The organism is Caballeronia sp. dw_19 (genome assembly GCF_018449515.1).
Lineage (GTDB): Bacteria > Pseudomonadota > Gammaproteobacteria > Burkholderiales > Burkholderiaceae > Caballeronia.
In genome coordinates this window covers 57,672-173,014 of the sequence record NZ_JAAVUQ010000010.1, presented here as the reverse complement: position 1 = coordinate 173,014, position 115,343 = coordinate 57,672, and the positions used below count along the sequence as shown (strand labels likewise).

The following is a 115,343-nucleotide window of genomic DNA, read 5'->3' as shown; positions in this document are numbered from 1 at the left end:
GTTGATTCCCTTGATTATTTAATGTGCCACCCGCGGCTTTTCCGGTTTTTTCCGGCTGAAAACCGCAGGCGGCGTAATTGCGCAGCGAATACATTCAGGCCGACGCGCCCGGCCTGATGATCCGCTGCTTGTTCAGGCGGCCTCGAGCAGCGGCACCAGGCCGCCTTTGCGATCGAGCGCGGACAGATCGTCGTAACCGCCAACATGCGTCTCACCGATAAATACCTGTGGCACCGTACGGCGCCCCGTACGCGTCATCATTTCTTCACGCCGCGCCGGATCACGGTCGATCAGCACCTTCTCGACGTTTTCCACGCCGCGCGACTTTAGTAGACGTTCGGCCATCTGGCAATACGGGCACACCTGCGTGCTGTACATGATCACTTTATTCACTTTACCGCTCCTTGTTTCACGACCGGCATGCCGGCTTTTTGCCAGGCATCCAGCCCGCCCTGCAATACGTGGACTTCGGCGTAACCGGCATCGCTCACGATCTGGCTCGCCTTCTGCGACTGTTGGCCGGTCTGACACACGAGCAAGACCGGATTGCTCTTATTCTTCGCGATCTGGCCAATTTTTGCTTGAAGCTCCGAAATCTCGAAGTTTCGCGCCGCCGGCAGATGCCCCTTCGAATACTCGGTGGCCGGCCGCACGTCGATCACGGAGGCGTTACGCCGGTTGATCAGTTGAACGGCCTCGGGAGCGGAAACACTTCCGCGGCCGCGCCGGACAATCGTCGGCCAAAGCAGCAACCCACCAGAAATGAGGGCGACGGCGATAAGAACAAGGTTGGTGTAATCGGTGAAAAACTTCACGTCGGGACCGCCGGATTGGGAGTGTGGAAAAATGAAAGGTCGAAAAAAATCGGGACAATCCACCCATTATAAAATAACCGTCCTCCGCGATGGCCTCGGCCAATCGGCTGAGTTGCGCCAGAACGCGTTGCCGCACAGAATCGATGCCAGTTTCCAGCTTTTTTGCCGCTTCCTAACTAACCGACCTCTCAACGGACATCATGTACAAGCTAGTGCTCATCCGCCACGGCGAATCCACGTGGAACAAGGAAAACCGATTCACAGGCTGGGTCGACGTCGACCTGACAGAACAAGGCATTCGTGAGGCCCAGCAGGCCGGCGTGCTGCTGAAGGAAGCCGGCTTCAGCTTTGACCTGGCTTACACTTCGGTGCTCAAGCGCGCGATCCGCACGCTCTGGCACGTGCAGGACCAGATGGACGAAATGTACTTGCCAGTCGTCCATTCGTGGCGGTTGAACGAGCGGCATTATGGTGCGCTCGCCGGTCTGAACAAGGCCGAGACCGCGAAGAAATACGGTGACGAGCAAGTGCTGATCTGGCGCAGAAGCTACGACACGCCGCCGCCTGCACTCGATCCGTCCGACGAACGCACGTCGTTCAACGACCCTCGCTATGCAAGAGTGCCGCGCGAGCAGTTGCCGTTGACCGAGTGCCTGAAGGACACGGTCGCCCGCGTCATGCCCATCTGGAACGAATCCATTGCGCCGGCCGTCAAGTCGGGCAAGCGTGTGCTGATTGCCGCCCACGGCAACTCCATGCGCGCACTGATCAAGTATCTGGACGATATTTCCGACAACGACATCGTCGGCCTGAACGTCCCGAACGGCGTGCCGCTCGTGTATGAACTCGACGAAAACCTGAAGCCGATCAAGCACTATTATCTCGGCGACCCGGAAGCAATCGCCAAGGCGCAGGCGGCGGTCGCGAAACAAGGGAAGGCGGGTTAAGGGTTTTTGTTTCGAGAATGGCTGACGGTTGCGGGTGCTCTAATCCGGCATTCGTGACCGTTGGCTTGAGCATGGCCGGGGGGTTTCTCGTGTGCACGTCGCTCGTGGTGCTCACCGGATGTATCGTTCAGAGGGAGCAGCCGTGCGAGTTCGCTTCCCGCTTGCGTACGGTACCCGTGATTTATGCGCCTTTCGGAGCGGCTTTAAGGCAACGGCAACTCTCGTGCTCGCGTTTGCGGCCGGCACAGGCCGGTTTTTGCCAGCATCCGCGCAAGCGCGCCGACTCCCCGTTCCTCCGCCTCAGCGCTTATCGCCCGAACGCGCGAAAATAAGCCGTCCGATCTCGCGCGTTGCGAATCCCCTTAATCCGGGCCCGACATTTGCGGACGGACACTGGTTTTGAAACCATCACGCATAAAAAGAACCCGCCCATTCATTTCCCGGCGAAACCCTTTAAGCTGCGTTTAAGTTGTGGTCCGGGGCTTGCAGTTATACTGCCCAGTCAACCACGACGCAGCCTAATCCGCTTTCGACCGCAACAGACTCTATGCGAAAGAACCTGAAAAACATCGGCCTGATCGCCGCGGGCCTTGCTACCGGCGTATTTGCAACGCTGCAACTCTCCGCATCCGCCCAGCAAGCCGCCACCGCGCCTCTCCCGCTCGATCAATTGCGGTTGTTTGCCGAAGTATTCGGGCAAATCAAGCATGAATACGTCGAGCCGGTCGACGATAAAAAGCTTCTCACCGCGGCTATCAAGGGCATGGTATCGAGCCTCGATCCGCATTCGTCATATCTAGACAAAACCGATTACGAAGAGCTTCAGGAGCAGACCAAGGGTCGCTTCGCGGGTCTCGGTATCGAGATTTCGGCGGAAGATGGCTTGATCAAGGTGATCTCGCCTATTGAAGATACGCCGGCGTTCCACGCCGGCATTCGTCCGGGCGACCTGATCACGCGCATCAACGACAAGCCGGTACGCGGCATGACGCTGGATAACGCCGTCAAGCAAATGCGCGGCGATCCGGGCACCAAGGTCACGCTGACCATCTTCCGCAAGACCGACGACCGGACCTTCCCGGTCACGGTGACGCGCGCGATCATCCAGGTGCAGAGCGTGAAGATGAAGATTCCGGCGCCGGGTTACGGCTACATCCGGATCACGAGCTTCCAGGAACGCACCGTGCCGGATCTCGCCGCAAAGCTGCAAGATCTCGCGCGCCAGCAGCCGGACCTGAAGGGCCTCGTGCTTGACCTGCGTAACAACGGCGGCGGTTTGCTGCAGAGCGCGGTCGGCGTGGCCGGTGCGTTCCTGCCGGATAACGCCGTGGTGGTGTCGACGAATGGGCAAATCGCGGACGCGAAGCAAACCTTCCGCGATACGTACGACAACTATCGCCTGCCGTCCTTCGACTCCGATCCGCTGAAGAACCTGCCGGAAATCTTCAAGAAAGTACCCATGGTCGTGTTGACCAATGCGTACTCGGCGTCGGCTTCCGAGATTGTCGCGGGTGCGCTGCAGGATCATCATCGCGCGTTGATTGTTGGCAAGACCACGTTCGGCAAGGGCTCGGTACAGACCGTCCGGCCAATGACCGCCGACACCGCGCTGCGTCTGACCACCGCGTATTACTACACGCCGAGCGGCAGGTCGATCCAGAACAAGGGTATCCGCCCGGACGTTCCGGTCGACCAATACGCTGAGGGTGATCCGGACGACGCGCTCGTCACGCGTGAAGTGGATTATTCGAACCACCTGGCCAATACGCAGGATCCGAACGAGAAGAAGGAACAGGACGCGCGCGAAGCGGACCGGCTCGAGCAACTGCGGATTCTTGAAGAGCAGAACGACAAGAAGACGCCGGAGCAACGCCGTAAGGATCGGGAGCGCAAGCCTGTCGATTTCGGCACCGCCGATGACTTCATGCTCGCGCAAGCGCTGAACAAGCTGGAAGGCAAACCGGTGCAGGAATCGAAGTCTTATTCCGAAAGGAAACTGGCGCAGGATAAGCCGGCTCCCTCGGCTTCGGCTCCTATTGCTGTCAAACCCGCGTTGCCGGTTACGCCAGGGGCGAATGCAACTCCGGCCTCCGATGTGCCGGGTGCCGATGCCACGCCGGCGCCCGCGTCTGCACCGGTGCCCGCTTCGGCTACACAGTAAGTTTGGTCCCGGAATCAGTGGGCGCAGGCTCGATAGCCTCGCCCACTGATTCAGCAGTAACCAGCAACGAATTCACGTTACCGTCCTCCGGCACACCATAGGTGCCGCGCCAGTCTTATTCCCCCGTTGCGCTCCCGGTTCCACCTCAGCATCCTGTGATTGTCTGGGACCGGAGTAAGTGCTCTGCCCCAACGCCCCTCGACACGCGATTAAAATAGCGCTTTCGCGACCGCGCGCCTGTTTCGTGCTCTCAGGTATTTCGGTCGTAGCCTACTTGAGCGCTCGATGAACGACGATCAGCTTCTCCGCTATTCCCGCCACATCCTCGTCGATGAAATCGGCATTGAAGCGCAGCAGCGCTTTCTCGATGCGCACGCCATCATCATTGGTGCGGGTGGGCTCGGGTCTCCGGCAGCGATGTATCTGGCGGCGGCGGGTGTCGGCGAGATCACGCTGGTCGACGCCGATTCCGTCGATCTCACCAATCTCCAGCGCCAGATCCTGCACGTGAGCGCATCGGTCGGTGAATCGAAGGTGGATTCGGCCCGTCATACACTCGCCGCCCTCAATCCCGGCGTGAAGGTCAATACCGTCGCCATCCGCGCCGACAAGGACTGGCTCAACACGCACGTCCCGCGCGCCTCCGTCGTCCTCGATTGCACCGATAACTTCGCCACGCGCCACGCGATCAACGCCGCCTGTTTCGCCCACGGCATCCCGCTTGTCTCCGGTGCCGCGCTGCGCTTCGACGGCCAGATCAGTACCTTCGACTTCCGCTCCTCCGAATCACCCTGCTACGCATGCGTGTTCCCGCCGGACGAAGCGTTCGAGGAAGTCGCGTGCTCGACCATGGGCGTCTTCTCGCCGACGGTCGGCATTATCGGGACGATGCAAGCAGCAGAGGCGTTACGCGTGATCGGTGGGTTCGGTACGACGCTGCAAGGCCGCCTGATGATGCTCGATTCGCTGCGCATGGAGTGGAACACGATGCGGATCGCGCGGCAGGCGGATTGCGTGGTGTGCGCCGGACGAACGACCCTTTTCGCGAAAAGTAATCCTGTTATTTAAGAATTATCGGGTTCAGTAGGACGTGCAACAGGTCTACTCTGAGCGCCCGTTTTCAACGATAACAACAAATGATCGAGAATGCGACGGCCCGTAATCGCGGCGGACCCCAAATGGAAGGCGGCCCTGCGCTTCCTGTGCTTGAGGGCCCCGAAGGCATTTTTTTCGATTTTAATTACGGTTGCCGCGTGCAGGTTCCTGTCAGCGGCTGGCGGGTTCGGATGAGCGACCTCGACACGTTCAACGTGTTGATGGATGAAACGGTCGAAGCCCACTCCGTGGTTGCGAGCGTTCGCAAATACTTCGTGCGGTTTCTCCTGGAAGTGTTCGACGGTGACAGGCTCGTTTTTACCCACGCCTTCAATGCCCAAGGGAAAAACGTGCGGCTCTGTATGGATCCCTGGGCGCTAGGCGACTCAATCGCATGGATTCCGGTCATTGATGCGTTTCGTGAACAGCATTCCTGCGAGCTCTATGCGCCGATGGGCGAGCATTTGCAGCCACTGTTCCGGGCCGGCTATCCGCATCTTCATCTGGCGACCGAGGAGCAACTTGCGCAGCGGACCGAACCGGATTACGCCAGCTATTATTTCGGGCTCATGTTTCCCCTCTCTGAGCGCGACCATCAACCAACCGACCCGCGTATCAGCTGCATGCAGGATACCGTCTCGTATTTGCTCGGCGTCCCTTGTCGGGAACGCAAGCCGAATCTGATCATTGCCGACACGGCGCGCGTCATTCCCGGGAAGTACGTGTGCATCGGAACGCAATCGACGGCGCAACACAAGTATTGGAATAATCCGGCCGGCTGGCCCACGTTGATCAATTACTTGAAATCGCTAGGTTACCGGGTAATGTGCATAGACCGCTATTGGCAGTTCGGCAACGATGTCAACATCAATACCATGCCGGCTGAGGCAGAGGATTGCACCGGCAACTACACGTTGCAAGCACGTGCGAGCCAGTTACTGCACGCCGATTTTTTTATCGGACTAGGGAGCGGATTATCGTGGCTCGCATGGGCTGTTGGCATTCCAGTCGTCATGATCAGCGGTTTCTCCCATCCTTCCACAGAGTTTCGGACCCCGTATCGGGTGATCAACTTTCACGTGTGCAACAGCTGTTTCAACGACACCGCCATAGAGCTCCATCCCGAAGTTTTCGCACAATGCCCGCGCTGGCGAGACGATCCACGACCGTTTCAGTGCACGACATCAATCACGCCACAATCTGTCATGCGGATTGTTGACAGGCTGATTCGCGATCAGCACGCCGCGCTCGCGGCGTCAATGTCCGTCGACGAATAAACGCCCCGTCTCAAATTTAAGAGTTCTCCAATTTTCCTAAGCGCCGGGCCAGCTTATCTTGGCCACTACGCTTTTGACGCAATTGGAGAGACACATGAACGAGACCGAAACCCAGCACACTCAACGCGGCAGGACCGAAACCGAATTCGCTCAGCCCGGCATCCCGGTGATGACCGGACCCGAAGGCATCCTCTACGATTTTAATTACGGCTGCCGCGTGCAAGTGCCTGTAGATGGCTGGCACGTCAGGATGACCGACCTGGACACGTTCAATGTCCTGCTGGACGAAGCTGTCGAAGCCAACGCGGTGATCACTAGCAGACGCAAATATTTCGTGCGTTTCCTGCTGGAAGTACTCGATGGCCAGCGGCTCGTGTTCTCTCACGCATTCGATGCAACGAACCAGAAAGTTCGACTACGCATGAAACCACTCGCGCTGGGCGATTCGCTCGCATGGCTGCCGGTTATTGATGCATTCCGCGAACAACACCAATGCGAGCTATATATGCCGCTGCCCGAGCATTTGCAGCCGCTTTTTCGAGACGGTTATCCGCATTTGCACATCGCAACAGACGCCGGACTCGATAGCCGGGACGACACGTACTACGCTACATATTACCTCGGCCTGCTAAAGCCATTCTCTGAACGCGACCATCAGCCCACCGATCCGCGCGTGAGCAACATGCAGGACATGATGGCGTATCTGCTGGGCGTGCCGTGTCAGGAACGCAAGCCGAATGTGGTTATCGCGGACAAGACGCGCACGATTGCCGAACGTTACGTATGCATAGCAACGCAATCAACGGCGCAATGCAAGTACTGGAACAACCCGCGCGGCTGGTCGACACTGATCAAGCATCTGAAGACACTCGGTTACAGAGTGCTATGCATTGACCGCGACAAACAGTACGGTAACGCGAAGCACATGAACGTAATGCCAGAAGGCGCCGAGGATTTCACCGGCAATCGGCCGTTGCAGGAACGCATGAGCCTGTTGCATCACGCGGATTTTTTTATCGGATTGGGAAGCGGACTGTCGTGGCTCGCATGGGCCGCAGGCACGCCTGTGGTCATGATCAGCGGCTTCTCGCATCCGTCGACCGAGTTCCGCACGCCGTATCGCGTGATCAACTTTCACGCCTGCAATAGCTGCTTCAACGACATGACCGCCGAGTTCGATGCCCACGATTTCGCCTGGTGCCCCCGCCGCTTCGACAAACCGCAGCCGTTTCAATGCACCGCTGTCATCACGCCTGAGTTCGTGATGCGCGTGGTCGATAAACTCATCGCCGAACGCGGCCTCGCTCAGACCTTCTGAAGCACCGCCAGCGCGGCGAGCAACTCTGCGGGTTCGTACGCGGCAAGCACGTCCGCGACCGGCTTTTGCAACGCCTTCAAGTCCGCCCGCAGGATCTCCTGCTTGACCACGAGCAACTGGCTTGGGTGCATCGAAAACTCGGTGAGGCCCATGCCGAGCAGCAGGCGTGTCACGGTCGGGTCGCCGGCCATTTCACCGCACACCGAAACCGGGACGCCCGCAGCTTTCGCTTCGCGCAGCGTGAACGCGATCAAGTGCAAAACCGCGGGATGCAACGGGTCATACAGATGCGCGACGGCGTTATCCGCGCGATCGATTGCAAGCGTGTACTGGATCAGGTCGTTGGTCCCGATCGACAGGAAATCCAGCCGCTTCAGGAACAGCCGCACGGCAATCGCGGCCGCCGGAATCTCGATCATCGCGCCGACCTGAATGTTGCGATCATAGTCGATACCCGCATCGTCAAGCTGGCGCTTCGCCTCGTGAATCAGGTCGAGCGTCTGGTCGATTTCCTGCGCATGCGCGAGCATCGGGATCAGGATCTTCGCGTGGCCAAACGCCGATGCCCGCAAGATAGCCCGCAATTGCGTCATGAACATCTGCGGCTCGGACAAGCTCCAGCGGATTGCCCGCAGACCCAGCGCCGGGTTCTGCGCGGTCTCGTAACCGTCGCCACCGCCCATGGATTCAAGCGGCTTGTCCGCACCCACGTCGATCGTGCGAATGGTCACCGGCCGGCCCTTCATCAATTCGATCGCGCGCCGGTAGGCCGCAAATTGCTCTTCTTCTTCCGGCAACTCGTCCTTGTAATTCATGAACAGGAACTCGCTGCGGAACAGGCCCACGCCCATCGCGCCTGCATCGAGCGCGGTCTTGGCGTCGTCGGGTAATTCGATGTTCGCGCACAAGTCGATCTTGGTGCCGTCCAACGTTTGCGTCGGCGAGAACTTGAGGCGTTGCAACTTGCGCTGCTCAAGCACCTTTTCGCTCTGCCGGTACGAATACTCTTCCAGCACGATCGGCGCGGGATCGACGATCACAATGCCGTGATCCCCATCCACAATGATCAAGTCGTTCTGCCGGATCAAGGCACTCGCCTGCTGCACGCCGACCGACGCCGGAATACCCAGGCTACGCGCCACGATAGCCGTATGCGACGTGCGGCCGCCGAGATCCGTCACGAAACCCTTGAATGCCTGGGTCTTGAACTGCAGCATGTCGGCGGGCGCGATGTCGTGGGCGACCACGATCATGTCGTTGTGCCCATTGGTCGCCGCGCCATCCACGACGAGCGTAGCGGTGGACGGTGCGCCGGCCAGCGCCTTCAGCACGCGCTCCACGACTTGCTGGATATCGGCCTTGCGTTCGCGTAAGTATTCGTCTTCGATATCGTCGAAATGGCGGCTCAGGATTTCAAGCTGCTCGGTCAGCGCCCACTCCACGTTGTAGCGGCGCGTACGGACGAGATCGATGGTTTCGTGAACGAGCATGGCGTCGTTCAGGATCATGGAATGGACGTTGATAAACGCGCCCATTTCGCTGGGGGCATCCGCAGCCAGATCGTCGCGCAAGGCGTCCAGCTCCGCGTGCACCTGCGCTTGCGCCGTATGAAAGCGTTCAATTTCACTGTCGATGCGATCCGGTTCGACCAGATAGTGATCGACATCGAGTGCAGCCGCCGCGATCAGATACGCGCGGCCGATGGCGATACCGCGCGAAACGGGAATTCCATGCAGCGTGAACGACACGCGCACCTCTCTCTAGTTATGGGTGTGGCTCGCGGTTTTGTCGACCACCGGCTGGCGATGCGATCCGCGCACCATTATAAATTCGAACGCGATTTGGCACGCTTTGCGCTGCAGCAAGTTTCTGTCACAAAATGACGCAGTTTGTTGCGCCGCGTGTCAGCGCCATGTCCACGGGCACAAAAAAAGCCGCGTCAATGCGCGGCTTTTTCTCAGTGCTGCAGGCAGGACAACGTCATTGTCCTTCGCCAAATTTATCTGCGATGAGCGCAAGGATGCCCTTCATGGCTTCTGCTTCGTCGGAGCCTTCGGTTTCGATTGTTACCGTACTGCCGATTCCCGCCGCGAGCATCATCACGCCCATGATGCTTTTCGCGTTGATCCGGCGGCCGTTGCGGCTCATCCAGATCTCGCATTGAAAGTTTCCCGCCAGTTGTGTGAGCTTGGCTGAAGCACGCGCGTGCAGCCCCAGCTTGTTCACGATAGTTGTTTCCTGTTGCAGCATGATGCTCCGGGCGCTAGGTGAGAGGGCTGACGCGATGCAGCTGGGTCAATGCTTTTTAACGATCTTCTTAACGTGCGGCCAATGTGCCGTCAGCGGAGCAACTTAACGCGCTCAAGCGCGGCTCAGTGACTTGCCACCTTGGCGGGCATGCAACTGGTCGCGGCGGCGCCCACCGCGCAATTGGCAACGGCCGCAGCTGCGGCGCTGGCCATTGCGCAGGGATTGGCGGGCGTCGAGGCATCCAGCTCCTGAATGCCCTTCGATCCGCCTTGCAGCGACTTTTCAGCCAATGTGTCGAGCGGCGTGGTCCTGTAACAGACGGCGCGCACGAGCATGGGCAGATTGACGCCGGCGAGCACGCGGACGCTGTTGCTTGCCAAACTTTGCGCGATATTCGCAGGCGTCGCGCCGAACACGTCCGTGAGGACGATCGCACCGTTTTCTTCCTTCAGACGGTCGATTTCGGAACGCGCAAACGCTCGGACTTCAACGGGGTCGCAATCCGGCTTCACATCGATCACACCAATGCGTGCGGGCAAACCGCCATAAATGTGGGTAATGCACTCACGTAACGCCGAAGCGAACGGAGCGTGCGCAATAATTAGAATGCCAGCCATGTCAGAGTGTGCTGCCCCAAAACGACGAGATGCGTCGGAAATTGTGGGAACTTGCTGTTATATATGCCAATTGCGTGCTGAAAAATTGCGAAACATTGCAAAACGCGACTGCAACATCGATCCGGGTACAGAAACGTCAACAAGCGCCAATACCTAAGCTTAGTCGGATTTCGCACGCTATGCGCAGCGTTATGCGCTGCAGCAAGTTTCCACTTTCAATTTCGGGGCCGGATCGCGCCACGAAACGAATCTCATGAGCGGGAGATTGTAACAGTCTGGGAGAAATCAACGGTTGGGCGGCCTTCTTCGATAGCCACCTCTAATTTCTCGCTGCGCGCTCGTCACTAAACTTATCGTCAAGCTTCTTGCTAAGCTGCGGCCGCGCGTTCCAGTGCATCGATAAACATGCCGGCTACATCGAAACCTGTCTGGTCCATGATTTCACGGAAGCACGTCGGACTGGTCACGTTCACTTCGGTCAGGTAGTCACCAATGGCATCGAGTCCGACCAGCAGCAAGCCCCGTGCGAACAGCGTCTGTCCGAGCGTTTCCGCAATCTTGCGATCGTTTTCCGTGAGCGGTTGTGCGCGACCCAATCCGCCCGCGGCCAAGTTGCCGCGGACTTCGTTGCCCTGTGGAATCCGGGCAAGTGAATACGGCACGGGTTGCCCACCGATCAGCAGGATGCGTTTGTCGCCATCGACAATTTGCGGGATGAACTTTTGGGCCATGACGCTACGCGCGCCGTTGTCGCTGAGCATTTCCACGATCGTGCCGAGGTTCATTCCGTCAGCCTTCACGCGAAACACGCCCATGCCCCCCATGCCGTCGAGCGGCTTGAGGATCACGTCACCGTGCTCGGCGTGGAAGGCGCGCAGACGCGCGGCATCGCGGGTAACCAGCGTCGGTACGACAAATTGCGGCCATTCGCCGATCGCCAGCTTTTCCGAGTGATCGCGGATCGCGCTCGGCTTGTTGAAGATGCGTGCGCCGGTGCGCTCGGCCAACTCCAAAAGCCACGTTGACGTTACATATTCCATGTCGAATGGCGGGTCTTTGCGCATCAGGACAGCGCCGAAATGCTTGAGGTCGAGCACTTCCGGCGTGGCGGCCTCGTACCATTGCGAGCGCGCGGAATCCGCTTCGTCGCCGACGATTGTCACGCGCTCCACCGTCCCTTCTACCCTGCCGCCGACCCAGGCCAGATGCTGCGGCTCGCATGCGTAGATCGTGTGTCCACGACGCGCGGCTTCGGCCATCATCGCGTAGGTCGTGTCTTTGTAGATCTTGAAGTGATCGAGCGGATCGGCGATAAAAAGGATGTCCATAAGCGTCCAGAGCGGCCGTTCGGCCTTGGTTTATTCAATAGGTTCAATAGGCGGCGGCAAACAGCGCCCTGCAATACGCGATTTTTAACACGTCGCGCGGGTTCGCGCCTGAAGTGCAAAACGGCCGCAACTTCGTGCGGCCGTCGTGATGGGGTGAAGCTTAGACCTGAATGGCTTCCGGATCGGTTTTTTCCAGTTCCACCGATGCCGCGAGCAACCCCAGCCGCGCCACCACGCCATACATATAAAAGCGGTTCGGCGGCGCGGCGCCGGGCTTCGCATGGGCGTCGGGCAAGGCCGTATGCTCGAAGCCGAGCGGCACGAAATGCATGCCCGGTGCGTTGAGGTTCTGGTCGCGGTCACGAGAATCGTGCACACGATAAAACCCGCCCACCACATACCGGTCGATCATATAGACCACCGGCTCGGCGACTGCATTTTCCACGCGCTCGAACGTGTGCACGCCCTCCTGCACGATCACGTCGTGGACTTCGAGGCCCTCCTTCGCGTCGTTCATCTTCACGCGTTCGCGTTTCGTCAGCGCGGCGACTTCCGACGCGTCGTGCACCGTCATGACGCCTTTGCCGTAGGTGCCGGCATCGGCTTTGATCACGACATACGGCTTCTCGCTGATTCCATACTCCCGATACTTCTTCGCAATCTTCTTCAACACGCCATCGATTGCATCCGCCAGCGCTTCCTCGCCGGTACGCGCCTCGTAATCCACGCCTTCCACGTGCGCGAAATACGGGTTGATCATCCACGGATCGATCTCGACGAGCTTCGAAAACTTCTTCGCGACGTCGTCATAACAGGCGAAGTGATTCGACTTGCGGCGCACGGCCCAGCCCGCATGCAACGGCGGCAGCAGATATTGCTCGTGCAGGTTTTCCAGCACGGGCGGAATGCCACCGGACAGGTCATTGTTCAGCAGGATCGAGCAGGGATCGAAGTTTTTCAGGCCCAGCCGGCGCGGCGTGCGTTCGAGCGGTTCGAGGACAATCTTCTGTCCGTCGGCGAGCGCGATGGTGACCGGTCCATGAATATTCTCGTCGAGCGTGCCGAAGCGAATGTTCAGCCCGGCCTGACGCATGATGGTCGCGAGCCGCGCAACGTTCTCGAGATAAAACGCGTTACGCGTATGGCGCTCGGGGATCACGAGCAGGTTCTTCGCGTCGGGGCAGATCTTTTCGATCGACGCCATCGCGGCCTGCACGGCGAGCGGCAACACTTCCACCGGCAGGTTGTTGAAGCCGCCGGGGAACAGGTTGGTATCGACGGGAGCGAGCTTGAAACCGGCGTTGCGCAGGTCGACCGAACAATAGAACGGTGGGGTGTGTTCTTGCCACTCCAGCCGAAACCAGCGTTCGATGGACGGCGTCGCGTCGAGTATCTTCCGCTCGAGATCGAGCAAAGGGCCGTTTAAAGCCGTAACGAGGTGCGGAACCATTGATGACTCGCGGACTTAAGAGGAAAGATTGTAGAACAAACGCCTCACGTATTTGGGTATGAACTGCCTTTTCCCAAGCCTATTCGCACGGTTCGTGCCGGTGTTTGCATCAATCCCGCCAGCCAGAAACCATTACCTCGCACAAAAGCGGGACAAAAACCGGGACAAAAACGAAGGCAAAAAAATGCCCGCCACTAAGTGGGCGGGCAAAATCGCTGCGCTTGTCTCGGAGCCTTACTGCTATTGCTTGCGCTCGATCAGGGGATGACGCCGCAGCCTCTCGCGCCGGGCATCACCTCCATCGAAAAAACTTCTTATTCGACGTGTTCGCCATGCAGCGAGACGTCGAGGCCTTCACGTTCCTCTTCTTCTGTGACACGCAGACCCATGACCATGTCGATAACCTTCAACAGGATGTAGCTGACCACGCCGCTGTAGACCAGCGTGGTGAGTACGCCCTTGGCTTGCAGCAGGATGCTGCCGTCCGCGCCGCCAATGTCCTTGACCGCGAAGATGCCGGTCAGGAGCGCGCCGAGAATACCGCCTACGCCGTGGACGCCGAACGCGTCGAGCGAATCGTCGTAGCCGAGCTTCGTCTTGAGCCACGTTGCCGACCAGAAGCAGACCACGCCAGCCGCAATACCGATCACGATTGCGCCAGTCACGCCGACAAAACCCGAAGCCGGCGTAATCGCCACGAGACCTGCCACCGCGCCCGAGATAATGCCGAGCACCGAAGGCTTACCCTTGGCCAGCCATTCGGCGAACATCCAGCCGAACGCGGCAAATGCGGTAGCGATTTGCGTGGTGAGCATTGCGAAACCGGCACGGCCGTCAGCCGCCACTGCCGAACCCGCGTTGAAGCCGAACCAGCCGACCCACAACATGGAAGCACCGATCAGCGAAAGCACGAGGTTGTGCGGCGCCATGACTTCGCGGCCGTAACCGACCCGCTTGCCGAGCACCAGACAGCACACCAGACCTGCGATACCGGCGTTGATGTGAACCACCGTGCCGCCTGCGAAGTCGAGGATGCCAGCCGCCGACAGCCAGCCCGTCGGTTCCCAGACCATGTGCGCGATCGGCGAGTAGACGATGATCGTCCACAGCCCCATGAATACCAGCATGGCGGAGAACTTCATCCGGTCAGCGAACGCGCCGGCGATCAGCGCCGGCGTGATGATCGCGAACGTCATCTGGTAGACGAAGTAGACCGATTCCGGAATCGTCGGAGCCAGATGGCTGACGGTCAGGGTGGTCGCCTTGTCGCCGTGGATGTAGTTCATGCCGTGCAGGAACACCCGCGAGAAACCGCCGATGAACGCGTTACCCGGTGTGAACGCAAGGCTGTAGCCGACCACGGTCCAGAGGATCGTGACCAGGCAGCAGATCGCGAAGCTCTGCATCACGGTCGCGAGCACGTTCTTCTTGCGGACCATGCCCGCATAGAACAGCGCCAGGCCCGGGATCGTCATGAACAGCACGAGGGCGGTGGAGGTCAGCATCCAGGCGGTATCGCCGGAATTGATCTTCGATGAATCAACAGAGAACGGTGCCGTCGGCGCAGCCGGTGCGGCGTCGGATGCGCCGGAAGCCGGAGCGGCCGCCGATGCTGCGTCAGCGCCCGAAGCCGGGGCCGTATCGGCGCTGACTGGGGAGGCTGTATCCGGTGCGCTTGCGGGTGCCGCTGCGGTCGTGTCTGAAGCCGCGGCGGATGCAGCCGCTGGCGCGGATGCATCCTGCGCCATCACGGTGCCGACGCTCACTCCCAAGAGCGACCCCGCCATCAACAAGGACATCAATAATTTACGCATTCTTCTGTTTCCTCTTATCGCCGTGTCTTTTTTTAGAGAGCGTCCGCGCCGGTTTCACCGGTGCGAATGCGAATGACTTGTTCAATCGGGGTGACGAAGATCTTGCCGTCGCCGATCTTGCCCGTGCGAGCCGCGCGCTCGACCGCCTCGATCGCCTGGTCGACGATGTCGTCGGAAACCGCCGCTTCGATCTTCACTTTCGGCAGGAAATCGACCACGTATTCGGCGCCGCGATACAGCTCCGTGTGGCCCTTCTGGCGGCCGAAGCCTTTTACCTCGGTCACGGTGATGCCCGAGACGCCAATAGCCGATAGCGCTTCGCGTGCTTCGTCGAGCTTGAACGGCTTGATGATTGCGGTAATAAGCTTCATGTATCCCTCGCTGTGTGTCGAACAGAGTTGGCGCGTGAGCGCTTTAATCTGGTCCGATGCCTGATCCCCGTTGCCTCATGTCCGTCGCGAGTGGTGTCTGATGCGCCACGCCGCATTGCCGACCGCCCGGAAAAGCGCGCACGGACAAGGCCCGGGCCACATATGCAACTCGTATGCCATGCGCGTGTCCTTGCCCTGTCAAACCGGCTCGAAGGGCATGCAATGCGCGGGCGTAGACCGGATGGCCAGCAACGCTTGCGTTCGCTGGCGCGCACCGTGGATCGTTGCTAGAGTGCTCGCAAGGTCCAGCAAGCAGGTGTGTTCCAAAGCGCGGCATCGTGTTGCGCGGAGGGGTCGGGGTTCTTCTGGTGCGCCAGAGTACGCACCAAATTGGATCATCCGGTTTGCCGGAGCACTGAGCTAACAATGAATGCACTTATATGGTGCGCAAGAGGAAAACCGCATGAAACAACCGAATGACATGTTCAATGACTTCCAGGCCAAGATGAGCGAGCTGCTCAAGAATTCGCCGGCAAAGGACATTGAAAAGAATATGAAAGCCATGCTGTCCCAGGGTTTTTCGAAGCTGGACCTGGTGACGCGTGAAGAATTCGATACCCAAACGCAAGTGCTCGTGCGTACGCGCGCCCGGCTCGAGGAACTGGAACAACGCGTCGCGCAGCTGGAAGCGAAGCTGGGCGGCGGACCGTCGTCCAGTTCGTCCAGTGTCCAGGACTGAAGTCCAGATGTTCTAAAGCGTGTCATCGGCTAAGCGAGCCGTGATGTTGGATCATTAAGCCGGCGCCTTGAATTAGCGAGGCAACGGCAGCGGGGAAAAAATCATGTCGCTTGCCGTGGTGCGCAGCCGCGCGCCCGCCCCTGGGCGTGCGCCCGAGGTGACCGTCGAGGTTCATCTCGCCAATGGATTACCTTCGTTTTCAATCGTCGGCTTGCCCGATCTCGAAGTTCGTGAAAGCCGCGAGCGGGTGCGCGCAGCACTCCAGAATTGCGGTTTCGATTTCCCCGTCCGCCGCATCACCGTCAATCTCGCTCCCGCCGACCTGCCAAAGGAATCCGGCCGCTTCGACCTGCCGATTGCTTTGGGCATTCTTGCGGCGAGTGGCCAGATTCCGGCCGATGCGCTGCTGCATCGCGAGTTCGCCGGGGAATTGTCGTTGACCGGTGCACTGCGCCCGATGCGCGGCGCGTTCGCCATGGCCTGTGGCGCTGCGCGTCAATATGCGCGCGCCGGGTCGGCGCTCGAAGGCGCGTCCATCCGCGAGTCCGATTCCCGCATGCCCGAAATCTATCTGCCCCTGGGGAGTGCGGCCGAAGCGGCGCTGGTACCGGGTATCGATGTATTCGGGGCCGCCGATCTGCCCGCTTTGTGTGCACACCTGAGTGGTTCCGTCGATGGCCGTCTTACACCTATCCGCGGTGCGGCGCCAGATTCCCCGCTGCGCAGGCGCGCGCCGTTGCCCGATCTCGTCGATGTGATCGGCCATCCCGGCGCACGCCGCGCGCTCGAGGTTGCGGCTGCGGGTGGACATCATCTGCTGATGGTCGGACCGCCCGGCGCCGGCAAGTCAATGCTCGCCGCCCGGCTACCCAGCCTTCTTCCGCCCATGACCGACGACGAAGCGTTGTCCTCGGCGGCCATTCTGTCCGCCAGCATGCTCGGATTTTCGCCCTCGCAATGGCGCCAGCGACCGTTTCGTGCGCCGCATCATTCGTCGAGTTCGGTTGCGCTGGTAGGTGGGCGCAATCCGCCGCAACCCGGCGAGATCACGCTGGCGCATCTCGGCGTGCTGTTCCTCGACGAACTGCCCGAATTCGACCGGAAGGTGCTCGAGACGCTACGCGAACCGCTGGAGGCTGGCCGCATCACTATTTCACGCGCCGCGCATCAGGCCGATTTTCCGGCGGCATGTCAATTGGTCGCAGCCATGAATCCCTGCCCGTGCGGCTGGCGCGGCGATCCGAACGGCCGCTGCCGATGCACGCCCGACGTCGCTACGCGGTATCTGCGCAAGTTGTCGGGGCCGCTGCTCGATCGCATCGATATCCAGATCGAATTGCCCGCGTTGTCGCCGGCGGAATTGTCGGGGAGGAGTGCATCCGTTGGCGAGACCAGCGCGGTCGTTGCACGGCGTGTCGCCGACGCGCGCGACCGGCAACTCGAACGGCAAGGAAAGACGAATCGCGAGCTGGACGGACGCGAAGTGGACGCTGTCTGCCCGCTCGATGCCACCGGCGAAGCCTTGCTTCGCGAGGCCGGCGAACGTTTCGGCTGGTCGGCACGGGCGTATTACCGCGTTCTGAAAGTGGCGCGCACGATCGCCGATCTCGCGGCGGCCGATTCACCGACCGCGACTCACCTCGCCGAAGCAATTCAGTATCGACGGGCATTTGCGACCGCATAAACCACCACGTCGGAACTGCCGCCCGCAAAAAAGAAAAATCGGCTGTCAAGACTTGACTTATGCACATTGCATCGTTCTTTGTTTCTCTAACATCTGATCAAACACCTATTTTGTCAATGATCGTCAGGCCTTTGATTTTATTAACTATTTTTGACTGCACTGAATCAAGGCAAAGTAAGGAAAGCCGCGTCGGACGGGCACTTGGCGAGGGCGCGGCGATGTTTTCCACAAAGTTATCCACAGCCTCTGTGGATAGTTGAAAAAACTGAGATAAATCCTAGTTTTAGCTGTAAATGCTTGTGCGACTTCTCAGATACGAAACGTTTGCTGCGCGTCGTTCAATTTGAGAAATATTGACGAACGAATGGACGCGATTCGGGGCAAATACTTAAAAAAGTTTGAACGAGGAAAAAAATTGATCGATTTGATCGGCCGGCGGCGCCTTGGTTGAGACGATTGCGATTTGGTAAGCGTGCGTCCCTTTGGCGATGAAACGGGCCCGGATCTGACGCGTTTCGCTCTTCTGGCCGTTGGCGCTCGCCTCGCTCGCGTAACTCGTCCCGCTGACGGTGATTTCCGCCCCGGGCAAACGTCCGCCTGCCGCCACTTCGATATCCACAGGATGCGCAGCGGGCGCGGTATTGAGGTTGCGCGCCAATCCTTGCTGAAGAAAATCGAGCGCAGCGCGCTGGGTCGCGGGGTCGGCGTTGGGCAAATCAACCGTACCGACGGCGAATACCGCGTCGCCCGCCTCGGCCATCTGCATCTTCATGTGCATCGGCTTGCCGGCGACGTCGATATCACGGGCGTCGGAACGCGGCTTGGCTGGAAAGGTAACTTCGTACGCGTCGTCGTTGTTCTGGATCGTGCGCCAGTCATAGGCCGGCGTGCAGGCCAGCAGCGCGGCGGCGGTGACCAGGAGCGTGGTGGTCGAAGCGGCCGACTTGAACAGCGTGCGCGGGGAAGACACTACGGCATGAAACACAGCGCGTTTCAAGGCGCGGGAGAAAGATCGGATCATGAGAAAAGCTGGGGGAAAAGCATGATTATCCGCTGCCGGTGCTGAAACCGTTGACGGTGACCAAGACGGCGGCAGTCACACTGGGCAGTGCCCTGCCTTGCAAAAGGCTCACAGCAAGCCGCACGCAGAACGCTTTTTCAAGATTGGGGCTAAAATGCCCTGCATCCAGGCAAGCTGGCATTGCTGCGCGTTGTTGCAAATCAGTCGAGTACGAACCAGATACGAACCGAGCACGCTCGAGGTTTCCATGTCAGAAAATTCACAGGTTTCACCCGGGCGCAGCAAGAGCCCGCTGCGCTATATCTTGATGGCAGTTGTCGCCGGCGTGATTGCGTGCACCGGCTACTTTGCGTTCGGCGGCCAGCAACGCGTTCCGGACGCCACGTTCACGCTGTTGTCGGGTCAGAAGATTTCGACATCGACGGATCTGAAGGGCAAGGTCTACCTGATCAACTTCTGGGCGACCGACTGCGAAACCTGCATGAAAGAGATGCCGGCGATGGTCGACACATACAACCGCTTCAAGGGCCGCGGCCTGGAATTCGTCGCGGTGGCGATGAAATACGACGCGCCAATGTACGTGACCAACTACGCGCAGACGCGCAACCTGCCGTTCAAGGTTGCAATGGACGACGGCAGCGCGGCGAAGCAGTTCGGCAACGTGCAATTGACGCCGACTACGTTTGTCGTGGATAAGGACGGCAAGATCTTGAAGCGTTACGTGGGTGAGCCGACGTTCGCGGAACTCGATGCGCTTCTCGACAAAGCGCTGAACGCAGCCTGAAACCGGTTCGGCTTGACGCATTACCCCAGGCACAAGCAAAACGCCCGCCGATTCATCGGCGGGCGTTTTGCTTTTTAAGGCGTGGAAAATACGCAGAAGATCACATGCGGCCTACCGATCGACTTCGCCCTTCGCCGCCAGCCCATAGCGCTTGATCTTCTCGTAGAGCGTGGCCTTGCCCAGTTGCAGCCGATCGGCCGCCGCGGCCACCACACCGCCGCACTGCTCCAGCGCCTCCCCGATCACCGCGCGTTCGAACTGCTCCGTACGCTCCTTGAGCGATTGCGTGGCGGCATCGAGCGGGACGCCGGTTTCATCGATGATACCCAGCACCATTCGGTCCGCCGCGTTGCGCAGTTCGCGCACATTGCCCGGCCAGTCGCGCTGCATCAGCTCGGCTCGCTGGCGATCGTTGAGCAAAGGCGCGGGACGCTCGTATCGCACGGCGGCATCGAGCAAAAAGTGTTCGAACAACGGCACTACGTCTTCACGGCGTTCGGCGAGCGGTGGCAGCGTGATCGTCACCACGTTTAGCCGGTACATCAGGTCGCGCCGGAACGTACCTGCCGCGACGTGCTCCGCCATATCGCCCTTCACGGCCGCGATCACGCGGCAATTCGCACGAATCGGCTGATTCGAGCCCAGCCGCTCCAGCACGCCGTCCTGCAGCACGCGAAGCAATTTGACCTGCAACGCGAGCGGCATGCTTTCGATTTCATCGAGGAACAGCGTGCCGCCCGACGCATGTTCAAGCTTGCCGATACGGCGTTTCTGCGCGCCGGTAAACGCGCCGGCTTCGTAGCCGAACATCTCCGACTCGAACATCTGCTCGGGCAATGCGCCGCAATTCACCGCGATAAACGGTTTGTCCCGGCGCGGCGACAAGTCGTGCAGGCTACGCGCAATCAGTTCCTTGCCGGCGCCGGTGTCGCCGTTGATCAGAACGGAGGCGTCAGTGGGCGCAACGTTGGCAATCAGTTTGCGCACCTGTTCAATAGCGGGGCTGCGTCCGATGATCCTTGGCGCTACGCTGCTCTGCCCGGCAAGTTCACGCCGCAGCGCGCGATTCTCCAGCACGAGTGTGCGGCGTTCCAGCGCGCGGCGAACCGCCTCAATCAAACGCTCCGACGCGAAGGGTTTTTCGATGAAATCGTAGGCGCCGTCGCGCATGGCCTGGACGGCCATCGAGATATCGCCGTGGCCTGTCACGAGGATCACCGGCACTTCGGGCGCCCGCTCGTGGCATTGAGCCAGAAGGTCGAGACCGCTCGCACCCGGCAGACGGATGTCGCTCACGATCACGCCCGGGAAACTGGCATCGATCAGGCGCGATGCGCCCTCCACACTGCCGAATGCGGTTACCTCGAAGCCCGCGAGCTGGAGGCTTTGCACGCTTGCACGGCGCACCAGTTCATCGTCTTCGATGAAAATCACCTGAACGCCTGTGGTCATGGGTTTCTACTCCTACGGGGTATTGCTTTGTGTTGCCGCTTTCAGCGCGAGCGACGGCGTGTCATCGCATTTTCTCAGCATGTGGCGCGTGCTACTACAGCCTGCTTTTCACGCCCGATGCAGCGTAATCACGAATTCTGCCCCGTGCGAGCGATCCGCGTCGGCCTGCGTGCCGCCCTCGGGCCCATCCACTTCCATCTGCGGGACGAGGTTGCGTGCGACCAATGTGCCGCCGTAATCCCGCGCTATAGCCGATGAAATCGCCAACCCCAGGCCCAATCCGTGACCCATTTCCTTCGTCGTGAAAAACGGCTCGAAAAGACGCGGCAGGACATCCGCTGGAATGCCCGGCCCGTTGTCGCGCACCAGAATGTCGACCGTTGTTTCGTACCTCACCAACTCGATCTCGATACGAGGAACATCGCACGCGGCCACCGCGTCCAGCGCGTTGCCAATCAGGTTGATCAGGATTTGCTCAAGCCGCAAATCCTCGCAGCGCACATAGAGCGGCGGGCTGGAATCGGCGCGTTCGTTGGCATCGAAGGCGAGCACCACGTTCTTCATGCGCGGCTGCAACATGGCGAGCACGTTGCGCAATGCGCGGCCAACATCGGTACGCGCGTTTTTCGGACGGGCCTTCGCCACGAACAACTTCAACTGATTCGTGATCTTTCCCATGCGCTCGGTCAGCGCGGCAATCGCCTCGAGATTCTCATGGGCCGCCACGTGATCGCCGCGCTCGATGAGCACGCGGGTGTTGTCGGAGAAACTGCGCAACGCGGCAAGCGGCTGGTTCAGTTCATGCGTGATGCCCGCCGCCATCTGACCGAGCGCGGCCAGTTTGCTCGCCTGGATCAGCTCGTCGTGCGCGGCGCGCAAGTCCTGTTCGGCCCGCGTGCGCTCGCCGACCTCCTTGGTCAACAACGCGTTCGCCTCCGATAAATCCACCGTTCGCTCCGCGACGCGTTCGTTCAGCTCGGCATAAGCCGTCTGCAGCAGCGCGCGGCTGCGGATCATTTCCCGCACGCGCACACGCCGCATGCGCCAGTAGAACGCGAGCAAACATAGCGATACGAACACGAGCGCCGTCACAATCGTCGCGCTCCACGCGGCATCGACCGCCGGATCGAGAGACACCATCGTGATCAAGTGCCAGTCGGGCTCGCCCAATGCGCGCTGCGTGGCGAGAAAACTCGGCGCGTCGCGCCCGCCTCCCACGCGCACGATTTGCGCGCCGCCTTCGAGCGTGCGCACGACGGTCATCGGCAGCGCGGTGATCGGATGCTGCGCGTACTGCCGTGCCGAATACACCGACGCTTCAATGTCCTTCGGCAACGGCCGCAGCGTGTGATATTTCCATGCCGGCACGGAAGACAGGAAGATCACGCCGTGATCGTCGGTAACGAGCAGCGGCTCGGAGGCATCGGCGCCTTGCAGCCATTCCAGGTTCAGCTTGACCACCGCCACGCCGATAATGTCCCGCGTGCCCTCTTTGAATACCGGCTGCGAGATGAAATAACCGGGCTCGCGCGAGATCGTGCCGAGTCCGAAAAAGCGGCCGGTGCCGCCTTTGACTGCATCGACGAAATACGGCCGGAACAGGTATTCCGCGCCCACGAAACTATCCGGTCCATTCCAGTTGCTCGCCGCCACGCAGCGCCCGTTCGACTGGATGATGTAGGTCGCCGTGGCGCGCGCGTGCGTGTTCAGGTCGGCGAGATAACGGTCCGCGCGTGCGGCGAAGCTTGGGTTCGGATCGGCGAGAACCTCCTGCACGAACGGGTGGCGCGAAAGCAGATAAGGCAGATATTCGTAACGGTCGAGCGTGCTTTTCAGCTCGGCCGTCGTACGGTCTACACGCGCCGCCGCGTTTTGACGCAACGTGTCGAGCCCGCGTTGCCACGCGATGCTCCACGTGAGCGCGCACACGCCGGCCAGCGCCGCGAGGAGAAGCAGGAAAACGACCAAACGCCGGGTCACGTGAACGGGCTCCAGACGATGGGGAACCCCGATTGTGGCACGCGCCGCTTCGAACGCGGTTTCCGCCGATGCCTTCGTGCCCTGCTCCGTGCCCTGCTCCGTAAACGCATGCGGCGAAGCATCCGCCGCCGAATGCTTCGCCGCTTTCATTGCTGTTGATTCCCTTTCGCGTGGATGTCGACTAAGCAGCGAACTCGGATGAGCCGCCGCTTCGCCTGATCAGGACACGGTTTCGGCTTCGGTATCCACCGCGCCGTGCTTGAGCTGATCGCGCAGCTTGTTGCGGTCCAGTTCCTTTTCCCACGCCGACACAACCACCGTCGCCACGCCGTTACCCACGATGTTCGTCAACGCGCGGCACTCGCTCATGAAGCGGTCGATGCCAAGAATCAGCACCATGCCCGACAGCGGAATGGTCGGCACGACAGCGAGCGTTGCAGCCAGCGTGATGAACCCTGCGCCGGTCACGCCGCTTGCGCCCTTCGAGGTCAGCATGGTCACCGCGAGCAGCGTCAGTTGCTGCGTCCACGTCAGGTCCGTGTTCGTGGCCTGGGCGATGAACAGGACGGCCATCGTCATGTAGATGTTGGTGCCATCGAGGTTGAACGAATAACCGGTCGGCACGACAAGGCCCACCACCGAGCGCGAGCAGCCGAGCTTTTCGAGCTTGAGCATCAATTGCGGCAACGCGGCTTCCGATGAACTCGTGCCCAGCACGATCAGCATTTCTTCCTTGATGTACGCGACGAACCGGAAGATGTTGAAGCCCACCAGCCGCGCAATCGCGCCGAGTACGACGACCACGAAGACGATCGACGTCAGATAGAACGTGCCGATCAGCTTGAGCATGGGGATCAGCGAGCCGATGCCGTACTTGCCGATGGTGAACGCCATTGCGCCGAACGCGCCGATCGGGGCCAGCTTCGTGATGATGCGCACGATGCCGAACAGGATGTGCGACAAGCCTTCGATAAAGCTCGTCACCACGCGGCCTTTCTCACCTGCAGTAGCCAGCACGGCACCGAACAACAGCGCGACCAGCAGGATCTGCAGGATTTCGCCTTGCGCGAATGCGGACGAGATCGTGTCCGGAATGATGTGCATCAGGAAATCGGTGGTCGTCTGGCCGTGCGCCTTCGCGGCGTACGAAGCGACCGCCTTGGCGTCCAGCGTAGCCGGATCGATATTGAAGCCAACACCGGGTTTCAGCAGGTGCGTCGCGGCCAGGCCGAGCACAAGTGCGAACGTCGAGACGATTTCGAAGTAGAGCAACGCCTTGCCGCCTACGCGCCCGACCTTCTTCATGTCTTCCATGCCGGCGATACCGGTCACGACCGTACAGAAGATGATTGGGCCGATCACCATCTTGATGAGCTTGATGAACCCATCGCCGAGCGGTTTCATCTCGGTGGCGAGCGCAGGATAAAAATGCCCGAGCGCAATGCCGATGGCAATAGCCAGCAGCACCTGCACATACAGGACTTTATAAAAAGGTTTCTTCACGGTTGTCACAATTGTTCCGGGCATGGTCGGCGAAAAAGCAAAGGGGTGAGACAAAAACGCGCCGGCGCTAGGCTGCGGCGATGCGCGTCTGGCGTCGGCAAAATCAGGTAAAGCTGAATGGGATGGGTTGCATCGAATCGTCTCCCTGTCTTTTTTATGGCCTGTCTGGCCACCCTTCATATTGCAAGGTCGATGCCAGTTTTTGACCCGCGTTCAGCGTTGATTTTTAAGGATTTTTTGTTGACGCGAAGCAGTGAAAATCTGCGTTTCCGGAATTCGGGAATTAGACCGTCCGACCATCCGGACGGCATTCGGGTTATCCCTGAGACGCTTTATCTACGGGCTTTCCCGAGGTTTTGGGGGCTTTGGAAGAGGGTTCGGCGAGGTCACGCGTTCCGGGCAATTGGAGCGGTGTCAAAACGAAAAAAACCCACGTTTCCGTGGGTTTTTTTCGTACTGGTCAAGCCAGAGGAAAACTTACATCGCGCCGACCAGACCCGCGTCGTGAGCCTGCTGATCCGCGTGGTAGCTCGAACGGACCATCGCGCCGACGGCCGCGTGCGTGAAGCCCATCTTGTACGCTTCTTCCTCGTACATCTTGAACGTATCCGGATGAACGTACGAACGCACCGGAAGATGATGTTCGGAAGGCTGCAAATACTGGCCGATAGTCAGCATATCGACGTTGTGCTCACGCAGGTCGCGCATGACTTGAAGAATTTCTTCTTCCGTTTCGCCCAGGCCGACCATCAGGCCGGATTTGGTCGCCACTTCCGGATGCAGCGCCTTGAAGTCCTTCAACAGTTTCAACGAGTGCGCGTAATCCGAACCCGGACGCGCTTCCTTGTACAGACGCGGCACCGTTTCAAGATTGTGGTTCATCACGTCGGGCGGCGCGGCGGTCAGAATGCCGATTGCGCGGTCCAGTCGGCCACGAAAATCCGGCGTCAAAATTTCGATGCGCGTCATCGGCGAATGCTCGCGCACCTGCCGGATACATTCCACGAAGTGCGCTGCGCCGCCGTCGCGCAGGTCATCGCGATCAACGCTCGTGATCACGACATACTTCAACTTCAACGCGCCGATAGTGCGTGCGAGGTTCAGCGGTTCGTCGGCATCGAGGGGATCGGGGCGGCCGTGGCCCACGTCGCAGAACGGGCAACGACGCGTGCATTTATCGCCCATGATCATGAAGGTCGCCGTGCCCTTGCCAAAACATTCGCCAATGTTCGGGCAGCTCGCTTCTTCGCAGACCGTATGGAGATTGTGTTCGCGCAGGATCTGCTTGATTTCGGTGAATCGTGAATTGCCCGTCGCGGCCTTCACGCGAATCCATTCCGGCTTTTTCAGCCTTTCGATCGGGATGATCTTGATCGGGATGCGCGCCGTTTTCGCCTGCGCTTTTTGTTTGGCGGTGGCGTCGTAGGGCGCCGCAGCGGGGGTCGAAGTAGCGGTGCTGCCAGCCAGATTTCCGGTTACGTCAGTCATTCGGTCGGTCCATTCAGACGGCCACGCCGTTCTGCGGTTGGGCGGCGGTCGCGCTGTGGCCGCCAATATGGTGAGTGAGGTTTTCTGCCAGCGTTTGAGCCACGTCGTTCCATTCTGCCTCCACGCCGAGTGTTGCCATGTCGACGGTTTCGAGGCCGGCGTAGCCACACGGGTTGATCGCGAGGAACGGTTGCAAGTCCATTTTCACGTTGAGGCTCACACCGTGATAACTGCAGCCGTTGCGAATTTTCAGCCCCAGCGCTGCGATCTTTGCGCCTGCATGGGCGAGCTGCGACGGCGTTGGCGCGACGTAAATGCCCGGCGCGCGTTCCTTGCGTTCCGTTGCGAGATTATACGATGCAAGCGTTTCGATCACGCCCGCCTCGATTCGTTGTACAAGTTCGCGGACCATGAGTTTGCGGCGGCGCAGATCGAGCAGCAGGTACGCGACGACTTGTCCGGGCCCGTGATAGGTGATCTGGCCGCCACGATCGACTTTGACGAGCGGAATGTCACTGTCGGGGTTGAGCAGATGCGCGGGATCGCCGGCCAGTCCCAGCGTGAAAACGGGTGGATGTTCGACGAGCCAGATTTCATCGGCGGTCTCGGGCGTGCGCGTATCCGTGAAGGCGCGCATGGCGTCGAAGCTTTGTGTGTAGGACTCAAGGCCACGCCAGCGGAAAATGACCGACGGGGTCAAGGCGCTATGGACGGAGTGGTCTATTGACGCTGAGTGGGGAGTTATTACCGGCTGGGCGGACATAGTCCCGTTAGTTTACCGAAGTTCGGTTGCTCGCGTCGGCGGACGGTTTTTGAGGTGCCTTTTGACGTGTCTTTTGCAGCAGTCCCGAATTGCCGGCGGTGCCCGATTGTTGGTTTCAGGCTTAGCGGTCTAGATGTGAACCAACGCCGACCGCCAACCACGTACTGTATCGCCCACTCGCGCCGGCAAACCCCTCAGGTCCACCGACGCGAGCACAACCAACCAAACCGCAGCGACCCGAGTGCGAACGAAAAACCCTCTTAAACCGTCCTCCATCCCGACCGGAACCGCCCGGCAAGCTTCTCAAAACCGCGTGCCAGCCATCCAATCGCCCGCTGATCTGGCCGCGGCGCCAACGTGAACACCACCTGCGCCGTACGCCCTTTTTCTGTACTCAGCCACAACCGTTCACGCTCACGCAGCTTCAGGCAATCGCCTGGTACAAGCCAGTAATCTTCCGTATCGTTACTGCGCGTAGCCCACACTGGCGCACCCTGAACGACCAACCGAACGCTGCGGCCGATCTTCATCGGAACGGTTTCACCATCGCCTATCTCAAACGTGATGCTTGTGGATATTTCTCGCATGACAGCCTCCGCCAAAAATCGTGTTCATGGCTATAAGATAGGCTCAGCATACGTTTCAGCAAAACGAGCAATTTTCTTCGGTTTGTGAGATAAATTCACATATGCAACTCGAGTGAACGCCCGTGGACCTCCGACAACTCCCCGCCCTAAACGCGTTGCGCGCCTTCGAAGCCGCCGCGCGTCACGAAAGCTTTTCACGCGCCGCCGACGAACTGTTCGTCACCCACGGCGCCGTCAGCCACCAGATTCGCGCGCTCGAAGCCGATCTAGGCGTCACGCTATTCGCTCGCGACGGCAAACGCGTACGCCTCTCCGACATTGGCCGCCAATACGCCACCGAGGTCCGTGCCACGCTCTCCGCCCTCGCCGAAGCCACGCGCCGCCTGCGATCAGGAGAACGGGACCGGCGGCTGGTGGTATCTATGTTGTCGTCGTTTTCAGCGCGCTGGGTGACGCCGCGGATCGGCGGGTTTATCGAGGAACATCCGGAAATCAACCTGGAACTGCTCTCGACCAACACGCTGACCGATTTCACTCGCGACGACGTGGACGTCGCCATCCGTTTCAGCAGCTTGGGCAAATATGCCGGATTGCACGCGGAAGAATTGCTCGATGAAGTGTTTTTCCCGGCGTGTTCGCCGAACTTTAACGGCGGCAAGCTGCCGCGCACACCCGCCGACATGGCCGACGTGCCGCTGCTGCGCTCGCACGACGAGCTCTGGAAGCCGTGGTTCGATGCAGCCGGGCTCGTGGACTTTCCTGAGCCAAAGCGCGGGGTTTTATACGAGGATTCGTCGAATTTGCTGCAGGCGGCCATTCAAGGCCAGGGAATTGCGCTCGTGCGCCGGTCGCTTGCCATGCATGAAATCGTGGCGGGCCGGCTCGTGCGGTTGTTCAATGTAGACGGGCCGAGCCCGTGGAATTACTACTTCGTGTGCCCGCCCGCGTTGCTGGGAACGCAACGCGTGCAGGTTTTTCGCACTTGGCTCTTCGATGAAATCGCACGCTTCAAGCAGCTCTACGAGTGCACGCCGGCCGCCTGCGATGCACCCATGCCGCCGTCACTGCCGGCCGCGCCCGAACTCAGGCTCAAAGTACCACTTTGACCATCGGGTGACCGGTCAGCGCACGATAGATATCGTCGAGATGCGCGCGGCTTTGCGCCCGCACGGTAATAGTCAGACCGGTGTATTTACCGCCCGAGGACGGACGCACTTCAATACGCTCGATGTCAAACTGGTCGTCAAATTCGCGGATTACAGTCACGACGGCATCGCGGAATTCCGGATGCGTCGCGCCCATCACCTTGATCGGAAAATCGCAGGGGAAATCGAACAGGGCGTCGATATCGGGTGAGCTCATGGTGTTCTCCATCACAGGACGCCCGGTCCACCCGGGCGTCGTACAGCAGGCATAGATGGAGCCGGATCACGTAAATCCAACCGCCGCCGTGCCTTGCCGCTTACTTCTTCCGCTTACTTCTTCTTTTGCCACATCATCAGCAGCGAGTCCCACGTCCGGCCGACAAAACCGGCTTGCGGCACATCCTGCAACGCGACTAGCGGAAACTGCGCAACTTCCTTGCCGTCCGCCATCATTTTCACGGTCCCAACCTGCTGGCCCTTCTTGATCGGCGCAATGATGGTGTCGTTATGCGTGACCGTCGGCTTGACCTTGTCGCCCATGCCCTTCGGCACCGTGATGTACTGATCCGTCTCCACGCCTGCCTTCACCAGGTTGTCCGTACCCTTGTAAACACGCGGCGACTCGATCACCTGACCCGCCTTGTAAAGACGCAGCGCGTCATAGGCCGTATAGCCGTAGTTCAGCATTTTCAGGCTGTCCTGCACCCGGTTGTGCTCTTTCGGCTCGCCCATCATCACGGCGACCAGACGGCGGCTGGCGTCGGGCACGCCGTCCAGCGGACGTTTCGCCGAAGCAATCAGGCAATATCCGGCGGCCTGGGTATGGCCGGTCTTGAGGCCGTCGACGGTCGAATCAATCCACAGCAAGCGATTGCGGTTCGGCTGCTTGATCTTGTTATAGGTGAAATCCTTCACCGAGAAGATGCTGTAGTACTCGGGAAAATCGCGAATCAGGCGCGTGGACAACACGGCCAGATCGCCTGCCGTGGTGTAGTGCTGCGGGTCGGGCATGCCGTTCACATCGGCGAAATGGGTATTCTTCATACCGATCTGTTTCGCCGCCGCGTTCATCAGCGCGACGAAGTTCGACTCGCTGCCGCCCACCAGTTCAGCCAGCGCGATAGCCGCGTCATTACCCGACTGGATGATCATGCCGTACACGAGATCGTGCACGGTCACCGGCTTGTTCGCCTCGATGAACATGCGCGACTCGTCCGTGCCCACGCGGCGCACGGCCTCGCTTGGCATGACCGTCTGGTCCATGTTGATCTTCTTCGACTTCAGCGCGTCGAAGACAAGATAAGCGGTCATGAGCTTGGTCAGCGACGCCGGCTCCGAGCGCTCGTCCGGGTTGCCGGAAGCAAGGACCTGATTGCTGGTTGCATCGACGAGAACCCAGGAACGCGCCGTGACATCGGGCGGCGGCACTTGCGCAAAAGCGGTTGCCGCGACAAGTGTCGCGGGCAAGACGATAGCGGCAGTGACAGCGCGATGAATGGAGGAAGGAGCGACGAAGGACAAGCTTGAAGGGGAAAAGCGCATAGGTTCGGATCGGCAGAAAAAACATCGGCGAGTCAGGCATTCCCTTCAAGGAAACACGCAACGCGCGGGTTGTACAGGCGGAAGGGCAGTCCGGTAGAGCGCTTGGGCGATGACATTTTTCGATGTCGCGCGACAAAGCGGATTCATTGGACCCGTCAGGACCGCTCGGGTTGCATCGGTTTTCTTTTGACGGCTTTTAAATCGGGTTCGAACTGCCGCTGAATGGCGGAGAGTTTAAAACACGGCATAAAGCACGCAAACTTAAAACCCAAGGCAAACCCGGCGAGAGCCCGGTTGAATCCTTAATCCGCCGGCGCGGCATAAAACGCTCGCTGGACTGACCTCCGCGCGCTTCGATACTCGAGCGGCACATGGGCAAAACGCACCCGGTTATGCAGACGCCGGACACGTGCCGCATGCGCTGCGGCGAGCGCTGAACCGACAAGCGGCCGCGCAAAAGTCTGCGCCATTATACCCGTGCGCCAAACCGCTTTTACCGCGAAAGTGGCTGGATGTGCCGGGGATTCGTGAAAAATGGGATAAAAGCGGCTGCGACGCGAAGCCTTCGAAAGCCTCTCGCCGCACGTTGATTCAACAGACGGTTGGTATAGGTGAAGCGTAGAGCCGAGGCCGATTCAACGCCATGCGTCGACGATAATCTTCTTCAGCACATGCAGCTTGCGATGAAAGAAATGCTCGCCGCCGGGAATCACCACCACGGGTAATTCCTGCGGCCGCGCCCAATCGTAGACGGAGCTGATCGGCACGGTTTCGTCCACTTCACCGTGAATCACGAGCGTGTTGTCCGGCACTTCGGCCACCTGCCAATTGCTCGCCGCCGTCCCCACGAACACCATCCGCTCGATGACCTCGCCCGACTCGCGCAAGTGCTTCGCCACATGCGACATCACGAACGTGCCGAACGAGAAACCGGCGAGCACCAGCGGGACATCGGCTTGGCCCGGCTGTGCGCGCATATGAGCGACCACGGCCAGCAGATCGTCGCGTTCGCCCGTGCCGTTGTCGTGCTCGCCTTGCGTTTCACCTACGCCCCGAAAATTCGAGCGATACGTGACGTACCCAAGTTGCACGAGCGTGCGCGCGAGGGTCTGCGCGACCTTGTTGTCCATCGTCCCGCCGTACAGCGGGTGCGGGTGCGCAACCAGCGCAATGCCTCGCGTGGGCGCGCCGTCGGCGGGACGATCCAGCGCGACTTCAATCTTGCCCACCGGCCCGTCGATCAGGAACCTGTCAGTCTGTGCGTTCATTGCGTGAGCCCTCAGACCACAGGCTGGTCGATCAGCAAACGCTCGACGATCTTGCCATTCACCAGATGCGAATCGACAATTTCATCGATGTCCGCTTCGTCCACATACGTGTACCAGGTCCCTTCGGGATACACGACGACCACCGGCCCCAGTTCGCAGCGCTCGAGGCAGCCGGCCTTGTTGATGCGAACCTTGCCGTCGCCAGCGAGCCCGAGCTGTTTTACGCGCTTCTTCGCGTACTCCTGCATGGCCTGCGCATTGCAATTCGCGCAACTCGGGCGCCCGGCGTCGGGGTCGCGCTGGTTGAGGCAGAAGAACACGTGATATTTGTAGAACGGGTCCATGAGCTTGGCCGGAAGAAATTCGATGTCGTGGGATTTTTGTGTCGCTTTCGGCCGATTATAACGACCGGCGCTTTTCGCCGCCGTCACGCCGCCGGGCAAGAAATGCGCGCTCCGCAGTCGATGCCAACCAGCCAAGTGCAGCATACGGCCACACCCAAGCAAGCCACTGCGAAAGGCCATTGAAATGCAGATAACGCCCCTGGCGCCAGTCGGCGAGCACGATATCGAAGTAGGGATTGACCGGCAGAAGATTCACCAGCACCAGCGCCACGACAAGCGCAAGACCGGCCAGCGTCGCACGCCACGCCCGCGAGCATCGCAGTGACAGCAAACTCACCAGCGTTCCGCACGCTATGCCGGCAATGGCGCCGTCGGTCGCCCAGTTAAACGTGAGCCCGGCGCGCGATTGCAGGAACGTCGCGCCCGCCTTCGCGCCGAGTGTCGCGATCACCAGGCCGAGCAGCAGCCGCACACGTGGCGCGCCGGTGCGCATTGGCAACGTGGCCAGCACCAGCGCGGCAAACAGGTTGAGCGAGGTGATGAGCGTTTCCCAGGCGCCGTCGGGGAGCTTGGCGCCCAAATGCGCCTGCCAGGTCGCGACGTTCCATGCGGCAGGTGTCCACGCGAGCAGCGCGTCCTGCATGACCGGGTCGATACTCGACCAGAGCACGCGCGGCAAATCGCCGACAGCGAACAGGAACGGCGCGGGATACATTGCCGCGAACGGCCAGAGCCCCGATAAGCCAATCATGTACGCGGCATCGCGCTCGAACCACATGAAACGCATGCGCCGCAGCAAGCCCCGGTCGAGCAGCATGCTGGTGGCGGGCGCGGTGAGCGCCGCGCCCAGCAGCGCGCCGAGGGCGTTTGCGGCCAGATCGAGATTCGACGCCACCCGTGTGGGCAGATAGGTCTGCACGGCTTCCATCGAGCCCGACAACATCGCCCCGCCGATAAACGCCACGCCCGCCGCAAGCGCGCCACGCCAGCGCGGATAGAGCGCAAGCACGGCCAGCGCGCCGAACGGCATGTAACCGAGCACGTTGGTGATGACGTCGAACGCGGTGAGATATTGCGGCAGCGGATCAGTGAGATACGCGAACGGGCCGATTCCGAGCGTTCGCCAGCCGGAAAACGGATACAGCGACCCGTAGACGACCAGCATTGTATAAACCGCCAGCGCCTGCCGCGAGAGCGCGGACGGACGGCGCTGCCAGTGCTTGAGCGTCATGCGCGCCGCCGTTGTTCTTGCGCTGGCCCTCGCACTCTTGCTCGTTCCAAAACATAGCGCGCCGCGTCAGCCTGCATGGCATTCACCGGGCGGTCCTGAAGCGGTTCGCGGCGTTCACTGCGAAGCGACCAGCGGCTGCACGCCGAGCCATGCCGCCATTTGCGCGATCAGGTCATCGGAAGCTGCGGCGAGCGCACGCGCGCCACCGGCGGCATCGGCCGTGTACGAAGGCGCCCGCGCGATGAACGTGCGCTGGCTGACCACCTGCCCATGCTGCGACAACGTCACCCGCGCCGAGACCTCGCCATGGCTTTGCTCGGGAGCATCGAATACTTGCTCGAAGTCCGTCAGATCAACCTGCAACATGGGCGCGCGCACCGAGTCGGCCCCCGTGAGCACCGGTCCGCGCGAGGCCAGCGCCGCGCGCAGGCGCTGCGTGAGCAACTCCGCCGGCGACATGGTCCAGTGGCTATCCGCATAACTGCCGGTGCGCTGGGCATTGGCATATTTCAGCCGATACACGAACGCGTCGGTATCCAGGTTTTTCGCTGCGCTCACCGCCAGCACTTTCACCGGCGGCATGTTCATGGTGTTGCCAAGCGGCGCGGGCGCACCCAGGTCGTAGCGGATATTCGACACCGCCGCGGGTGGTCCCGACGCGCATCCCGCGAGCATGGCGGCAACGGCTAGAACGGCTGAACCGGCCAGGCTGATAAAACCGGAGCGCGCCCGCGGCAGCGGGCGCGCAGCACGCTTTGATAAGCGCATCGCCTGCAAGATCGTGTGTGGCATCACAGTTTCCTATTTCAAGATCAAAAACGCTTGGACATCGAACTCTAGTCCGCCAAATTTCTGCGGGCAGCGGACCCGGGGCGGATGGTTCTGCGCCCTGTTTTACAACTTCATTTCGATGGACTCGACGGCGCCGACGGCCACTGGAAACCCGGCTCACCGGGCCCCGGCGTCGGCTGCGGCGCGCCAAACAGCACGCTGCGCGGATTCCGGTTGAAAGTCTCGGCGGCACGATCCACGGAGCGCGCCGCGCTGCCCACGTCGTCGGCCAGGGAATTCACGCGTGGCAAGGTCTCGTAACCCACCCGCGCGGCCATTTCCTGCAACGACTCGTTGACTTCGTTCATCACCTGGCCGGCGCGTTGAGCGGCCTCGCCCGCTCGATTCATGTTGGTCACGAACGGGCCGTCCGCCCGGCTGAGGCTGTTCGCGAGCGCATTGGTCGACGCGAGTGTCCGGTCCAGTTGATTCAGCGTGCGCGGCAGTTGCTCCGCCACCGGGCCGACCTGCTTGCTCAACACCGCAATGCTGTCAGCGGCGCCTTGCAAGCTCTTTGCGGTTTGCTGCACCTGATCACGCATGTCGTCGGACAGGAATTTGTCGGCATCGTCGGCAATCCGTTCAAATTTTCTGATCAGGATGTCACCGCGTTGCTGCAACTGGTCGAACAAGCCCGGGCGCAATGGCAGCGACGCCACCTTCTGCGTCGATGAAACCAGCGGCGCGGGATTCTTGCCGGTGTCGTCGAGCTGCACGAATGCAATCCCCGTCACGCCCTGGAAACCGAGCGTGGCGAACGTGGACTGTGTGATCGGCGCGGTCTTGTCGACCTCGATGCGAATGCGGATCTGCCCCGGATTGTTGTGGTCAAACTTGATGGACTCCACCTTGCCCACGCCAAGCCCCCGATACCGGACGTCGGCGTCGGTGTACAAACCCGTCACGTTGGTGCGCGCGACGAGGTCGTACGGCACGCGCACAGTGCGGTCCACGTTGAAAAAGAACACCGCGAGGCCGATAGCGACCAACAGCCCGATAGTGAACAGACCGGCCCAGAACGCATGGGATTTGTTTTCCATCAACAGGTTCCTTTTTTTACTACGTACTGCCAGAGCTTTCCTGAAAACCGTTCATGAGAACGCCCGTAAGAACGGCTAGAGTGCGGGGCCGCATGGCGCGTCTTCCAGCGCGATAGCCGGCAATTTTGCGCGGCGCTCGGGCGGTAGCGCCTGCAACGCGCGCCTGCCGCGCCGCCCGAGAAAATATTCGCGGATAAACGGGTGATCCACGGCCACCGCCTCTTCCACTGGTGCGGCCACCAGCACTCGCCGATCGGCCAGCACCGCGACCCGTGTGGACAGCGCGACCATGGTGTCGAGATCGTGGGTGACAAGAACCACAGTCAGCCCGAGCGCGCGATGCAGCGTGGCGATCAGATCGACGAATTCGTCCGACGCCTTCGGGTCCAGCCCCGCCGTTGGTTCATCGAGAAACAGCAATTCGGGTTCGAGCGCGATGGCCCGTGCAATCCCCACGCGCTTGACCATGCCGCCCGACAACGCCGACGGCATCTTGCTCATGTTCTTGCACGACAGCCCGACCATTTCGAGCTTGAGCATCACGAACTCGCGGATCAGGTCTTCCGGAATCTTGCCCAGTTCGCGAAACGGCTGCGCGATGTTGTCATACACCGACAGCGACGAGAACAGCGCACCCTGCTGGAACATCATGCCGGAGCGCGTGCGCAGGATGCGCGCGGTGTCTTCGTCCATGTTTGCCCACTCGTCGCCGAGCACACGGATCGTGCCCGACGTGGGCGACTCCAGCCCGAGCATCTGCCGTACGAGCGTGGTCTTGCCGGAGCCCGATCCACCTAGCAACGCGAGGATTTCGCCGCGCCGCACTTCCAGGTTCAGATGCTCATGAATCACCGTACGGCCGTAGCGTTTCGTCACGTCCACGACTTCGATCACCGGTTCGGTGGTGACGGGTGTCGGTTTGTCGCGAACGGCGGATGCAAGGGTAGCCGACATCAGATGCCCACCGACTGGAAGAGGATGGCGAACACGGCGTCGGCGAGAATCACGATAGTGATGGATGACACCACCGAGGTCGTTGTCCCCTCGCCCAGGCTCTGCGAATTCGCCTTGATCCGGAAGCCAAAATGGCACGCGGCCAGCGCGATCAGCATGCCGAACACCACGCCCTTGCCGAGCCCGATCCACAGGTTGGCAATCGGCACGACCGAGGGCAGCGAGCGCGCAAAAAAGGACAGGTCGATACCCAATACCAGCTTCGCCGCCAGCGCGCCGCCCAGCAGCGAGACCATGTTGGTCCACATGACCAGCAGCGGCATGGCAATGCCGAGCGCCAGCACGCGCGGCAAGACGATCCGCAGGCCGTGAGGGATACCCATGACCTGCATGGCGTCGAGCTCTTCCGTCACGCGCATCACGCCGATCTGCGCGGTGATGGCGGAACCGGAGCGGCCGGCGACCAGGATGGCTGACAGCACCGGCCCGAGCTCGCGTATTACCGAAAGCCCCAGGATATTCACGATGTACTGGTTCGCGCCGAACATGCGCAGTTGTTGCGCCGACAGGTAACTCAACACGATGCCGATCAGGAACGCCACGAGCGCCGTAATGCCGAGCGCCTGCGTGCCCGCGCTATAGATGTTCGCCGAGATTTCGGTCCACGGAATGCGCTTGGGCCGCCGCACCAGTCCGATCAGGTCGAGCACGAAGCCGCCGAACATGGCCAGGCCGCCTTGCAGATGCTCGACGAACGAGAACAGCATCAGGCCGAAACGCGTGATGGGATCGATACGATCCGGTTGCTCAGGCTCTTCACGATTCGCGTCAAGCAACGCGACCCGTTCAAAGATTTCCCTTTGCGTGTCCGAGAGCGTGACGCGCTCCGGCAACTTCCTGCCCCACACGCGCCACAGCGCCTGTCCGCCGACGTGATCGAGCCGTTCGATCGACAGGAGATCCCACTGCTTGATCGCTTCTTCGCCCACGCCGCGCAGCCGGTCCACCACACCTCGCTTGGTGTTCGCGTGGTCGCGCGCCAGTGCGAACGCCGTCCACTGGCCGGAAAGCCGGACAACCTTGCCCTGCTGGCCGGACTCGACCAACAGGCCGGGCGGAGTGTCGAAGTTCAAGGCTTGAAAACGCTCCGGGTAGGGTGGAGGGAGAAGCCATTGTAGCGAAGGTACGTGGTGGAATCTCGAACAGGCGGGGCGTTGGCCAATTGGCCAGGGTTTCGGCACCCAGGCGCGGTGCAACGATCGGCGTGCGCGTTTCCCCGGCCAGCTCCCGGGCGCCAGATCGCTACAATGCGGATATGAACTCATCCAACTCGTCTTTCCCGCTCGACGCCGCCTGGCGGATCGATCGCGACCGGCTGATGTCGCTCGCCGCGCGGCCGGTGCGCGACTGGCCGATCGAGATCGTCGATGAAACGGGCTCCACGAATGCCGATCTGATGGCGCAGCTCAAGGAGCAGCCCCGCAACAAGACGTCAGCGTCGGCACCCGACTCGTTCTCGCCACGTTCGACGCTGAAGGCCGCCGATGGCACACCGTTCGTGCGAGTTGCGTACTTGCAGACAGCCGGCCGGGGCCGCCGGGGCCGCGCATGGGTGGCGCAACCGGGCAACGCGTTGCTGTTTTCCATCGCTTGCGTGTTGCCGCGGCCGCTGGAAGGGCTCGCAGGCCTGAGCCTCGCCGTCGGCACGAGCGTGCTCGAGGCGCTGAACGGCTTGCCGCTGGCGGCATCGGCGAGACTGGCGCTGAAATGGCCGAACGACATCCTGCTCGACGACGGCAAGCTCGCCGGCATCCTGATCGAAACCGCGTGGAATACGCCGCGGGCGAGCGCGGTGGTGATCGGTATTGGCATCAACCTGCACGGGGCGGCGGAATTGGCAGCCGAACTCGATGAAGCCCAGCGTCGAAACGCCCTCCCGGCGCCGGGAAATACGCCGGCATCGCTGTCGCGGGCGTGGCCCGAAGCGAATCTCACCGATACCCTCGCCGCCGTCCTGAACGCGCTCGATGCCACCCTCGCGCGTTTTGCCGCCGATGGCTTCCGCCCGTTCCGCCAACAGTGGCTCGCCGCGCACGCGTACGCGGGACGCGAGGTGGTGCTGCTTGAGCAAGGCGTGGAAGTGGCGCGCGGCGTGGCGGTCGGTATCGACGATAACGGCCAGTTGCAGATCGATACGCCAACGGGCCTGAGAACCGCTACCACCGGCGACGTCTCGCTGCGGCTTGCGGAGCAACGGCCGTGAGCGAAGGACCGTTTGAAGGACCGTTTCTGCTTATCGATGCAGGCAATAGCCGGATCAAGTGGTCGCTGGTCAGCGCGGCCCAGGAAACGCTGAACGGCGGCGCGTTCGAGCACATCGACGTTGAAGCCGTTCTCGCGGATATAGCCGACTGGTCCAGTTTGCCGCGGCCCGCAAGCGCATGGATTTCGAACGTGGCGGGGCCGCGCGTGGGCGAGCGCATGACAGCCCTTCTTGATGCACGCTGGCCCGGCTTGCCCCGCACGATCGTGCGCGCTCAGGCGCAACAATCGGGCGTGACGAATCGCTACGTGGAACCGGCGGCGCTCGGCAGCGACCGGTGGTGCGGCATGATCGGCGCGCACGCCGCGTACCCCGGGGAAAACTTGCTGATTGCCACCATCGGCACGGCGACGACGCTTGAAGCACTGCTCGCCGATGGCACCTTCACAGGCGGCCTGATTGCACCCGGCTGGCTGCTGATGATGCAATCGCTCGGCACCCACACCGCACAATTGCCCACGCTTCCGCCTGACACCGCCCGCCGCGCAATCAGCTCATCCAACGGTATTTTCGCCACCGACACGCGTACGGCTTTGTCATCGGGATGCCTGCTCGCGCAGGCGGGCTTGATCGAGCGCGCGTGGCAGGACCTGCGCGCTCAATGGAACAATGGGAACAATGGAAACAACGATGTACGCCTGATTCTCAGCGGCGGTGGCGCCAGCGAAGTGGCGGGCGCGCTCAAGGTGCCGCATACTCGCCACGACTCCCTCGTGCTCGCCGGGCTTGCATTGATCGCTCGCGAAGCCGCCGTTTCCCGTTCACCTGATTGATGGAGCGCTTTCCATGTTGCGCTGGCTGCTCGCCCTGTTGGTTTTGGCAAACCTGTTGATGTTCGTTGTCGTGCAAGGCGTGTTCGGACCGCTGCCGTCGGCCGGCGGACGCGAACCGCAACATCTCGACCGGCAAGTGCACCCGGAATTAGTACGGGTTCACCCGATCAGCCCCGAAGAAGCCGCCGATCAGGCCGTGGTCGGTGGTCCCGCGCCCGCCGCGCCCGTGCAGGCTGCACCGCTCACGCAATAAGCGTTTCGGCCGACGCACTTATCCCTGCGTGCGCACTTTCTTGAGCAATGCAGTGGTCGAGCGATCGTGCTCGAACGCAATGGCCAGCGCCTTGCCGCCCCAACTGCGCACCAGCACTGATTCGGCCAGCTTGTCCATGTCGTAATCACCGCCTTTCACCAGCACGTCCGGACGCAGTTCGCCGATCAGCTCCAGCGGCGTCGATTCCTCGAATTTCACCACCCAATCCACGCTTTCCAGCGCGGCCAGCAGCGCCATGCGGTCGTCTTCGCGATTGATCGGCCGGTCGTCGCCCTTGCCAAGCATCCGCACCGACGCGTCACTGTTCACACCGACGATCAGCGTTGCGCCCAGCGCCTTCGCATCGGCGAGATAGGTCACATGGCCGCGATGCAGGATATCGAAGACGCCGTTCGTGAAAACCACCGGCGACGCGAATTGCGGGCGCAGTGCAGCGAGCGCGTCGCGCGTCATGATCTTGCGTTCGAAAGGAGCAGGCATGTCGGTAAGCGATGAGGGATTCAGAAGGACCGTAGTGTGCCACGCGGCCGGCCGCCTTCGACGCACGTTTACGTTCAAGCGTGTTTGCGCGGGAAACGCACCCTTCATAAACACAACAGCCCGCCGGTCACAAACCGGCGGGCTGTTCAGAACAACAAGTCGGAATTCCGGTCAGGCCGGCAGTTGCGACGCCGCTTGTGCAGCTTGCAGGCGTAACACCACTTCCTTGCGATACCGGTTCAACTCCTGCGCCGTCGCGAACGAGCGTTCGAACAGAATGGAAAGGTTATGCAGGATGCGTTCGACGACTTTCTTTTCCCAACTGTCGTCGAAGCGAATTTGTTCGTCGAGCCAGTGTTCGAGCCACTCCGGGTCCGGCAAACGCGACTGGATTGTGTCGCGCGGAAACAGCGCCTGGTTCACGTGGAGATTGGTCGGATGCAGCGGTTTCTCCGTGCGCCGTGCCGAAGCCATCAGGACACCGATCTTCGCGAACGCGGCGCGCGCGATATCGCCGGTCTGCGTCATGGCTTTCTTCATGTAACGCAGATACGCGCCGCCGTGACGTGCTTCGTCGCGTGAAATGGTTTCATAGATGTGCTTGATCACCGGCTCCGTATGCCATTCGGCCGCGCGCCTGTACCAGTGGTTCAGGCGGATCTCGCCGCAGAAATGCAGCATCAGCGTTTCGAGCGGGGGAGCGGGATCAAATTCGAAGCGAACGGCGTCCAGTTCTTCTTCGGTCGGCACCATTTCAGGCTTGAAGCGCCGCAGGTATTCCATCAGCACGAGCGAATGTTTCTGTTCTTCAAAGAACCACACGCTGATGAACGCCGAAAAATCGCTGTCGTTGTGGTTGTCGCGCAGGAACATTTCCGTGGCGGGCAACGCGGACCATTCGGTGATCGCGTTCATCTTGATGGTCTTGGCTTGTTCGTCGGTGAGCAGCGCCGAGTCGAATTTGTCCCAGGGAATATCTTTCTCCATGTCCCAACGAACCGATTCCAGCGATTTATACAGTTCCGGATAAAGCATCGTGTTCATAGTCCACCCCTGGTTTGCAACATAGTGCGACAGTACTGTCTGTTGTAACTGTAGCCGGCTCGCGCGGGAACCGCGCCGCCAGCAGCGAAGCTTTCAATTTTACGCGGGAATCAGGCGCTCAGATGCAAAAACGGTAAAGAAGCGCCTGTCGCGTCCCTCTGCGACTTTCTGCCCGTTGCAAACGCGCGGCAGTAAGCGGCGTTGCAATGTCTACCGTGGGTGAGGAGCGAACCCTGTGCCTGAGGTAAGTACGAAGCGCGAGCTGTAATGAAGCTCGTTTAAAGCCTTTTTCAACACCTTGTTAAAAATTGTTGCTTGGGCGAAACCTTTGCCGGACTTCCGCCGCCGTACGGCTGTGTACGCCGCGTGAAGCATGCCTTTCGCGCGTGACAGGCGCAAGGCGCAACATGTTTTACGCCATGCCCTGAACCGGACCATGAATCCCACCTTGGTCTCGCCGGGCGGCCCTCGCTGCATCAACCGTAGTGCGAAGCGGATGCTGCATCAAACAGGCTGTCGATCATAGCATGGCGGTATGGCGCCACTCCGCTAAGGCGTCTTCAATCGGCCCAAGTCCGGCGACGTTCAACACGCCGTCAGGGAGCTTGCGCCGTAATGCAGGACTGCTACCGCCAACCCAGATTGCCACCTCCGACGGCAGCACCGCGCGCAACTCCGTGAGTCCGTTGACCACGGCCTGCACGGGCATGGAAGCGGAAAACGACAACGCGACGATCTCGATTTCATGGGCCGTAACGGCGTCGACGATGTCTTGCTGCGGCGTCTGTGTCCCGAGCGCCATGCATTCGCAATCGGCCAGCGCGAGCATGGCCTCGGCCATCAAGATGCCGAGCCCGTGCGCCTCGCCCGGCAACGTGGTGAGCACCACCCGCGGGTGCGCGCCGCGCCCGCGCAAAGCCTCGGAGAGCGGGCGCATCAGCGAGCGCAGCGTGACCTGCAAGGCTTCACTGAACAGGTGCTCGTGATAGACCTGCAGCGTGCCTGCCGCCCATGCATTGCCCACCCTTGCCGACAATGGCGCAGCCACATCAAGAACGAAGCGCGCGAGCCCTTCGCGCGTGGCACGCCTGAGCAGCTCGAAGCGGAAGTCGTCGTATCGGCCTGCGCGCAGCAACCCAACGAGCCGATCGAGTTCCCCGTCCGGCGCGTCCTGTCCCACGCCTGAATCTTCCGCCAATTGCTGTAGCTGCGTGATGGATTGCGGCAAGACTTTGCTCGGCCTGTGGCCCGCGTCCAGCAGACGCTTGACCAGCCTGAGCTTGGTCACCTGTTCTTGCGGATAAAGCCGCTCGCCGCCAGAAGATCGCAACGGTTGCGGAAAGCCGTAACGCCGCTCCCAGACCCGCAACGTGTCCTTCGTGAGCCCGATCTCGTGGGCAATCGCACCAATGCCAATACCCGCGATACCTGCCACCGCACTGTCCTCCGCCGTGCCTGTTGGGTCAGGATTCATCGGCGTCAGGCCTGCTGCTCCAGTCTCACCACCCACCGTAACGTTCATGGATTGGTCAGTTTCCGACGTATTTGTCATGGACAAAACTATTGAATAGATAAATTAACTGATGAAGAAAAATCACCTAAATTTCATTATTCGTAGACTCTAACGACAATTCTAAACATTATCGATCATAGACGAAATTTCTATTTTGTCGTGGACAAAACATCGTCAACGAATGGTCGTTTAATTCCTGCTGCGTGCATCCATCGCGACCGGGATTGCGTAAATCACCTTGAACGCGGCGTGAGCAACCGCCCGCAGTTCCATACAAAAAGCCGTCAGAGCCATCGGACAGTCGACACAAAGACAAAGGCACACGGAGCAACGTCATGAAAGTTGCAGTAATCGGAGCGGGGATTTCTGGGCTCGCATGCGCCTATCGGCTGGCGAAGGCCAAGGCGGGTATCGACGTGACGCTGTTCGAGGCCAACAGCTACTTTGGCGGTCACACGAACACGGTGGACGTGACACTCGACGGCATCACGCACGGCGTGGATACCGGCTTTCTAGTCTTTAATCACCGCACCTATCCGAATCTGGTGAAGCTGTTCGAAGAACTCGACGTCCCGACCACTGCGACCGATATGTCGTTCTCCGTATCGCTGACGGACCGTCGGCTGGAATGGGCGGGCAGCGACCTGAACACGGTTTTCACACAGCGCCGCAATCTGCTGCGCCCGACATTCCTGCGCATGCTGGCCGATATCGTCCGCTTCAACCGTACGACCACCGCGCTGGCGCTGGCTGGCAAGGACGTTAAACTCGCCGAGCCGGTGAGCAGTTTTCTCGAACGCGAAAAGTTTTCGACAGCATTTCGCGACTGGTACCTGCTACCGATGATCGGCGCAATCTGGTCGTGCTCCACGCCGCGGATGATGGCATTTCCCATCGGCACGCTGATTCGTTTTTGTCATAACCACGGCCTGCTGCAAGTCAACGACCGGCCGCAGTGGCACACCGTCAACGGCGGCGCACGAGAATACGTGCGGCGGATGCTGCCCGTCATAGGCGATGCCCGCGCCGGTGCGCCCGTGACATCGGTGAGACGCAGCGTGCACGGCGTGGAGATCGATAGCGCGCGGGGGGCGGAACACTTCGATCACGTCGTGCTTGCGTGCCATAGCGACCAGGCGCTGTCCGTCCTCGCCGATCCCTCGCATGACGAATCGGCCACGCTCGGCGCGATCGGCTATGCGCCGAATCGCGCGGTGTTGCATACGGACGCTTCGCTGCTGCCGGCGCAACGTGCATGGTCGGCATGGAACTACGAAAGCCGCACCGGCGAGCTGGGCGGCGAGCCACAGTTATGCGTGCATTACCTCATCAACAAGCTGCAACCGTTGCCGTTCAAGACGCCAGTCATCGTCTCGCTGAATCCGGTGCGAGAGCCGCGTCGCGACACGGTAATGCGCGAATTCGCCTACAGCCACCCGGTCTTCGATCAAGCCGCTGTCCAGGCTCAACGCTCTTTGCCGTCGATGCAAGGCGTACGCAATACGTGGTTCGCAGGTGCATGGACTGGTTACGGTTTCCACGAAGACGGCTTGACGTCCGGGCTGGAAGCGGCCTCGAAGCTGACGGCCCTTGCGGCCCTTGCGACATTAAGCAGCACCGAACCGGCGCTTGCAGCATGAGTACGCCCACCCCTCAATCCTTCGATGCCCCCGACCTGTTGCTCGTCGGGCCCGTGCGCCACAAGCGGCTGCGCCCGGCACGCAACGCGTTCTCCTACGGCGTCTATACGTTGCGGCTACCGCTGCGCGCACGTGCCGCAAGGTTGGCCCAAGGTACGCAGCGCGACTCGCGCTTGTTCGCAACCAATCGATTCGGCTTACTAAGCTTTCACGACAGCGACCACGGTGCCGAGGGACAAACGGCGCTCCAATGGATCGAATCGATGCTGCATGAAAACGGCATCCACGACGCCACCGGCGAGATTTTCCTGCACACGTTCCCGCGCGTGCTGGGCTACGTCTTCAATCCCGTGAGCTTCTGGTTTTGCGAGCGCGCGGACGGCGCATTGCGCGCCGTGGTCTGCGAAGTGAACAACACCTTCGGCGAGCGCCATTGCTACCTGCTCGATCCAGGCGGCGGCGTCCTGAACGGCACACCGCTCACCGCCGCCAAGGTTTTCCACGTGTCGCCGTTCTGCCAGGTGCAAGGGCACTACACGTTCCGCTTCATGTTTGCATCGCCGAAACGAGGGAAGCCGTTGCGGTCGCTGGCGCGCATCGACTACGACGACGGCGAGGGTCCGCTGCTGCAGACCAGCATCGCGGGAAGCGCTCGTCCGCTCGATGCCCGCAATGTGCTGCGCGTGTTCTTCGGTTATCCGCTGATGACGTTCGGCGTTGTCGCGAAAATTCACTGGCAAGCGCTGAAGCTGTTCTTCAAGCGCGTGCCGTTCGTGAGCAAACCCACTCCGCCGTCTGCGAACGTCTCGCACGAGCGGGCCGAATTGCCGACCAGGACCAGGTGACTTGCAAATGTCGACACAGCCCTCCGCCCCTTCATCGCTTCGCAGCCCGGCCGCATCGTGGTTCATCCGGCCCTTGGTGCGGACTCATCGCGCGTGGCGCAAACCCGCTGCTGCGCGCGTCGTGCTCAGGCTTTTGAGCCGGCTTCAATACGGCGTCCTCGATGTCCACCTCCCCGACGGCACCACGCGCCGTTTCGGACAAGCGCCTGACGCCGCCGGCAACCCGCCGTATGCGCGTGTCGTGCTGACCAACTGGAACGTGTGCGCGGCGGCGCTGAAGAGCGGCGATATCGGTTTTGCCGAGACCTACCTGGCGGGCGACTGGCATACCGACGATCTCGCCGCGCTGCTCGACATCATGGTGCGTAACCGCACGACGATCGAGGCGGTGGTCTACGGTTCGTGGTTCGGCAAGCTGACGAATCGCTTCCGGCATCTGCGCAACGCGAATACGAAGGAAGGCAGCCGGCGCAACATCCACGCACATTACGATCTTGGCAACGCGTTCTACAAGCTCTGGCTCGACAGCACGATGACCTATTCGAGCGCCCTCTTCGACGGCTCGCCGGACCAGACGCTCGACGACGCGCAACGCGCGAAATACCGGCGGTTGTTGAACGAATTGAAGCTCGAAGGCGTCAATCCAGGCGTGCTGGAAATCGGTTGCGGCTGGGGCGGATTCGCACAACTCGCTGCAAGCGAAGCGAAAGCGAACGTGACCGGCCTGACACTGTCCACCGAACAGCTCGCTTACGCGCAGCAGCGTCTGGCGGACGCGGGGCTCAGCGACCAAACCGATCTTCGCCTGCAGGATTACCGCGATACCCACGGCCAGTTCGACGCGATTGCATCGATAGAAATGTTCGAAGCAGTGGGCGAGGAATATTGGCCGAGCTACTTTGAATGCATCAAGCGCAATCTGAAGCGCGGCGGACGGGCATGCGTGCAGACGATTACCATCGACAACGCGCTGTTCGATCGCTACCGGACAAGTACCGACTTTATCCAGCAGTATATTTTTCCAGGCGGTATGCTGCCTTCGCCTGCCGTGTTCGTGCAATCGGCGGAACGCCACGGGCTGAAAGTGGTCAACCAGTTCTCCTTTGGCCGCGACTATGCACGCACGCTCAGGATGTGGCGCAATGCGTTTGTTGCGCGGCTCGACGAGATCCGTGCACAAAGATTCGACGAACGATTCATCCGCTTGTGGGACTTTTACTTATGTTATTGCGAGGCCGCGTTCGCGCACTCGAACACCGACGTCATCCAGTTCACGCTGGAACACGCCTGATCGCAAGGATCGCCGCGCTTGCTCTGGTGCTGATCGTCTTGCCGCTGCAGGCGTTTGCTTTCGACGCCGCACCGGTCGTGCGTCAGACGATTCCCCAGGCGCGCGTGCAGGGCGAAGGCGAGTTGCGCATGTATGGTTTTCATATCTACGACGCCAAGCTGTTTGTCGGGCCAACCGGTCTGTCGAGCAAGGAATTGACGGCGCGGCCGTTTGCGCTGGATATCGAATATGCGCGCGCTTTCAAGGGCCGCTCGATCGCTAAAAGAGGTCGGGAGGAAATGGACAACCTGAAGGTCGCCAGCAAAGAGCAGACGGAGCAATGGCAAGAGCAGATGGAGGAAATCTTCCCGGACGTGCAGCCGGGAGATCATGTCATTGGCGTATTCGTGCCGGAACGCGGCACGACGTTTTATGCCGACGATAAGGTCATCGGCACTATTCCCGGCGACGACTTCGCTCGCGCATTCTTCTCGATCTGGCTCGATCCGCGCACGTCGGCGCCGGGCTTGCGCAATCAGTTGCTTGCTAACGGCGCGGCGCAGTAGGTTGGCGTTTCAGCCTCGCCGCCACGTCGCTTGAAGCATGGATCAAAGCGGTTTCTTTCGTGGCGCCGCTTTCCTGGCAGGCGTTTTCTTCGCCGCAGCTTTCCTGGCCGCTGGTGGCGCGTCGGCTTCAGGCGGCGCGGTGGCTTCGGGCGGTTCTAAATCGTCATCGCCGTCGTCATCGCCGTTTTCGTCTTCATCCGTGCTCATGCTCGGCGTCGCCGCGCCAGCATGTTGTTGCGCCATCGCCAAGGTCGCCAGGCTGTTGAATTGCGATTGAAGCATGTTCCACCAGCCCGACGGATCGAATGAAGCGTCGTTCACGCCGGCTTCATTGGGCGCCTCGGTTTCGGGCTCCGCCTTCGGCTCTTTCCCCGGCGGCGCAGGCCACCCGGATGCGGTCGATGGCGCCGACGACGAAGCCTTCTCCACCGACGACTGCGCGAACGCGCCGAACGCGCGCAACGTGGCAAGCGTCGCGCGCTGCACTTCCAGCGCCTGGATGGCCGATTGCAGCATGTTCAGGTTGAGCTTGAGCCATTGCTCGACCGCGCGCATGTCCTTGATGCGCTTGTCGAGTTCTTCAACGTTCGTGAGCGGCGCAAGCATGTCGGACATCATGGACAGCGACGGCGACCCGCCCGGCGCCGCGGCTGCCGCGAACGGGTTCAGCTTCATCATGTCCCACATCTTTTCCATCATGTCGCCCTGGGGAAAACCGGTCATGCCTGGGAAACTTCCAAAGGGCGACGTACCACCGGGCGTATCGGTCATGAGACTTTCTCCTTGATGCTGCGGGTACGTATAGGGATCGGGATCGGGTAAAGGGGAAACTACAAACTGGTCGATGCGGATCTAAAACGGCGATCCGCCCGGGAAATCGGGCGCGCGCCGCTCACGCAGCGACTTGATGCCTTCCTGCACATCGGGCCCGGAAAAGCCCATGAATTCGAGCGCCAGCGAGGTATCGAAGGCCGGGCCGGCCGTTCGCAGCCAGTTGTTCAGCGCATATTTCGTCCAGCGGATGGCCGTCTGCGAACCTTGCGCCAGACGGTTCGCGACGTCGAACGCTTTCGTCAGCAATTCGCTTTCGTCCACCGCCAGCGACACCAGCCCGATGCGCTCCGCTTCCTCACCGCTCACCGGTTCGCACAACAGCAGGTAATACTTCGCTTTCGCCATGCCGCACAGCAACGGCCACACGATTGCCGCGTGATCGCCGGCGGCCACGCCGAGCCGCGTGTGTCCATCGATAATGCGCGCAGTTTTCGCCGCGATGGAAATATCGGCGAGAAGACCCGCAACCAGTCCCGCACCGACCGCCGGTCCGTGCATGGCTGAGACGATCGGCTTGCTGCAGTTGATCACGTTATAAACGAGATCACGCGCCTCGCGCCAGACCCGCGCGCGGACCTCGAAGTCGGAGGCCATCTGTTCGACCAGATGCAGGTCGCCGCCGCCTGAAAAACCTTTCCCCTCGCCGCGAATCAATGCGACGCGCGTGTCTGGATCGCGATCGATATCACGCCAGATATCCGCCAGTTCGCGATGCATGTTCGCATCCGCGGTCGCAAGTCCGCTCTTGTTCGCGCCCGCACCGTTCATCACGATTTCGAGCACACCGTGGTCATGCCGCCGCAATTCCAGCGACGTGTAATGCGCGTACAGAGAAAGGTCGCTCATGGCCGTGCCTTAGCTAAAGAAAGATCAACGCGGTTGATAGATCCACTTGCCGTTCTCGATCTCCGCTATCACGCGGGCACGCTGATCGAGACCGATATGATCGTTCGGCGTCATGTTGACAAGGCCGTTCGAGTCCGCAAAATTCTGCGTGTTTTCCAGCGCATCGCGTAACGCGGTACGGAACTCAGGCGTGCCCGGCGCGCCCGCTTTCAACGCAATCGGCACCGCGCGGTTCAGCAACATGCCCGCGTCCCATGCATACGAGCCGAACGCCGAGACCGACCCCGCGCCGTACTTCGTTTCATACAGCTTGATGTAGTCGAGCGCGAGATGTTTCGCCGGATGATCGTCGGGCAGTTGCGATGCGACGAGTACCGGGCTCGTTGGCAGGAACGTGCCGTTGCAATCCGCGCCGCACACACGCAGGAAGTCCCGATTGCCCGTGCCGTGATTATGATAAATCGCGCCCTTGTAACCGCGTTCTTTCAAGGTCTTCGGCGGCAGCGCGGCGGGCGTTCCCGCCGCGCCCACGACCACCGCGTCCGGCTTCGCCGCGAGAATCCTCAGCACCTGTCCGGTCACGCTGGTGTCCGTCCGGTTGAAGCGTTCGTTGGCTACCATCGTGATGTGGTGAAGCTGCGCGAACTTCGCGACTTCCACGTAGAAGGTCTCGCCAAGCGCGTCGGCCTGGCCGATGTACGCCATCGTTTTCACGCCATGATTGCTGGCATGTTCGGCGATGGCGGATGCCATCATGGCGTCGGTTTGCGGTGTCTTGAAAACCCAGTGGCGCTTGGCATCGACCGGTTCAATGATCTTCGACGACGACGCGAGCGAGATCATCGGCGTCTGGCCGTCGGCGACCACATCGATCATGGCGAGCGAGTTCGGCGTAATGGATGAACCGATGATCGCGTCCACGTGATCTTCGGAGATCAGCTTCTTCGTGGTCTGGACGGCTTGCGTGGTGTCGGAGGCGTCATCAAGAATGATGTAGTCCACCGGGCGGCCGCCCATTTCCTTCGGCAGCAATGCGACGGTGTCTCGTGCCGGAATGCCGAGCGACGCGGCCGGTCCCGTCAACGACAACACCAGCCCGATCTTCACATGCGGCGTCTGCGCCCAGGCTGCCGTTGAAAGTGTGATCAAGACACCCGCCGCCAACTGCCTGAACGCCGCTCCCCATCCGCCGCCTGACTGCATCGAAGTCTCCTTGTTATGGGTGCGCCGACGCAGTTTTTTGTAAGCGTTTCGACGCAATGCGGCTAAGTGTAGGGCGGCGCAGCATGGGCGCGCATCGGGCGAAACCCCTTACTGGCGGCGTCGCTTATTCATCGGTTATTCATCAGTTATTCACTGAGCGCCACGACCGACTGATCGATTGCACCGAAAATCGACTTGCCGGCTTCGTCGAATATTTCGATCTTCACGCTGTCACCGAATTTCATGAACTCGGTTGTGGGCGCACCGTGTTCGATGGTCTCCAGGCAACGCTTCTCGGCGATACAGCAATAACCCCGCTTCGTATCCTTGTTCGAGACCGTGCCCGAACCCACGATCGATCCCGCGCGCACATTGCGGGTCTTCGCCGCGTGGGCGATCAGCTCGCCGAAGTTGAACACCATGTCGGTGCCGCAATCGGGCTGGCCGACCTTCTTGCCGTTCCAGTGCACGATCATCGGCCGATGCACACGGCCCTCGCGCCACGCGTCGCCCAGTTCGTCCGGCGTGACCGCGACCGGCGAGAACGCCGTGGCCGGCTTGCTCTGGAAAAACCCGAAGCCCTTGCCGAGTTCTCCGGGGATCAGGTTGCGCAGCGAGACGTCGTTGACCAGCATCAGGAGGCGGACGTGCCTGAGTGCGTCGGCGGGTTTGACGGTCATCGGCACGTCGGATGTGATCACGGCCACTTCTGCTTCGAAGTCGATGCCGTAAGCCTCCGATGCACACACGATATCGTCTTCAGGTCCGAGCAGATCGTCGCCACCGCCTTGGTACATCAAGGGATCGGTCCAGAATTCGGGCGGCATTTCCGCTTTGCGGGCGCGTCGCACGAGTTCGACGTGGTTCACGTACGCCGAGCCATCGGCCCACTGGAACGCGCGGGGAAGCGGCGCCATGCAGGCTTTGGGGTCGAAAGCGAACGAGTGGCGCGCGCGGCCCTGGTTCAGCGAATCCGAGAGATCCAGCAACTGGGGCGCGTAAAAAGTCCAGTCGTCCAGCGCGCGTTGCAGCGTCGGTACGATCGCGTCGGCAATGGCCGCCGTGCGCAAATCACGCGATACGACGACCAGTTGGCCGTCGCGCGTTCCGTCCTTCAGCGTGGCAAGTTTCATAAGCCGTTTTGTACGTTTAGTGACGATGGAGGAAATCTATTTTACGATGGTGAATCATGTCGGGGCGGTTTTGGGATGATTCGGGCTGATGCGGTGGAACGGTTCGCTGCGTTTGGCGGTTCGTTTTCAGGGCTGGTGGACGTCCGTTTTGAGCGGTGATGGCGTTTGCCGGTTGCCGTTTCAAGCAGTTGCTTTAGCTATTTTTAGCTATTTGCCGTCGCCATTCAGGCCGCTCACGCGCCTCCGGCCTAACCTCGTTTTGTGAACCGGCTCGTGCCGTTATCGATTTCTCCATGCCCTCTCCCAGCCGTCCCGGTTCGTCCGTGTTGCCTTCATCCGAACAGGCCGAAGCCGACGATGCCCTCGACTCCGCCGACCCAAGCGACGCCACCGACACCGTCGACACCACCGAGGAAAAGTCCCGCTCCGGCATCCAGTCGATCGAAGTCGGCTTCCGCCTGCTCGACGTGCTGACCAACGAGCCGCGCGCGATGATGCTGCGCGATCTCGCTCAGCGCGCCGGCATGAGCCCGGCGAAGGCGCATCGTTACCTGGTGAGTTTCCTGCGGCTTGGCGCAGTTTCGCAGGACCCGGTATCCGGGCGTTATGAGCTGGGTGGTTTCGCGTTGCAGATGGGTTTGGCGCGACTCGCCCGAGTCGATGGCGTCAAACTCGCACGCATCGCGCTGACGGGATTGCGCGACCGGCTGGACCTGACGGTGGGGATCGCGGTATGGGGCAATCAGGGTCCGACGGTCGTGCACTGGATGGAGTCGAGCTATCCGGCGAAGGCTTCGTTGAAACTGGGCGATGTCATGCCGCTGTTGTCATCGGCGACGGGTTTGCTGTTTGCCGCGTGGCTACCGCGCAGCAAGACGCAAGCGATGCTCGATCGCGAACTCGCCGCCACGCGGCAGTCCATGGCAGATATTGAACCGGTGCTGACCGAGATCCGCGCACACGGCGCGGCGCGCGTGGAGGGCATGTTGCTGCCGACCATCCATGCGTTCTGCACGCCGGTGTTCGACTCGACCGGCGACCTCGCGCTCGGGCTGATTGCGCTCGGCCACGAAGGATCATTCGATACCCGCTGGGGCGGCGAAATTGACACCGCCTTGCGAGAATGCGCCGGACAACTTTCTTACGAACTCGGGTATAAACCGGGCGAACGGTAAGACTTGAGGATCGTACGATGCTTAACGAGCGCGGAACATCGCGGCGTGCCCGCGAGTCATATGCGTTTCGTGCGCGTTTCGCCTGGTCCTGCCGGGTCCTTTGATCATTCGCGTTCTGTCATGATCGTTGCCGATTGTTCCCTCGCAGCGTTTTACCGCTTGCCCGACCACGCGCGTTTCTGAGCTAGCCGATGCCGTTCTCCCTGCTTCGCCGCCGTCGCGCCACTGCTGGCGCATCGTCCGACAATTCATCCACCGACCATTCCCTTCGATGGGTCGTGTGGCTGGTCGTGCTGCTCGTCGTTCTCGCACTGCACTGGATCGCGGGGCGCTGGGTGGACAGGAGCGGGAACGCATCGAATCCGGAGCCGGCTGAACATGTCCCGGTGCAGGTCGAGTTGCTAACGCCCAAGCCGGTAGTGCAAGCGCCAGTGCCTGTCGCGCCGCCCCGGCCCGCTCCCAAGCCCAAGCCCAAGCCGGTGCCCCAACCCACGCACGCCATCACGACAGCGCAGACTGAACAGGCGGCACAGGCAGCTCAAGTGGCAAAAGCAGCACAAGCAGCACAAGCAGCTCAGGCCGAGCAAGCGGCTCAAGCAGCGGCAGCGCAAGCAGCAGCCGCACAGGCCGCGGCGAAAGCCGCAAGCGATGCGGCAGCTTCTCAAGCAGCCGCCGCCGCAACCGGCGATAAATTCAGCGTCCCGCCCTCGGGCGAACTTCGTTACGACACGCGCATCAATGGCGTGATGAACCAGATCGGCAACATCCACTGGCTCAACGATGGCCAGCACTACGAGATGGTCGTCTCCATCCCCTTGCCGTTTGTCGGACCGTATGTGTATTCCAGCAAGGGCCATATCGACGGATTCGGCATTGCGCCTGAGCAATACTCGGAGCAGCGTGGCCGCCGCGCCGCCGACATCACCGTCTTCGATCGCACCACGAAGCAACTGGTCTACACCCGCACGCCGAATAACCAGCCGCTCGCCGATGGTGCGCAAGACCGTTTCAGCGTTGTCATGCAATTGTCGACTCTGGTGCGCGGCTCGCCCGATACTTACAAGCCCGGCGTAGTGCGTCAATTCAGTGTTGCTGATAACGACAGCAACGAGATCTGGCCGATAGAAACCGTCGGCGATGAAAACGTCCAGACCGCTGACGGCAACATACAGGCTCGCCATTTCACGCGCCTGCCACGACGCGAAGGTGATCACCGGCGTCTCGACATCTGGCTCGCACCCGCGCTGGGTTGGCTGCCCGTGCGTATTCTGCAGACGGAGCCGAACGGCATGCAGATCGAGATGCTCTGGCGCGGCAAGCTGCAAGCGCCGTCCACCACGCCAGGTCAATCCGGTGCGGGCACGCCGGATGCGTCTGAAAATGCAGCGCCCGTCGCGCCTGAATCCGACAAGCCCTGATATCCGCTCGATTTAACGCAGGCTTAAGCCAGGCCGTGTAGTCTGAGGTAAAGATTCGACGAAAAACTCCGTTAAACAGGTGATGCCAGAACGTGCAAGGATGTGTGAGGAGAGTTCGATCCCGAACTGATGCCGCGTGTCAACAGAGCCAGTATGCAAGTGTCGATCAAGCGGTCAGGCATCGGGTGAAATGGTTGTACGTACATCGGTTGAAGGTTTCGTCAGGGTCGTAGAAACGATCCGCGATTTCGCTTTGAGGGCGCAATTGACATCGATTAAAACGCCTGAGCGAGTCATTACCGGCGATGCGGACGAAAGCGGTGGTGGATTCAAACATGAATGCAAGATTCGCAATACTTGACGTGTCATATCTGTCCCCAGTAGAAGAAACACAGCGTTTCAGGGCACTTCTGGAAACATTTTTGCGGGAGAATGTCTAACAAAGGTCCTCGATGGGCTTTCGGTATCAACGTCGAGGCCACCCCTTGAATTCCAACCCAAACGCTCAATGTAAGACGGTGAAACGCCTTACGGGCAAACAGGAATAAGGAGTGTCGCCATGCAAATGATCTACAACAGCCCTAACTATTGTGTAGTCGAATTCCCGCCGCAGGACAATCATCTCGCGATGAAAGCGGGGGGTTACGAGATCGTGGACAAGACCATGCAGCGCGAAATCTTCATTGACGGCGCACTCGCGGCGCGTTTTCGCGAGCATGTCCAGAAGTTGATGCAGGAAGAACAATCGTTGGAGGACGTGGACGAGTTTCTCGGCCAGTTCGACATCTTGATGAACCAGCCGGTGATCCTCCATTAAGCGTTTTACCTTGGCTAAGCGGTAAGAACACCCAGCGACACCTCCCAAAACCCCGCCACGAAAGTGGCGGGGTTTTTTGTTCATGACGCTTGATTGCCGGGTGTTTTGGAAAGCGCCATAAGAAAGCGTTCGTGCCCTACTACAGATACAATGTCAGGTTATTTCAGCCTGTTTGGAGCCATGTCGATCATGAATCCGTCCGCCGCCATTGATGCCCCGAAATCTGCCGCAAAGCGCCGTCCGTACACGCGCGGCGACGTCTTGCCTGCCCTTTTGCAACAGCGCATTCTCATCCTCGACGGCGCAATGGGCACTATGATCCAGCGCTACAAGCTCGACGAAGCGGCGTATCGCGGGGAGCGTTTTGCCGACTATCCTCGTGACATCAAGGGCAACAACGAGTTGTTATCGATCACGCAGCCGCACGTGATTCGGGAGATCCACGACCAGTATCTGGCTGCCGGCGCGGACATTCTTGAGACGAACACCTTCGGTGCGACGACCGTGGCGCAGGCCGATTACGGCATGGAATCGCTTGCGGTCGAAATGAACACGCAGTCGGCAAAGCTGGCGCGCGAGGCTTGCGACAAGTACTCGACGCCGGACAAGCCGCGCTTTGTCGCGGGCGCGATCGGGCCGACGCCGAAGACCGCGAGCATTTCGCCGGACGTCAACGACCCGGCCGCGCGCAACGTGACCTTCGACGAACTGCGCCAGGCCTATTACGAGCAGGCGAAGGCGCTGATGGATGCGGGCTGCGATCTGTTCCTGGTCGAAACCATCTTCGATACCTTGAACGCAAAGGCCGCGTTATTCGCGCTCGATCAATTGTTTGAAGATACCGGCGAACTGCTGCCGATCATGATTTCGGGCACGGTGACCGATGCTTCGGGGCGCATCCTGTCGGGGCAAACGGTCGAGGCGTTCTGGAACTCGCTGCGTCATGCGCGGCCATTGACGTTTGGTTTGAATTGCGCGTTGGGCGCGGCGCTGATGAGGCCGTATATCGCTGAATTGTCGAAGCTTTGCGACACGTATGTCTCGTGCTACCCGAATGCGGGTTTGCCGAATCCGATGAGCGATACAGGCTTCGATGAAACGCCCGATGTCACGTCCAGCTTGCTGAAGGAATTTGCGCAGGCGGGGCTGGTGAATCTGGCGGGCGGGTGCTGCGGGACGACCCCGGAACATATCGCGGAAATCGCGAAGGCACTGGCTGATGTAAAGCCAAGGAAGTGGCCGTCGCATTATCGTGAAGATGAGGCCGAGACGGTTTGATTTGCTGTTTTCCTACTGGAACTGATCAATGGCCGCCGTCAACAAACTGACGATCACCGGGTACAAGTCGATACGCGAATTGCGTGACTTCGAGTTGCGCAATCTGAACGTGTTGATCGGGGCCAATGGGGCCGGTAAATCGAACTTCATTAGCTTCTTCCGAATGCTGGCAGAGATCGTTGGGCAGCGGTTTCAGTTGTTTTCGCAGGTGGAAGGCGGCCCAGATGCGTTGCTGCGATTCGGCAGGAAGACGACGGCCGGTATATACGCCGGCCTCACGTTTGGAGGACACGGATACAGCTTCACCCTCCGTCCAACTAACGATAAGCGCCTGATTTTTGAACAGGAAGGCGTGCCGGCGGCGGGTCTTACGGCCGACCAAAGCTTGCTTTCCGGGACGTGGCGCCTATTGGGTTCCGGACAATCGGAATCGTTGCTAACTGGGTCAATCGATCCTCGCATGTCAGCGGTTTTGAAAGGCGTTGATAGTTGGCGTGTCTATCACTTCCACGACACCGGCTCAGACGCAAAGGTAAAGCAACAACACGCTCCGTTCGACACTCTCCGCCTTCAAGTCGATGGCGCAAACCTTGCCGCCTACCTCGGTCTTCTGCGGACTTCGTATCCGGACAATTACCGCATGACCGTGGAGACCATCCGACTCGTGGCCCCGTTCTTCGACGATTTCGTTCGAGCCCGCGAAGAAAGCAAAATGGTCCAGCTAGAGTGGCTGGAAAAAGGAAAGCCTGACGTGGTGTTCAATGCCCACGCGCTATCTGACGGCACACTTCGCTTCATCTGCCTGAGCACGCTGTTGCTGCAACCATGGGATTTGATGCCGGACACCATTCTGATCGACGAACCGGAACTCGGTCTGCATCCGTACGCTATCGTCATCCTCGCCGATCTGCTCAAGCGCGCGGCCGAGCGGAAGCAAGTAATCGTCTCCACGCAATCGGTGGAATTGATGAACTTGATGGAGCCCGAGGACATCGTCGTCGTGGACCGGGAAGGCGGCGCGTCGACATTTCACCGTCTCGACGCTGAACACCTCAAAGGTTGGCTGGAAGACTATTCGCTCGGCGAGCTCTGGAATCAGAATGTGCTGGGTGGGAGGCCGTCGTGATGACCCGTTTGTTCATTATCGGCGAAGGTCCGACCGAAGAGGCTTTTGTGAAAGCGGTGCTGGCCCCCGTCCTGCGGTTATCCAACATCCACGCGAAGGCTTTGCTCATAGAAACGTCTCGCGGACACCGCGGCGGCGGGCTCAATCTCGAGCGTACAACACGCGCCGTGAGAAACGCGCCGCAGCAGTATGACGACGCGTATGTAAGCACCATGTTCGATCTCTATGCGCTCCACAAGACTTTTCCAGGCGTCACTGACTCCGTGGGCCTGCAGGCATCCAACCGTGCTGCACGCATCGAACATCTTCTGCATGCCGATATCGTCGCGCGCGTCGGCTGCCGTCCGGAGCGTTTCATCCCGCACATCCAACCGCACGAGTTCGAATCGTTATTGTTCTCGGACATCGGCAAGCTTTGCGATGCGGAACCGGAGTGGGACAAACATCGAGCAGCGCTTTCGAAGGTGCGCGCTGATGTCGCGAACCCAGAATGGATCAACGACTCACCCCACACCGCGCCATCAAAGCGACTAGAAATTCTCCGTCCTCGTTACAGAAAGACAACGCACGGCCCGGCGAGCGCAGTAAGAATCACGCTCGATAAAATTCGCGAACAGTGCCCGCATTTCCGGCAGTGGTTTGAACGACTGCTGCACATCGGCGCGCAGCCGTTGGCCGTCCGACTCCCAGAATCCATAAGCTAAGCCAGCCATGACCGATCACACCATGCGCCTTTCCGGCCTCGAGCCGTTCAACGTCACCGACGGTTCGCTGTTCATCAACGTCGGTGAGCGAACCAACGTGACGGGATCGAAGGCGTTCTCACGCATGATCCTCAACAACCAGTTCGACGAAGCGCTGGCCGTCGCGCGCCAGCAGGTTGAGAACGGTGCGCAGATCATCGACATCAACATGGACGAGGCCATGCTCGATTCGAAAGCAGCCATGGTTCGTTTCCTGAACCTGATTGCTTCCGAACCGGACATTTCACGCGTGCCGATCATGATCGACTCGTCCAAGTGGGAAGTGATCGAAGCGGGCCTGAAATGCGTGCAGGGCAAGGCGGTCGTGAACTCGATCTCGCTGAAGGAAGGCGAAGACGCGTTCCGCCATCACGCCACGCTGATTCGACGCTACGGCGCGGCAGCAGTCGTGATGGCCTTCGACGAAGACGGCCAGGCCGATACCTACGAACGCAAGACGCAGATCTGCAAGCGCTCATACGATTTCCTCGTGAACGAAGTGGGTTTCCCGCCGGAAGACATCATCTTCGATCCGAACATTTTCGCAATCGCCACGGGCATCGAAGAACACAACAACTACGCCGTCGACTTCATCAACGCTACGCGCTGGATCAAGGAAAATCTGCCCTACGCGAAGATCAGCGGCGGTGTGTCGAACGTGTCGTTCTCGTTTCGCGGCAACGATCCGGTGCGTGAAGCCATCCACACCGTGTTCCTCTACCACGCGATTTCAGCGGGCATGGACATGGGTATTGTGAACGCGGGTCAGCTCGGCGTGTATCAGGATCTCGATCCCGAACTGCGCGAACGAGTGGAAGACGTGGTGCTGAACCGTCGCGAGGACGGCACGGACCGCTTGCTCGAAATCGCCGATAAATTCAAAACCGGCGCCGCGAAGAAAGAAGAGAACCTCGAATGGCGCAACCAGCCCGTCGATAAACGTCTCGCCCACGCGCTGGTTCACGGCATCACGAACTTCATCGTAGAGGATACCGAAGAAGTCCGGGCGCGTATTGAAGCGGAAGGCGGCCGGCCGATCAACGTGATCGAAGGGCCGTTGATGGACGGCATGAATATCGTCGGCGACCTGTTCGGCGCGGGCAAGATGTTCTTGCCGCAAGTGGTCAAGTCGGCACGCGTGATGAAGCAAGCCGTGGCGCATCTGATCCCGTACATCGAAGAAGAAAAGAAGCGCATGGCCGATGCCGGCGAAGACGTCCGGCCGAAGGGCAAGATCGTGATCGCGACGGTCAAGGGCGACGTGCACGACATCGGCAAGAACATTGTCTCGGTCGTACTCCAGTGCAACAACTTCGAAGTGGTCAACATGGGCGTGATGGTGCCCTGCGCGACCATCCTCGCGATGGCGAAGGAGCAAGGTGCGGACATCATCGGCTTGTCGGGACTGATTACGCCAAGCCTCGAAGAAATGGCCTACGTCGCGTCCGAAATGCAGCGCGACACCTATTTCCGTGACAAGCAAACGCCACTGCTGATTGGCGGCGCAACGACTTCGCGCGTGCATACGGCCGTGAAGATTGCCCCGCATTACGATGGTCCCGTGGTCTATGTGCCGGACGCGTCACGGTCGGTATCAGTGGCGTCGAGCCTGCTCTCCGACGACGGCGCGAAGAAGTATCTCGCCGACCTCAAGACGGACTACGAACGCATTCGCACGCAGCACGCGAACCGCAAGGCGCAGCCCATGGTGACCTACGCCGAAGCGCGCGCCAACAAGACGAAGATCGATTGGGCGAGCTACGAACCGAAAAAACCGACCTTCATCGGACGGCGCATTTTCAAGAACTACGATCTCGCGGAACTGGCGAACTACATCGACTGGGCGCCGTTCTTCCAGACCTGGGATCTGGCTGGCCCGTATCCGGCCATTCTCAACGACGAGATCGTGGGTGAATCGGCGCGCCGCGTTTTCTCCGATGGCAAGTCGATGCTCTCCCGCATCATCCAGGGCCGGTGGTTGCAGGCGAACGGCGTGGTGATGCTGCTGCCGGCGAACACGGTGAACGACGACGACATCGAAATCTATACCGACGATACCCGCACGCAAGTCGCCATGACATGGCGTAATCTGCGCCAGCAAACCGTGCGTCCGATCGTGGATGGCGTGCAGCGTTCCAACCGCTCGCTCGCGGATTTCATCGCGCCGAAGGACTCGGGCGTAGCGGATTACATCGGCATGTTCGCGGTGACGGCGGGCCTGGGTATCGACAAGAAAGAGAAGCAGTTCGAAGCCGATAACGACGACTACAGCGCGATCATGCTGAAGGCGCTGGCCGATCGGTTCGCTGAAGCCTTCGCTGAAGCGCTGCACGCACGGGTGCGCCGCGAACTGTGGGGTTACGCGGCCGGCGAAACGCTCGACAACGCCGCCATGATCGAAGAAAAGTATCGGGGAATTCGTCCTGCGCCGGGTTATCCGGCGTGCCCGGATCACCTGGTGAAGCAGGACATGTTCGACGTGCTGCAAGCCAACGAGATCGGCATGACGGTGACGGAATCGCTGGCCATGTTGCCGGCGGCCAGTGTGTCGGGTTTTTACATCGCGCATCCGGAAAGCACGTACTTTTCGGTCGGCAAGATCGCGGACGATCAGGTGGAAAGCTTCGCGCAGCGCATGGCGATTTCGAAGAACGACGCCGAACGCGCGCTGGCACCGTTACTGTAGGCAAATACCGGGAATCACAACGGCACAATATTGGCGAAGTCTATTACGGTTATTTTGGTTTTCCTTACACTCGAAGGGGTGCAAAGGCCGTCATGGCGGCGGTCACGCATTCCTTCAATCGTCACGGAGAAAGTCGAAAATGAGCAAGCTGACGCCTGTCCTCGCCGTTGCTGTCGCTGTGCTGTTCACGTCGGGAAGTCCGGCTGCCTTCGCGCAGGGCAACGCCAAGCCGGGTACGGGCGCAAGCTCGAGCACCGCGTCGAGCTATTCGCCGCCCGTCGTGGAGCACAAGAAGAAACCCCGCAAGCCGCGTGCAAAGAAAGGCTCGAGCGTGCCGGCATCCGGAGCTGCGCAGTAAGCACTGTATGCATCTACGCGTCCGTACGCTCCGTATTCATCGGAACAAAAAAACCCGCATCGGCAACGATGCGGGTTTTTTTAATGCCGACTCACCGGTGCGCGTCAGGCTCAGCCAGCGAGCAAATCCCGCCACGTCATCCGAGGGTCAATCCGAAGCTCACACGCCCCACAGGATGTCACCCTCGGCCTGATGGGCGAGGCGCATCATGTCGAGGAACGGGTACGCACGCTGCGCCAGACCGACGGGAATCTCGTGCGGTTCATGGCCGGGCTCGCCTTCGTGGAAGTGGCCATCGTGCTCGGCGCGTTCCTGCTTGTCCGTCGCAACGGCCGATTCCAGCTTCTGGATGCATTCAGGGAGTTCTTCATGCGTAATGACACCGCGCTCGCCAAGCCGCTTACCGATGATGCCAAGCAGGTAATCAGCAAGGTTGTCGAGCATCTGAACGTCTGGTGCAGCTCTGGTTTTAAATGTGATCAGCATGGCAAGGTCCTTTCCCTTTATGTTGGCCTTTTGTGGCTAATGAGCGAGATGCGCCAAGCGTGACAACAGCCCAGGCCACTACACCACACGCCGGCGCATTGTTTTAATTCCTGACTCGCTTTCTCGACTCGACCCTGATTCGACATATTAGCACCTGCTAAAATCCCGATTTAACCGAGCAAATGTTGCCACCGGTTACAACCCCCGGTTTTGGCGTTATCGCCGCAACCGGCTCCGGCTATGCTTCCAGACGCGCATACGCAGACATGCATTGCGTCCTGACCGAATGTCGGAAGTCTTCGCCCGCTTCCGGGCGAGCGCAGTGGATTGAAGCAGACAAACAAAGAAACACGCGTCGCATCGGCGTTTGAAGCTCAATCGCACGTTTTTGCCGCGTTCTTCAGCGAGCGCGTGGATCGAAACAATTACCGGATTTAAGAATCAGCATGCTGCCCGCACAAAAACATACACTCGAAACGCTGCTCGCCGACGCGGTCAAGCAGGTCGTACAGGCGTCGCAAGGCGCATCGGAAGCGAGCTTTGTCGCGCCGGTCATCGTCCTGGAGCGCCCGAAAGTTGCGGCGCACGGTGACGTGGCGTCGAACGTGGCCATGCAGCTCGCCAAGCCGCTGCGCGCGAATCCGCGCCAACTGGCGCAGCAGATCGTGGATGCGGTGCTCGCTCTGCCGGCAGCGCTTGGCCTGGTCGATGCCGCCGAGGTCGCCGGTCCGGGCTTCATCAACTTGCGGCTGGCGGCAGCGGCGAAACAGGCCGTGGTGCCGGCGGTTATCGTGGAAGGCGCGCGCTACGGCTACAACGCCCGCGACGAAGGCAAACGCGTGCTGATCGAATTCGTTTCGGCCAACCCGACCGGGCCGCTGCATGTGGGCCACGGCCGTCAGGCCACGCTCGGCGACGCATTGGCGAACCTGCTCGGCACGCAAGGCAACGCGGTGCATCGTGAGTTCTACTACAACGACGCCGGCGTGCAGATCGGCAATCTGGCCATGTCCACGCAATTGCGCGCCCGCGGTTTTGCGCCGGGCGACAAGGAGTGGCCGGAGAACGCGTACAACGGCGAGTACATCGCGGATATCGCACGCGACTATCTGGCGGGCGCGACGGTCGCGGCCAAGGATGGCGCCCCGGTGACGGCGAAAGGCGATGTGGACGATATCGACGCTATTCGCGTCTTTTCCGTCGCATATCTGCGCCACGAACAGGATCTGGACCTGACCGCGTTCGGCGTGGACTTCGACCAGTTCTACCTGGAGTCGTCGCTGTATAACGAAGGCCGCGTGCAAGCCACGGTCGACGCGCTGATCGCCGCCGGCAAGACCTACGAGCAGGACGGCGCGCTGTGGCTGCGCACGACCGACGACGGCGACGACAAGGACCGCGTGATGCGCAAGTCCGACGGTACGTACACCTACTTCGTGCCGGACGTCGCGTACCACGTGGCGAAGTGGCTGCGCGGCTTCACCAAGGTCATCAACGTGCAGGGCTCGGACCACCACGGCACCATCGCGCGGGTGCGGGCGGGGCTGCAGGGGCTTGGCATCGGCATTCCGAAGGGCTATCCCGACTACGTGCTGCACAAGATGGTCACGGTCATGCGCAACGGCGTGGAAGTGAAGATCTCCAAGCGCGCGGGCAGCTATGTGACGGTGCGCGACCTGATCGAATGGTCGGGCGGCATGACGCCGGGCGAGGAAGTCGCACCGGATCAGATCGATGAAGACACCATTCGGCGCGGCCGCGACGCCGTGCGTTTCTTCCTGATCTCACGCAAGGCCGACACCGAATTCGTCTTCGATATCGACCTGGCGCTCAAGCAAAGCGACGAAAACCCGGTGTATTACGTGCAGTACGCGCACGCACGGATCTGCACGATCCTCGGCGACTGGAAGACGAAATACGCCGGCAATGCAGCGACGCTGCCGAGCGTCGATCTCTCGCCGCTCTCGAGCGAACGCGCGATGGCGTTGCTGAACAAGCTCGCCGAGTATCCGGACATGCTCTCGCACGCCGCCGACGAACTCGCGCCGCACGCGGTCGCGTTCTACCTGCGCGACCTCGCGGGCGAATTCCACTCGTTCTACAATGCGGAGCGCGTGCTGGTGGAGGAAGATGGCGTGCGCAACGCGCGCATTGCGTTGCTTGCCGCTACGCGGCAGGTGCTCGAAAACGGTCTCGCGCTGATCGGCGTGTCCGCCCCCGTCAAGATGTGATTCCCGCGCCGGGCGTGTCGGGCGTGTCATAGCCCGGCGCATAAAAGCAGCGCGGCGCGCGTACGACGGGTGAAGACGGCGACGACGGGTGCATGACCTGACGCAACACCGGGCAACCTAATACCGCGCAACACCCAACCACGCTTAAGGCCGCCGTTATAATCGACGGCCATTCAGAAGACTTTTTGCAGGCTATTCATACGATGGCAAAACCACGCAGCACGTCGAAGCAGTCGAAGCAAACCGGGGGCACTTTTCTCGGTATCGTGCTGGGCTTGATTGTCGGCCTTGCAATTGCAGTGATCGTGGCGCTGTACATCACGCGCGCGCCCACGCCGTTCGTCGCGAAGGTCGCGCCGGCTCCAGCCGACGCGGGCTCCACGCCCGCCACGGGCCAGCCGTACGATCCCAACCGGCCGCTACAGGGCAAGACGCCCGGCCAGGCCGTGCCGCAAGCCGCACAGCCCGCGCCGCCGAACACCGCGCCTGGGCAGACGAACAACCAGACGCAGTCGTCGGGCGTGCAGGACGAACCGGAGATCCTGGAAGTGCCGCCATCGGCCGCGAACGGTACGGCCGTTGCGCCGAAGCCAGCCACCGTGCCACCGGTCGCGAACGCGCCGAGCAGCTCGTCGAGTGCAACGCCTGCGAAAAAGCCGGCTGAGGCACAGGCTTCGTCGACGGCCAAGGTCACGCCGCCCGCACCCGGCGACGCGAACACCGGCTATTTCCTGCAGGTTGGCGCGTACAAGACCCAGGCCGATGCAGAGCAGCAGCGCGCGCGGCTCGGCTTCCAGGGTTTCGAGTCGAAGGTCACGCAACGCGATGCGGGCAACGTCACGTATTTCCGCGTACGGATCGGGCCGTTCACGAAGTTCGAGGACATGAACACCGTGCGTCAGCGACTGTCCGACGCAGGCGTGGATACCGCCGTTATCCGCTTCTCGAAGCAGTGAGCATTCAGCAGTAGACCTCGCAGCCCGCGCGGCCTTTCATACAAGGCTGCCGCGGGTTGATAGCATGGCAGCAGCGGCTGACAGTGGCTCCACCGGTCGGAGTCAGGCCTGCGAGGCCCAGCCGGTTTAAGCCTCCTTTAAGCGTCGTGTGTTCCCCTTTCGCGTCTCCACGCCCTTTCCCGGTCATTATGAAAAAACTCTTCCGCGCCCTCGCTCTCTCCATCGGCCTTGTAGCCGGCACCCTGGGCGCCATGAATGCGGCGCACGCATCACCGGCAGCGCCTGTCGCGGGCACCGACTACACGGTGCTGCAAACCGCGCAGCCGGTGGACGCGCAGGGCAAGATCGAAGTGATCGAATTCATGTGGTATGGCTGCCCGCACTGCAACGAATTCGACCCGTACCTCGAAGCATGGGTCAAGAAGCAAGGTCCTGATGTCGCCTTCAGGCGCGTGCCGGTTGCCTTCCGCGACGACTTCATCCCGCACTCGAAGATGTATCACGCACTCGACGCACTCGGCCTCGCGGACAAGCTCACGCCCGCCGTGTTCAACGAGATCCACGTGAAGAAGAACTATCTGCTGACGCCGGAAGCGCAGGCTACGTTCCTCGCCACGCAAGGTGTCGACAAGAAGAAGTATATGGACGCGTATAACTCCTTCTCGACACAAAGCGACCTCCAACGCGATAACAAGTTGTTGCAGGACTACAAGATCGACGGCGTGCCGACGATCGCCGTGCAGGGCAAGTACGAAACGGGTCCGGCCACCACGAACAGCCTGCCGGGCACGATCCAGGTCCTCGATTTCCTGGTCAGCCAGGTTCGCGCGAAGAAGATGTAAAGGCGTGAGCGCCGCTATGAAGGACACACCGGGCAATGGCGTCATGCCCGCCCGGCTGAGAGTTTTCATCACCGGCGCATCCAGCGGCATTGGCCTCGCGCTCGCCGAGGAATATCTCCGGCGCGGCGCGGTGCTTGGTCTCGTTGCCCGTCGTGGCGACACCCTCGCGGCATTCGCTGCACGCTTCCCCTCCCATTCCATCTCGATCTATCCCGCCGACGTCCGCGACGCCGCCGCGCTTGGCGACGCCGCAGCGCAGTTCTGTGCGCAGCATAGCGGCGCCGATGTGGTGATCGCCAACGCCGGCGTCAGCCGCGGCGCGCTGACCGGTCATGGCGATCTCGATACTTTTCGCGACGTGATGGATATCAACTACTTCGGGATGATCGCGACGTTTGAGCCATTCGTCGCCCGCATGGTCGAGGAGCGGCGCGGAACGCTGGTTGGAATAGCGAGCGTGGCGGGTATCCGCGGATTGCCGGGTTCGGGCGCGTACAGCGCGTCGAAATCGGCGGCGCTGAAGTATCTCGAAGCGCTGCGGGTGGAGATGCGGCCGAAAGGGGTGTCGGTGGTGACTATCGCGCCGGGTTATATCCGCACCGCGATGACCGAGCACAATCCGTATCCGATGCCCTTCCTGATGGACGCCGACGTATTCGCCATCAAGACCGCCGATGCAATCGCGGGGAAGAGGAGGTTTGCGACGTTTCCATGGCAGATGCGTGTTGCTGGCGCGATGCTCCACGTGGTGCCGCGCTGGCTGTATGACCGCTTGCTGGAAAAAGCGCCGAGGAAGCCACGCGCAGCGGAATGATCGTTTGGAACCGTACGCGTGCGAAGGCAAAAACCGCTTCCGCGAAAAACAAAGCCCGGCGCAAAAACTCGCCGGGCTTTGTTGCTTTTCGTCGTCGCCTTTGAGGCTATCGAACGGAACTAAACGCGCTTAAAACCCCACGTACGGCGTATTTCCGTTGGTGTTAAAGCCGAAATAAACATATCGTCCGAAGAAAAACGGCAGGCCGAAGTCGAACAGCGTCGGGAATGAACCAATGCTCCCGGCCAGTCCGTTAAGCGCGTAGTTCGTGCCGCTGGCCGCCAGCGTCTGCGCGTTCAGGACCGTGAAGTTCACCGTGCCCGTTACTCCATTCAGCCCGGTAACAGTTGCACTGAGCGCCTGCGAATTGGCCGGACAGTAGAAGTCCGTGAACGTGGACGTACAAGCCGTCAATGAGCTGTCGGTGAAGAACAGGCCGTTCGAACCCGAATCGACAATGGTCGTAACCGCCGCGCCCTTATAGGTTCCAACCAGGTTGCCAAAATCCGTCGAAAGATACCGCGTCGCGCCAGTCAACGCATTATTGCTCTGCGTGCCAATACCGAATACCAACGTGCCGGTCACCGACGCCGCGGACGTCGCCACCGGCGGCAATTGCACGATCACGCCGTTGTTGTCCACCGCGAACTTCGTCACCGGATTCACCACCTGCTGGGCAACCGGCACGGCAATGGCCGAACAGTTTGTCCCGCTCGGGCACGAGTAGTAGTTGCTGGTTGCGGCGTTCGTACAGGCCACACCGCAATCGGTCGCCGCCACGCCCACGCCAAGAATCCCGTTCGCGCCCAGTTGCCGCGAGCTGTTCTCGTTGCTGCCGTTGATACAGCCATTGAGCGGCACCGTGGAATCAGGCAGATCGCCCACAACCTGGATCGGAATGCCGCTCGCGGTTTCGCCGCCAATCTTCACGTCGGCGGTGCGCACGGTGCCCCATGTGAAGCCATCGGCGAATTGCGTGCATTCCGCCAGTTGACCATTGCTCGTCGACTGGGCCACCGGCAAGCTGCCGACAATCTGCGCCGCCGCGTCGCTTGCCAAACGCAAGCCGTACGAACCGGTATCGAGCTGGATGTTGTTGATGATCTGGCACGTGTTCGTGCCGGGCGCGCACACCGTCACCGTTACGTTCGGGATATTGACGAAGTTTTGTGCACCGGGTCCCACGGTGATAGGCACCGTGTTCGACGCCGTCGACGCGATCGGCTGAGCGTTGGGCGTGCCGCTGGAGCCACTACCACTGCCACCGCCATTGGCGCCACCGCTGCCACCACCGCTACTGCCGCCGCTGCCGACGGAACTGCTGCCTGAATCGCCCCCGCCACCGCAGGCAGCGAGTAACACCGACACGCTCAGCACGGCGAGCCAGCGGAGCAGGCCCGAAAGCAGGGTCGGCTTGGGCGAGGAAATCGTCGGACGCATAGTAGAAGTCTCCGTCCGTTATTGGATGTCGCTGGGGCTGACGCCCGCTGGCAAGGACTGCGGCAGGTAGGCGTGCCCGGCGAATGCGCCCATGTGGCCGCCGGAGCGGACCACCAGCGCGCTGCCTGCCACGCTGACGGGTCCGCGGCCACCACCGTTGGCACGCTGGTTCTGGATGCCTTGCACGTATTGAGGGAAATAGCTGCCGAGCAAGGTCGGAAGATCGGGAATTCTTGGACCTTGCCACGCAATGCCAAACACCACGCCATCCGCGCCGACATACTCGTTCACCACCGTCCCGACGGCGAGCGTCGTGGTACGCACGGTGTAAGAACTGGCCGATGCACCCGCTGCGGAAGCAACCGCCGAGACCGCCGCACGCGTCACGGCATTGTTGACGGTGGCGCCAGCGGGCGGTGTCATCGGCGCGCCGCCAAGCACGGCATAAGCCGGCGATACAGCCAGCAAGCTCAATGTCAGCCCTGCCGCCAGGCTGGCGAGCGCAGTAACGCGTCGCGAGCCCAATGAAATGATCGAAGTGTTCACTCCGCCTCCCCTGTTTCGATTATCTCAATATTCGGTATTTTGCCTTTTGCAACGTTCGCGCCACAAAAGCCAAAAAAAAGCACTACCAGTATGCCAGTCGAATGAGTCGGAACCGGGAAAACGACGCTTCGTACAAACGCGTACGGTCGAGCGCCGATAAATGACTTTCAGGGGTGACGCCGCAGGAAACGGCTCGACGCGGGCAAGTGCGTGCACCTGCGCAGCGCGAAGGCCGCGCGCGTCGAGGGGTCCGTATTGTCAGAAGCCGAGACTGGCGAGCAGATCGTCGACTTGAGTCTGGTCCTGGACTATGTCCGTGCGGCCTTCCGGATTGATCTGCGGACCGTTCAGCAAGGTTTCCGACGAGCCCGTGGGGCTCGATGCGGCCAGCGCCGCCGCCTGTGCCGCAAATTGTTCACGCCGCTCGGGCGCGATGTTCTCCAGCAGCACGCTGAGCAATTGCTGCTCGATGACGTACACCACGTCGGTAATCTTCTTGATCACCTGGCCGGTCAGATCCTGGAAATCCTGCGCGAGCATGATTTCGAGTAACTGCGTATTGGTCGCGACCGTGTGCACCGGCACTTGCTGCAAAAAGCCCCGGGTGTCCGCCAGCAAAGTCTTCACGTCCGCGTTCTCGAGCGGCGCGCCATACCATTGCTCCCAGCGGGCATCGAGCGCCTGTGCGTCGCGCTGCATGGTCTCCTGCAGCGGCTTCGCCAACTCGATGGCGTTCAGTGCGCGCTCGGCAGCCTGCTCCGTCATCGTCGCGACGTATTTCAGGCGGTCGCGTGCGTCCGGCACCATCTCGGCGGCGGCTTCCACTTGTTTGTCGAGGCCGAGTTCGCGCATGGAATCGCGCAGGGTCCGCGTCAACTGGCCGATGCGCGCCAGGATGCGGTCGCTCGATGCATCGCCTTCCTGCTCGATATCGATGAGCGTCTCGTGGTTCGTCATTTCGTTCACGGTCAGCTCCCGGCCTTAGCCATCTTTTCGAGGATCTTCTGCAGCTTCTCGTCGAGGGTCGCAGCCGTGAACGGCTTGACCACGTATCCGCTCGCGCCGGCCTGCGCCGCGGCGATGATGTTTTCCTTCTTCGATTCCGCCGTCACCATCAACACAGGCAGATGGGCAAGCGTGCTGTCGGCACGGATCTGCTTGAGCATTTCCAGGCCATCGAGATTCGGCATGTTCCAGTCGGAGATGACGAAATCGAAGCCGCCGCCGCGCAGGCGCGAAAGACCGGCCGCGCCGTCTTCGGCTTCATCGACGTTGGAGAAACCCAGCTCTTTCAGCAGGTTTCGCACGATACGACGCATCGTAGGAAAGTCGTCGACGATCAAAATCTTCATGTTCTTGTCCATCTTCACTGCTCCTTGTATTCCTGTGTTTTCTTCAAGCGGCGCATCACGCCGCGTTTCTATCCGAATTCTTTCGGCGAGGCTGTTGGCGACGACTAAACGCGCTGCGCACGTTCACCCATTGAATTGAGCCGCGCCATCACGCGCCGGGTCATTTCCGCCAACGGCGCGATCTCGCTCACCCCGCCCGTTGCGATAGCCTCGCGCGGCATGCCGAACACCACGCAGCTCGCTTCGTCCTGCGCGAAGGTGTACGCGCCGGCTTGCTGCATCTCCAGCATGCCCTGTGCGCCGTCGCGGCCCATGCCGGTCAGGATCACGCCGAGCGCGTTCTTGCCGGCGTTCTGCGCGGCGGACCGGAACAGCACGTCAACGGAAGGACGGTGGCGGTTGACCGGCGGGGCATCGGAGAGATGCGCCACATAGTTAGCACCGCTACGCACAAGCACCAGATGCGAGTCGCCGGGCGCGATGTACGCATGGCCCGGCAGCACGCGTTCGCCATGCTCGGCTTCTTTCACCGCAATCCGGCAGAGGCCGTTCAGGCGCTGTGCAAACGACTTCGTGAAGCCCGGCGGCATGTGCTGCGCGATCATCACGCCGGGCGCGTCGGGCGGCAGCGGCACCAACAGTTCGCGGATCGCTTCGGTGCCGCCCGTCGATGCCCCGACGATGATCAGCTTCTCGGTACTCACCAGCGGATTGTTCAGGTTCGGCGTCGGTTTCGCCGCAGCCACCGCGCCGCTTGAACCGGGCGCCGCGTGCACGACGTGAGGCGTCTGCCGCACTCGTGCGCGTGCGGCCGCGCGGATTTTATCGGCGAGCTTTTCGGAATACTCGAGCATGCCGTCGCGAATGCCCACGCGCGGTTTCGTCACGAAATCCACCGCGCCGAGTTCCAGCGCGCGCAGCGTGATTTCCGAGCCACGCTCCGTCAGCGACGACACCATCACCACCGGCATCGGCCGAAGCCGCATCAGCTTTTCGAGGAAATCGAGGCCGTCCATGCGCGGCATTTCGACGTCGAGCGTCAGTACGTCGGGGTTATGCTGCTTGATGAGCTCGCGCGCCACCAGCGGATCAGGCGCGGTTGCGCACACGTGCATATCGGGCTGAGAGTTGATGATCTCGGTCATCAGGCTGCGCACCAGCGCTGAATCGTCAACGCACAGCACACTGATTTTTGGTTCCGTGCTCCGGGCCGTTGTCATGCTTCCTCCACCGTCTTCGTGCGGACGGTTCGCTGCAGGCCGGCTGCGGCACCGAATAATTCGATGCGGGGTTTATCGGGTGTTGTCGTTTTGGGCCGACTGAACAACTCGACACGCTCACGTGCCTTTGCAAGCCGTTCGCTGCGTGCTTCGGGTGTTTGCCGCGCGAGCGCGCGCTCGCGTTCGACCACGCTCGGGTCTTGTTGCGTGATGAGTTTCTTGACCATTGCCTGACCGGTGCGCGGCATGAACGCGACCTTGCGCGGATACATGCCCTGCAAATCCTCGGCCACGATGCGAATCTTTTCCAGCGCAAGATATCGGCGGACGAATTCCGAATTGCGATCGCCGATATTGATCGTCGTCATGCCCGCCAGCACTGCGCCGCCGCCGAACACTTTCGCTTCGAAGCGCTCGCGCCGGCCACCGCGCTTTATCATCTCGTTGATCAGCACTTCCATGGCGTAGGCGCCGTAACGCATGGAATCCGAGCTGGATTGCGACGCGTCGGAACCGTCGTCGGGAAGCATGAAATGATTCATCCCGCCAATGCCTGCCGAGCGATCGTGAATGCAGGCCGCCACGCATGAACCGAGCACCGTGACGAGCACCATGTCCTCGCTCGTCATGTAGAACTCGTTCGGCAACAGCTTCACGCCCGGGAGCTTGAAATGGTTGTCGAAGTAAAGGTTCGATGCGATCGGCAAGCCGCTCATGCCAGCTCCCCGGCAAGCGTCTTGCCCGCTTTCTTCGCGGCTGCCATTGCCGTTGCCGCCGCCGCAGCATCACGCGACAACCCGTACACCGTCTGGCCGCGTAGCTTGAACGCCTGCGTCACGTAGGTGAAGTTCTCCGAGTGCCCGGCGAACAATAAACCGCCCGACTTCATCAACGGCTCGAAGCGCGCGAGCACTTGCGCCTGCGTGGGTTTATCGAAGTAGATCATCACGTTGCGGCAGAAGATCGCGTCGAACTGGCCGGGCAGCGCGTACTTCGCGTCCGTCAGGTTCAGTTGCTCGAACTTCACCAGCGCGCGTACTTCCGGGCGAATCTTCACCATGCCGGCATGCGCGCCCGTGCCCTTCAGGAAAAAACGCTTCAGGCGTTCGGCCCCGAGTGTTTTCACCGAATCGAGCGAATAGACGCCCGCGTCGGCCTTCTGCAAGACCTGGCTGTCAATGTCCGTCCCAATCACTGTGCAATGGCGCGCGGCGGCGTCGCCGAGTGTTTCCATCAACGTCATGGCGATGGAATACGGCTCCTCTCCCGTCGATGCCGCCGAGCACCACACCGAGAACGGTTGCGGACGGCTTTTCGCGAACGTGGCGAGGATCGGGAAATGATGCGATTCGCGGAAGAACGCAGTCAGGTTCGTGGTCAGCGCGTTGGTGAACGCTTCCCACTCGTCGCTATCCGGCTGTGCTTCAAGACGATCGAGATACAGGCGGAATGTATCGATATTGCAGGCGCGCAGACGTCGCGCGAGACGGCTGTAAGCCATGTCGCGTTTATGTTCGGACAGCGAAATCCCGGCGCGCCGGTGAATCAGCTCGCGAATACGGCCGAAATCGGCACTGGTGAATTCGAAGTCGCGCTCCACTTCCGAACCGTTTCGGGTCCGGTCGCGGAGGGGTTCGACGCTCGGGCGCGTTGCCATCATCTAGCCTTTGTTCTGCTGGAACGTGCATCGGCTGCATCCCGTACGGGCGTTGCACCGCATTTCTTCGACAACCACACGGCCCGGCGCGCTTCAGTGAAACGCCCGTCGAGGAGCGCGATGCAATGGGCCTGCATGGTCGTCTGACACTGCCTTAAAAAGTTTCCCAGTCGCCGGACGCGACAACTGCGGGCTTCGTGGCGGGCGCTTTCGCGACCGGTTTTGCCGCGGCTGCCGGTGCCGAAGCGTTGCCTGAACCATTGACCAAAGCGGCCCGCGCCGGTGAGGCGATAAGCTTATTAACGGCGCGATTACCCGCGACGTTAGGCCGCGCGGCAACTTTAATCGCCGGGCTTGCGTGCGCCCGGGTCGTGACTTTCGGTTCAAGTCGCGCGCGCGGGTCGCTGGAAGGCGCGTCGCTGCTGACCTGCCAATGGCTGACCACGTCCTTCAGCTTGCGTGTCTGCTCTTCAAGCGACGCCGCGGCGGCCGCCGCTTGTTCAACCAGCGCCGCGTTCTGCTGCGTGACTTCGTCCATCTGCCCGACGGCGCGGCTCACCTGTTCAATGCCCTGCGACTGTTCGTCCGACGCGGCGCTGATCTCGCCCATGATGTCCGTGACGCGGCGCACGGCCTGCACGATTTCGTCCATCGTCTCGCCGGCGCGCGCAACCAGCACGGAGCCGCTTTCGACCTTCGCGGTGGAGTCGCCGATCAGCGACTTGATCTCTTTCGCCGCCGCCGCGCTGCGTTGCGCGAGACTGCGCACTTCGCCTGCCACGACGGCAAAACCGCGCCCTTCCTCTCCCGCCCGGGCCGCTTCCACGGCCGCGTTCAGCGCGAGAATATTGGTCTGGAACGCGATGCCTTCAATCACGCCGATGATGTCGACCACCTTGCTCGAACTCGATGAAATCGCGCTCATGGTGTCCACGACCTGCTCCACCACCTGACCGCCGCGCGACGCAATATCCGACGCGTTGACAGCCAGTTGCGACGCCTGGCGAGCATTCTCGGCGTTCTGCTTCACGGTGCTGGTGAGCTGCTCCATGCTCGACGCCGTTTCCTGCAACGACGCCGCCTGCTCTTCCGTACGCTGCGAGAGATCCGTGTTGCCGCTCGCAATTTCCCGCGCCCCGACATCGATGGATTCCGCGCCGTGATGCACCGATCCGACCATCGTGGTCAGGTTCGTTCGCATCCGTTCAATGCCCGCAAACAACCGGCCGATCTCATGGGTCTTGTCCGTATGCGCGGACTGGGTCAGATCACCTTTAGCGATGCGCTCGAAGTGATCGATAGCGTCGTTGATCGGTTGCACGATCATGCGGCCCAGCGCGACACGCGTGCCGATCAGCGTCAGCACGGCCAGCACCATCACGCCGACGATCACCTCGATCAGCAACGTGATGCTCGCCGCCGCGTCGCTGCGCAACTGCTCGGCGTGCTTCTGTGTCAAGCCGACCGTGACAGCCGTGGCCGCGTCGAAAGCGATGAACATCGGGCTGATCTTCGTGTCGGCAATGGCGTGATACGCGGCCATGTCGCCGGCGCGCATCGCCGCGAACTCGGGTTCAACGCCTTCGTGCATCAGCGTGTCGTGTTTCGCCACGATGTCGTCGAGCGTGGCTTGCGGCAGCATCGGCTTGGGCGTGGACACGAAAAGCTTCCAGCTCTCGTTCGAGTTATCGAGCAGGAACTGCCCGCGATCGAGCGCCTTCTTGGCTTCATCGGCGTTGTTCGCCTCAGTCAGAGAACGCACGCGGTCGAGCGCCACGCGTGAGCGCAGCAGGTTCGACGAGGCGTCGTTGAGTGCGCGCATGGACACCATGTCGCTGTCCGCCAGCAAGGAAAGCGAATTGCCCGCCGAGCGCAAGCCGTTCAGCGACAACGCGCTCACCACTGCTGCAAACCCGACGAACAGCAGACCCACGAGCGTCAGCGTGGTACGAATCGACCAGTTCTTAAGCATGTCTTCTTCCCGACCAGCGTGTTGGTAGCCAACGATATAAAGACTCAGGCGGTCACGGCGACGGAGTCGATCAACTCCATCTCCTTGCTCGTCATCAACTTTTCGATATCCATCAGGATCAGCATCCGGCCATCGACGGTACCTAGCCCCGTCAGATATTCGGTGGTGAGCGTGGCGCCGAATTCCGGCGCCGGCATGACCTGGTCGGCTTGCAGCGTGAGCACGTCGGACACGCCGTCGACCACCATGCCGACCACGCGATGCGCAACGTTCAGGATGATCACGACCGTCTGGTTGTCATACTCCACGCGACCGAGATTGAACTTGATGCGCATGTCGACGATCGGCACGATAATGCCGCGCAAATTGATCACGCCCTTGATGAACGCCGGCGCGTTCGCAATGCGCGTGACGTTGTCGTAGCCGCGAATTTCCTGCACTTTCAAAATGTCGATGCCGTACTCTTCCGCGCCCAGCGTGAAGACGAGGAACTCCTGTCCTGCCGCTTCAGCCTGGCTGACACGTTGAACGTCACGGCGCTGTGCCGCGGAAGTAATCGATTGGATGTCTGCTGCCACATTAGCCTCCAAAAATTGGTTAGGTATTCCGACTATCTGATTAGTGCACTAGCGCATTAGTGAGTTAACGCGCCGTGCGCCGAGCGGTTTTCACGGTTCAGCGCCGCTACGTCGACGATCAGTGCGACGCGGCCGTCGCCCAGGATGGTCGCGGCGGAAATGCCGTGCACCTTGCGGTAATTCGTTTCCAGGTTCTTCACCACGACCTGTTGCTGGCCGACCAGTTCATCGATCAGCATGGCAAAGCGACGCCCTTCCGACTGGATGATCGTGATGATTCCCTGCGTGGGTTCGGTGCGCGCATCGGTCACTTCAAAGACCTGATGCAGCGCGACCAGCGGCAGATATTCGCCGCGCACGCGTACCACGCGCTCGCCGCCGGCGACCGTGTAGATATCGTCGGCAACGGGTTGCAGCGACTCCATGACGAAGTTCAGCGGCAGGATGAAAATCTCGCTGCCCACCTTCACCGACATGCCGTCGAGAATCGCCAGCGTCAGCGGCAATACGATCTTCGTGGTGGTGCCCTTGCCCTCACGCGACTGGATCTCCACGTGACCGCCCATCGCCTGGATGTTGCGTTTCACCACGTCCATGCCGACGCCGCGGCCGGAGATGTCCGTGACCTGCTCGGCGGTGGAAAAGCCCGGCATGAAGATCAGTTGCCAGACTTCGTCGTCGGACATTTGCTCGCTGACCTGCATGCCTTGCTTGAGCGCCTTCGCAAGAATCTTGTCGCGGCGCAGGCCCGCGCCGTCATCGCTGACTTCGATCACGATGTTGCCGCCGTGATGCGCCGCCGATAGCACCAGTTGCCCCGTCGCCGCTTTACCCGCTGCACGCCGCGCTTCCACGGTTTCGATTCCATGGTCGAGCGAGTTGCGCACCAGGTGCGTCAGCGGATCGATGATGCGTTCGATCAGGCTCTTGTCCAGCTCGGTCGCCTGGCCGAACGTGACAAGTTCCACTTCCTTGCCGAGCTTCGCGGCGAGATCGCGCACGAGGCGCGGGAAGCGGCTGAAGACGTAGTCCATCGGCATCATGCGGATGGACATCACCGCTTCCTGCAGATCGCGCGCATTGCGTTCGAGCTGCGCCATGCCGTTGAACAGGCGGTCGTGCAATGCCGGGTCGAAGGTACTCGTGGTTTCGGCCAGCATTGCCTGCGTGATCACCAGCTCGCCGACGAGGTTGATCAGTTGATCGACCTTCTCCACGCCCACGCGGATGGAGCTGCCTTCCGCAGCGGCGGGCGCGGCTGCCGCGCGCGTTTTCTTGTCGCCCTCGGGTGCTTTCGGCGCTTCGGGCGCTTCTGCCACCGCAGCGATTGCAGGTGTCTTGTTGCGGGACTCGGCGGCGACCGCCACCGGTTCCGTCTTCTCAGATGCGGGTGCTTCAGTTGCCACCTCATTCAACTTTTCCAGATCTTCCTGCTCTGCAGCAGCTTGCGACCCACTAGCAGGCGCCGCGTCCGCTGCATTGCCGCGGCTGACCGCGATCTGCGCTTCATCGATCACGAAACAGCACACGGCGACGATATCGTCGGCGGACACATCCGAGTCGAGCCACAACGTCAAATCGCTGCCCGACTTCTTTTCTCCGACAACATTCCCCAAGTTTCCAAGCTCCTCAGTCAGCAGAGCCTGGTCCTTCTCCCCTACCCCCCGCAATGTAATTTTCAGGTGAGGACCGTCTTGCCCGGCATCATGGCTTGCGTCCGGCGTCGCCGGAAATTCTGCCCACTCGCCGTCTTCCTCGACCGCCTCATTCGCTTGCTCGACCACATGCGGCGGCGGCTCGTTCGGCCCGAGCGCCAGCGCGACTTGCGCGAGATCCTGGGCAATTGCGGCGGCTTCGGTGAACGACGGCTCCGGCTGCGCAACTTCAGCGGCGGCGATTACACCGTCAGCCGGATCGTTGTCCCGCAAGTATTCGAGCTTCGCGCAGATCGCCTTGGCGGCCGCTGCGTCCGGCTCAGCACTGGCGCGATACGCGTTGAGCTGGTCCGACAGCACGTCCTTGGTTTCGAGGAACGTATCGATCATGTCACGACGCAGGACCAGCTCGTTATTGCGCGCCCGGTCGAGCAACGACTCAAGGATGTGCGTCGTCTCGGTCAGCGCCGAAAAACCGAACGTGGCCGCGCCGCCCTTGATGGAATGCGCCGCGCGAAAAATCGCGCCGAGATCCTCGGGATCGGGATTCGCCAGATCCAGCGCGAGCAGCAACCGCTCCATATCCGCGAGCAATTCGTCGGCTTCGTCGAAGAATGTTTGATAGAACTGCGTAATGTCGAGTGTCATGCCTGGGTCACCACCGGATGCCTTGTCTGTCGTCGCTATGCGCGTCGTAAAAGCTAATGTGTTCTTCGTACCTGATGCTCAAGGATCAATGCTTCATGCGTCGTGCTTCATGCAAAAAACGGTTGCTTCAGTTCGGATGTTCCGCTCCCGACAGCGTGGCGACCAGTTCGGTCAGCATGTCGGGATCGAACGGTTTTTCCATCCAGCCCGTCGCGCCCACAGCGCGCGCCGATGCTTTGAACGGCTCGCCCGACTCGGTCGTCAGCACGAGGATCGGCGTGTTCGCATACGCGCGATGTCCGCGCAATTTCCCGATGAGCTCCAGGCCGCTCATGGCCGGCATGTTCTGGTCGGTGATCACGAGATCGAACTGTTCGGCGAGCGCTGCTTCGTAGGCTTCTGCGCCATCCATGGCCAACACCACGCGATACCCCGCCGCGACAAACGTCGCCGAGAGGATTTGCCGCATGGCAGCCGAGTCGTCGATAGCCAGAATGTTCTTGATCATGATGTGTGCCGCCCTCTGTCCGATGTTCTTGTCGTGCTCTCGTGAGCGTGTCTCATGGTGCTGCCGTCATGGTGTCGTTTTCATGGCCGGCAATGCCGGCGCCAGTGAGCCGAGGTTGGGCTTGACGTCAACCGGGCCGCCGGGGCCGCCCGCGCTACTGGTAATCGTGGTCGCCGGCATGTCCTCGCGCGTCATGGACGCTTCCGACTTGTGGTTCAACACAAGGATGCTGATACGCCGGTTCTCGGGATCGAAAGGATCCTGCTTGTTCAGGTTTTGCGTCGATGCCAGTCCAAGCACCCGTAACACCTTCGACTCGTCCATGCCGCCCGAGATCAGCTCGCGCCGCGACGCGTTCGCGCGATCCGCCGACAGCTCCCAGTTGCTGTAACCCTTTTCGCCGCCCGCGTATTGCGTGGCGTCTGTGTGTCCCTGCACCACGATCCGGTTCGGCACGTCGTTCAGCGCCTTGCCGATCTCGCGCAGGATGTCGCGCATGTAAGGCTCCACGTTGTTGCTGGAGAGCGCGAACATCGGGCGCTTCTGGGTATCGACGATCTCGATTCGCAAACCCTGTTGCGTCGAATCAATCCGGATCTGCTGCCTGAACTGGCGCAACACCGGGTTCGCTTCGATCGCGGACATCAGCTTGACCTGCAGGTCGTGCAGACGAGCCTGATCGCGCCGTTCGAGTTCGTCCTGCGCGGCCCTCAGCGTCTGCTCGTCGAGCCGGTCCACGCGCCGCGTACCGTCGCTCATGCGAGTCGTGCCCGGCTCGGGGCTTGAAATATCGCGCCCGCCGCCGTCGATGATGCTGGAGTCCATGCCCGTACGCTGCCCGCCCATGATCGCGTTCTTGAGCGGCATGTTGAAATACTCGGCAATCCCCTGGCGCTGCGTCGGCGACACCGCGCTCAGCAGCCACATCAACAGGAAGAACGCCATCATCGCCGTCATGAAGTCGGCGTAAGCCAGCTTCCAGGCGCCGCCGTAGTGCGGCTTCTTGTTCGATATGACGCGCTTGATGAAAATCGGACGATCTTTGTTGTTCGACATGGCTGGCTCCGGGCGCTCGGTCGCGAAAGGCGGTTACTTCGCCTTCACGCGGCGCACGTGTTCTTCCAGTTCGGAGAACGACGGACGCTCGGTGGAGAAGAGCACTTTGCGGCCGAACTCCACCGCGATAGCCGGTGCGTAGCCGTTCAGGCTCGCCAGGATCGTCACCTTGATGCACTGGAACATCTTCGTCGACTCCGCCACGCGCTGTTCCGCGACGCTCGCGAGCGGGCCGATCAATCCATAGGAAAGCAAGATGCCGAGAAACGTCCCGACCAGCGCCTGCGCGATCATCTCGCCAAGGATGGCCGGAGGCTGGTCGGCGGACGCCATGGTGTGGACCACGCCCATCACGGCCGCGACAATACCGAACGCGGGCATCGCGTCGCCTACCTTGTGCAGCGCCTGCGCCGGGCCGTCGCCTTCCGCGTGATGGGTCTCGATCTCCTCGTCCATGAGGCTCTCGATCTCGAACGCGTTCATGTTGCCGCCGACCATCAGACGCAAATAGTCAGTAAGGAATTCGACGATATGCCGGTCCGCCAGGATCTTCGGGTACTGGCCGAAGATCGGGCTTTTAGCCGGGTCGTCGATATCGGACTCCAGCGTCAGCGTGCCCTCCTTGCGTGCTTTTGCGAGCAGCACGTAGAGCAGCGCCATCAACTCCATGTATACGTCCTTGTTGTACTTCGAACCCTTGAAGAGTGTCGGGATCACACGCAGCGTGGCTTTGATCGTCTTCATGCCGTTGCCGAGGATGAACGCGCCCAGACCAGCGCCCGCGATCATCAGGATTTCAACGGGCTGGACCAATGCGCCAAGGTGACCGCCTTCCAGCGCATAACCGCCGAAAACGGACAACAGCGTCACTAGTGTTCCGATGAAAATCAGCACAATTGAACCCTCATGGTTGCATCGGCGAAACCGCCGTTAAGTGGTTTACGGCAAGTAGCTGGAAAACTTTGAAGGGAAATCGCGGATGGGGACGGCGTGGGCGAGCCTCAGGGATCGTCTTTATTGGCGGCGCGTCGAAACCTGTAAGGTGGTCGGCTGGGGCGCCGATGCGATTGCCTCGTTCGCTTGAGGGCGTGTCGTGAGCAAGAAATCGGGCAAAAATACTGATTTTTAGCTTACAAATCGGCAACAGGTTGTAAGCAAGCATTAGTCCGATTGAAATGGACGAATGCGTTTTCCGGGCCGGCCGCCTTGTCGTCTGATTAACGGCGGACCCTGGTAAATCTTGACGCGCCGTGCATTTTTTTTGACGGCTAAGGAATGGCACCGCCGCCGGCGAGGTACAACCGGCGTGCCTGCACGGTGGCACACCCCTTGCTGCATCTGGCGTCCTGGGCAATGCATCTTGCACCGCGCAATTTAATGATGGCCGCGCAATCGCTTGCCGTATAAGGGCGTCGGCAATACGTCGAGCTTCGTAACGGCCGGTGTGTCGGCCTGTAACAAGGTTAAGCGTTTGAAAAATGACTCGTTGATAGGGAGAGTCATCTTGATAATGGGTCGTAAGGGATAACCCGATTCATCCGGGTCTTATTTTCAGGGGCGGCAGCATTGGCGCTGGCCCGTCCGCAAGGCTTCACCGGTTTCCGTTTCGTTTTGGAGACTGCGCGTCGAAGCCCACACGAACAGGAGAGTGACGTTATGCGTATCGCACAAATTGCACCGCTGCACGAAGCGGTCCCCCCGAAGTTCTACGGCGGCACTGAGCGCGTCGTGTCATATCTGACCGACGCGCTGGTTGATCTCGGCCATGACGTGACGCTGTTCGCAAGCGGCGACTCGCAGACCAAGGCGAAGCTGGAAGCCGCCTGGCCGCGCGCGTTGCGCCTTGATCCGTCCATCCGTGACTGGAATGCTCCGCACGCGCTGCTGCTGGAGAACGTACGCCGCCGGGCGCATGAATTCGACGTGCTGCACTTCCACCTCGACTACATGCCGTTCTCGCTGTTCTCGCAAATGGACACGCCGTTTTTGACCACCCTCCATGGCCGGCTGGATCTGCCCGAGCTGCAACCGGTGTTCAGCGCGTTTCCTGATGCATCGGTCATCTCGATCTCTGATTCACAACGCGTACCGCTTCCGCAAGCAGGGTGGCTCAACACGATCTATCACGGACTGCCGGAAAAGCTGTTGACGCCGCAAACGCACAAGAAGCCGGAATACCTCGCGTTCCTGGGTCGTATCTGCCCGGAAAAGCGCGCCGATCTCGCCATCAAGATCGCCGCTCAAAGCGGTCTGCCGCTGAAGATTGCCGCCAAGGTGGACAAGGTCGACCAGGAATACTTCAAGAGCACGATCGAGCCGTTGCTGGCGGAGTCGAAGGCTGGCGTGGAATTCGTCGGCGAGATCAACGAGCAGCAAAAGCCGGAGTTCCTGTCGGGTGCCAAGGCGTTGCTGTTCCCGATCGACTGGTCAGAGCCGTTCGGCTTGGTAATGATCGAGGCCATGGCGTGCGGTACGCCGGTGATCGCGTTCAATCGCGGTTCGGTGCCGGAAGTGATCGACCACGGCGTGACGGGCTTCATTTGCGAGGACGTGCAGGGTGCTGTCGGCGCACTTCAGCGCCTGGGCGAACTCTCACGCACCGAAATTCGTGCGCAGTTCGAACGGCGCTTCAGCGCAAAGACCATGGCGCTGAACTACGTCGAAAGCTATACCGCGTTGTTGCAGGCAGCCAAGCGCCCGGTATTGCGCCGAGTAGCGATCGGCTAAATTCCGGCTAACTCCTTCAGTCGGCCGGAGACCGGGCGCCGGTCGGAAAAGCCTGGAATTGTGGCGCCTGCCTGACTGGAAACGATGGTTGCATCGTTATCCAGCGGTTTATCGCAAAGCACAAAAAATCCGCCTTTTCGGGCGGATTTTTTTGTGCTCATTCATGCCAGCATTTACTTCTATTTTTGTCTGCACTATTCGATGCGCCCACCGCACTCCTTTAAGAGTGCGCCTGACTAATCAGGAAGCGCTCGCGATTCTTTCCCGCGATCCATTTCGGCGGTTTGCCGCGGCCGCTCCATGTGCTGCCGGACTTGGGATCCTGATAGATCGGCGGCAGCGGCTCCTTCTTGGGTGGCCGGCCTCGCCGGACCACCGACAATCCCAGGTCCTGGGCTGTGAGCCCGTATTCCACGATCTTGCGTCTGATATCCACCAGTACTGCTTCCAGCTCTGCGCGGCGTACCTCCTCCGCCTGTTCCTGAAGCTTGGCGATCTGCGCCTTGAGCTCGGTGTATTGCGACATTTCCCAATCCTTCTAATAGCCTGCGATTATTGAGAAGCGTAACGGCATCGATTAAAAGATGCAACGTTTGAACATCCAATTGCGAAAAATCCTAATGCAAATGAGAAGAATCTTGAAACTATAGGGCATTCCTAATAAGAGATCCCTTAGTTCCCGATGATTTAACAATTGTTGACAACTAGTCCCGGGACTCGGATTACACTGCTTACCCGCCGTGGTGGTCCGTACAAATACTCATGATCACAAGCGTCGGGTTTGTTTCAGTTTTTTATATATTTTTAGGACTACGAATCATGCGATTAGGACAGCGCCTCGGCGCAGAAATGTTTGGTACGTTCTGGCTCGTGCTGGGCGGCTGCGGCAGCGCAGTGCTGGCCGCGGGTTACCCTCAACTTGGTATCGGCTTCGCGGGCGTAGCGCTTGCGTTCGGCCTGACGGTGCTCACCATGGCCTACGCCATCGGCCACATTTCGGGTTGCCACTTGAACCCGGCAGTGAGCGTCGGTTTGACGGTCGCAGGACGTTTCCCGGTCCGCGATCTGGTTCCGTACATTGCGGCCCAAGTGGTGGGTGGCGTGATCGGCGCGTACGTGTTGTCGGTGATCGCCAGCGGCGCGCCTGGTTTCGACCTGGTTGCCAGCGGCTTTGCCACCAACGGTTACGGCGACCACTCGCCCGGTCATTACACGATGATCGCGGCGCTCGTGTGTGAAGTCGTGATGACGTTCTTCTTCCTGTTCGTCATCCTGGGTGCCACCGATAGCCGCGCACCTGCCGGGTTTGCGCCAATCGCCATTGGCCTGTGCCTGACACTGATCCACCTGATCTCGATTCCGGTCACTAATACGTCGGTTAACCCGGCGCGTTCCACGGGCCCGGCGTTGTTCGTGGGCGGTGCGGCGTTGGACCAGTTGTGGCTGTTCTGGGTAGCTCCGATCATTGGCGCCATCATCGCGGGCGTAGTTTATCCGTTGCTGACCGGTGCGAAGAACCGGGCGCTTGCTGCAGCGTGAATTAAAAACGGTGAAAAACGATAAAAAGTCGGGCGCTGAGCGTCCGGCTTTTTATTGTGCAATTCGTTTTTATTGCGTCGATACAGCAGATCAATATGAATAATCCGCGACAAATGTAATGGCGGCTTACGGCCTGAGAGGGTTTTAAACGTCAATTTACTTATGCGAGGCGGGGAAATCGTCCGACAAAGGATTGCTGAAAGGGCTTTGCGGACATTTACTCTGCAGACGAACCCGGACTTGAAACTTTCGCGACACTTTCATTCGCTAACAACTCGTCGATACTCGTAAGACAGCCATTGCGTAGATTGGAGTCATGCGACACGCGTCGCCCTAAAAGGAGAACACCATGAAACGCATCGTCACTCATTTGCTGGTTGCCGCCGGTCTGGCAATGGGCGCTGTCGGCGCCGCGCAGGCGCACACGGATCTCTCTATTGGGCTGTCGCTGGGCGTGCCCGGCTATGTACAACCTGGACCGGTTTATGTCCAGCCTGCGCCGTTTTATCGCGCTCCGCCGCCCGCCTGGGGCCATCGCGATGACCGCTGGGGCGGACCGGACCGCGGACATTGGAACCGCACCGGCTGGGATCACGGCGGCTACGGTCGTGACGGCTGGAATCGGCGCGGATAAGTTGCGCTTGGCGTAGCGATTTGCCAAGAATCGTTCGCGCAAAGGGAGCGTCCGGTCGAGGCGTTCCCTTTTTTGCTACGAGTCAAGGGCACGGCTACGACGCTGGCGAACGCTGCATTGAGCACTGCCTCGACTAATCTCGCGCTTCCAGCCTTAGCCGCTTTATTCGTCAGCGCGAACCGGCGCCGCGAGCTCATCCGTCATGCCGAACAAGGCACGCAATTGATGCGCAACGCCGGCCTCGAAGTTGTTGCCCGTCCTCGGGACATTCGGCAGGCGTTTGATCAGCGCCGGATTCGCGTTGTTCATCATGAATGGCCGACCCGCGGTCTCGAGCAGATCGATGTCGTTCATGTTGTCGCCAAAAGCGACACAATGCGCTGTGTCGATATCAAGCCTGTCCAGCACAAACTGCAACGCCCGCCCCTTCGAGACATCAGACGTCATCACTTCGAGACAATCCGGCATCGAATAAGTGACATAGATGGAATCGCCAAATTCGCGTTCGAGATTCGCCGCAGTCACCTTGAGATCGTCCGGCTCACCGATATACAGCACCTTCGCAATGTTCTCGCCGTCGTGCTCACGCAGGTCCATCACGTCGTAGTCAAAGCCCGAATCCTGATGGAACGCCAGCAGTTCGGGTGCGTGACGGTCGATCAGCCAGGCGTCGTCGGCGAAGAGATTCACGATCACGCGCTCGCTTCCCGCCAGATCAGGTTGGGCCAGACGGCGCACCGCCGCCGGAGCAATGTCGCGGGCGTAAATCCGCTCGTTGTCCGGCGCGTGAATGCGTGCGCCATTCGACGTGATCAGATAAGCGTCAATGCCGAGCACTTTCCGAATTCCGACCACATCGCGATAATGCCGCCCCGTCGCGATGATAAAACGCACACCGCGCGCTTCCAGTTCGCGGACCGTTTCGACGGTGAACGGGTCGACCTGATGGTCGCTGTTGAGCAAGGTGCCGTCGAGATCGGTAGCGATGATGGAATACATGGGAAGCACTTTCCTTTAAGCCGTTAGGAACCTCGCATTTTAGCCCTCATGGGCCGATTTTCGGCTCGCGGCGTGGCGCGCCAGTTGCAGAGCGCCTGCAGCAGAGTCCGCGAGTGGCAGACGCAAGCGGCTGCGCAGCGCGTCCGGAACGAACGGTGTCAGTGGTACGGCCAACCCGCCACACAACGCGACCGGCAGGGACTGGTCCGGGTCCAGCGCCGACACCATTTTTGCGATCTCATGCCCCGCTTCCTCAAGCAGGCGAGCCGCGAACGGATGTTTTCCATGTTCGAAAACCGTTGGCGCCAGCGTTGCGTAACCCGTTTGATTCGCCGCGCACAGCCATACGACGAGGCTGTCCCGATCAGTCGCGTCCGTACACGCGAGCAACGCCGCGGACCAGTCGTCGGCGGGTGCCCGGCCGTCCAGCACATGCTGCAGATGCACGACCGCCCGCAAGCCCAACCAGGCTCCGCTCGCCTCGTCGCCGCTCGGAAAACCATAACCACCCGTGATCGCTAACTGACCGTTGGCATCCAGCGACGCGGCGATACTGCCCGTTCCCAGCGCCACGATCACGCCGGGCTCGCCTCCATGCGCACCGAGCAACGTAGTGAAAGCGTCGCTTTCGACGGCAAGCGCGCACCCATCCGGCGCGGTGGCATGGAACTGGGCCAGCCAACCCGCGTGATTCACGCCGGCGAGGCCGCAGCCAAGCGCACATGCGCTCCACTCGAACGGCAGGCCCGCTGCTTCAAACGCGCGCGAACACGCCGCTTCAATAGCCTCCCACGCACGCTCGACGCCGAGCGCCAAGCCTGACGGCCCGCCCGTCGCACGTGCCAGTTCGACGCCTTCCGTGTCCGCCAGGACGACGCGCGTACCGCTGCCGCCGCCGTCGACGCCGATCAGGTATTTATGTGTGTAAGTTGAAGTAGTCATGTCCGCAAGCTTAACGGCACTACCAGCACGCCGCCACTCAGCCGAACGGGCTATGCGGCCTGAAACGCCGCGGGACAACCCGCGTATCGGGTAACCATTGGGCAACCTTCTTCCATGAGTCAACTGCCACCGGGACTGGATGTTGTGCTGTTCGTTATACCTATGCGTCCGGCGAGCTGCCGCATACCGGTCTTGCCGCGCGGGAAACGTTCATGCGCGGCAAGTCGCCCGAGAACCAGGCCAATCGGCCGACTGTTCTGCCCCTGCCCTTCCGCCTATGCTGATCGAACGCCAACCCCGCAGTCTCCGAACCCGACATGACAAACCCGAAGAAGAACCGCCCAGACGACAACACCGAGCCGCACCGTTGCGGCTGGGTGACAACCGAATCACTCGCCCGCTATCACGACGAGGAATGGGGCGTTGCGTCCCGCGACGATCGCCATCTGTTCGAAATGCTCGTGCTGGAAGGCGCGCAGGCCGGACTGTCATGGTTGACGATTTTGAACAAGCGTGAAGGTTATCGGGCGCTGTTCCACAACTTTGACATAGACCGGGTGGCCGCCTTCAGCGAAGACGACGCAGCCCGGTTGCTGCTCGACGCCCGCATCATCCGCAATCGCGCGAAGATCTCAGCGGCCGTCGCTAACGCTCGCGCGGTGCAGCGCATCCAGGCGGAACACGGCTCGCTCGCGAATTTCGTGTGGTCGTTCGTCGGCAATACGCCCATTGACACCCCGCGCGCAACCTATGCACAGGGGCCCGCCTCCAACGAAGTCTCCGACGCCATGAGCCGCGCGCTCAAGAAATATGGCTGCAAGTTTGTTGGAACGACCATCTGCTACGCGTTCATGCAGGCAACCGGCATGATCAACGACCACGAGGCCGCCTGTTTCTGCCGGTTCCGCAACAGCGCAGCCGTCCCCAGCCGCGAATCCGCCAAGCGCCAAACAAATTAGGTAATTTGCTCCACCGTTTTCCGATACGCACATTGCGTTTTCGCAACATTTTTCGCGGTTTAAGGCCTCGTCAGGGAAAATCCTGACGATAGCCGCATCCACGTGGTGAATCACGCTCTGAAGCCTTTACTACAAAGCCTTTACGGGATTCCGCCTCTGTGCAAGAAGTCAGACATCATGTCAGAATTGCGGCCAACCGCACATAGCACCACTTTTTTACCGGAAAGAACCGCTATAAATACGTTGTAAGCGGTTTTTTCCGGCGAGCCAGTTGACTCTGAAACGGCTGTCGCTTCTTACCACTTACCAAGCGTATTCAGAGCGTGCGAACGATCACCGCCAAGTAGGCAAACCGCTGAAATGACGCGGTTTTTATGTGGTCGGCCGCGCTATGGCGACGAAGTCTGCGTCCGATACTGATAACGCTGTTGATGAACACCCACGAAGCACCGCAGTTGTCGGTGCAGGGGAGAACCAGAATGAAAAACCTTAATTTCTTAACACACCAGGAAATCTTCGACCGTGCCGTGCTTCACCTGTTTGGCCAAGGCCAGGCAGCGTTGTTGCCCCGCGGCGGCGGTGCATATCGCGGTTATTGCGGCGGTTGTCCCGTCGGCAGCTTCATCAAGGCGCGCGATTACATGACCGCCATGGAAGGCGTGCCCATTCGCTACGTCGGCAAGAGGCCGGAAACCGTGCCGGCATACATGGATGTCGGTGTGACTGCGCTGAAGCGCGCGCTCTTGCGCTCGAATATCAACGTCTACGACCCGACGACCGTCGAGCTGCTCAGTTGCCTGCAAAACGTACACGACGTGTTCGGCAAGTGGGAATGGCGTGAACGGTTTGCATCGATTGCCCGGCAGTTCAACTTGTCGGCGGATCGACTTAAGTCGGCAGCCTGAGCGGAAATTGGACAGGGTTTTGCAGGGGCTCCGCGAGGCGGTCACGTTGCTGAAACGATTCCCCTCGCACTGACCCGCGAACGAACCGCGCCCACGCCGATATCGAACGAATAAATAGGCGCGCGGGCGAGCAACGCAACAGTCAAAGCAACGAGCAATGCAATGTTAACGGCGAGAGACATCTACGAGCGCGTGAGCAACCATCTGCTTACGCAACGGGCTGTATCAGAAGATGAAAATGGTTCGTGCCGGCTACGCAGCGGCAATGGCCGCAAGTGCGCTATCGGCTCGCTGATCGCGGACGAGTTGTATCAGCCGGAGATCGAAGGCGTTGGGATCTCGTACTACCGGCACGCGAAGGACGGCTCATTGTTGCGCGCGCTGTATGCGTCGGAGGTCAATGCCTACGATCCGGACATCGTCGAGTTGCTGATTGAACTGGAGGAAGTCCACGACGATTTCAACGTGGACGAATGGCCCCAGCTCCTGGCGCGCGTGGGCGAACGGCACGCGTTTGTCTAGGCGCGAATAAACGCCCGCCGGCTTACGCGAAGGCCTGCCAAGCCGGAGCAAATGCGAAAGCGAGGAAGATCCGCTCAAGGCGTAGAAGACAGAAGTCCCACCACGACGACCCGAACAAGCTGAGCCGCGAGCCGAAGTAAACCCAGGACTTAAAACCAGCAAATCAAATCAGACAAGCAAAACGGCGATGCAACCCTTGCGGGCGGCATCGCCGTTTTGCCTGGTGCAGCCGGTCAATCAGGCTGCGACCTGCCAAGACTTAGTGAAGCTTCTTGGGCAGCATCTGGCTGCGCAGACGCTTACGCAGACGGCTGACTGCTGCCGCCTTCTTGCGCTTGCGTGCCGTCGTCGGCTTTTCGTACGACTGACGTTCGCGAAGTTCGGCGATCAGGCCGTTCTTTTCGATGGTCCGGCGAAAGCGACGGATCGCAACGTCGAACGGCTCGTTTTCTTTCAAAACAATAGTGGTCATGGATGTCCTAAATCGCTGATACGTTTTTCTGACTGCGCGGCGAAGCGTCAACCTAAGGCAACGCCGCGCGCCGGCACTCCGATCGTCCACCCAAACAACGGCGGACACGAGCAAAGCGGCCACGGAGGCCGGAAAAGAGAGAGGTGGGATTTCACCGCCGATCACGGCATGCGCAGTCTGTTGAAAACGGAACAGCGCACTTCGGGCCGCCCGGCGTCGCTTAAAAATAGCTGCGCCATCGGGCAAAAATCTCGATTCGGGCGAGATGTTATCAGATCGTCGCCCGGTCGCCAACCCCGCAAAACCCATTTGCGGGGTGGCAACCCCATGATCATGCGTGCTTTTTGCCGGTTTCAGTCCGGATTGCTGGCTTCGTCGAGGAGTGCGACGTCTTCGGGCGTCAAAGTAATGCGGGTCGCGTGGGCAAGGGTTTCGAGTTGCTTGACCGATGTCGCGCTCGCGATCGGCGCCGTTACGTCCGGCCGCGCGATCAGCCACGCAAGCGCGATTGCCGCCGGTTCCGTGTCATGGCGATCCGACACTTTAACCAGCGCATTAACAATCCTCAGGCCCCGGTCATTCAGGTAACCCGACACTTTCGCGCCACGCGCACTGTTTTCGGTATCCGCTTTGGATCGATATTTTCCGCTCAGGAAACCGCTCGCCAAGCTGTAATACGTCACAACCGATATCTTGTGCGCCTTGATAACCGGTTCCAGGTCATTCTCGTAGCCGGCGCGATCATAAAGATTGTATTCAGGCTGAAGCACCTGATAACTCGCAATACCCTCTTTCGCCGATATCTTCAGCGCCTCTTCCAGCCTTTCGCCGGTGTAATTCGACGCACCAATCACGCGCACTTTTCCCGCCGTAATCAGCTTTTGATATGCGCCGAGCGTGTCCAGGAGCGGCGTTTTATCGTCGTCTCGATGGGAAAAGTAGACGTCGATGTAATCCGTCTTCAGGCGTTTCAGCGAATCGTTGACGGCAGCCTCGATATTCGCCGCAGATAGCCCCGTCCGCGTGCTCAGCATGCCGACCTTGGTTGCCAGCACGATCTTGTCGCGCTTGCCGCTTTCCTTGAGCCACTTGCCGATGATCGTCTCCGACTCGCCGCCCTGGTGGCCGTCGACCCAGGCGGAATAGACGTCGGCGGTATCGATGAAATTAAGACCGTGGTCGACGAAGGCGTCGAGGATGGAGAACGACGTCCGTTCGTCAGCGGTCCAGCCGAATACATTTCCGCCGAAAACAAGCGGCGCGACTTTGAGTTCCGACTTACCGATAGTGCGGTGCTGCATGGTTGCTCCCGGGTTGTTGTAGGCAAACACGAAATAACTGATCGAAAAAGAATACCCGCGAATCCTTTTACTCGCAGGCTGCGCGCCGACTGCTATTCCCCCTACAAATCCTTACCTAAGTCCTCAAGTTTTTTTTTCACGCGCCGCTAACCCATGTAGGCGGCCGGCTACATCACTCGGAACCGCCATGCAACAGGACCGTGCAGTAGCCAAAAACAGCCCTTTTAGTTCTTTCAGGAGAAATCCAAATGCTTAGCATCAATAGCAATCTTAACTCGCTGGTCGCTCAGCAAAACTTGAACACGTCGCAAAGCGCACTGTCGCAAGCTATTACGCGTCTGTCGTCGGGCAAGCGCATCAACAGCGCGGCAGACGATGCAGCCGGTCTGGCGATCTCGAACCGCATGCAAACGCAGATCAACGGCCTGAATCAAGGTGTGTCGAACGCGAACGACGGCGTGTCGATGATCCAGACGGCATCGAGCGGTCTGGCGCAGATCACGTCGAGCTTGCAAACCATTCGTACGTTGGCGGTGCAGGCATCGAGCGGCTCGCTGTCGGCAAGCGACCAGGCAGCACTGCAACAGGAAGTGGCGCAGCAGATCGCTGAAGTAAGCCGCGTGGCTTCGCAAACGAACTACAACGGCAAGAACGTGCTGGACGGCTCTGCGGGTAATGTCAGCTTCCAGATCGGCGCGAACGTTGGTCAAACGATCAGCCTGAATCTGAGCAATGGCGTGTCCGCAGCGCAACTCGGTACGGGACTTCCGGCATCAGGCGCAACGCTGGGCTCGCTCTCCGGTCTGTCTCTGGATAGCACTGGCGCCGCAGCTGCCGCAGGGGCGACGCCGGCGATCACGACGATTAACGTTCTCGCGGACGGTAAGGGCGGCTTCACGTTCACCGACCAGAACAACCAGACGCTGTCTGGCTCAGTTTCCACCGCTCTGTTCGGTCCGCTCACTGGCACCACCGGTACCGGCACGTCGTTGACCCTGATCCCGCAAGGCGCCCTTTCGGGTACTACAACGCAGACTACCGCACTGACCGCCGCGACCACGGCGCTGGGGGACATTAACACCGCGAACAGCGTGGCCAATGCAGCTACTGCAGGTTTTACGCTTGGAACTGTTGCCGGTCTGAGTTTAGACGCGAACGGCGCAGCAGTCACCACCGGTGCGTCTATCACATCGATCACCGTCAAGACCGATGGGACCGGCAACTTCTCGTTCACCGACCAAAACGGGGCCGCACTCGGCGCACCTGCTGTCGCAGCTCTGTTCGGCCAAACTGCGGGAACTTTGTTGGTGCCCAGCGCTTTGTCGTTCAAGGCTGGTGGTGCGTTGGCGAGTGTCGCGGGCTTCTCCGGCGGTGCGAACCCGAGCGCCGCAGCAGCAGGGATCTCGGCAGTGAATGCTAATAATGCCCCCCCGACAGTTGCCAACATCAACGTCAGCACGACGAACGGCGCGAACGCTGCAATGGAGTCGATCGATAACGCCTTGCAAACGGTCAACAACATCCAGGCAACCCTGGGTGCGGCTCAAAACCGTTTCACGTCGCTGTCCGCGGCGCAGCAATCGCAGTCGACCGACTTGTCCGGTGCTCAGTCGCAAATCACGGACGCCGACTTCGCACAGGAAACGGCTAACCTGAGCAAGGCTCAAGTGCTGCAACAAGCCGGTATCTCGGTGCTGGCACAAGCTAACTCGTTGCCGCAGCAAGTTCTGAAGCTTCTCCAGTAATAGCCTTAAGTAGTAACGGCAGGCGCGTCGCAAGACGCGTCTGCCCAATCCGTTTTCCGGGGAGGCCTGCCTCCCCTACACGTTTTACAAACGTTTATCATTCAGGCTCGAAAGCAAAACCGACGTACGGAGCATCTCAATGTCGACGATTCCCAGCGCCTCCAGCTCGGCCGGCTCGGCTGCGGCCACAGCAGCCGCCACCGCCGCAGCGTCCGCCGCAGCCGAAGCGGCCGCCGCGCAATCCATCATCAGCGGTTCCACGGGCAATTCGTCGCTGGATGTCTCGTCGCTGGTCACGAGCCTCGTCAATGCAAAGGTGGCAGGCCAAACCGGCACGCTCTCCGCACAACAGACGAACGACAACACCCAACTTTCGGCCATCGGCGCGTTGCAGGCGGCGCTCGGCGCGTTGCAGGCCGGCATTGCTTCGCTATCCAACGGCAGCGCCCTGGGCCAGTTCACGGCGACGGCGGACGGTACCGGACTGACGGCAACCGCTGACACCACCGCGTCGGCAGGCTCCTATTCTGTCGCGGTCACGCAAATTGCCAGCGCGCAAACACTCTCGTCGGCCGCGTTCGGCAGCACAACGGCGCTCGGCACCGGCACGATGAATATCTCGGTCGGCGGCAAGTCGATGAGCGTCGCCATCACGTCGACGGACAACACGGTGAGCGGCATTGCCAGCGCCATCAACTCCTCGGCAAACAATCCCGGCGTCACGGCCACGGTCGTCACCGGCACGGACGGCGCGCATCTGGTCCTGCGATCGACGGCCACGGGGGCATCGAACACGATCAATGTTGCAGTAACCGGCGTGGCGGGCGATGCCGGCCTATCCAGCCTCGGCGTCACGTCCACGCCCGGCACCAACGGGGCTGCATCGACATTCACGTCGGCGGTGAACACGAGCGCGGGCGCGTGGACGCAAACCGCGTCCGCACAAGATGCCGCGTTCTCGATCGACGGGACAGCAGCAACCAGTTCCAGCAACACGGTGACCACGGCACTCCAGGGGGTCACGCTGAACCTGACCGCTGCCGCAATCGGTACGCCGCCCGGCACGCCGCAGACGCTGACTGTGGCACAAAACACTTCGTCGGCATCCACCGCGATCAACAGCTTCGTCAGTCTCTACAACACGCTTGTCACCACCTACGGCCAGGTGGGCAACGACAACTCGGCGGCAGCAAGCACGCAAGGCGGCGCGTTGGCCACCAACCCGATGCTTACGACCATCCAGAACACGCTGGCGGGCATTATCGACAGCGGCGTGCCGAACGGCAATTCGACAATCTCGCTGGGAGCGATCGGGATCACGCTACAGGGACAAGCCACCGCGACGCAGCCAGCGGGCTCACTGGTGATCGATTCCACCAAGCTCGCCGCCGCGCTCCAAAGCAACCCGTCCGGGGTTGCGGCTCTATTCAATCAGACGACCGGCGTGGCCGCACAGATGACGACCAGCCTGAACTCGTTTCTGGCCACGGGCGGCCTGATTTCGAACAGCCAGGCAGCGGTAAACACGGACCTTGCGAGCATCGCGACGCAGCAAACCACCTTGACCGCCTACACGGCGCAGCTCACCAGCCAGTACCAGGCGCAGTTCACGGCGCTCAATACGCTGATGGCGACGATGAACAACAACTCGCAATACCTGACGCAACTGTTCGGCGGCGCCGATAGCGCGGGTGCGCTGGCATCGGCCAACAACAGCTGATTGGGGCAAGGATAAATCGACATGGAACAGAACAGTCTGATCGACCGCCTGCTTGAGTTGACGCTCGCGATCCAGCATGCGGCAGCCATGGCGGACTGGCAGGAAGCGGCCAGCCTGACCGAGGAGCGGACACCGCTTTTCATGGAATTGACGCCGGAACAGGACGCCACGGCCATGGACGTGATCAAGCGGATCCAGGCAATCGATGCCGCCATTGCTGCCGACGCGAAGACAACGCAATCGGAACTGCAGATCGAATACAGTTCGGCGATGAACAAGGTCAAGGCGGCCAGCAAGTATCACCAGGCCGCCAGGTTCTGATGGGGAGAGGAAGGCCGAGGCCGGTACGCCGCCTTAACCTTCCTCTGACTCTGAAAAGACAACAATAAAAACCACGCGCTTAGCGCTTTTGGCCACTTCAACACCCCGGGCGCCTGCGTGCTTCCGGGGTGTTTTCTTATGGGCTAGCGCCCCAGCGTCAGCGCCAGATACAGCGCATAAAGCCCGCCGTTCACCAGCAGCGCCCACAGTACGACCCCGCCCTTCTTCGCGTTGAAACGCAGCCACGCAGCCGCCGCGAGCGTGATAAAAACGCCCGTCATCACCTCCACGCGCGGCTCCCACGGCGTCAGCATGATGCCGATACCCGGCAGCAGCGTCCCCTGGAACACCATTGCGCCGGTGATGTTGCCGAACGCCAGCGTATCCTTGCCGCGCCGCGCCCAGATGATGCTGTTGACCTTCTCGGGCAGTTCGGTTGCGATCGGAATGATGATCAGCGAGAGCAGCAACGCCGATATCCCCAGCACCCGCGAGACCCCTTCCACGCCGGCGATAAAACCTTTCGCACCGCCAACCAGCAACACCACGCCCAGAATCATCTGCAAGACGATGCTCGCAAGCGAGGTGGGCAACCCGAAGCGCGAGATCAGCAGCCGCTCGGGCGCCTCGGTGCCGTGGCCCTTTTCGACAAGACTGGCGGACGCACGGAACGTCGTCACCACATACGTGACATACACGCCGACCAGTCCCGCGGCAAACAGCGCGCGCACTTGCCATGCGTGATGCGGCACGAACATGGCGGCCGCCGCGATCAGGAAAGCACAGAGGAAAAAGTTGAGATCGCGGGTGAAGCCGCTATGTTCGGGCGCGACGATCCCCTTGAGGCCCCGCGTCTTGAGCACGGCGACGGCCATCAGGCACGTCGACAAGGTCGCCAGCATCAATGGCGCGCCTAGGATCGCGCCCACGCCGATCTCCTCGTTCACCGCGCGGCTGGCCGTGCCGCCCATCAACGCGATGATTGGCACGGTGGTTTCCGGCAGCGCCGTGCCGATAGCCGCGAACAGCGAACCGGTGACCCCTTCGGAGATGCCGAGCTTTTCGCCGAGATGTTCGAGCGCGTTGGTGAAGAGTTCCGATGCCGCCAGGATCACCACGAGCATCAGCGCGAGTTGCAGGAAAAGCAGCGTCATGCGGCACCTCGCGATGAAGCCGGCGAGCAGGTGACGCAATGGGAGTGGCAGAACAACGGCGGAGAAACCGGCGAACTCGAGATATGGCCTGGGGCGGATGTAGGGTGTTTTTGTTTTGGAGACACGATGATTTCACGGTCGGACGTCAGCGAACCAGGGTGCAATCCCGCGCCGTCCGACCGTGAACGACAAGATGCACCCATGGTCTCGCCAAACCTGACCGGTCGAACGCGCCACGGCTAACAAGCCGAGTATGTTGACGCGTCCTCCTCCCATTGCGGAAGGAAGGCTACTCCCCAAAGACGGCCACGAGTTTAGCGTGCGTCGGTGGATTAGGCAACCGGCCGCCGGGATGTTCAAAAAACTGTCACAGGCCCATATGCATATCCCGAATCGGTCGTTGTAGCGGAAATAACGGTTCAGTAAGCTACGGCCCCGCAGGCCCATTCGTTGCACGGGCGCGTCCGACGAAGCCCACCGTACAATAAGCTGCAACTGCCAAACAAGAAACGTCTGACTGACTAACTAACACTGACGACCACGTTCGTAACGGGAGATCCCATGCGCTTCAGAATGCTCGCAGCCGCTGTACTGGCCATCGCGCCGGTGCTCGCGATCGCGAAACCGCTCACTGTGTGCACCGAGTCGAGCCCGGATGGCTTCGACGTCGTGCAATTCAATTCGCTGGTGACGACCAACGCATCGGCGGATGTGATCTTCAACACGCTAGTCTCCTACGATGAAGTCGCGAAAAAGGTCACGCCCGCGCTCGCCGAGAAATGGGACGTGAGTCCCGACGGCCTGACCTACACGTTTCATCTGCGGCCGAACGTGGCGTTCCAGACTACGGACTACTTCACGCCGTCGAGAAAACTGAGCGCCGACGACGTGGTGTTCTCGTTCGACCGCATGCTCTCCGACAGCAATCCGTGGCACAAGGTGGCGGGTGCGAGCGGCTTCCCGCACGCGCAATCCATGGGCCTGGTCAAGCTGATCAAGTCCGTCTCCAAAGTCGATGACAACACGGTCAAGTTCGAGCTCAACACGCCGAACGCGACCTTCGTGCCCATCCTCACCATGGGCTTTGCATCGATCTATTCGGCCGAATACGCCAGCCAGTTGCTCAAGGCCGGCCACGAAACCGACCTGAACGCGAAGCCGATCGGCACCGGTCCGTTCGTGCTGAAGAGCTACACGAAAGACGCCGTGATCCGTTACGACGTCAACCCGACGTACTGGGGAGCGAAGCCTAAAGTGGACCGGCTGATCTACGCCATCACGCCCGACGCGTCCGTGCGCGCGCAGAAAATCAAGGCCGGTGAATGCCAGATCGCGTTGTCGCCGAAGCCGCAGGACGTGCTCGACGCGCAGAAGGACAGTTCATTGAAAGTGGTCGAGACGCCGGCGTTCATGACGGCGTTCGTCGCATTGAACACGCAGAAAAAGCCGCTCGATAACCCCAAGGTGCGTCAGGCGTTGAACATCGCCTTTGATCGTACGACGTACCTGAAGACCGTCTTCGAAAACACGGCCACGCCCGCTGTGAATCCATACCCGCCGAATACGTGGAGCTATGACAAGCAGATCACGCCGTATCCGTATTCAGTCGATCGCGCGAAGAAGCTGCTCGCCGACGCAGGCTTCCCGAATGGCTTCGACACGACAATCTGGGTGCGTCCGAACGGCAGCGTGCTGAACCCGAATCCGAAGGTGGGCGCCGAGTTGCTGCAGGCGGATCTGGCGAAGATCGGCGTGAAGGCGCAGGTGAAAATAATCGAATGGGGTGAGCTGATCAAGGAAGCGAAGCAGGGTCAGCACGACATGTTGTTCATGGGCTGGGCCGGCGACAACGGTGATCCGGATAACTATCTATCGCCGCTATTTAGCTGCGCCGCAGTGCGCTCGGGCATCAACTTCGCGCGCTTCTGCGATCCAACGCTGGACCGGTTAATCGATGAAGGCAAGGCGACCGCAGATATAGGCAAGCGGACCAAGGCTTATACCGAAGCGCAACAGATTATCCATGACCAGGCGCTGTGGATTCCGCTTGGCTATCCGACCGCGTCGGCAATCACGCGCGGCAATGTCAGCGGATATCGAGTGAGTCCGTTCGGACGGCAGAACTTCGCTACCGTCGTGGTTCAATAGTCGTTGCCTTGATTCACTGAAGAAGCCGGGCGCGCAAACGCCCGGCTTTTTTTACTTGGGCGAGAAACGGATCACGCCGTCTTCATCATGGGTATGACGAACGAGTTCGCCCGCAAGCCAGAGCAAATGCAAATGCGCCAGCGCTTCGCCGAGTGCGAATGTCATCTGGTGTACATCGAGCGGACGCTTGAACATGAGCGGCACAATGTCAGCGGCGCTTTGCGGTTTGATCGCGCAGGCCTCGCGCACTTCCTGCAGCCGCGCCGCGTGATGATCCCGAAGCTGCCCGATGCGCGTATGCATGCCGCGAAACGGCTTGCCATGCGAAGGGAGTACGAGGGTATCGGCGGGAAGAGATTCGTAGCGGCCCAGTGAACCCAGGAACAGCGCGAGCGGATTGCCCTCCGGTTCAATAGCAAACACCGAGACGTTAGTCGAGATGCGCGGCAGCACCATGTCGCCGGAAATCAGCACCTTCGTTTCCGCGCAGAAGAACGCGCAATGTTCAGGGGAATGACCGAACCCTGTCACCACTTCCCACTCACGGCCGCCAATCTTCAGCGTGTCACCATCACGCAGCCGACGATAAACCGGCGGAATAGATGGCACGAGCTTCGGGTAATACGTATCGCGCTTACGCAGCGCTTCGAGCGACGCCGGGTCCGTCATTCCATGCCGGGAGAAGTGCCGTGCCGCGCGCTCGCCGCCCGCGTCGGAGCCATCGCCGGCCGACATCACGCGGCCCATGGCGTACTCGCCAAGCGACATCCAGAGCCTGACCGGGTCCCATCGTCTCTTGTCGCCGCCATTGCAGATCCAGTCTGCAAGACCGAGGTGGTCCGGATGGCAATGCGTAACGAGCACGCGCAGCATCGGCAGGCCGTCAAGCAGCGTGTCGAAGGTGTGTTCCCAGTTCGTCCGGATCGTTTCGTCTGAAATGCCGCAATCGATAACGGTCCAGCCCGCCACGCCGTCGATCTCGTCACGCATAACCCATAGATTGATGTGATCGAGCGCAAACGGCAACGGCATGCGCACCCAGAACACGCCGGGCGTGACTTCCATCGCGTGGCCGCTCTCAGGAAGACGGTCTGCGAAAACGTAATCGAGTTGCTGTTCGAGCGGGTTCATGCGGTCGGCTCTCCGGGTTGTCAGTGGTTGCATTGCCGCCAAGTTGACGCTAACGTTAACCTGCATTTTAACGTCGACTTCAAAAAAGCGCTGGGAACCTTGTAATTTCAATGACAGACACGCGCTACACCATCACCGAACTGGCACGCGAATTCGAGATCACGCCGCGCGCGATCCGGTTCTATGAGAACCACGGGTTGCTCACGCCGGCGCGCGAAGGAACGAATGGCATGCGCCGCGTATATTCGGCGCGCGAGCGCACACGGCTCAAGCTGACGCTGCGCGGCAAGCGGCTTGGGTTCACGTTGCTGGAGGTGAGGAGGCTGCTCGATCTCTACGATTCACCGACCGGGACAGACACCCAGTTGCATGCGTTTCTCGACACCATCGCGGCGCATCGTGCAGTTTTGGAGCGGCAACTGGACGACCTGAACGCAACGCTCGCCGAGCTCGCCGCGTACGAAGCGCAAGGGCGTGCACTGCTTTCTGCGAACGCTGAAAAACGCACGCGCAAGGCGGGAATTGCGACTGAATCCGCGGATACAAGCGGGAAGAAAAGCGCGAAGGTGCCGTGAGCTCGTAACGGTCAAAAGCGGCCGCCGCCCAGGAACCAAAAACGTCCGGCGATACAATGTCGGCCGGATTCAAAGCCCGGTCTGACACTTATAGAAAACGTCACCACGTCACGCGACACCACACGAAGTGCAGGGTCGATATGAATCACTTTCCCAAGTTACTGTCGTCGCAGATTGGCTTCGATGTCGCGGAAACGCTGCTCGAAGGCTTCGACCGTCACTATCGCGTGTTTCGCGATGCGGCCATCGCGGCGAAGGGGCTATTCGAGGCCGGCGACTGGCACGCGCTGCAGCGGCTCGCGCGTGAGCGCATCACGTCGTACGACGATCGGGTGGAAGAGTGCGTGATGCGTCTGGAAGACGAGTACGACGCCGAGCACATAGACGATGAAATCTGGCAGCAGATCAAGTTGCATTACATCGGCTTGCTGACCTCGCACCGGCAGCCCGAGTGCGCGGAAACGTTCTTCAATTCGGTGTGCTGCAAGATCCTGCATCGCTCGTATTTCAACAACGACTTTATTTTCGTGCGGCCGGCTATTTCGACGGAGTACATCGAGAACGACGAACTCGCGGCCAAGCCGACCTATCGCGCGTATTACCCGAGTAAAGACGGGCTCGCCGCGACACTCGAGCGGATCGTGACGAACTTCCAGCTCGAGCCGCCGTTCGAGGATTTGCAGCGCGACGTTCAATGCCTGATGCAAGCCATTACCGAAGCGTTCGGCGAGTTCAAGGCTGCGCCTAATTTCCAGATTCACGTGCTGTCGTCGCTGTTCTTTCGCAACAAGGCGGCGTACATAGTGGGCCGGATCATCAACGGTGATCTCGTGGTGCCTTTCGCCGTGCCCGTGCGTCACGCATTACCCGGCCTGCTCGCGCTCGATACGGTCCTGCTGCAGCGCGAACAATTGCTGATCATCTTCAGCTTCTCGCATTCGTACTTCCTGGTGGATATGGAAGTGCCGTCGGCGTATGTGCAGTTCCTGCGCTCGATCATGCCGGGCAAACCGAAGGCGGAAATCTATACGTCGGTGGGATTGCAAAAGCAGGGCAAAAACCTGTTTTATCGAGACTTGCTGCATCACCTCTCCCATTCCAGCGATAAATTCGTCATCGCGCCGGGCATCAAGGGACTCGTGATGCTGGTGTTCACGCTGCCGTCGTTTCCGTATGTGTTCAAGCTGATCAAGGACACCTTCCCACCGCCGAAGGAAACCACGCGCAAGAAGATCCAGGACAAATATCAGCTCGTCAAACGCCATGATCGCCTTGGACGCATGGCCGATACGCTCGAATATTCCAGCGTCGCATTACCGCTATCGCGCCTCGACGATGCGCTGCTGAAAGAACTCACCAAAGAGATCCCTTCAATGATCGAATACGAAGGCGATAACCTCGTGATCAGGCATCTGTACATCGAGCGCCGCATGACGCCGTTGAACCTGTATTTGCAGAACGGCACGCTGTCGGAAATCGAGCACGGCATCAAGGAATATGGCGACGCGATCAAGGAACTGATCCAGGCGAACATCTTCCCCGGCGACATGCTCTACAAGAATTTCGGCGTCACGCGCCACGGCCGCGTGGTGTTCTACGACTACGACGAAATTGAGTACCTGACCGACTGCAACGTGCGCCACGTGCCCCAAGCGCGCAATGAGGAAGACGAGATGTCGGGCGAGCCCTGGTACACCATCGGGCCGCATGACATCTTCCCCGAAACCTACGACACATTCCTGCTCGGCGACCCGCGCGTGCGCGACGTGTTCATGAAACATCACGCCGATTTCTTCGACCCCGCTCTCTGGCAAAAGCATAAGGAACAGATCCTTAACGGCGAACTCGCCGACTTCTTCCCGTATGAACGCAGCGTCCGTTTTTGCGTTCGTTATCCCGAGCGTTTTCTGGACGGCGCACCCGCAGCACGCGCCGCATGAAACCTATCCGCACTGAATGCCATGCCCAACATCAACGACACCGACGTACCTGAAAGCCAGGACAACAACCCACTCTCGCACCTGTTCGATAACAACCTGAAGTGGGTCGATCGCAAGCTTTCGGAAGACGCCGAATACTTCTCTCGCCTCGCGCACCAGCAAGCGCCCGAATATCTGTGGATCGGCTGCTCGGACTCGCGCGTGCCGGCCAACCAGATCATCGGCTTGCCGCCGGGCGAGGTGTTCGTGCACAGGAACATCGCGAACGTGGTCGTTCACTCGGACCTCAACTGCCTGTCCGTGATCCAGTTCGCGGTCGACCTGCTGAAAGTCAAGCACATCATGGTGGTCGGGCACTACGGCTGTTCCGGCGTAGGCGCGGCGCTCGTGAGCCGGCGCGTCGGCCTGGCCGATAACTGGCTGCGTCACGTGGAAGACGTGCGCGACAAACACTCCGCGCTGCTGGAAGAATGGCCGATGGGCGTCGCGCGCAATCGCCGGCTGGTGGAGCTGAATACCATCGAACAGACGGTGAACGTGTGTCATACGACCATCCTGCGCGATGCGTGGGCGCGTGGTCAGGAGATCACCGTACACGGCTGGACCTACGGCGTGCATGACGGCCGTGTGCGCAACATGGGCATGATGATCGGCGGGTCGGAGGAAGTCGAACCGACCTACCAGCGATGCATCGCGGCGCTGGCGCGCGGTGGGGCGCATTCATCGGAGAACGATGTGCTCGCCTCCGATGCCGCCCGTCTCGGCGATGTCCCGGCTATTGTAAAAGGTGTGATCAAGGAGCTGAAACATGACTGATTTCGTAGATGATCCCGTGGTGATCGTGTCGGCTGTCCGTACGCCGATGGCCGCTTTTCAAGGGGACTTCGCCACGGTGACAGCGCCGCAACTCGGCTCGGTGGCCATCCGCGCCGCGGTTGAGCGCGCCGGGCTGAAGCCTGAGCAGATCGATGAAGCCGTGATGGGTTGCGTGCTGCCCGCCGGACTCGGTCAGGCGCCTGCGCGGCAAGCCGCGCTCGGCGCAGGCCTGCCGCTGTCCGTCGGCAGCACCACGGTCAACAAGATGTGCGGCTCGGGCATGCGCGCCGCCATGTTCGCGCACGACATGCTGCTGGCCGGCTCGGCGGACGTGATTGTCGCGGGTGGCATGGAGAGCATGACCAATGCGCCGTATTTGTTGCCCAAGGCGCGCGGCGGCATGCGCATGGGTCACGGCCAGGTGCTCGATCACATGTTCCTCGATGGCCTTGAAGACGCGTACGAAAAGGGCCAGCTGATGGGCGCGTTCGCGGAACAATGCGCCGGGTCATATAAATTTTCGCGGGAAGCGCAGGACGCGTTTGCGGTGGAGTCGCTGCGTCGCGCGAAGCGGGCCAACGAAGACGGTTCATTCGATTGGGAAATCGCGCCCGTCACCGTTGCAGGACGCAAGGGCGATACCGTCATCGATCACGATGAGCAGCCGTTCAAGGCGAATATCGACAAGATTGCGACGCTCAAACCCGCGTTCGCGAAAGACGGCACGGTGACGGCTGCCAATGCATCGTCTATTTCCGATGGCGCCGCCGCACTCGTGATGATGCGGGCATCGACGGCGAAACGGCTCGGCGTCACGCCGCTCGCGCGGGTCGTCGGACACAGCACTTTCGCGCAGGAACCGGCGTTGTTCACGACTGCGCCTGTTGGTGCGATCCGCAAGCTGCTGGATAAAAACGGCTGGCGCGCGAACGAAGTCGATCTCTTCGAGATCAACGAAGCGTTTGCCGTCGTCGCGATGGCTGCCATGCGGGAACACGACCTGCCCCACGACAAGGTCAACGTCAACGGCGGCGCTTGCGCGTTGGGACATCCGATCGGCGCATCGGGCGCGCGGATTCTCGTTACGCTGATCGGCGCATTGCGTCAGCGCGGATTGAAACGCGGCGTGGCGAGCTTGTGCATCGGCGGCGGGGAAGCGACGGCGATGGGTATCGAACTGGTTTAGAGCATCGTGCAGGAGAACGTCATGAAAACCGTATTGATCGTGGGTGCATCGCGCGGACTCGGCCACGAATTCGCGCGAGGATATTGCCGCGATGGCTGGCGCGTGCTCGCCACCGCTCGCGATGCCGCGTCGCTGAAAGCACTCGACGCCATGGGCGCAAAAACCTTCTCGCTCGATACAACTCAACCTGAGCAGATCGCCGCGCTTGGCTGGCAACTCGATGGCGAGAAACTCGATGTCGCGATCATCGTGTCGGGCGTCTATGGTCCGCGAACTGAACACGTGGAAACCGTGCTGCCGGAGGATTTCGATCAGGTCATGCACACCAACGTCCGCGGTCCGATGCAACTTCTGCCCACTCTCCTGCCGCTCACCGACGCCGCGCATGGCGTGCTCGCGGTATTGTCGAGCAAGATGGGCGGTATCGCGGAGATGAACGGGACGGCGGGATGGCTGTATCGCGTGAGCAAGGCGGCAGTGAATGCGGCGTTGAAGGCGACATCGCTGGAAGCGCGCGGCTCGACTTGCATCGCGTTGCATCCGGGATGGGTGCGCACCGGGATGGGCGGCGCGTCGGCGGCGATCGAACCGGCGCACAGCATCTCCGGAATGCGCGCGGTGATTGCAGCGGCTGCGGCGAACCCTAAAAAATTCAACGGCTCGTTCGTCCAGTACGACTGGTACGCCGCTCTCGTGGTGAACGCCGTATATTAGTAAGGCATCCGAAGTTAGCGTTTCAATCAAACGCTCAATCAACCGTTCGTCAACCGAAAAGGACATGAAGTGGCGTATCAAGTACATGGTGTGGCGTCATCGGGGAATTGCTACAAGGTCCGGCTTGCGCTCGAACAACTGAGCAGGCCGTATGTCTGGCATGAAGTCGACATGATGAACGGCGCCACGCGCACCGAAGCGTTTCGTCAGCTGAATCCGAACGGCAAGGTTCCAGTGCTGCAGATCGATGAGCACACGTGCCTGTTCGAATCGGACGCGATCCTGTATTACCTCGCTGAAGGCACGCCGTTGCTGCCCACGGACCGTCTCTCGCGGGCGCGCGTCCTGCAATGGATGTTCTTCGAGCAGTACAGCCACGAACCCAACATCGCGGTTGCGCGCTTCATCCTTCAGTTCGTCAAACATCCTGACGATCCTCGCCTGCCCGAGAAAACCGCTGGCTCGTATCGTGCGCTCGACGTGATGGAGACGCATCTCGCGACGCGGACGTATTTCGTCGATGAGCAATACACCATCGCGGACATTGCGCTGTATGCGTACACCCATGTAGCCGATGAAGCCAACCTCGACCTCGGCCGGTATCCGGCCATTCGTGCATGGCTTGCGCGCGTGAAGGCGCAGCCGCGGCACATCGAAATGCCCGGTGTCGACGTATGACACAAGTAGTGGAATGCCCTTGTGGCGGCGCGTCGCCGGGGTCGAGCAATGCGAAACGCCCGCCTCGCTACGCGGATTGCTGCGGGCGGTTCATGGAAGGCGGCGCGCCGGCGGGCAACGCCATGGAACTGATGCGTTCGCGCTACAGCGCCTACGTGCTTGGCAACACGGCGTATTTGCGCGCGACGTGGGCCGAGAAAACCTGCCCCCGTGACCTGGAAACCTCCGCCGATCCCGCCACCCGCTGGCTCGGCTTGCAGATAAAACGCCACACGCCCGTTGACGCAGATCACGCCGAGGTCGAATTTGTCGCGCGCTACAAGCTGGGCGGCCGGGCGTTCCGGCTGCATGAGACGAGCCGGTTCGAACACGATGCTGCCGGGTTGTGGCGTTATGTCGACGGTGATCTTCGCGATTAGAACGCCGTAGCGACAAATTTCGCTGCATCGCGGCAATAATTTCCTTAACGTCTGCTTTCGCCTAAAAATTAGCGTGCCGCGCGGGTACTTTCTAATTGCGCCTATTCATTTTGTCCGGGTACTCTAGCTTTTCGCCAGTCGCTGGAGAATGATATTAAGTTGCTGTTTCATAAGCCAAATATCTGTCAGCGCGCCGGTGTTGCGTATTGAAGCCCATTGTCTTGTCTATTCGGGACATGACTTGACGATCCGACCAGCGATACTGATTGACAGTACAAACGTCCGGATCGATGGATTGTGACAATAAGCTGGCTCGTGCTTTGGGAAATCAGCCGGGTCGAGAAGCGGATGGGGTTTCGGGGATGGCATTTAGGCAAGTGTTGTCAGGCTGTGTCGTGGTGTGTGCGCTCGCGGCGGTGTCCGCCTCGGCGCTTGCAGAGCCGTTCCCGGGCGCGCAGCAGTACGCGAACCTCGAGGCACCCGCCTTCGGCACGGCGCCGCCATCGTTCGACCCATCGCTTCCCGTTGTCGACGCGAACCTCAACGAGTCCGTCATCGAAGTACCTTCAGGCGACGTCTCGCTTGAAACCACCATCTTCAAACCTGACGGCCCGGGTCCGTTCCCGATGGTCGTCTTCAATCACGGCAAGCTCCCTGGCAATGCGCATGAGCAGCCGCGCGCGCGTCCGATTGCGCTTGCGCGTGAATTCGTGCGCCATGGTTATGTGGTTGTCGTGCCGAATCGCCGTGGCTTTGCGGAATCGGGCGGCGAATATACCGGCAACGGTTGTGATGTCGAAGCCAATGGTTTCACGCAGGCGCGCGACGTGGCGGCCACGGTGGCTTACATGGACAAGCAACCGTTTGTCGACAGCCAGCACGTGGTGGTGGCGGGCGCTTCGCATGGCGGGCTGGTGACCATGGCGTATGGCGCGCGCGATGCGCTTGAGGAAAAAGGCGTGCGGGGTCTCATCAATTTCTCTGGTGGTCTGCGTCAGGACGAGTGTCCTGGCTGGCAGAAAAACCTGACCAGCGCGTTTGGTGAATACGGTGAGCATGTGAAGTTGCCGTCGTTGTGGATGTATGGGAGCAACGACTCCGTGTGGCAGGGCGACTTGCCTGATGAAATGTTTGCGTCGTATAGCGCGCATGGTGCAAGGGCCGACATGGTCGATTTCGGCGCGTATAAGAACGATGCGCATCGGCTGGTTGGGGATCGTGATGGTGTCGCGATCTGGTGGCCGCGCGTGAAGGCGTTCCTTGAGGATGTCGGTATGCCGACGGATCGGCAATATCAGGTTTCGGATCCGCGGGAGCCATCGCCGACGGGTTATGCGACTGTCGATGCGGTGACTGCGGTGCCGTTCCTTGATGAGCGGGGCCGTGAGGGTTACCAGAACTTTCTGCATCAGTATTCGAGCCGCGCGTTCGCGGTGTCGGATTCGGGTGCGTGGTCGTGGGCGGAAGGGGGTGACGACCCGATGGCGGTGGCATTGAACGGGTGCCAGAAGCAGAGCAGCGATCCATGCCGGTTGTATGCCGTTAATAACGCCGTGGTGTGGAAGGATCGGAATGTTGCGCAGACGCAGACAGCCTCGCGATGAGGCGCCTTTGAGTCCAGCCAAAGGCTGGTGGCTGGGGTTTTGAGGGTGGTCGGGTGGGGTTAGTGCTGGGGCGGTGCTAGGTTCCGGCGTTAGTGGTCGGAGTCAATGCCGGGTTGCTGCTTTCCGCGTTAGTGGTCTGCAAGAGTTGGATTTTCTCTTTATCACTATTAGCCACTGTGCGTGGCGGCACGTCATTTCTTTGTCCAAAGCGACAAAGAAACGAAGCAAAGAAAACGCTTTCAACCACGCTACCCTAAGTGTCCACAGCGTGCAGTTTTCATTCATAGGTGCCCCAAAAGCACGGTGCTCGCCAGAGCGAAGGATGTGTGAACCCCTCTTTCTCCGAACACGGATACCCACACGCTTCGCCACCAGTGATTGAACCTGCCCAAGGGACACCCCGCGCTATCCGCGGATAACCTCCCTCCAAATATGTACGCGCCTCGAACCACGTCGCCAACCCTGCTGGAAACGAGGTCGCGAAGATGCGGGCGGCCGTAACCGACGAAGATAGCTGTACAGAACGCGCAGCCAATTCACAAAAACTGAAGCAGTAAACACAAACACGCATGAAGCTCTAGCCAAATGAATACGGTCGCACAGACCAGGTAGCTAACCTGTCAAAAAGCCGCAGCCGTAAATATCTGTAAGGCCGTGCGGGTTCATTGGCAATTGTGCTTGCCCGAGAGCGTACGGGGCGAAGCGTGTTCGTGTCAGGATTCGCGAGAAGGAGGGGTTCAAACATCCTTCGCTCTGGCGAGCACCGTGCTTTTGGGGCACCCATGAATAGAAACTGCACGCTGTGGACACTTAGGGTAGAGCGGTTAAAGCGTTTTCTTTGCTTCGTTTCTTTGTCGCTTTGGACAAAGAAATGACGTGCCGCCACGCACAGTGGCTAATAGTGATAAAGAGAAAATCCGACTCTCGCAGACCACTAACGCCGAAAGCACCAACCCGGCATTGACTCCGACCACTAACGCCGAAAGCACCACCCCCCCGACCACTAACCCCAGAACCGACCAACCCAGCACCGCCACCGACCACCAACCCCCAAACCTAGCATCAACCCCGACCGCCACGCCGAAACCACGAATAACCAACCATCCCCCACCCCATCCCCCGCCCGAGTGCGAACGGAAAATAGGCGAAATAGCCCCTAAACCCGACCAAGACCCTCCACGATAAGCGAAGTTAGCCGCATCGCCACGCAATAGCCCAACGCGTCCCACGCCCGCCGGAGGCACCATGGGCTCCTAAAATCGAATCCCGCGACAAATTTAGAGATAATTGGTGCTCAGCGAAACACCGTGTCGCGTACATCGAGAAACCCCAATGACCGATGCAATGAACCTGCAGCGCCTGAAAGTCACCGTCGACGGCTACGTCGCACGCGTCACGCTCGATCGCCCCGACGTCCGCAACGCCTTCGACGAAGCCACCATCGTCGAATTGACCGCCGCTTTCCGCGCGCTCGCCGACGACTCCGCCATCCGCGTCATCATCCTCGCCGCGAACGGCCCCGCATTCTGCGCAGGCGCCGACCTCAACTGGATGAAACGCATGGCGGCGTACTCGGACGCAGAAAATCGCGCCGATGCACTCGGCCTCGCCACCATGCTCAACACCCTCTACACCTGCAACAAACCCGTGATCGCGCAGGTCCAGGGCGACGCGTACGCAGGCGGCATGGGCCTTGTAGCCGTCGCCGATATAGCAATCAGCGCAGAATCAGCGCACTTCTGTTTGTCGGAGGCGAAGCTCGGGCTGATGCCCGCCACCATCGCGCCCTACGTGATCCGGGCAATCGGCGCGCGCGCATCGCACCGATACTTCGTGACCGCCGAACGTTTCGATGCCGCCGAAGCACTGCGCATCGGCCTCGTGCATCAGGTCGTTGCAGCAGACGCGCTCGATGCCACCGTCGATGCAGTCGCAGCCGCGATCGTCGCCAACAGCCCGAATGCAGTGCGCGAGTGCAAACAACTGGTGGTCGATCTGGCGGACAAGGCGATCGATGAAACGCTGATCTCGGACACCGCCGACCGTATCGCACGAATTCGCGCCTCGGACGAAGGGCGCGAAGGCGTGCGCAGTTTTCTGGAAAAGAGCAAGCCGTCGTGGCTTGCCTGAATGTGATCGGGAGCGTTGCCAGAGTTCGCCCACGCGCATGATTGGCCGCTCCCCTGGAGTCGTTTTGAACCTGAATAACCAGCCAAAGCCTGCACCCGATGACTGGGTTGCACGCTCGCTACGCGCCGTATGGCATCCGTGTACGCAAATGAAACATCACGAGCGCACGCCGCTCGTGCCCATCGCTCGCGGCAAGGGCGCGTGGCTCTACGACCACGACGGCCATCGCTATCTCGATGCCATCAGCTCGTGGTGGGTCAACCTCTTCGGCCACGCGAATCCTCACATCAATGCCGCGCTGAAGGACCAGCTCGACACGCTCGAACACGCGATGCTCGCCGGTTGCACGCACGAACCCGCCGTCCTGCTCGCCGAGCGTCTGCACACGCTGACGCAGCGCACGCTGGGCCATGCGTTCTTCGCGTCTGACGGCGCATCGGCAGTCGAAATCGCGTTGAAGATGAGCTTCCACTTCTGGCGCAACAGCGGCCGCACGGAGAGGCGCGAATTCGTGTGCCTCGCGAACAGCTATCACGGCGAGACCATCGGCGCGCTCGGCGTAACCGACGTCGCGTTGTTCAAGGACGCCTACGATCCGCTGATTCGCCACGCGCACGTGGCGACATCGCCGGATGCTCGCCAGGCCCGCGAAGGCGAGACGGCACGCGATGTCGCCCAACGCGCACTCGCCGATATGAAAACGCTGTTCGAGGCCAAAGCCTCGCAGCTTGCAGCCGTGATCGTGGAACCACTTGTTCAATGCGCGGCCGGCATGGCAATGCACGATCCTTCGTATTTGAAGGGCTTGCGTGCATTGTGCGACGACTACGGCGTGCATCTCATCGCCGATGAAATTGCTGTCGGCTGTGGTCGCAGCGGCACGTTCTTCGCGTGCGAACAGGCTGCGATCTGGCCGGATTTCTTGTGTTTATCGAAGGGAATCAGCGGCGGGTATTTGCCGTTGTCCATCGTGCTGACACGCGATGAAATCTATGCCGCGTTCTACGATGACGACATGACACGCGGTTTCCTGCACTCGCATTCGTACACGGGCAACCCGCTCGCCTGTCGCGCCGCTTTGGCGGCGCTCGACCTGTTCGACAGCGCGAATGTGCTTGAAGAGAACCGCCGTAAATCGTCCGTGTTGCGCGCAGCGCTGAGCCCGCTTCAAGGCCATCCGCATGTCAGGAATCTGCGGGAACGCGGCACGATCTTCGCGTTCGATGCCATTATTGAAGACCCCACTCAAGCGCGCTCATTCTCGCGACGTTTCTTCGAAAATGCCTTGAAACACGAGCTATTGTTGCGACCGATAGGCAAGACCGTCTATCTGATGCCGCCGTACATCCTCAGCGATGACGAACTCGCGCTGCTCGCCGAACGCACGCGCACTGTCTTCGACGCCACGTTATCGGAGGCTGCATGAGCACTACATCAATCGCTCTTTTCGACACCCTGAAACAAGGCCTCGCCGATATCGAGCGCAACGGCTTGCGTCGTCGCCGACGCATCGCCGACAGCGCCTGCGCCGCTCACATGACGGTGGACGGACGCGAGATCATTGGCTTTGCGAGTAACGATTATCTCGGCCTCGCGGCTCATGAAACCTTGCGCGAAGCACTTGCCGAAGGCGCGCAAAAATATGGCGCGGGCAGCGGCGGATCGCATTTGCTTGGCGGCCATTCGCGCGCGCATGCGCAGCTTGAAGATGACCTCGCGGCGTTCTCCGGTGGTTTCGTCGACCAGGCGCGCGCGCTGTATTTCAGCACAGGCTACATGGCGAATCTCGCGACGCTGACTACGCTCGGCGCTGTGAGTAAGTCAGGCGGTCGCGACACGCTGATGTTCTGCGACGCGTTGAACCATGCATCACTGATCGATGGCGCGCGTTTGTCCCGTGCGCAAATTCGCATCTATCCTCATGCCGACGCAGAAGCGCTCGGCGCCCTGCTCGAAGCATCGGCGAATGAGGGCGGCACGAAGATCATCGTTACGGATTCCGTTTTCAGCATGGACGGCGATATCGCCCCGCTCGCACGGCTGCTCGAGCTGGCGGAGCGTCACGGCGCGTGGCTGGTGGTAGACGATGCACACGGCTTCGGCGTGCTCGGTCCGCAAGGCCGCGGTGCGCTGGCTGAGGCCGCGTTGCGCTCGCCGCATCTCGTGTACGTCGGCACGTTGGGCAAGGCAGCGGGCGTGTCCGGCGCGTTCGTGATCGCGCATGAGACGGTGATCGAGTGGTTCGTGCAGCGCGCGCGGCCGTACATCTTTACGACAGCATCGGGGCCGGCCGTGGCGCATGCGGTATCGGCCAGTTTGAAGATTATCGGTGGACAGGAAGGCGATGAGCGGCGCGCGCATCTGGCTACGCTGATCGACAGTACGCGCGCCATTTTGCAGCGCACGCGATGGTCGCCCGTGGATTCGCATACGGCAGTTCAACCGTTGATTATCGGCGGCAATGAAGAGACGCTGAAGCTCGCCGCCGCCCTCGATGAATACCACATGTGGGTGCCCGCGATCCGGCCGCCGACCGTTCCGGCGGGGACATCGCGCCTGCGCATTTCGCTTTCGGCAGCGCATAGTCACGACGACCTCGCGAAGCTCGACGATGCACTGCAAACCTTGAGCAATCGATCATGACCGCGCCACTTTCGCTCTTCGTCACCGGCACCGATACAGAGATCGGCAAGACGCTGGTATCGGCTGCGTTGCTGCTTGGCTTCGCCGCACTCGGACTGCGCGCAGCCGCGATGAAACCCATCGCGGCGGGCGCGTTCGAACGCGACGGCGAGTGGCACAACGAAGACGCCGACCAACTCGATGCCGCCGCGAACGTTGCGCTGCCACCATCGATACGCACGCCGTTTTTGCTGAAGGAAGCCGCCGCGCCGCATATCGCGGCGGCGCGCGAGAACGTGTCGCTGGATATTGCGCGGATCGTGGAGGCGCACCAGTTCGCCGTGCAGCAAGCGGACGTGGTCGTGGTGGAAGGCGTGGGCGGATTCCGCGTACCGCTCACCGATGTCCACGATACCGCCGACCTCGCCTTCGCGTTGAACCTGCCAGTCGTGCTCGTGGTCGGCATGCGGCTTGGATGCATCAGCCACGCGTTGCTGAGCGCCGAGGCTATTGCGGCGCGAGGGCTGCATCTGGTGGGCTGGGTAGCTAACCAGATCGATCCCGCCATGCTGTTTCCTGCTGAAAACATCGAAGCAATCCGGTTGCGGCTGGACAGTCAATACAACGCGCCGCTGCTCGGCACAATTCCCCGCCTTACGCCGCCGGATGCTCGCGCGGCTATGGCTTATCTAGATACCTCCCTGCTGCTGGACACGCTTCGTTCAGCCGGCCCGGGCCAGTAATTCATCGTTATCTGCAAAACGAAAAGGATCCTCACATGACGCAAGTGCAATCCACCGATAAAGCCGCTCAACCCGCCGCTCAATCCTCCGCACCGCAGACGCAGGCTCGCTGGCGCGTGGCGGATATCGTCGCGCTGTACGACCTGCCGTTCAACGACCTGCTGTTTCGTGCGCAGGATGTGCATCGCGAACACTTCGATGCAAACACGGTTCAGCTCTCCACGCTGCTGTCGATCAAGACGGGCGGTTGCCCGGAAGATTGCGCGTATTGCCCGCAGTCGTCGCATCACGACACGGGGTTGAAGGCCGATAAGCTGATGGCCGTCGATGAAGTCTTGAAGGCCGCCGAAATCGCCAAGGCGAACGGCGCGACGCGTTTTTGCATGGGCGCGGCGTGGCGCAATCCGAAGGACCAGCATCTGGAGCCGATCGCCGACATGATTCGCGGTGTGAAGGCCATGGGCCTGGAAACCTGCGTGACGCTCGGCATGCTGGAAGCGCATCAGGCGACACGTCTGCGCGATGCCGGGCTGGATTACTACAACCATAACCTCGATACATCGCCAGAGTTCTACGGCCAGATCATCTCGACGCGGACGTATCAGGATCGTCTGGATACGCTCGAGCATGTCCGCGATGCCGGGATCAACGTGTGTTGCGGCGGGATTGTCGGCATGGGCGAAACGCGGCGTGAACGGGCCGGGCTTATCACGCAACTGGCAAACATGGAGCCGTATCCGGAATCAGTGCCTATCAACAATCTGGTTCAGGTGGAGGGCACGCCGCTGACGGGGACCGCACCGCTGGATCCGTTTGAATTCGTACGCACGATCGCGGTTGCGCGCATCACGATGCCCAAGGCAATGGTGCGGTTATCGGCGGGACGCGAGCAGATGGATGAAGCGTTGCAGGCGCTATGTTTCCTGGCCGGCGCGAACTCGATTTTCTACGGCGACCAGTTGCTGACGACGAGCAACCCGCAGGCTGAAGCCGACCGGAAATTGCTGGAGCGTTTGGGGATGCGCGCGGAAGCGTCGCAGCAGATGCAAGCGGCCGAGACTTGCGATGTGAAGTGCGGGCACGCGCAGGTGCAGTGATCGACAAGCGGCTTGATTCACTGATCCAAGCCGTGAAGGGTCAGGCAACACCCGGTTGATGTCCAGAATCCCCCGCTATCGTCAGATCCCGGGGGATTTCTTTTGCTCGCGCTGTAACTACCCGCTGTAAAAGGCAAGAAGGTTCCCGTTAAGTGCCTCAAACGAATTTAAGGGGCAATAAATTGCCCCTTAAATTTACCGTTTTTTAAGATACATCTACTATAATTGGTAATAAATTGCCTCTTAATCCTATATTTCCGTTTAAGAGGCGTAATCTTGCCTACAAATGCAAACACCGTCGTGAAGACAAGCCGCACGCCATCGGAACTCGAAGCCCAGATCGGTGAAAGCCTGAAAAAACTCAGGCTGAGCCGAAACATCGACCAACAGACTTTGGCCGATCGAGCGGGCATCAGCACGCGTTCCCTCAGAAGTCTCGAGAACGGCGGCGGCTCCTCGCTTAAATCCTTGGTATCGGTGCTTAGGGCTCTCGACCGGGACGATTGGCTCACGACCATCGCGCCAATTGCGACAGTCAATCCCATGACCATGGTGCGCAGCGCTGCTCCGCGTCAACGCGCGCGCAAGCGTGCCGCCAAACCCCCGAAGTAATTCGAATTCGACCAGCAGGAGCAACACAGTGAGTACGGGAAAGAATCAACCAGCGAAAAAGAAGGCTGCTCCGTACAAGCATGTTGATCGCGTAGAAGTGTACTTATGGGACCAGTTGATGGGCGCCGTCGCCCTCGATCCCGCCTACGGCTACTACGTGTTTGCCTACGCGCCGGAGTTTGTAGACCGGGGCGTCGAGCCATCCCCGCTGCACATGCCGCTGAGCCTTGAACCGTACCTTTTCGCCGACCTTCCAGACGCAACCTATAAGCGACTTCCCGCCCTCCTGAGCGACGCCTTGCCTGACGACTTCGGTAATGCGTTGATCAACCGCTACATGGCAGATCATGGTATTCCTGCATCAAGCGTGACATCGATTGACCGCCTGGCGTACATGAGCAACCGCGCAATGGGCGCACTCACCTTCAGACCGGCACGCGGTCCGGCCCGGCACAAGCCGACATCCATCCAGCTCAGTCACCTCGTCAATGAGGCCCGCAAAGCCGTCACCGGGACAATCGACGACGATGACCACACGAGTGCCGCGCTTCGAAGCATTATCGACGTCGGTACCTCTGCCGGTGGCGCACGCGCAAAAGCCGTAATTGCCTGGAACCCGCTTACCAACGAGATTCGCTCGGGGCAGCTAGAGGCACCGGAAGGTTTTCAGCACTGGCTCCTCAAGTTCGACGGCATGGGAGAGGACAGTGAACTGGGTACACCACAGGGATATGGACGCATTGAGTACGCCTATCATCTGATGGCGCGTGCAGCGAACATGACCATGTCCGAATGCCGGCTGCTTGAAGAAAGCGGCCGGGCGCATTTCATGACACGGCGCTTTGACCGGGAAGGAACCAACACCCGGCACCACATGCAGACGTTGTGCGCGCTCGATCACGTCGACTACAAGAAGAAGGGCACCAACGCGTACTCGCAACTCTTCACTACCATGCGCCAGCTGGATTTGCCCTATGCCGAGATGGAGGAAGCGTTCCGTCGCATGGTGTTCAACGTGATGGGCCGCAACTGCGATGACCATACGAAAAACTTCTCGTTCCGGCTGCGACAAGGCGCACCGTGGGAACTGACTCCTGCCTACGACGTGACCTTCGCGCATAACCCGAACGGCGAATGGACAAACCAGCACCTCATGTCGGTGAACGGCAAGTTCAAGGGCTTTACTGAAGATGACCTGCTTGCCGAGGCGGAGCGTTTCGGGGTCGGCACTGCGCGAAACGTCATCAAGGAGGTGCGCCTGGCTATTACTTCCTGGCCGACTTTCGCAGAGCGAGCCGGCATAGCGGATAAACAAATGAAGGACATTGGGCGCCAACATTTGCTACTGCTGTAGCGGCGTCGCGAAATCTTTCGCGAGCGCTCGCGTCAAGCGGGCAGTACCTCGTTGGTATCGCCCCCCTCAATTCTTATCGACAATCACCTGATCGAACGTGCCGCCATCGGAGAAATGGGTTTGCTGCGCTTTCTGCCAGTTGCCGAAAACCTGCTCCACCGTGAACGTCTTGATCGGTTTGAATTCGCTTGCGTGCCTCGCCAGCACCTCGGCGTTACGCGGCCGCAGATGATGCTGCGCGATGATTTCCTGCGCCGCCGGGGTCCACAAATAGTCCAGGTACGCCTGCGCTTCCTTGCGCGTCCCACGCTTGTCGACAACCTTCGCAACCACCGCGACCGGCGGCTCGGCTAACAAACTCACCGACGGATACACAGCGTCGAAATCCTTTCCGCCCGCCCCCGTATCCATCAACGCGACTTCGTTTTCAAACGTCACCAGCACGTCGCCAATACCGCGTTGCGTGAATGTTGTCGTAGCACCTCGACCGCCCGTATCCAGCACCGGCACGTTCTTGAAGATGGCTTTCTCGAAGGCTTGAGCCTGTTCATCGGTTGCGCCTTGCTGCTTCTTGTAACCCCACGCCGCCAGATACGCATAACGCCCGTTGCCCGACGTCTTCGGATTCGCGATCACGACCTGCACGCCGGGACGCGCGAGATCGCTCCAGTCCTTGATGTTTTTCGGATTGCCATGGCGCACCAGAAACACCATGGTGGTGGTGTACGGTACCGCGTTATTCGGCAGAAGCGTGCGCCAGTTAGCCGGTACAAGGCCGCCGCGCTCGACCAGCAAATCGATGTCGTTCGGTTGGTTCATCGTCACCACGTCGGCCTGCAGACCCTGCATCACCGACAAAGCCTGCGCACTCGACGCCCCATGCGACTGGCGCACGGAAAGCGTCTCGCCGGTCTTCTGTTTATAGTCGGCAATAAACGCGGTATCGATGTCCTTGTATAACTCGCGCGTGACGTCGTAAGAGACGTTGAGCAACGCCGTATCCGCGTGTGCCAACGTAGTAAGACCCAACGCCGCGATTGCTGCCCAGTGCTTCAAACCCGCCATACATCCCCCGATTGTTCGAATAGTGAAAACCGCTGCAAAGCGGCGATTCTATCGAAAAGCCGGGGCTTTAATGCATCGGACACCTCATCCATAAGCCGCCTGTTCGATGTGCTCGAAGTCGTCGAAGTGGTCCGACACATCGGGTTGCGCCGCGAAATGCGCCGGGGCCGCGCAATGAATCAAGGTATCGACGAAATATTTCGCGCGCGGCCACGGGCCGAACCCCGCTGCCGTGTTGATGTGCCCGGAATCGCCGAGATTCACGAACGCGCTGCCAAACTGGCTCGCGAGACGCATCGCCTGGTCGAAGGGCATCCACGGATCGGTCATGCTCGCAATCATCACCGATGGCACCCCAAGGCGGCGCGGCTCGAATGCCCCGGCGAACCGGAACTTGTCCGGACTGGCAGGCGCGACAAACAGCACGCCGGCCACGGCGTCGCCGGTCAGCCCTTGTACGATCG

Annotated in this window: 108 protein-coding genes and 1 riboswitch (1 of these 109 only partly in view); of the genes, 53 read left to right on the top strand and 55 right to left on the bottom strand. The window is 60.5% G+C overall.

Annotated features, from left to right (window positions below; translation table 11 throughout):
• Positions 1-132: 132 nt before the first annotated feature.
• Together grxC and HB376_RS16560 are read right to left on the bottom strand one after the other, a co-directional pair.
• Entirely contained in the window at positions 133-393 is a 261-nt protein-coding gene (gene grxC, locus HB376_RS16565) for a glutaredoxin 3 (RefSeq protein ID WP_158937140.1), read from the bottom strand.
• Positions 390-815: a rhodanese-like domain-containing protein gene (locus tag HB376_RS16560; RefSeq protein ID WP_213764744.1), complete on the bottom strand. Its 426-nt coding sequence runs from the start codon at positions 813-815 to the stop codon at positions 390-392. Before HB376_RS16560 ends, grxC begins: the two co-directional genes overlap by 4 nt.
• A 200-nt stretch (positions 816-1,015) precedes the next feature.
• On the opposite strand from HB376_RS16560, the gene gpmA reads away from it, so the two are divergent.
• The 5 genes from gpmA (at position 1,016) to HB376_RS16535 (ending at position 7,613) form a co-directional block, all read left to right on the top strand.
• A complete protein-coding gene (gene gpmA, locus HB376_RS16555; protein ID WP_213764743.1) occupies positions 1,016-1,762 on the top strand; it encodes a 2,3-diphosphoglycerate-dependent phosphoglycerate mutase in 747 nt (248 codons plus the stop codon).
• A 547-nt stretch (positions 1,763-2,309) separates the two neighbouring features.
• The gene (locus tag HB376_RS16550) at positions 2,310-3,923 is read left to right on the top strand and encodes a S41 family peptidase (RefSeq protein WP_213764742.1); all 1,614 of its coding nucleotides are present in this window, start codon (positions 2,310-2,312) and stop codon (positions 3,921-3,923) included.
• Positions 3,924-4,208: 285 nt separating this feature from the next.
• On the top strand, positions 4,209-4,991 hold the full coding sequence (moeB, locus tag HB376_RS16545) for a molybdopterin-synthase adenylyltransferase MoeB (RefSeq protein WP_213764741.1): 783 nt from the start codon (positions 4,209-4,211) through the stop codon (positions 4,989-4,991).
• A gap of 68 nt (positions 4,992-5,059) precedes the next feature.
• The gene (locus HB376_RS16540; protein ID WP_213764740.1) at positions 5,060-6,295 is read left to right on the top strand and encodes an autotransporter strand-loop-strand O-heptosyltransferase; all 1,236 of its coding nucleotides are present in this window, start codon (positions 5,060-5,062) and stop codon (positions 6,293-6,295) included.
• Between the two features lie 94 nt (positions 6,296-6,389).
• Positions 6,390-7,613 (top strand): autotransporter strand-loop-strand O-heptosyltransferase, encoded by a 1,224-nt coding sequence (locus HB376_RS16535; protein ID WP_213764739.1) that lies wholly within the window; start codon positions 6,390-6,392, stop codon positions 7,611-7,613.
• Here the strand turns inward: HB376_RS16535 and ptsP are convergent.
• The 7 genes from ptsP to HB376_RS16500 form a co-directional block, all read right to left on the bottom strand.
• On the bottom strand, positions 7,601-9,361 hold the full coding sequence (gene ptsP / locus HB376_RS16530) for a phosphoenolpyruvate--protein phosphotransferase (protein ID WP_213764738.1): 1,761 nt from the start codon (positions 9,359-9,361) through the stop codon (positions 7,601-7,603). The genes HB376_RS16535 and ptsP overlap by 13 nt on opposite strands.
• Positions 9,362-9,593: 232 nt before the next feature.
• Positions 9,594-9,863, bottom strand: a complete 270-nt coding sequence (locus tag HB376_RS16525) for an HPr family phosphocarrier protein (protein WP_031364349.1) — start codon at positions 9,861-9,863, stop codon at positions 9,594-9,596.
• A gap of 122 nt (positions 9,864-9,985) precedes the next feature.
• Positions 9,986-10,480 (bottom strand): PTS sugar transporter subunit IIB, encoded by a 495-nt coding sequence (locus tag HB376_RS16520; RefSeq protein WP_213764737.1) that lies wholly within the window; start codon positions 10,478-10,480, stop codon positions 9,986-9,988.
• Between the two features lie 368 nt (positions 10,481-10,848).
• Positions 10,849-11,808 (bottom strand): glutathione synthase, encoded by a 960-nt coding sequence (gshB, locus tag HB376_RS16515; protein ID WP_213764736.1) that lies wholly within the window; start codon positions 11,806-11,808, stop codon positions 10,849-10,851.
• A 160-nt stretch (positions 11,809-11,968) separates the two neighbouring features.
• Complete coding sequence (gshA, locus tag HB376_RS16510; RefSeq protein WP_213764735.1) at positions 11,969-13,258, bottom strand: glutamate--cysteine ligase; 1,290 nt, start codon at positions 13,256-13,258, stop codon at positions 11,969-11,971.
• Between the two features lie 314 nt (positions 13,259-13,572).
• Entirely contained in the window at positions 13,573-15,072 is a 1,500-nt protein-coding gene (locus tag HB376_RS16505) for an ammonium transporter (RefSeq protein ID WP_213764734.1), read from the bottom strand.
• Positions 15,073-15,104: 32 nt separating this feature from the next.
• On the bottom strand, positions 15,105-15,443 hold the full coding sequence (locus HB376_RS16500) for a P-II family nitrogen regulator (RefSeq protein ID WP_031364354.1): 339 nt from the start codon (positions 15,441-15,443) through the stop codon (positions 15,105-15,107).
• A gap of 463 nt (positions 15,444-15,906) precedes the next feature.
• Here HB376_RS16500 and HB376_RS16495 point away from each other — a divergent pair, with 463 nt between their 5' ends.
• Together HB376_RS16495 and HB376_RS16490 are read left to right on the top strand one after the other, a co-directional pair.
• Positions 15,907-16,182 carry an accessory factor UbiK family protein gene (locus tag HB376_RS16495; RefSeq protein WP_213764733.1) on the top strand — a complete coding sequence of 92 codons (276 nt, stop codon included), beginning with the start codon at positions 15,907-15,909 and terminating at the stop codon, positions 16,180-16,182.
• A gap of 103 nt (positions 16,183-16,285) precedes the next feature.
• Positions 16,286-17,866 carry a YifB family Mg chelatase-like AAA ATPase gene (locus tag HB376_RS16490; protein WP_213764732.1) on the top strand — a complete coding sequence of 527 codons (1,581 nt, stop codon included), beginning with the start codon at positions 16,286-16,288 and terminating at the stop codon, positions 17,864-17,866.
• Between the two features lie 388 nt (positions 17,867-18,254).
• Here the strand turns inward: HB376_RS16490 and HB376_RS16485 are convergent, their stop codons facing one another.
• Positions 18,255-18,887, bottom strand: a complete 633-nt coding sequence (locus tag HB376_RS16485; protein ID WP_255631383.1) for a hypothetical protein — start codon at positions 18,885-18,887, stop codon at positions 18,255-18,257.
• Positions 18,888-19,134: 247 nt separating this feature from the next.
• Between HB376_RS16485 and HB376_RS16480 the strand changes: the two genes are divergently transcribed.
• Positions 19,135-19,671, top strand: coding sequence for a TlpA disulfide reductase family protein (locus tag HB376_RS16480; RefSeq protein WP_158937127.1), 537 nt, complete (start codon positions 19,135-19,137; stop codon positions 19,669-19,671).
• A 111-nt stretch (positions 19,672-19,782) separates the two neighbouring features.
• Here HB376_RS16480 and HB376_RS16475 read toward each other — a convergent pair whose 3' ends face one another.
• The 6 genes from HB376_RS16475 to HB376_RS16450 all read right to left on the bottom strand — a co-directional run bounded on the left by HB376_RS16475 (position 19,783) and on the right by HB376_RS16450 (position 27,444).
• A complete protein-coding gene (locus HB376_RS16475) occupies positions 19,783-21,123 on the bottom strand; it encodes a sigma-54 dependent transcriptional regulator (protein ID WP_213764731.1) in 1,341 nt (446 codons plus the stop codon).
• A 108-nt stretch (positions 21,124-21,231) separates the two neighbouring features.
• Positions 21,232-23,253 (bottom strand): ATP-binding protein, encoded by a 2,022-nt coding sequence (locus HB376_RS16470; protein WP_213764730.1) that lies wholly within the window; start codon positions 23,251-23,253, stop codon positions 21,232-21,234.
• Positions 23,254-23,322: 69 nt separating this feature from the next.
• Complete coding sequence (locus HB376_RS16465; RefSeq protein ID WP_213764729.1) at positions 23,323-24,606, bottom strand: C4-dicarboxylate transporter DctA; 1,284 nt, start codon at positions 24,604-24,606, stop codon at positions 23,323-23,325.
• A gap of 477 nt (positions 24,607-25,083) precedes the next feature.
• Positions 25,084-26,094: a lipoyl synthase gene (gene lipA, locus HB376_RS16460; RefSeq protein ID WP_213764728.1), complete on the bottom strand. Its 1,011-nt coding sequence runs from the start codon at positions 26,092-26,094 to the stop codon at positions 25,084-25,086.
• Between the two features lie 13 nt (positions 26,095-26,107).
• The gene (gene lipB / locus HB376_RS16455; RefSeq protein WP_213764727.1) at positions 26,108-26,857 is read right to left on the bottom strand and encodes a lipoyl(octanoyl) transferase LipB; all 750 of its coding nucleotides are present in this window, start codon (positions 26,855-26,857) and stop codon (positions 26,108-26,110) included.
• A gap of 260 nt (positions 26,858-27,117) precedes the next feature.
• The gene (locus HB376_RS16450; RefSeq protein ID WP_213764726.1) at positions 27,118-27,444 is read right to left on the bottom strand and encodes a DUF2917 domain-containing protein; all 327 of its coding nucleotides are present in this window, start codon (positions 27,442-27,444) and stop codon (positions 27,118-27,120) included.
• 122 nt (positions 27,445-27,566) lie between these two features.
• Between HB376_RS16450 and HB376_RS16445 the strand changes: the two genes are divergently transcribed.
• Positions 27,567-28,550 (top strand): transcriptional regulator GcvA, encoded by a 984-nt coding sequence (locus tag HB376_RS16445; RefSeq protein ID WP_213764725.1) that lies wholly within the window; start codon positions 27,567-27,569, stop codon positions 28,548-28,550.
• On the opposite strand, the gene HB376_RS16440 is transcribed toward HB376_RS16445, so the two are convergent.
• The 9 genes from HB376_RS16440 to HB376_RS16400 form a co-directional block, all read right to left on the bottom strand.
• Complete coding sequence (locus tag HB376_RS16440) at positions 28,534-28,806, bottom strand: DUF493 family protein (protein ID WP_213764724.1); 273 nt, start codon at positions 28,804-28,806, stop codon at positions 28,534-28,536. The two genes, HB376_RS16445 and HB376_RS16440, sit on opposite strands and share 17 nt — an antisense overlap.
• Before the next feature lie 113 nt (positions 28,807-28,919).
• The gene (locus tag HB376_RS16435) at positions 28,920-30,131 is read right to left on the bottom strand and encodes a D-alanyl-D-alanine carboxypeptidase family protein (protein ID WP_213764723.1); all 1,212 of its coding nucleotides are present in this window, start codon (positions 30,129-30,131) and stop codon (positions 28,920-28,922) included.
• Positions 30,132-30,766: 635 nt separating this feature from the next.
• Positions 30,767-31,399, bottom strand: coding sequence for an alpha/beta family hydrolase (locus HB376_RS16430; protein WP_213764722.1), 633 nt, complete (start codon positions 31,397-31,399; stop codon positions 30,767-30,769).
• 11 nt (positions 31,400-31,410) lie between these two features.
• A complete protein-coding gene (locus HB376_RS16425; protein WP_213764721.1) occupies positions 31,411-31,743 on the bottom strand; it encodes an NAD(P)H-dependent oxidoreductase subunit E in 333 nt (110 codons plus the stop codon).
• 55 nt (positions 31,744-31,798) lie between these two features.
• A complete protein-coding gene (locus HB376_RS16420) occupies positions 31,799-32,974 on the bottom strand; it encodes a VanZ family protein (protein WP_213764720.1) in 1,176 nt (391 codons plus the stop codon).
• Between the two features lie 114 nt (positions 32,975-33,088).
• Positions 33,089-33,649, bottom strand: a complete 561-nt coding sequence (locus tag HB376_RS16415) for an ABC-type transport auxiliary lipoprotein family protein (RefSeq protein ID WP_255631390.1) — start codon at positions 33,647-33,649, stop codon at positions 33,089-33,091.
• A 227-nt stretch (positions 33,650-33,876) separates the two neighbouring features.
• Positions 33,877-34,845 carry an MlaD family protein gene (locus HB376_RS16410; protein WP_213764719.1) on the bottom strand — a complete coding sequence of 323 codons (969 nt, stop codon included), beginning with the start codon at positions 34,843-34,845 and terminating at the stop codon, positions 33,877-33,879.
• Positions 34,846-34,920: 75 nt separating this feature from the next.
• A complete protein-coding gene (locus tag HB376_RS16405) occupies positions 34,921-35,799 on the bottom strand; it encodes an ATP-binding cassette domain-containing protein (RefSeq protein ID WP_213764718.1) in 879 nt (292 codons plus the stop codon).
• Positions 35,799-36,932 (bottom strand): ABC transporter permease, encoded by a 1,134-nt coding sequence (locus HB376_RS16400; RefSeq protein ID WP_213764717.1) that lies wholly within the window; start codon positions 36,930-36,932, stop codon positions 35,799-35,801. Before HB376_RS16400 ends, HB376_RS16405 begins: the two co-directional genes overlap by 1 nt.
• A gap of 182 nt (positions 36,933-37,114) precedes the next feature.
• On the opposite strand from HB376_RS16400, the gene HB376_RS16395 reads away from it, so the two are divergent.
• Genes HB376_RS16395 through HB376_RS16385 form a run of 3 tightly spaced genes read left to right on the top strand, consistent with a single transcriptional unit; the run spans position 37,115 to position 39,148 of the window.
• Complete coding sequence (locus HB376_RS16395; protein ID WP_213764716.1) at positions 37,115-38,062, top strand: biotin--[acetyl-CoA-carboxylase] ligase; 948 nt, start codon at positions 37,115-37,117, stop codon at positions 38,060-38,062.
• Positions 38,059-38,895, top strand: coding sequence for a type III pantothenate kinase (locus HB376_RS16390; protein WP_213764715.1), 837 nt, complete (start codon positions 38,059-38,061; stop codon positions 38,893-38,895). The genes HB376_RS16395 and HB376_RS16390 overlap by 4 nt, the downstream gene beginning before the upstream one ends.
• 13 nt (positions 38,896-38,908) lie before the next feature.
• Positions 38,909-39,148: a hypothetical protein gene (locus tag HB376_RS16385; protein WP_213764714.1), complete on the top strand. Its 240-nt coding sequence runs from the start codon at positions 38,909-38,911 to the stop codon at positions 39,146-39,148.
• An 18-nt stretch (positions 39,149-39,166) separates the two neighbouring features.
• On the opposite strand, the gene rfaE2 is transcribed toward HB376_RS16385, so the two are convergent.
• The 3 genes from rfaE2 to HB376_RS16370 all read right to left on the bottom strand — a co-directional run bounded on the left by rfaE2 (position 39,167) and on the right by HB376_RS16370 (position 42,215).
• Entirely contained in the window at positions 39,167-39,649 is a 483-nt protein-coding gene (gene rfaE2 / locus HB376_RS16380) for a D-glycero-beta-D-manno-heptose 1-phosphate adenylyltransferase (protein ID WP_213764713.1), read from the bottom strand.
• 171 nt (positions 39,650-39,820) lie between these two features.
• Positions 39,821-40,693 (bottom strand): ferritin-like domain-containing protein, encoded by an 873-nt coding sequence (locus tag HB376_RS16375; protein ID WP_213764712.1) that lies wholly within the window; start codon positions 40,691-40,693, stop codon positions 39,821-39,823.
• A gap of 520 nt (positions 40,694-41,213) precedes the next feature.
• Positions 41,214-42,215, bottom strand: coding sequence for a MerR family transcriptional regulator (locus HB376_RS16370; RefSeq protein ID WP_213764711.1), 1,002 nt, complete (start codon positions 42,213-42,215; stop codon positions 41,214-41,216).
• A gap of 326 nt (positions 42,216-42,541) precedes the next feature.
• Between HB376_RS16370 and HB376_RS16365 the strand changes: the two genes are divergently transcribed.
• From HB376_RS16365 to HB376_RS16350, 4 genes are read left to right on the top strand one after another with little or no spacing between them, the layout of a single operon-like run.
• Entirely contained in the window at positions 42,542-43,846 is a 1,305-nt protein-coding gene (locus HB376_RS16365; RefSeq protein ID WP_213764710.1) for an FAD-dependent oxidoreductase, read from the top strand.
• Positions 43,843-44,691: a DUF1365 domain-containing protein gene (locus tag HB376_RS16360; protein ID WP_213764709.1), complete on the top strand. Its 849-nt coding sequence runs from the start codon at positions 43,843-43,845 to the stop codon at positions 44,689-44,691. The genes HB376_RS16365 and HB376_RS16360 overlap by 4 nt, the downstream gene beginning before the upstream one ends.
• A gap of 7 nt (positions 44,692-44,698) precedes the next feature.
• A complete protein-coding gene (locus HB376_RS16355; protein WP_213764708.1) occupies positions 44,699-45,982 on the top strand; it encodes a cyclopropane-fatty-acyl-phospholipid synthase family protein in 1,284 nt (427 codons plus the stop codon).
• 26 nt (positions 45,983-46,008) lie between these two features.
• A complete protein-coding gene (locus HB376_RS16350; protein ID WP_213764707.1) occupies positions 46,009-46,527 on the top strand; it encodes a chalcone isomerase family protein in 519 nt (172 codons plus the stop codon).
• A gap of 42 nt (positions 46,528-46,569) precedes the next feature.
• Here HB376_RS16350 and HB376_RS16345 read toward each other — a convergent pair whose 3' ends face one another.
• The 4 genes from HB376_RS16345 to HB376_RS16330 form a co-directional block, all read right to left on the bottom strand.
• Entirely contained in the window at positions 46,570-47,298 is a 729-nt protein-coding gene (locus HB376_RS16345) for a PhaM family polyhydroxyalkanoate granule multifunctional regulatory protein (RefSeq protein WP_213764706.1), read from the bottom strand.
• An 81-nt stretch (positions 47,299-47,379) separates the two neighbouring features.
• Positions 47,380-48,207 (bottom strand): enoyl-CoA hydratase/isomerase family protein, encoded by an 828-nt coding sequence (locus HB376_RS16340; protein WP_213764705.1) that lies wholly within the window; start codon positions 48,205-48,207, stop codon positions 47,380-47,382.
• A gap of 24 nt (positions 48,208-48,231) precedes the next feature.
• The gene (locus HB376_RS16335; protein WP_213764704.1) at positions 48,232-49,410 is read right to left on the bottom strand and encodes an ABC transporter substrate-binding protein; all 1,179 of its coding nucleotides are present in this window, start codon (positions 49,408-49,410) and stop codon (positions 48,232-48,234) included.
• A 146-nt stretch (positions 49,411-49,556) separates the two neighbouring features.
• Complete coding sequence (locus HB376_RS16330) at positions 49,557-50,543, bottom strand: fumarylacetoacetate hydrolase family protein (protein WP_213764703.1); 987 nt, start codon at positions 50,541-50,543, stop codon at positions 49,557-49,559.
• Between the two features lie 293 nt (positions 50,544-50,836).
• Between HB376_RS16330 and HB376_RS16325 the strand changes: the two genes are divergently transcribed.
• The 8 genes from HB376_RS16325 (at position 50,837) to HB376_RS16290 (ending at position 60,144) form a co-directional block, all read left to right on the top strand.
• Positions 50,837-51,718, top strand: coding sequence for an IclR family transcriptional regulator (locus HB376_RS16325; RefSeq protein ID WP_213764702.1), 882 nt, complete (start codon positions 50,837-50,839; stop codon positions 51,716-51,718).
• A gap of 191 nt (positions 51,719-51,909) precedes the next feature.
• Positions 51,910-53,136: a DUF3108 domain-containing protein gene (locus HB376_RS16320; protein ID WP_213764701.1), complete on the top strand. Its 1,227-nt coding sequence runs from the start codon at positions 51,910-51,912 to the stop codon at positions 53,134-53,136.
• Positions 53,137-53,695: 559 nt separating this feature from the next.
• Complete coding sequence (locus HB376_RS16315; RefSeq protein WP_056358215.1) at positions 53,696-53,953, top strand: DUF3567 domain-containing protein; 258 nt, start codon at positions 53,696-53,698, stop codon at positions 53,951-53,953.
• A gap of 189 nt (positions 53,954-54,142) precedes the next feature.
• The gene (locus HB376_RS16310; RefSeq protein WP_213764700.1) at positions 54,143-55,231 is read left to right on the top strand and encodes a homocysteine S-methyltransferase family protein; all 1,089 of its coding nucleotides are present in this window, start codon (positions 54,143-54,145) and stop codon (positions 55,229-55,231) included.
• A gap of 28 nt (positions 55,232-55,259) precedes the next feature.
• On the top strand, positions 55,260-56,357 hold the full coding sequence (locus tag HB376_RS16305) for an AAA family ATPase (protein ID WP_213764699.1): 1,098 nt from the start codon (positions 55,260-55,262) through the stop codon (positions 56,355-56,357).
• On the top strand, positions 56,357-57,061 hold the full coding sequence (locus HB376_RS16300) for a DUF4276 family protein (protein ID WP_213764698.1): 705 nt from the start codon (positions 56,357-56,359) through the stop codon (positions 57,059-57,061). The genes HB376_RS16305 and HB376_RS16300 overlap by 1 nt, the downstream gene beginning before the upstream one ends.
• Positions 57,062-57,068: 7 nt before the next feature.
• On the top strand, positions 57,069-59,786 hold the full coding sequence (gene metH / locus HB376_RS16295) for a methionine synthase (protein ID WP_213764697.1): 2,718 nt from the start codon (positions 57,069-57,071) through the stop codon (positions 59,784-59,786).
• Positions 59,787-59,925: 139 nt separating this feature from the next.
• Positions 59,926-60,144, top strand: coding sequence for a hypothetical protein (locus tag HB376_RS16290; protein WP_213764696.1), 219 nt, complete (start codon positions 59,926-59,928; stop codon positions 60,142-60,144).
• Positions 60,145-60,303: 159 nt separating this feature from the next.
• Here HB376_RS16290 and HB376_RS16285 read toward each other — a convergent pair whose 3' ends face one another.
• Positions 60,304-60,630 (bottom strand): DUF1840 domain-containing protein, encoded by a 327-nt coding sequence (locus HB376_RS16285; protein WP_089164573.1) that lies wholly within the window; start codon positions 60,628-60,630, stop codon positions 60,304-60,306.
• Positions 60,631-61,076: 446 nt separating this feature from the next.
• Here HB376_RS16285 and argS point away from each other — a divergent pair, with 446 nt between their 5' ends.
• The 4 genes from argS to HB376_RS16265 all read left to right on the top strand — a co-directional run bounded on the left by argS (position 61,077) and on the right by HB376_RS16265 (position 65,473).
• Complete coding sequence (gene argS, locus HB376_RS16280) at positions 61,077-62,861, top strand: arginine--tRNA ligase (RefSeq protein ID WP_213764695.1); 1,785 nt, start codon at positions 61,077-61,079, stop codon at positions 62,859-62,861.
• A gap of 203 nt (positions 62,862-63,064) precedes the next feature.
• Complete coding sequence (locus HB376_RS16275; protein WP_213764694.1) at positions 63,065-63,817, top strand: SPOR domain-containing protein; 753 nt, start codon at positions 63,065-63,067, stop codon at positions 63,815-63,817.
• A 188-nt stretch (positions 63,818-64,005) separates the two neighbouring features.
• Entirely contained in the window at positions 64,006-64,659 is a 654-nt protein-coding gene (locus HB376_RS16270; RefSeq protein WP_213764693.1) for a thiol:disulfide interchange protein DsbA/DsbL, read from the top strand.
• 43 nt (positions 64,660-64,702) lie between these two features.
• Positions 64,703-65,473, top strand: a complete 771-nt coding sequence (locus tag HB376_RS16265) for an SDR family oxidoreductase (RefSeq protein ID WP_213764808.1) — start codon at positions 64,703-64,705, stop codon at positions 65,471-65,473.
• Between the two features lie 129 nt (positions 65,474-65,602).
• Here HB376_RS16265 and HB376_RS16260 read toward each other — a convergent pair whose 3' ends face one another.
• From HB376_RS16260 to motA, 13 genes are all read right to left on the bottom strand, one after another.
• Positions 65,603-66,913 (bottom strand): DUF3443 domain-containing protein, encoded by a 1,311-nt coding sequence (locus HB376_RS16260; protein WP_213764692.1) that lies wholly within the window; start codon positions 66,911-66,913, stop codon positions 65,603-65,605.
• Between the two features lie 18 nt (positions 66,914-66,931).
• Entirely contained in the window at positions 66,932-67,405 is a 474-nt protein-coding gene (locus tag HB376_RS16255; protein WP_255631388.1) for a DUF2844 domain-containing protein, read from the bottom strand.
• Between the two features lie 312 nt (positions 67,406-67,717).
• Complete coding sequence (gene cheZ, locus HB376_RS16250) at positions 67,718-68,416, bottom strand: protein phosphatase CheZ (RefSeq protein WP_213764807.1); 699 nt, start codon at positions 68,414-68,416, stop codon at positions 67,718-67,720.
• Positions 68,417-68,427: 11 nt separating this feature from the next.
• Positions 68,428-68,823 (bottom strand): chemotaxis response regulator CheY, encoded by a 396-nt coding sequence (gene cheY, locus HB376_RS16245; RefSeq protein WP_213764690.1) that lies wholly within the window; start codon positions 68,821-68,823, stop codon positions 68,428-68,430.
• Positions 68,824-68,915: 92 nt separating this feature from the next.
• Positions 68,916-70,031, bottom strand: coding sequence for a chemotaxis response regulator protein-glutamate methylesterase (locus HB376_RS16240; RefSeq protein ID WP_213764689.1), 1,116 nt, complete (start codon positions 70,029-70,031; stop codon positions 68,916-68,918).
• Complete coding sequence (gene cheD / locus HB376_RS16235) at positions 70,028-70,747, bottom strand: chemoreceptor glutamine deamidase CheD (protein WP_213764688.1); 720 nt, start codon at positions 70,745-70,747, stop codon at positions 70,028-70,030. The genes HB376_RS16240 and cheD overlap by 4 nt, the downstream gene beginning before the upstream one ends.
• Entirely contained in the window at positions 70,744-71,691 is a 948-nt protein-coding gene (locus HB376_RS16230; protein WP_213764687.1) for a CheR family methyltransferase, read from the bottom strand. The genes cheD and HB376_RS16230 overlap by 4 nt, the downstream gene beginning before the upstream one ends.
• 151 nt (positions 71,692-71,842) lie before the next feature.
• A complete protein-coding gene (locus HB376_RS16225) occupies positions 71,843-73,660 on the bottom strand; it encodes a methyl-accepting chemotaxis protein (RefSeq protein WP_213764686.1) in 1,818 nt (605 codons plus the stop codon).
• Positions 73,661-73,704: 44 nt separating this feature from the next.
• Positions 73,705-74,238 (bottom strand): chemotaxis protein CheW, encoded by a 534-nt coding sequence (gene cheW, locus HB376_RS16220; RefSeq protein WP_346730505.1) that lies wholly within the window; start codon positions 74,236-74,238, stop codon positions 73,705-73,707.
• A gap of 56 nt (positions 74,239-74,294) precedes the next feature.
• Positions 74,295-76,541, bottom strand: a complete 2,247-nt coding sequence (gene cheA / locus HB376_RS16215; protein ID WP_213764684.1) for a chemotaxis protein CheA — start codon at positions 76,539-76,541, stop codon at positions 74,295-74,297.
• A gap of 127 nt (positions 76,542-76,668) precedes the next feature.
• Positions 76,669-77,049 (bottom strand): response regulator, encoded by a 381-nt coding sequence (locus HB376_RS16210; protein ID WP_213764683.1) that lies wholly within the window; start codon positions 77,047-77,049, stop codon positions 76,669-76,671.
• A gap of 66 nt (positions 77,050-77,115) precedes the next feature.
• Positions 77,116-78,105, bottom strand: a complete 990-nt coding sequence (motB, locus tag HB376_RS16205; RefSeq protein ID WP_213764682.1) for a flagellar motor protein MotB — start codon at positions 78,103-78,105, stop codon at positions 77,116-77,118.
• A 33-nt stretch (positions 78,106-78,138) separates the two neighbouring features.
• A complete protein-coding gene (motA, locus tag HB376_RS16200) occupies positions 78,139-78,999 on the bottom strand; it encodes a flagellar motor stator protein MotA (RefSeq protein ID WP_213764681.1) in 861 nt (286 codons plus the stop codon).
• Between the two features lie 762 nt (positions 79,000-79,761).
• On the opposite strand from motA, the gene HB376_RS16195 reads away from it, so the two are divergent.
• Positions 79,762-80,832 carry a glycosyltransferase family 4 protein gene (locus HB376_RS16195; RefSeq protein WP_213764680.1) on the top strand — a complete coding sequence of 357 codons (1,071 nt, stop codon included), beginning with the start codon at positions 79,762-79,764 and terminating at the stop codon, positions 80,830-80,832.
• A 220-nt stretch (positions 80,833-81,052) separates the two neighbouring features.
• Here HB376_RS16195 and HB376_RS16190 read toward each other — a convergent pair whose 3' ends face one another.
• Complete coding sequence (locus HB376_RS16190) at positions 81,053-81,358, bottom strand: H-NS histone family protein (RefSeq protein WP_213764679.1); 306 nt, start codon at positions 81,356-81,358, stop codon at positions 81,053-81,055.
• 293 nt (positions 81,359-81,651) lie between these two features.
• Here HB376_RS16190 and aqpZ point away from each other — a divergent pair, with 293 nt between their 5' ends.
• Positions 81,652-82,371: an aquaporin Z gene (gene aqpZ, locus HB376_RS16185; protein WP_213764678.1), complete on the top strand. Its 720-nt coding sequence runs from the start codon at positions 81,652-81,654 to the stop codon at positions 82,369-82,371.
• Between the two features lie 349 nt (positions 82,372-82,720).
• The gene (locus HB376_RS16180) at positions 82,721-83,005 is read left to right on the top strand and encodes a PXPV repeat protein (protein WP_213764677.1); all 285 of its coding nucleotides are present in this window, start codon (positions 82,721-82,723) and stop codon (positions 83,003-83,005) included.
• Positions 83,006-83,167: 162 nt separating this feature from the next.
• Here the strand turns inward: HB376_RS16180 and HB376_RS16175 are convergent, their stop codons facing one another.
• Positions 83,168-84,004 (bottom strand): Cof-type HAD-IIB family hydrolase, encoded by an 837-nt coding sequence (locus HB376_RS16175; RefSeq protein ID WP_213764676.1) that lies wholly within the window; start codon positions 84,002-84,004, stop codon positions 83,168-83,170.
• A gap of 39 nt (positions 84,005-84,043) precedes the next feature.
• Complete coding sequence (locus HB376_RS16170) at positions 84,044-84,946, bottom strand: BadF/BadG/BcrA/BcrD ATPase family protein (protein ID WP_213764675.1); 903 nt, start codon at positions 84,944-84,946, stop codon at positions 84,044-84,046.
• A gap of 317 nt (positions 84,947-85,263) precedes the next feature.
• On the opposite strand from HB376_RS16170, the gene HB376_RS16165 reads away from it, so the two are divergent.
• The 3 genes from HB376_RS16165 (at position 85,264) to HB376_RS16155 (ending at position 87,332) form a co-directional block, all read left to right on the top strand.
• Positions 85,264-85,905, top strand: coding sequence for a DNA-3-methyladenine glycosylase I (locus HB376_RS16165; protein WP_213764674.1), 642 nt, complete (start codon positions 85,264-85,266; stop codon positions 85,903-85,905).
• 479 nt (positions 85,906-86,384) lie between these two features.
• Entirely contained in the window at positions 86,385-86,810 is a 426-nt protein-coding gene (locus HB376_RS16160; RefSeq protein ID WP_213764673.1) for a hypothetical protein, read from the top strand.
• A gap of 162 nt (positions 86,811-86,972) precedes the next feature.
• Positions 86,973-87,332 (top strand): hypothetical protein, encoded by a 360-nt coding sequence (locus HB376_RS16155; protein ID WP_213764672.1) that lies wholly within the window; start codon positions 86,973-86,975, stop codon positions 87,330-87,332.
• 259 nt (positions 87,333-87,591) lie between these two features.
• Here the strand turns inward: HB376_RS16155 and rpsU are convergent, their stop codons facing one another.
• Entirely contained in the window at positions 87,592-87,804 is a 213-nt protein-coding gene (gene rpsU, locus HB376_RS16150) for a 30S ribosomal protein S21 (RefSeq protein WP_031357080.1), read from the bottom strand.
• A gap of 353 nt (positions 87,805-88,157) precedes the next feature.
• Positions 88,158-89,105 (bottom strand): aldo/keto reductase, encoded by a 948-nt coding sequence (locus HB376_RS16145; protein ID WP_213764671.1) that lies wholly within the window; start codon positions 89,103-89,105, stop codon positions 88,158-88,160.
• 248 nt (positions 89,106-89,353) lie between these two features.
• Between HB376_RS16145 and HB376_RS16140 the strand changes: the two genes are divergently transcribed.
• From HB376_RS16140 to fliT, 3 genes are all read left to right on the top strand, one after another.
• A complete protein-coding gene (locus HB376_RS16140; RefSeq protein ID WP_213764670.1) occupies positions 89,354-90,850 on the top strand; it encodes a flagellin in 1,497 nt (498 codons plus the stop codon).
• Between the two features lie 139 nt (positions 90,851-90,989).
• Positions 90,990-92,570 carry a flagellar filament capping protein FliD gene (fliD, locus tag HB376_RS16135; RefSeq protein WP_213764669.1) on the top strand — a complete coding sequence of 527 codons (1,581 nt, stop codon included), beginning with the start codon at positions 90,990-90,992 and terminating at the stop codon, positions 92,568-92,570.
• A gap of 21 nt (positions 92,571-92,591) precedes the next feature.
• Positions 92,592-92,891: a flagellar protein FliT gene (gene fliT, locus HB376_RS16130; RefSeq protein ID WP_213764668.1), complete on the top strand. Its 300-nt coding sequence runs from the start codon at positions 92,592-92,594 to the stop codon at positions 92,889-92,891.
• 143 nt (positions 92,892-93,034) lie between these two features.
• Here fliT and HB376_RS16125 read toward each other — a convergent pair whose 3' ends face one another.
• Entirely contained in the window at positions 93,035-94,045 is a 1,011-nt protein-coding gene (locus HB376_RS16125) for a sodium:calcium antiporter (protein WP_213764667.1), read from the bottom strand.
• 139 nt (positions 94,046-94,184) lie between these two features.
• A riboswitch (yybP-ykoY riboswitch) is annotated at positions 94,185-94,359 on the bottom strand.
• Positions 94,360-94,606: 247 nt separating this feature from the next.
• Between HB376_RS16125 and HB376_RS16120 the strand changes: the two genes are divergently transcribed.
• A complete protein-coding gene (locus HB376_RS16120) occupies positions 94,607-96,193 on the top strand; it encodes an ABC transporter substrate-binding protein (RefSeq protein WP_213764666.1) in 1,587 nt (528 codons plus the stop codon).
• Between the two features lie 51 nt (positions 96,194-96,244).
• Here the strand turns inward: HB376_RS16120 and HB376_RS16115 are convergent, their stop codons facing one another.
• Positions 96,245-97,324 (bottom strand): MBL fold metallo-hydrolase, encoded by a 1,080-nt coding sequence (locus tag HB376_RS16115; protein WP_213764665.1) that lies wholly within the window; start codon positions 97,322-97,324, stop codon positions 96,245-96,247.
• A 110-nt stretch (positions 97,325-97,434) separates the two neighbouring features.
• Here HB376_RS16115 and HB376_RS16110 point away from each other — a divergent pair, with 110 nt between their 5' ends.
• From HB376_RS16110 to HB376_RS16040, 15 genes are all read left to right on the top strand, one after another.
• On the top strand, positions 97,435-97,899 hold the full coding sequence (locus HB376_RS16110; protein ID WP_213764664.1) for a MerR family DNA-binding transcriptional regulator: 465 nt from the start codon (positions 97,435-97,437) through the stop codon (positions 97,897-97,899).
• A gap of 140 nt (positions 97,900-98,039) precedes the next feature.
• Positions 98,040-99,839 (top strand): bifunctional isocitrate dehydrogenase kinase/phosphatase, encoded by a 1,800-nt coding sequence (aceK, locus tag HB376_RS16105; protein WP_213764663.1) that lies wholly within the window; start codon positions 98,040-98,042, stop codon positions 99,837-99,839.
• A 21-nt stretch (positions 99,840-99,860) separates the two neighbouring features.
• Positions 99,861-100,655, top strand: coding sequence for a carbonate dehydratase (can, locus tag HB376_RS16100; protein ID WP_213764662.1), 795 nt, complete (start codon positions 99,861-99,863; stop codon positions 100,653-100,655).
• On the top strand, positions 100,648-101,841 hold the full coding sequence (locus HB376_RS16095) for an acetyl-CoA C-acetyltransferase (RefSeq protein ID WP_213764661.1): 1,194 nt from the start codon (positions 100,648-100,650) through the stop codon (positions 101,839-101,841). The genes can and HB376_RS16095 overlap by 8 nt, the downstream gene beginning before the upstream one ends.
• Before the next feature lie 21 nt (positions 101,842-101,862).
• A complete protein-coding gene (locus tag HB376_RS16090; RefSeq protein ID WP_213764660.1) occupies positions 101,863-102,555 on the top strand; it encodes an SDR family oxidoreductase in 693 nt (230 codons plus the stop codon).
• 69 nt (positions 102,556-102,624) lie between these two features.
• The gene (locus tag HB376_RS41725) at positions 102,625-103,233 is read left to right on the top strand and encodes a glutathione S-transferase N-terminal domain-containing protein (RefSeq protein WP_213764659.1); all 609 of its coding nucleotides are present in this window, start codon (positions 102,625-102,627) and stop codon (positions 103,231-103,233) included.
• Positions 103,230-103,652, top strand: coding sequence for a YchJ family protein (locus tag HB376_RS16080; RefSeq protein WP_213764658.1), 423 nt, complete (start codon positions 103,230-103,232; stop codon positions 103,650-103,652). The genes HB376_RS41725 and HB376_RS16080 overlap by 4 nt, the downstream gene beginning before the upstream one ends.
• Before the next feature lie 362 nt (positions 103,653-104,014).
• Complete coding sequence (locus tag HB376_RS16075) at positions 104,015-105,256, top strand: alpha/beta fold hydrolase (protein WP_213764657.1); 1,242 nt, start codon at positions 104,015-104,017, stop codon at positions 105,254-105,256.
• 1,332 nt (positions 105,257-106,588) lie between these two features.
• Positions 106,589-107,386 (top strand): enoyl-CoA hydratase/isomerase family protein, encoded by a 798-nt coding sequence (locus HB376_RS16070; protein WP_213764656.1) that lies wholly within the window; start codon positions 106,589-106,591, stop codon positions 107,384-107,386.
• 37 nt (positions 107,387-107,423) lie between these two features.
• Positions 107,424-108,812 carry an adenosylmethionine--8-amino-7-oxononanoate transaminase gene (bioA, locus tag HB376_RS16065; protein ID WP_213764655.1) on the top strand — a complete coding sequence of 463 codons (1,389 nt, stop codon included), beginning with the start codon at positions 107,424-107,426 and terminating at the stop codon, positions 108,810-108,812.
• A gap of 11 nt (positions 108,813-108,823) precedes the next feature.
• Positions 108,824-110,029 carry an 8-amino-7-oxononanoate synthase gene (gene bioF, locus HB376_RS16060; protein WP_213764806.1) on the top strand — a complete coding sequence of 402 codons (1,206 nt, stop codon included), beginning with the start codon at positions 108,824-108,826 and terminating at the stop codon, positions 110,027-110,029.
• Positions 110,026-110,751, top strand: coding sequence for a dethiobiotin synthase (bioD, locus tag HB376_RS16055; protein ID WP_213764654.1), 726 nt, complete (start codon positions 110,026-110,028; stop codon positions 110,749-110,751). The genes bioF and bioD overlap by 4 nt, the downstream gene beginning before the upstream one ends.
• 35 nt (positions 110,752-110,786) lie before the next feature.
• Entirely contained in the window at positions 110,787-111,848 is a 1,062-nt protein-coding gene (bioB, locus tag HB376_RS16050; RefSeq protein WP_213764653.1) for a biotin synthase BioB, read from the top strand.
• A gap of 300 nt (positions 111,849-112,148) precedes the next feature.
• On the top strand, positions 112,149-112,460 hold the full coding sequence (locus HB376_RS16045) for a helix-turn-helix domain-containing protein (protein ID WP_213764652.1): 312 nt from the start codon (positions 112,149-112,151) through the stop codon (positions 112,458-112,460).
• Positions 112,461-112,488: 28 nt separating this feature from the next.
• The gene (locus HB376_RS16040; RefSeq protein ID WP_346730504.1) at positions 112,489-113,814 is read left to right on the top strand and encodes a type II toxin-antitoxin system HipA family toxin; all 1,326 of its coding nucleotides are present in this window, start codon (positions 112,489-112,491) and stop codon (positions 113,812-113,814) included.
• A gap of 66 nt (positions 113,815-113,880) precedes the next feature.
• Here HB376_RS16040 and HB376_RS16035 read toward each other — a convergent pair whose 3' ends face one another.
• Both HB376_RS16035 and HB376_RS16030 read right to left on the bottom strand, forming a co-directional pair.
• On the bottom strand, positions 113,881-114,879 hold the full coding sequence (locus HB376_RS16035; RefSeq protein WP_213764651.1) for a sulfate ABC transporter substrate-binding protein: 999 nt from the start codon (positions 114,877-114,879) through the stop codon (positions 113,881-113,883).
• Between the two features lie 84 nt (positions 114,880-114,963).
• A protein-coding gene (locus HB376_RS16030) for an alpha/beta hydrolase (protein WP_213764650.1) crosses the window boundary here: on the bottom strand, positions 114,964-115,343 show its 3' portion. It continues 250 nt past the right edge of the window; 380 of the gene's 630 nt are visible here — the last part of the coding sequence; its start codon lies off the right edge, out of view; it ends in the stop codon at positions 114,964-114,966.

Coding starts and splice junctions, on each gene's coding strand:
- gpmA (WP_213764743.1), top strand. CDS start 1,016: ATGTACAAGCTAGTGCTCATCCGCCACGGCGAATCCACGTGGAACAAG.
- HB376_RS16550 (WP_213764742.1), top strand. CDS start 2,310: ATGCGAAAGAACCTGAAAAACATCGGCCTGATCGCCGCGGGCCTTGCT.
- moeB (WP_213764741.1), top strand. CDS start 4,209: ATGAACGACGATCAGCTTCTCCGCTATTCCCGCCACATCCTCGTCGAT.
- HB376_RS16540 (WP_213764740.1), top strand. CDS start 5,060: ATGATCGAGAATGCGACGGCCCGTAATCGCGGCGGACCCCAAATGGAA.
- HB376_RS16535 (WP_213764739.1), top strand. CDS start 6,390: ATGAACGAGACCGAAACCCAGCACACTCAACGCGGCAGGACCGAAACC.
- HB376_RS16525 (WP_031364349.1), bottom strand. CDS start 9,863: ATGCTGCAACAGGAAACAACTATCGTGAACAAGCTGGGGCTGCACGCG.
- HB376_RS16520 (WP_213764737.1), bottom strand. CDS start 10,480: ATGGCTGGCATTCTAATTATTGCGCACGCTCCGTTCGCTTCGGCGTTA.
- gshB (WP_213764736.1), bottom strand. CDS start 11,808: ATGGACATCCTTTTTATCGCCGATCCGCTCGATCACTTCAAGATCTAC.
- gshA (WP_213764735.1), bottom strand. CDS start 13,258: ATGGTTCCGCACCTCGTTACGGCTTTAAACGGCCCTTTGCTCGATCTC.
- HB376_RS16505 (WP_213764734.1), bottom strand. CDS start 15,072: ATGCGTAAATTATTGATGTCCTTGTTGATGGCGGGGTCGCTCTTGGGA.
- HB376_RS16500 (WP_031364354.1), bottom strand. CDS start 15,443: ATGAAGCTTATTACCGCAATCATCAAGCCGTTCAAGCTCGACGAAGCA.
- HB376_RS16495 (WP_213764733.1), top strand. CDS start 15,907: ATGAAACAACCGAATGACATGTTCAATGACTTCCAGGCCAAGATGAGC.
- HB376_RS16490 (WP_213764732.1), top strand. CDS start 16,286: ATGTCGCTTGCCGTGGTGCGCAGCCGCGCGCCCGCCCCTGGGCGTGCG.
- HB376_RS16485 (WP_255631383.1), bottom strand. CDS start 18,887: ATGATCCGATCTTTCTCCCGCGCCTTGAAACGCGCTGTGTTTCATGCC.
- HB376_RS16480 (WP_158937127.1), top strand. CDS start 19,135: ATGTCAGAAAATTCACAGGTTTCACCCGGGCGCAGCAAGAGCCCGCTG.
- HB376_RS16475 (WP_213764731.1), bottom strand. CDS start 21,123: ATGACCACAGGCGTTCAGGTGATTTTCATCGAAGACGATGAACTGGTG.
- HB376_RS16470 (WP_213764730.1), bottom strand. CDS start 23,253: ATGAAAGCGGCGAAGCATTCGGCGGCGGATGCTTCGCCGCATGCGTTT.
- lipA (WP_213764728.1), bottom strand. CDS start 26,094: ATGACTGACGTAACCGGAAATCTGGCTGGCAGCACCGCTACTTCGACC.
- lipB (WP_213764727.1), bottom strand. CDS start 26,857: ATGTCCGCCCAGCCGGTAATAACTCCCCACTCAGCGTCAATAGACCAC.
- HB376_RS16450 (WP_213764726.1), bottom strand. CDS start 27,444: ATGCGAGAAATATCCACAAGCATCACGTTTGAGATAGGCGATGGTGAA.
- HB376_RS16440 (WP_213764724.1), bottom strand. CDS start 28,806: ATGAGCTCACCCGATATCGACGCCCTGTTCGATTTCCCCTGCGATTTT.
- HB376_RS16435 (WP_213764723.1), bottom strand. CDS start 30,131: ATGCGCTTTTCCCCTTCAAGCTTGTCCTTCGTCGCTCCTTCCTCCATT.
- HB376_RS16430 (WP_213764722.1), bottom strand. CDS start 31,399: ATGAACGCACAGACTGACAGGTTCCTGATCGACGGGCCGGTGGGCAAG.
- HB376_RS16425 (WP_213764721.1), bottom strand. CDS start 31,743: ATGGACCCGTTCTACAAATATCACGTGTTCTTCTGCCTCAACCAGCGC.
- HB376_RS16420 (WP_213764720.1), bottom strand. CDS start 32,974: ATGACGCTCAAGCACTGGCAGCGCCGTCCGTCCGCGCTCTCGCGGCAG.
- HB376_RS16415 (WP_255631390.1), bottom strand. CDS start 33,649: ATGCTCGCGGGATGCGCGTCGGGACCACCCGCGGCGGTGTCGAATATC.
- HB376_RS16410 (WP_213764719.1), bottom strand. CDS start 34,845: ATGGAAAACAAATCCCATGCGTTCTGGGCCGGTCTGTTCACTATCGGG.
- HB376_RS16405 (WP_213764718.1), bottom strand. CDS start 35,799: ATGTCGGCTACCCTTGCATCCGCCGTTCGCGACAAACCGACACCCGTC.
- HB376_RS16395 (WP_213764716.1), top strand. CDS start 37,115: ATGAACTCATCCAACTCGTCTTTCCCGCTCGACGCCGCCTGGCGGATC.
- HB376_RS16385 (WP_213764714.1), top strand. CDS start 38,909: ATGTTGCGCTGGCTGCTCGCCCTGTTGGTTTTGGCAAACCTGTTGATG.
- rfaE2 (WP_213764713.1), bottom strand. CDS start 39,649: ATGCCTGCTCCTTTCGAACGCAAGATCATGACGCGCGACGCGCTCGCT.
- HB376_RS16375 (WP_213764712.1), bottom strand. CDS start 40,693: ATGAACACGATGCTTTATCCGGAACTGTATAAATCGCTGGAATCGGTT.
- HB376_RS16370 (WP_213764711.1), bottom strand. CDS start 42,215: ATGAACGTTACGGTGGGTGGTGAGACTGGAGCAGCAGGCCTGACGCCG.
- HB376_RS16365 (WP_213764710.1), top strand. CDS start 42,542: ATGAAAGTTGCAGTAATCGGAGCGGGGATTTCTGGGCTCGCATGCGCC.
- HB376_RS16360 (WP_213764709.1), top strand. CDS start 43,843: ATGAGTACGCCCACCCCTCAATCCTTCGATGCCCCCGACCTGTTGCTC.
- HB376_RS16355 (WP_213764708.1), top strand. CDS start 44,699: ATGTCGACACAGCCCTCCGCCCCTTCATCGCTTCGCAGCCCGGCCGCA.
- HB376_RS16345 (WP_213764706.1), bottom strand. CDS start 47,298: ATGACCGATACGCCCGGTGGTACGTCGCCCTTTGGAAGTTTCCCAGGC.
- HB376_RS16340 (WP_213764705.1), bottom strand. CDS start 48,207: ATGAGCGACCTTTCTCTGTACGCGCATTACACGTCGCTGGAATTGCGG.
- HB376_RS16335 (WP_213764704.1), bottom strand. CDS start 49,410: ATGCAGTCAGGCGGCGGATGGGGAGCGGCGTTCAGGCAGTTGGCGGCG.
- HB376_RS16330 (WP_213764703.1), bottom strand. CDS start 50,543: ATGAAACTTGCCACGCTGAAGGACGGAACGCGCGACGGCCAACTGGTC.
- HB376_RS16325 (WP_213764702.1), top strand. CDS start 50,837: ATGCCCTCTCCCAGCCGTCCCGGTTCGTCCGTGTTGCCTTCATCCGAA.
- HB376_RS16320 (WP_213764701.1), top strand. CDS start 51,910: ATGCCGTTCTCCCTGCTTCGCCGCCGTCGCGCCACTGCTGGCGCATCG.
- HB376_RS16315 (WP_056358215.1), top strand. CDS start 53,696: ATGCAAATGATCTACAACAGCCCTAACTATTGTGTAGTCGAATTCCCG.
- HB376_RS16310 (WP_213764700.1), top strand. CDS start 54,143: ATGAATCCGTCCGCCGCCATTGATGCCCCGAAATCTGCCGCAAAGCGC.
- HB376_RS16305 (WP_213764699.1), top strand. CDS start 55,260: ATGGCCGCCGTCAACAAACTGACGATCACCGGGTACAAGTCGATACGC.
- HB376_RS16300 (WP_213764698.1), top strand. CDS start 56,357: ATGACCCGTTTGTTCATTATCGGCGAAGGTCCGACCGAAGAGGCTTTT.
- metH (WP_213764697.1), top strand. CDS start 57,069: ATGACCGATCACACCATGCGCCTTTCCGGCCTCGAGCCGTTCAACGTC.
- HB376_RS16290 (WP_213764696.1), top strand. CDS start 59,926: ATGAGCAAGCTGACGCCTGTCCTCGCCGTTGCTGTCGCTGTGCTGTTC.
- HB376_RS16285 (WP_089164573.1), bottom strand. CDS start 60,630: ATGCTGATCACATTTAAAACCAGAGCTGCACCAGACGTTCAGATGCTC.
- argS (WP_213764695.1), top strand. CDS start 61,077: ATGCTGCCCGCACAAAAACATACACTCGAAACGCTGCTCGCCGACGCG.
- HB376_RS16275 (WP_213764694.1), top strand. CDS start 63,065: ATGGCAAAACCACGCAGCACGTCGAAGCAGTCGAAGCAAACCGGGGGC.
- HB376_RS16270 (WP_213764693.1), top strand. CDS start 64,006: ATGAAAAAACTCTTCCGCGCCCTCGCTCTCTCCATCGGCCTTGTAGCC.
- HB376_RS16265 (WP_213764808.1), top strand. CDS start 64,703: ATGCCCGCCCGGCTGAGAGTTTTCATCACCGGCGCATCCAGCGGCATT.
- HB376_RS16260 (WP_213764692.1), bottom strand. CDS start 66,913: ATGCGTCCGACGATTTCCTCGCCCAAGCCGACCCTGCTTTCGGGCCTG.
- cheZ (WP_213764807.1), bottom strand. CDS start 68,416: ATGACGAACCACGAGACGCTCATCGATATCGAGCAGGAAGGCGATGCA.
- cheY (WP_213764690.1), bottom strand. CDS start 68,823: ATGGACAAGAACATGAAGATTTTGATCGTCGACGACTTTCCTACGATG.
- HB376_RS16240 (WP_213764689.1), bottom strand. CDS start 70,031: ATGACAACGGCCCGGAGCACGGAACCAAAAATCAGTGTGCTGTGCGTT.
- cheD (WP_213764688.1), bottom strand. CDS start 70,747: ATGAGCGGCTTGCCGATCGCATCGAACCTTTACTTCGACAACCATTTC.
- HB376_RS16230 (WP_213764687.1), bottom strand. CDS start 71,691: ATGATGGCAACGCGCCCGAGCGTCGAACCCCTCCGCGACCGGACCCGA.
- HB376_RS16225 (WP_213764686.1), bottom strand. CDS start 73,660: ATGCTTAAGAACTGGTCGATTCGTACCACGCTGACGCTCGTGGGTCTG.
- cheA (WP_213764684.1), bottom strand. CDS start 76,541: ATGACACTCGACATTACGCAGTTCTATCAAACATTCTTCGACGAAGCC.
- HB376_RS16210 (WP_213764683.1), bottom strand. CDS start 77,049: ATGATCAAGAACATTCTGGCTATCGACGACTCGGCTGCCATGCGGCAA.
- motB (WP_213764682.1), bottom strand. CDS start 78,105: ATGTCGAACAACAAAGATCGTCCGATTTTCATCAAGCGCGTCATATCG.
- HB376_RS16195 (WP_213764680.1), top strand. CDS start 79,762: ATGCGTATCGCACAAATTGCACCGCTGCACGAAGCGGTCCCCCCGAAG.
- HB376_RS16190 (WP_213764679.1), bottom strand. CDS start 81,358: ATGTCGCAATACACCGAGCTCAAGGCGCAGATCGCCAAGCTTCAGGAA.
- aqpZ (WP_213764678.1), top strand. CDS start 81,652: ATGCGATTAGGACAGCGCCTCGGCGCAGAAATGTTTGGTACGTTCTGG.
- HB376_RS16180 (WP_213764677.1), top strand. CDS start 82,721: ATGAAACGCATCGTCACTCATTTGCTGGTTGCCGCCGGTCTGGCAATG.
- HB376_RS16175 (WP_213764676.1), bottom strand. CDS start 84,004: ATGTATTCCATCATCGCTACCGATCTCGACGGCACCTTGCTCAACAGC.
- HB376_RS16170 (WP_213764675.1), bottom strand. CDS start 84,946: ATGACTACTTCAACTTACACACATAAATACCTGATCGGCGTCGACGGC.
- HB376_RS16165 (WP_213764674.1), top strand. CDS start 85,264: ATGACAAACCCGAAGAAGAACCGCCCAGACGACAACACCGAGCCGCAC.
- HB376_RS16160 (WP_213764673.1), top strand. CDS start 86,385: ATGAAAAACCTTAATTTCTTAACACACCAGGAAATCTTCGACCGTGCC.
- HB376_RS16155 (WP_213764672.1), top strand. CDS start 86,973: ATGTTAACGGCGAGAGACATCTACGAGCGCGTGAGCAACCATCTGCTT.
- rpsU (WP_031357080.1), bottom strand. CDS start 87,804: ATGACCACTATTGTTTTGAAAGAAAACGAGCCGTTCGACGTTGCGATC.
- HB376_RS16145 (WP_213764671.1), bottom strand. CDS start 89,105: ATGCAGCACCGCACTATCGGTAAGTCGGAACTCAAAGTCGCGCCGCTT.
- HB376_RS16140 (WP_213764670.1), top strand. CDS start 89,354: ATGCTTAGCATCAATAGCAATCTTAACTCGCTGGTCGCTCAGCAAAAC.
- fliD (WP_213764669.1), top strand. CDS start 90,990: ATGTCGACGATTCCCAGCGCCTCCAGCTCGGCCGGCTCGGCTGCGGCC.
- fliT (WP_213764668.1), top strand. CDS start 92,592: ATGGAACAGAACAGTCTGATCGACCGCCTGCTTGAGTTGACGCTCGCG.
- HB376_RS16125 (WP_213764667.1), bottom strand. CDS start 94,045: ATGACGCTGCTTTTCCTGCAACTCGCGCTGATGCTCGTGGTGATCCTG.
- HB376_RS16120 (WP_213764666.1), top strand. CDS start 94,607: ATGCGCTTCAGAATGCTCGCAGCCGCTGTACTGGCCATCGCGCCGGTG.
- HB376_RS16115 (WP_213764665.1), bottom strand. CDS start 97,324: ATGAACCCGCTCGAACAGCAACTCGATTACGTTTTCGCAGACCGTCTT.
- HB376_RS16110 (WP_213764664.1), top strand. CDS start 97,435: ATGACAGACACGCGCTACACCATCACCGAACTGGCACGCGAATTCGAG.
- aceK (WP_213764663.1), top strand. CDS start 98,040: ATGAATCACTTTCCCAAGTTACTGTCGTCGCAGATTGGCTTCGATGTC.
- can (WP_213764662.1), top strand. CDS start 99,861: ATGCCCAACATCAACGACACCGACGTACCTGAAAGCCAGGACAACAAC.
- HB376_RS16095 (WP_213764661.1), top strand. CDS start 100,648: ATGACTGATTTCGTAGATGATCCCGTGGTGATCGTGTCGGCTGTCCGT.
- HB376_RS16090 (WP_213764660.1), top strand. CDS start 101,863: ATGAAAACCGTATTGATCGTGGGTGCATCGCGCGGACTCGGCCACGAA.
- HB376_RS16080 (WP_213764658.1), top strand. CDS start 103,230: ATGACACAAGTAGTGGAATGCCCTTGTGGCGGCGCGTCGCCGGGGTCG.
- HB376_RS16075 (WP_213764657.1), top strand. CDS start 104,015: ATGGCATTTAGGCAAGTGTTGTCAGGCTGTGTCGTGGTGTGTGCGCTC.
- HB376_RS16070 (WP_213764656.1), top strand. CDS start 106,589: ATGACCGATGCAATGAACCTGCAGCGCCTGAAAGTCACCGTCGACGGC.
- bioA (WP_213764655.1), top strand. CDS start 107,424: ATGATTGGCCGCTCCCCTGGAGTCGTTTTGAACCTGAATAACCAGCCA.
- bioD (WP_213764654.1), top strand. CDS start 110,026: ATGACCGCGCCACTTTCGCTCTTCGTCACCGGCACCGATACAGAGATC.
- bioB (WP_213764653.1), top strand. CDS start 110,787: ATGACGCAAGTGCAATCCACCGATAAAGCCGCTCAACCCGCCGCTCAA.
- HB376_RS16035 (WP_213764651.1), bottom strand. CDS start 114,879: ATGGCGGGTTTGAAGCACTGGGCAGCAATCGCGGCGTTGGGTCTTACT.